A 114116-nucleotide genomic window follows, 5' to 3' on the forward strand; every position below is an offset into this window, starting at 1 on the left:
GTGCGGCCCACGTCCGTGGGGCCTAAGTCTGTGCGGCCCACATCCGTGGGGCCTACGTCTGTGCGGCCCACCCTGCGCGGCCCACGTCCGTCGGCCCTACGTCCGTGACGTCCTGCGTCTGTGCGGCCCACGTCCGTGGGGCCTACGTCCGTTACGTCCTACGTCCTACGTCCCTGCGTACCGCGCCCGTGTGTCCCGCGTCCGTGCGTCTTACGCCGTGTGCCCCGCGTCCGTGTTTCCTACGTCGTGCGTTCCGCGTCCGTGCTTCCTACGCCGCGCCGATCCACACCAAGATCGTGCTGGAACCGGGAAGTAGTGGCCTCATCGATATGCCGACACCACTACTTCCTGGTTCGAGCACGATCATGCGGACTGGCCCTGGGAGGTCGGCCGAGGTGCCGCTCCGGAGTGGTGGGGGCGTGCCCGGTCGGGGGAGCCGGTCGCGGTTTCTGACGGGGTTGGCGGAGGGTTGGCGGAGGGGTGGTGGTCGGTTGCTCCGGGGTGGTCGGCGCCCCAGATATGGGGCAGGTCTACAGGCACCCGAACAGGCGTGCCGGTCCGTGGCGGGCCGGTGCTCTCTGCCGTCGACCAGAAAAACCGCGCCGTGCGGGAGCGGCCTGCGCGGGCGGGCAGGGGGCAGGATGGCGGGGTGGCTTCGGTCACAGCTGTCGGCGTGGGCGGCGCAGGTGGATCGTCGGGGGCGGTGCGGGAGCAGTCGCGCCGGCCGGAGGGAGGCGCGCGGTGGGCGACGAGTTCGACGTGGTGGTGGTGGGCGCGGGGCCGGCCGGGGCGGCCGCCGCACTGACGGCGCGCCGGGCGGGTGCCAGCGTGTTACTGCTGGACCGGGCCGACTTTCCCCGGGACAAGGCGTGTGGTGACGGGATCGCCGCGCACTCGGTTGACGTGCTCGCCGAGCTGGGGGTGACCGAGGCGGTGGCGGGCTACGCCCCACTGCCGGCGTTGCGCATGATCGCCCCGGGTGGCGGTGCGGTGGCTCGGGCGCTGCCCCGACCCGCGTACACCGTGCCCCGGGAGGTCTTCGACGCGCGGCTGGTGGCGGCTGCCGTGGCCGCCGGGGCGCAGCTGCGCCGACACACCGTGCGCCGGGTCGAGCCGCGCGCCGACCGGGTGGTGCTCGACGGGCAGTTGTCCGGGCGGGTGGTGATCGGCGCGGACGGTGCCGGCTCGGTGGTGCGTCGGGCGCTCGGGCACCCGCAGAACCCGGACCGGCACCTCGCGCTGGCCATCCGGGGGTACGCCCCGGCGCTGCCCGGCCCGTCCGAGCAGCTCATCGTCACGTCGAAGGCGCGCTGGCCGGCGTACGCCTGGTCGTTCCCGATCGGTGACGGTCGGGCGAACGTCGGGTACGGGGAGGTCCTGCGCGGTGAGCCGCTGAGCCGTGCCTATCTGCTGGACCGGCTGGCGGCGCTGCTGCCCGGCACCGACCTGGCGACCGTCACCGCGCTGCGCGCCCATCACCTGCCGCTGTCCACCCACCGGCCGACGCCGGGGCGGGGCCGGACGCTGCTGGCCGGGGACGCGCTGTCACTGATCAATCCGTTCACCGGGGAGGGGATCTTCTACGCGCTGCTCTCCGGTGCGCTGGCCGGCTCGGCGGCGGCGCGGACGCCGGACGGCGCGGCCGGCCGTTACGCCCACGGGTTGCGTCGTCGCCTCGGCACCCACCTGCGGCACAGTTCGGTCGCGGCCTGGTTGGCGCGGCGGCGTCGGGTGGTGGACGCGGCGGTGCGGGCCGCCCGTGGGGACGACCGGGTGTTCTACGACGTCGTCGAGCTGGGATTGGGTGACGGACGCCTCACTGCTCGTACGCTGGCGATGATCGGCATCGGTCTGCGCGGCGGGGATGGGGCTCCGAGGCAGTGAACCGGCTGAAGGGTCGCTACGCTGCTAGGTGATGACGCTGCGGAACCTTATCTACTCCGTGTACGAGCGCCGGCTCACGGCGAAGCTCGCGGGTAAGCCGGTGCCCCGGCACGTCGGGGTGATGTGCGACGGCAACCGCCGATGGGCCAGGGAGATGGGCTTCGTCGACCCGAACGACGGGCACCGGGTCGGCGCCGCGAAGATCAAGCATGTCCTCGGCTGGTGTGACCAGGCCGGCGTCGGGCACGTGACCCTCTATCTGCTGGCCACCGACAACCTTCGTCGTCCGGCCAGTGAGCTGGATCCGCTCCTCAAGATCATTGAGGATCTGGCGGTGGAGCTGGCCGAGGAGGGCAACCCCTGGCGGCTGCGCATCGTCGGGGCGCTCGACCTGCTGCCGGCGCAGACCGCGGCGGCGCTCAAGGGTGCCGAGGAGCGCACCCGCGAACGCACCGGCGGCGCGGAGGTCAACATCGCGGTTGGCTACGGCGGTCGCCGGGAGATCACCGACGCGGTCCGGTCGCTGCTGCTGGAGCACGCCGCGTCCGGCGGCACGCTTGAGGAACTGGCCGAGGTGCTGGACGTCGAGCACATCGCCGAGCACCTCTACACCCGGGGGCAGCCCGACCCCGACCTGGTCATCCGCACCAGCGGCGAGCAGCGGTTGTCCGGTTTCATGCTCTGGCAGTCCGCGCACTCGGAGTTCTACTTCTGCGAACTCAACTGGCCGGATTTCCGGCACATCGACTTCCTGCGGGCGCTGCGCTCGTACGCCACCCGGCAACGCCGCTACGGCGCCTGACCCGGCGGCGACCTGCTCGGTCGCCGCTCGGGCAGGTTGGTCACGGCAGGTTGGTCACGGCAGGTGGGTCAGCGCCCGGGTGAGGAAGTCGCCCAGCGCGGCCGGCGACTCGATGGTCAGGTCGGCAGCGTTGGCCACCTCCTGGCCGGTCTCCGGGTTGGCCACGGCCACGCAGACGCCGAGGAAGTCCGGGTCGGCGGCGGCGCGGGCGCGCAGCGCGGCGAAGGCCTTGATGTCGGAGACATCGTCGCCGAAGTACCAGGCGCCGGTGGCGCCCTTGATCGCCTCGCCGATCACCATGCCCTTGTCCCGGTCGACCGGCGGCTTGAGCTCCAGCACCATCCGCCCGGCCTGCGAACGCAACCCCAGCCGTTCCGCCTGCGCCTGCCCCCACTGCTGCACGGTCGAGCCGAGCTGCGGGGCGGTACGCCAGTGCAGCGCGACCGAGAGCCGCTTGTACTCCACGAGCGTGCCGGGCGGCAGCTCCGCCCGAGCCAGGTCGGCCAGCTCGGCCATGGTCGGCACCCACGGCAAGGCGGCCGGTTCGGTGACGGTCTCCCCGCCGGAGTGGCTGTGCTCCAGGCCGTAGAGGCCGTAGAGGTCCACGCCGGCGAGCCCGCCGAGCTGGTCCCGAAGGAACTCGACGGGTCGGGCGGAGACGATCGCGATCCGCTGCACGACCGGGGCCAGTGCCTCGATCGCGGTCAGCGCCGTGGGTGCCGGGCGTACCGCGGTCGGATCGTCGTCGACGGGCGCGAGTGTGCCGTCGAAGTCGAAGAAGAGCACGGTCCCGGCCGCCCGGCTGGCGGTTATCCGCCAGGCATGGTCGGCGTTCAACGGGGTTTTCGGCTGCTGATTGCCCAGATTCAACGGCGGCACGCGCGTCAGCGTACCCCGGCGATCCAGGCTCATTCCTGGCCGAGCGACCCGGTTGGGCGGTAGGCGATCAGCGTTCGGCGGCTCCTCGTCCGCGCCGCCCGAACGGCACCACCGCGGCCTCCTGACCGTGGCTCAACAGGTAGCCCTCCACGAACCCGGTGTTGCGATCACCGGTGTGGTTCTCGATCTCGTTGAGCCGTGCCACCAGGAACTCGGTGAGCGCGCTGATTCGGTTGTTGAGTCGCTCGTGCAGCTCGGCGACGACGGCCAGGACGACCGCGGTGCCGGCGGTGACGAGCGCAAAGAGGTTGACGAGCAGCGGAAGCTGCCCGCCGTCGACCGCGAGGGTCACTGTGTTTCCGGTCGCCCACAGTGTCACCGACACGGTCGCGACCACGACTGCCAACCACTTCAGGGTCATGGACAGACCCCTCCTTCTGTCCCGCAGGGCTGGGTTCGGCCTTGTCCCGTCCCCCCGCCGATGACGAGCCCAAGCAGTACGAATAGGGACGCTAGCGTGCCCGTTCCAGCCCCGGAGGTAAACGAATGAACCTGACCAGGCGTTCTTTCGCTATCTGAGGAACTAGCCTGCCTGATTGCCCCTTTTTCGGACATCGACCGGCAACGTTGGGCGGTATGCGAGGTATCTGATGGTTTCGCGGATGTGGAACTTCTCCGCGTCCGACACCTGCGGGTCGACCAGACGGCGCAGCAGCGCCTCCACGTCGGGGTCCATCGGAGGGGCGGCCTGGCCGGGGCGCGGACCGGCCGCGGTGCGGTCCCAGCCGAGCGCGGCGAAGGCGGCGGCCGGATTCAGGCCCAGGCCCTCGCAGAAGGCGACCACCCGTTCGGCCTCCGGGTCGCTGGCCCAGTCGCCCCGGACCCATCGGTTGATGGTCTGCCGGGAGACGCCGGTGCGCCGGGACACCTCGGTGCCGCTCCAGGCTCGGGTCGCTCGCGCCTCGTCCAGGGCCCGTCGGACGAAGGTGGCGTAGGCGATCTTCCGCGCATTGGCCGTCTCGGTCACCCCGTGACCGTACGGCCAGCCGGAGGTGGGTGGGTGCCCCGGCTCGCCACTGTCACGCAGACGTGACGGGTGCTTCGGATTTCCGGTAAACGAGTCAGTGCCACTGTTGAGGGGTGTCACGCGGGCAGAATAGATGAACGTAGTGGCGAACGTAAGCGGCTGAAAAGCTGATACTGTCACGCCCATGGGACAATCTACGGTGTGTCACGTGCATGAGACGATTGGTGCTCACATGCGTCACGCCCCCGGTGCCGGGGGGTCGTGGTGACCGAGCTCGCCACCCGCGCCCAGGCCTTCGGGCTGATCGCCGAGGGGGTCGCCGCCGGGTTGACCGCCCCCTGGCGCCTCTACCTCGCCCGAGGCTGCCGTTACCTGTCGCTGAGCGTCGGCGATCGCGCCGAGTGGAACGCCTGGCGTACGCATCTCGGCTGCCCGGAGCTGAGCGTCCGGGTCTACGACGCCGGCGGCGAGATCCGCCGTTCCTCGGTGGCCGAGGTGGTGCTCGACGGCTGCCGGATCAGCGTCGAGCTGGTCGAGGAGGTCAGCACCGACGACCTGGACCGGCTGCTGGTCGCCGACCCCACCACGATCGAGCCGGAGGAGCGATGACCTGGCGTCCCGGCTGGGCCGGAGCCGCCCGATGAGCCCCTTCCTCGCGGTGTTCCTGGTCCTGGTGCTCGGGGCCACCAGCTACGCGGCCGGCCGGTTGCACGGGCAGCTCAGCTACCGCATCGGCTACCGCTTCGGCTACCGGCAGGGCTACTTCGACGGCGACCGGGGCGCCTGGAACCGGCGTCGCCGCGACGCCCAGGCCGCGATCGCCTCGGCCCTGTCGGTCTCGTCGGCCGGCGCGGTCCGCTCCGCCGGCACCGTCGCCCGCCCCGGCACCACGTACACCGGCTCGTCGTTCAGCGCGCCGGCCGCCCCGATCACCGGGCGGCACCCGACCGGCACGCTCGTCCGACGTACCGGGTGAGGTCGGCCGGCGGGTCGCGCCCGCCGACCGGCGCCACGAGCACGGTGCGTCGTCCGCGGCGGACACGCACCGTCGGGGTCACGTCAGACCGGTGACGGTGACCCCACCGGCCGGGATGCGCGCAGGGGGCATGCATCCCGGCCGGTTCCGCCGTGCCGCCCGCACCGCCTTTCGGCTGGTACGGGCTCCGCCGAAGCGGTGTTCACGAGCGTGTCTCGGGAGATCCACGTTCGACCTCTAGCCGCGAGGGTCCGGCGGGGATAGCGTCTAGGCATGGCACGGGGTTCTCCCGAGCCAGCCGGTCCGCCCGGATCTGCGACCTCGCGCACGGGGTTCCGCATCCGACCCCGTGTCCCCGGGCACCGGAGGAGGCGGAACACGGGTGGCGGGTGCCCATCCGTCGGAGCAGGCCTGTGACGACTCGCCGTACCACCGCCGGTGCCGACCAGACCCCGGCCGCGACTGCCACGACCCGCCGCGCCACCAGGAGCCGCCGTTCGGCGGCCGCCGCGCCGGCCGACCCCAAGGAGCCACGACCAGCCGGCCAGGCCTTCGTCCTGGACACCTCGGTGCTGCTCTCCGACCCGGCGGCGTTCCACCGGTTCGCGGAACACGAGGTGGTGCTGCCCCTGGTGGTCATCACCGAGCTGGAGGGCAAGCGGCACCATCCGGAGCTGGGCTGGTTCGCCCGGCAGTCGCTGCGGATGCTCGACGACCTGCGGGTCCGGCATGGCCGGCTTGACCGTCCGGTGCCCGCCAACGACGTCGGTGGCACCCTGCGGGTGGAGCTCAACCACACCGACGACGGCGTCCTGCCGCCCGGGTTCCGCACCGAGAGCAACGACGCCCGGATCCTCTCGGTCGCGCTCAACCTCGCCGCCGAGGGGCGGGAGGTGACCCTGGTCAGCAAGGACATGCCGCTGCGGGTCAAGGCCGCCTCGGTGGGTCTACGCGCCGACGAGTACCGCCACGGCCAGGCCAGCGACCCGACCTGGACGGGCATGTCGGAGCTGGAGTTGAGCGAGGAGCAGATCGGCCAGCTGTACGCCGGTGAGACGCTCGACCTCGACGAGGCGGCCGGGCTGCCCTGCCACACCGGTCTGGTGCTGCACTCGGCGCGCGGCTCCGCGCTCGGTCGGGTGCTGCCGGACAAGTCGGTGCGTCTGGTCCGGGGCGACCGGGAGGCGTTCGGGCTGCACGGCCGCTCAGCCGAGCAGCGGATCGCGCTCGACCTGCTGCTGGACGAGTCGATCGGGATCGTCTCGCTGGGCGGCCGGGCCGGCACCGGCAAGTCGGCCCTGGCACTCTGTGCCGGGCTGGAGGCGGTGATGGAGCGCCGCCGGCACAAGAAGGTGATCGTGTTCCGCCCGCTGTACGCCGTCGGTGGCCAGGAGTTGGGCTACCTGCCGGGGTCGGAGTCGGAGAAGATGTCGCCGTGGGCCCAGGCGGTGTTCGACACGCTCGGCGCGGTGGTGCACGAGAACGTGCTTGAGGAGGTCACCTCGCGGGGCATCCTGGAGGTGCTGCCGCTGACCCACATCCGGGGGCGCAGCCTGCACGACGCCTACGTGATCGTGGACGAGGCCCAGTCGCTGGAGCGCGGGGTGCTGTTGACCGTGCTGTCCCGGATCGGGCAGGGCTCCCGGGTGGTGCTCACCCACGACGTCGCCCAGCGGGACAATCTGCGGGTCGGCCGGCACGACGGGGTGACCGCCGTCATCGAAGCGCTCAAGGGCCATCCGCTCTTCGCGCACGTCACCCTCAGCCGTTCGGAGCGGTCGCCGATCGCCGCGATGGTCACCGACCTCTTGGAGGACATTCCGATCTGACGGGGCTTATGCGGTATTTTGTCCGCATTTTATGTGTGGCGCAGGTCACAAACAGCCTGGTTGGTTTCCCATCAGCCTCACTGTGCGCAATCGTGTCCCACGAGCGTCCACGCACCACCGGAATCGTTGGTGATCGTTCGTCGCGAGACGAGCGACATCGGCATCCGTCGGTGCGTCGGCGCGACCGGCAACCGGTCGGGGCGCTCGTGGCACGACTGACGGCCCACCTGTGGCCCGCGTCGCGCCACGTCCTTGCTCCCGACGAAGGGACCACTTCGTGAGTCGGCTGTGGAGCCGGTTGGGCGCCCGTACGGCTGCTGTCGCGCTGCTCTCCGTGGGCGTTGCCGGTGGCTTCTACCTGGGCGAAGACCGGGAAACCCAGCAACAGGGCCTGACCGATCAGGTCAGCCTTGAGGTCGACCGGGCCGACCTCGCGTACCAGCGTGAGCGGCAGGCCGCCCACCAGGTGCAGTTCTCCAAGCAGCGGGCCGCCGAGTACCAGGCCAAGCTGCGGGCGGCCCAGGCCGCCAAGGAGGCCGCCGAGCGGGCCCGCAAGGCCGAAGCCGCCGCCGCCTCCCGCAAGCGCGAGCGCGCCGCGGCCAACGCGCCCGCCAAGCCGTACGACGGGCCCATCCCGGCGTCCTGCGCGGAATACAGCGGCAACCGCAAGATCGGCTGTGCCCTGATGATCGATAAGGGCTTCGGTATCGCCGAGTTCCCCTGCCTGGAGAAGCTCTGGACCAAGGAGAGCGGCTGGAACCACAAGGCCAGCAACTCGTCCTCCGGCGCGTACGGCATTCCGCAGTCGTTGCCGGGCAGCAAGATGGGCTCGGTCGCGGACGACTGGCGTACCAATCCGGCCACCCAGATCATCTGGGGGTTGGGCTACATCAAGGGCAGGTACAAGACGCCCTGTGGCGCCTGGAGCTACTTCCAGAACAACGGCCACTACTGACGGGTTCCGACGGCGGGGCGGGTGGCGACCACCCGCCCCGCCGTCGCGCGTACCCCCGACGGGACGTGAGTGGCGGTCGGCCGCTTTTGCTGATAGCAGTTGTGGAGTGACCCTGCACCCGCCAAACGGCGACCCGTTCCGGTTCGGCACCGAGGCGTTCTACGCCGCGCTCGGCCGGGCGTTCGTCGCCATGTGTGCGGTGGTCCCGTTCCTGTTTCTCATCGAGGCCGTCGACCAGGGGCTCGCGTTCGGCCTGGACGCCACCGCCGGCATCATCCCGCAACGCATCGACGGGCTGGACGGGGTCTTCTTCTCTCCATTCCTGCACCACGGCTTCGACCACCTCTACAGCAACAGCATCCCGCTGATCCTGCTGGGCACGTTCGTCCTCGCCGCCGGCGCCCGACGGTTCCTCTGGTCGACCCTGATCATCATCCTGGTCAGTGGGCTCGGCGTGTGGTTCACCGGCTCACCCAACTCGGTGGTGGTCGGCGCCAGTGGCGTCATCTTCGGCTACCTGGGCATCCTGCTGACCCGGGGCATCGTCGAGCGCAGTTGGTGGAACTTCGCCGTCTTCCTGCTGGTCGGTCTGCTCTACGGGTGGCAACTGGTCGGCATCCTCCCCACCGACGAGCGGATCTCCTGGCAGGGTCACCTGTTCGGCCTGCTCGGCGGGGTGGTGGCGGCGATCCTGTTCCGCCGGCGGCGACCGGCCGTGGACGGCCCGGACTACTCCGGATCCACGCTCAGCCTGCCCTGACCCTATTCTCCGGCGCGCCTGGGACGTAGCTTGCCCGACCGTCATCGCCCGCCTACCGTCGAGATCAGCAAGCGTTGATCCGTGAGCGGAAAGCGACGGTACGCCATGCGCGAGGTCGATGTCGCCGTGATCGGGGCCGGTCCGGCCGGTCTCTTCGCCGCGTACTACGCCGGTTTCCGAGGGCTGTCGGTGGCGGTGATCGACGCGCTGCCGGAGCCGGGCGGCCAGGTCACCGCCATGTACCCGGAGAAGCTGATCCTCGACGTCGCCGGCTTTCCCGCCGTCAAGGGCCGCGACCTGGTGGCCAACCTGGTTGCCCAGGCAGCCCCGTTCAATCCGCAGTACCTGCTCGGCACCCGTGCCGAGAAACTCTCGTACGCCGACGACCGCCCGGTGCTCGGTCTGGCCGGCGGCGAGCAGCTCGGGTGCGGCGCGATCGTGGTCACCGGTGGGCTGGGGAGCTTCAGCCCTCGGCCGCTGCCCTGCGCCGACGGCGCACCCGGCTCGGGAATCGTCTATTTCGTCACCGAGCCGACCGAGCTGGCCGATCGGGACGTGCTGATCGTCGGGGGTGGCGACTCCGCCTTCGACTGGGCGCTGGCGCTGCAACCCCTGGCCCGGTCGGTGACCCTGGTGCACCGCCGGGAGAAGTTCCGGGCGCACGCGTCGACGGTCGCCCGGGTGCTGTCCCTACCGGTGCGGGTCGTGGTCAACGCCGAGGTCACCAGACTGCTCGGGGACAGCGCGGTGACCGGCGCCGAGGTGACAGTGCGCGGCGGCGCGACCGAGACGCTGCCGGTGGACGTCGTGGTGGCCGCCCTCGGCTTCACCGCCGACCTGGGTCCGCTCGCCGAGTGGGGGCTGCGACTGGACCGCCGGCACATCCTGGTGGACAGCGCGATGGCGACGAACCTGCCCCGGGTCTTCGCGGCGGGCGACATCACCGAATACCCGGGCAAGGTCCGGCTCATCGCCACCGGCTTCGGTGAGGCGGCGACGGCGGTCAACAACGCGGCGGTCGCCATCGACCCGGGCGCCCATCTCTTTCCCGGGCACTCCTCCGACGCCGGCTGACGACCGGCGAGCCCGGACCGGCGAAGGGGCCGGGGTCGTCGCGGTCAGCGAATACGTCGAGCGGGCGGCGCCAGCGCGGCGATCAGCACCGCCACCATGGTCAGCGCCGCCCCGAGCAGGGTGTTCACGCCGGGGTGCGAGGCCGCCGTGGGGAGGATCAGGTCCAGCAGGACGGCGCCCACGATCTGACCGGCGATGGTGGCCAGGCCGAGCAGCAGCACACCGGTGAAGCGCACGATCGCGGCGGCGATCGCGATGAACACGATGCCGATCGGGCCGCCCAGGTAGAGCCACGGCTCGGTCGGCAACTGGCCGGCCGGCCAACCGCGTACGGCGGTGTCGATCGCGAACGCGACGAGCAGGGTGACCGTGCCGACGGTGAAGTTCACCAGCGTGGCGGTCAACGCGCTGTCGGCGGCCGCCCGGACCCGACCGTTCACGGCCTGCTGCCAGGCGATGCCCACCCCGGCGAGCAGCGGCAGCAGGGCCAGCACCAGCGCGCCCGGGTCGCCGAAACGGTCCCCGACCGCCAGGCCGACCGCGAGCACGGTGAGCACCGCGCCGGCCAACCGCTGACGGGTGACCGACTGTCGACCGGTCGGCCCGATCCCGGCCCGGTCCACGGCGAGGCTGCTGCCGGTCTGACCGGCCACCACCGCCACCGTGAAGACCGCCACGCCCAACGTGCCGATGGTGAGACCCTGGGTGGCCACCAGGAACGCCCCGCACACCCCGCCGAGGCACTGCCACGGCCGCAGCGCGCCGGTCCGCAGCGCGCGCCGCGTCGCGGCGAGGGCCCGCCGCCCGCCGGGGGTCGCGGGCACCAGCACCAGCAGCACCAGCAGGCCGATGCCGAAGGAGACCACGGCGGCGGCGAAACCGTCGGCGAGGCGTACCCCCAACTCGCCGTTGATGCGCGACTGCACCGCCACCGCGACCCCGGAAGCCGACGCCAGCGCGACGCCGGTGATCCGGCGGGCGGCCGAGAGGGTCGGCGGGGTCGCCGTGTCGGCGGCGGTCACTCCTGCTCGGCCAGCGGACGACCGTCGAAGTCGACAGCGGAGTAGAGCGCCAGCTTCTCCAGCCGGTGGTACGAGTCGATCACCCGGATGGTGCCGCTCTTCGAACGCATCACGATCGACTGGGTGTACGCGCCACCGGCCCGGTAGCGCACCCCGCGCAGCAGATCACCGGAGGTGACCCCGGTCGCCACGAAGAAGCAGTTGTCCCCGGTGACGAGATCGTCGGTGCCCAGCACCCGGTCGAGGTCGTGCCCCGCGGCGATCGCCTTCTCCCGCTCCTGCTCGTCGCGCGGCCAGAGCTTGGCCTGCATGGCACCGCCCATGCACTTCAGCGCGCAGGCGGAGATGATGCCCTCCGGGGTGCCGCCGATGCCCATCAGCACGTCGACGTCCGACTCGCCCCGGGCCGCCGCGATGGAGCCCGCGATGTCGCCGTCGGAGATGAACCGGATGCCCGCCCCGGTCCGGCGGATCTGGGCCACCAGGTCGTCGTGGCGGCTGCGGTCCAGTACGCAGACCGTCACCTCGGAGACGTCGGTGCCCTTGACCTTGGCGATCCGGCGCAGGTTGTCGGCCACACCGGCGTTGATGTCCACCACGTCGGCGTACGCCGGGCCGACGGCGAGCTTCTCCATGTAGAACACGGCGCTGGGGTCGAACATCGCACCCCGCTCGGAGACGGCGAGCACCGCCAGGGCGTTCGGCATGCCCTTGCTCATCAGGGTGGTGCCGTCGACCGGGTCGACGGCCACGTCCACCTCCGGGCCGCTGCCGTCGCCGACGTGCTCGCCGTTGAAGAGCATCGGGGCGTTGTCCTTCTCGCCCTCGCCGATCACCACCACACCGCGCATCTGGATCGAGTTGATCAGCTTGCGCATCGCGTCGACGGCGGCTCCGTCGCCGCCCTCCTTGTCGCCCCGACCGACCCACCGACCGGCGGCCATCGCCGCGGCCTCGGTGACCCGGACCAGGTCGAGAGCGAGGTTTCGGTCGAGATCCTGTGGGATCCGCGTCCTGGTGTTCGTCATGGCGGCTACTCCTCCTCGCGACGGTGCGGGGACGACCGGCGGAGGGGAGGTCCCCGCTGCCGGCTTTGTCGCTGATCCTCACACGATCGCCGACCGGGCGTCGGCGCGGGGCGGTGATGGCCCGGATACCGCCGGTCGGGCGGCTGCGAAGATAGTGGGGTGGAACCCGCACAGCCAGCCGATCGCGTACCCGCCGACCGCACGCCGCCCGACGGTCAGCCGCCGGTCGACGCCCCCGCCGAGCCGCCGGTGCACGTCCCCGCCGAGCCGCCGGTCGACGTCCCCGCCGGCCCGGGTGGCGAGCCCGCCGCGACCGAACGGACGCCGCCGCCGCCACCGGCGGTGGCCGCCAAGTCCGAGCGGTCGCCGAAGGACATGGCGATCTCGCTGCTCGTGCTGCTCGTGCCAATCGCTCTCCTGCTGGCGTTCTACCGGGGGTTCCTCGGCGGCGACTCTCCCACCACCGTCGATCCGGCTCCCGCGATCGAGCAGGCCCGGTCGGCGAACGCCTTCCCGGTGAGCCAGCCGCAGGGGCTCAGCTCCGAGTGGTCGACGGTCAGCGCCCGCTACCAGACCGTCGAGAACGGTGCGAACCTGCGGATCGGCTACCTCACCCCGGAGGGGCGGGGGGTCCAACTGTTGCAGAGCAACGTCCCGGCGGATCGTCTGCTCCCCGCGGAGCTGACCAGTCAGGGCCAGCCGCAGGGCCCCACCGAGCTGGCCGGGCGCACCTGGCAGCTCTACACGGCCCGGGGAAACCAGCAGGCGTTGGTGCTGCTGGAGCCGACCCGCACGGTGATCGTCGTCGGTGATGCCCGGGACAACGAACTCCGCGAACTGGCCGGCTCGCTGCGCTGAGCGGTGGGTGGGTCGGGCGGTCGCCGGCGTCGAATCTGGGCAACCAGCCCCAAGGGTGATTGTCCGACGCGTCGACAGGGAACAAGGAGGAAGTGATCCGGGCGCGCTGCTCGGTCCGGATCGCGCGACGCAGCCGACGGTGCTGCTGCGTCGCCCGGTTTCCGGCGCCGCCTCAGGTCGTCGGGTGACCCCCTTGGGAGACACGCATGACTGTTCGACGACTCGGCGCCGGCCTGGTAGCCGCCGCTCTGATCACGCCCGCACTGGCCGCCTGCGCCAGCGGAACCGGCACCACCGGCTCGACGCCGTCCCCGACGGTGAGCGCGTCCGGCACGGCGAGCCCGTCCGGCGCCCCGGTGGCGGGCGACGCCAAGCAGGCCTTGCTCGACTCCACCAAGGAGATCAGCAACGGGAACTTCCGGTTCACCCTGGCCGGCGCCGGCTCGACGGTCGACGGGCTGGTGCACCAGCCGAGCCAGAGCGCGGCGATGAAGATATCCATCGGTGGCCCGTCGGCCGATCTGGCGATGAAACTCGACGTGATCCACTACAAGCCGGACAGCTGGGTCAAGCTGGAGCTGAGCGGCCCCACCGCCAACAGCCTGCCCGCCATCAAGCAGCTCAACCTGGGCAAGTACCAGCACCTGGACCAGGCCCGGATCAAGGGCAACCGTAACCTCGGCTTCGACTTCGAAAAGGTCGACCCGGCCGGCAGCGCGGTCCTCACCGAGGGCATCACCGAGGTCCGCAGCACCGGCACCGGCGCGTACGCCGGCACCATCGACGTCACCAAGGCCGCCGAGGCGGGCTCGCTGAACGCCGCCACCATCGCCGCGTTGGGCACCCAGGCGAAGACCGTCCCGTTCACCGCGAAGGTGGATCCGCAGGGCCGCCTCAGCGAGCTGGTGCTGCAGTTGCCGGCCGCCGGGCAGACCACCGCCCAGGAGATCCGGATGACGTACTCCGACTACGGTGCCGCCACCGCCGCGCAGAAGCCGCCGGCGAACCAGGTCGTCGAGGCGCCGGCCGAGCTGTACAGCCTGTTCAACTGACGTACGCGGGTGGGGCGGCTCCGGCCGTCCCACCGGCGGTTCGAGTCGTTCCCGCGCCCACGGGTCAGGAAGCCGGCTCCTGCCGGGCGGCGTCGATCCGCGCCCGCGCGCCATCCAGCCAGCGTTGACAGATCACCGCCAGCGCCTCACCGCGTTCCCAGAGCGCCAGCGACTCCTCCAGGGACGTGCCGCCGGCCTCCAGCCGCTCCACCACCGAGGCCAACTCGGCGCGGGCCTGCTCGTAGCTGAGCCGCTCGTCCGGCCCGGCCTTCGTGTCGTCAGTCATCGCGTTCATCTCAGCACACCGCTCTCCGCCTCGCCGCGTCGCCACTCAGCCATCCACCGTGGCGGCCAGCTCACCGTCGGCCAGTCGTACCCGCAACGGGTCGCCCTTGCCGACCTCCGCCGCCGCGCGGACGACATGGCCGCCCGCGCGCTGCACGATCGCGTACCCCCGGTCGAGGGTCGCGGCGGGGGAGAGCGCCCGCAGCCGCGCGACGGTGTGCCGCAGGTCGTCCTCCGCGGCGGTGAGCCGATGGTCCAGGCAGCGGCCGGCCCGCTGCCGCAGCGCGGTCAGCTCGGTGGCCCGATGCTCCACCATCACCTGGGGCCGGGCCAGCACCGGCCGGGAGCGCAGCCCGTCGAGCCGGTGCGTCTCGCGGTCGACGAGGTTGCGCACCGCCCGTTCGAGGCGGTGCCGGGCCTGGCTGATGAGGCGTACCTCCTCGGTGAGGTCGGGGACGACCCGCTTGGCCGCGTCGGTCGGCGTGGAGGCGCGGACGTCGGCGACGTAGTCGATCAGTGGCGCGTCCGTCTCGTGGCCGATCGCGCTGACCACCGGGGTACGACAGCCGAACACCGCGCGGCAGAGCGCCTCGTCGGAGAAGGGCAGCAGGTCCTCGATGCCGCCGCCACCCCGGGCGATGATGATCACGTCGATGCTCGGGTCGGCGTCCAGCACCTTGAGCGCGTCGACGATCTGCGGCACCGCGGCGGGGCCCTGTACGGCGACGTTGACCGTGCGGAACTCCACCGCGGGCCAGCGCCGACGGGCGTTGGTCAGCACGTCCCGTTCCGCCGCCGACGCGCGACCGGTGATCAGCCCGATCCGGCCGGGCAGGAACGGCAGTCGACGCTTGCGGGCACGGTCGAAGAGCCCTTCGGCGGCGAGCAGCTTCTTGAGCTTCTCCAGCCGGGCCAGCAGCTCCCCGAGCCCCACCTGGCGAATCTCGTCGGCGCGCAGGCTCAGCGTGCCCCGGGCGGCGTAGAACTCCGGCTTGGCGTGCAGCACCACCCGGGCGCCCTCGCGAAGCTCCGGCGCACCCGCGTCCAGTACGTCCCGGTTGGTGGTGACGGTCAGACTCAGGTCGGCCGACGGGTCACGCAGGGTGAGGAAAACCGTGCTGGCACCGGGGCGGCGGCTGATCTGCGCCACCTGCCCGTCCACCCACACCCAGCCCAGCTTGGCGATCCAGGCCCCGACCTTCTGGCTGACCACCCGCACCGGCCAGGGCTCCTCCGCACTGCTGGCCCCGCCGCCGCCCACCCGCCCGTCTCCGCCCACAGTCACCCGCCCACCCTACGGACCCACCCGGTGATCAAGAGGTTTGCGTCAGCGCTGGGCGAGTTCCTGACGCAAACCTCTTGATCAACAAGACCTGGGGGTGGGTTGTGGGCCGGGTCGAGGTTCGGGGGCGGCACGTACGATGGGGTGGTGACTGAGGCTCAGGCGACTCACCGGACCGGCAAGCGCGTGCTCCTGGCCAAGCCCCGCGGCTACTGTGCGGGAGTCGACCGCGCGGTGCAGACCGTGGAGGAGGCGCTCAAGCTCTACGGCGCCCCGATCTACGTGCGCAAGCAGATCGTGCACAACAAGCACGTGGTCCAGACCCTGGAGGCCCAGGGCGCGATCTTCGTGGAGGAGAACGAGGAGGTGCCGGAGGGCGCCACCGTCATCTTCTCCGCGCACGGCGTCGCGCCCGAGGTCTACGAGCAGGCCAAGGCGCGCTCGCTGAAGGCGATCGACGCGACCTGCCCGCTGGTGACCAAGGTGCACCACGAGGCGCGGCGCTTCGCCGCCGAGGACTACGACATCCTGCTCATCGGCCACGAGGGGCACGAAGAGGTCATCGGGACCGCCGGTGAGGCCCCCGCGCACATCCAACTGGTCGACGGCCCGGACGACGCCGACAAGATCACCGTCCGTGATCCGGAGAAGGTGGTGTGGCTCTCCCAGACCACGCTCTCGGTCGACGAGACGCTGGAGACGGTGGCCCGGCTCAAGCAGCGGCTGCCGCTGTTGCAGTCCCCGCCCAGTGACGACATCTGCTACGCCACCTCCAACCGCCAGCACGTCGTCAAGGAGATCGCCGCCGACTGCGACGTGGTGATCGTGGTGGGCTCGACGAACTCCTCCAACTCGGTTCGCCTGGTCGAGGTCGCCCTGGACGCGGGCGCCCGCGCCGGTCACCTGGTCGACTTCGCGCACGAGATCGACGACGCCTGGCTGGAGGGGGCCACGACGGTCGGCCTGACCTCCGGCGCGAGCGTCCCGGACGACCTGGTCCAGGAGGTGCTGGCCCACCTCGCCGCGCGGGGTTTCGCCGACGTCGAGGAGATCACCACCGCCAACGAGCGGCTCACGTTCTCGCTTCCGCAGGAGCTGAAGCGGGACATGAAGGCCGCGGCGCGCGGCTGAACACGGGAACGAACCCGGGTCGGCGTACGTCAGATTCGGCATGAGGACTCTTCGGCTCACCGTCCCCGCGCTGGCCGTCTGCGTGGCGCTGAGCGCCTGCGGCGGCCAGGGCGTCGGGGGCGGCACACCCACCCCGACACCCACGGGAGCGCAGCCGGTGACCAGCCAGCCCACGCCCGACCCGACCCCCACGCCGTCGACCGTCGCCCCCACCGTGCCGGCCCGCCCGAACACCCCGAAGCCGGGCGGCCCGAGCACGCCCCCGGGCGTCGGAGCCACCACGCTCAGCGGCACCCTCCAGGGTGGCGTGGAGCCCAACTGCGTACTGCTCGACGGTTACCTGCTTGTCGGCGGCCCGCGTGACGTGCTGAGGCCGGGCGCGCGGGTCGAGGTCACCGGCCGGGTGGAGCCCGGCATGATGACCACCTGCCAGCAGGGCACCCCGTTCGTCGTGACGGCGGCCAGCAGGTCCTGACGATCCGCGCTAGCGGGCCGGGGCCCCGTCGTCGGCCGGGTCGGCCAGCTCGGGCGCCTGCGGCTGCCGCGGGGTCAACTCGACCTGGGCCGGCGTGGCCAACTCCTCGTCCGAGACGCCCAACTCGGCGAGCTTGCGGGCGCTGACCAGCACCCGGGCCTCCAACGAGCCGACCGCCCGGTTGTAGGCGGTCACCGCGCCGGCCAACGAGGAGCCGAGCTTGCCCACGTGGTCGCCCAGGGTGGAGAGCCGGCCGTACAGCTCCCGGGCGAGGGTGTGCACGGCGAGCGCGTTGCGGGCCAGCGCCTCCTGCCGCCACGAGTACGCGACAGTGCGCAGCAGGGCGACCAACGTGGCCGGCGTGGCGAGCACCACGTTGCGGGTGAAGGCGTGCTCCAGCAGCGTCGGGTCTCGCTGGAGCGCGACGTCGAGGAACGGGTCGGCGGGGACGAACAGCACCACGAACTCGGGTGAACTGTCGAACGCCGACCAGTACGACTTGGCGGCCAGCGCGTCGACGTGCCCGCGCAGGTGCCGCGCGTGCGCGTCGAGGTACGTGTCCCGGCCGCGCTCGTCGCGGGCCTCCATGGCCGTCAGGTAGGCGTCGAACGGCGCCTTGGCGTCCACCACCACCGACCGGCCCCCGTGCAGTCGGACCACCAGATCCGGTCGGACGACCTGCTGGTCGGTGGTGGCCGTGACCTGCTCGGAGAAGTCGCAGTGCTCCAGCATGCCGGCCGCCTCGACGATCCGGCGCAGCTGGTGCTCGCCCCACCGGCCCCGCACCTGCGGCGCGCGCAGCGCCGCCACCAACTGCTTGGTCTCGGTGCGCAGCTCACCCGAGACCGCGTTCATCGAGCGGACCTGTTCCCGCAGCTCGGCGTACGCGTCGACGCGGTCGTGCTCCAACTCGGCCACCCGCTGCTCGTAGCGACGCAGGCTGTCGTGCAGCGGCGCGACCGCACGGGCCACCGCCTCCTGGGACTGGGCGGTGGCCTCGTAGCTCAGCGCCCGCATGGACTGCTCCAGCCGGCCCTCGCCCTCCCGGGTGGCGGCCAGGGTGGCATCCAGCCGGGCGATGTCGGCCGCCGACCGGGACCGGGCCGCGAGCCAGCCCACCGCCCCGCCGGCACCGAGGCACACGATCACCAGGAGCAGCGTCGAGACGTCCATCACCGGAGCTTGCCAGACGGATACGACGTGACAGCCGGGGGTACGTTCGATGCCATGGAACTTGTGCTCTGCCTCGTCGTGGTGCTGGTCGGCGCGCTGGGCGCCGCGGCGCTCATCCGCGCCCAGGCCGGTGCCCGTCGGCGCACCGAGCTCGGCGACGCCCGCGCGGAGGCGCAACGGTGGTACGAGCGCCTCGGCGGCCAGTTGCTGAACCTGCACGGCGACGAACCAGCGGTACGCCAGGCGCTGGCCGACGCCGGTGAGCGGTACAACGCGGCGGGCTCCCAGCTGGAACAGGCGTCCACGCCGCACCAGTTCGGGCTGGCCCGGGAAACCGCGCTGGAGGGGCTGGCGTACATCCGGGCGGCGCGCACGGCGCTGGGCATCGACCCCGGCCCGGAGCTGCCGACCCTGGCCGCCGCCCGTGGTGTCGGACAGCTCACCAAGGAGCGCGAGGTCGACGTGCAGGGGCAGACCTTCCGGGCTGGGCCGCAACCCGGTCGGGACACGCCCTACTACTACCCCGGTGGGCGGTATCAGGGTCGACCGGTGCCCGCCGGGTGGTATTCGACGCCGTGGTGGAAGACGGCGCTGGGCGCCGGCGCCGGTGTGCTCGGCGGCATCCTGATCGCCGACGCGCTGTTCTCGCCCGCCTTCGCCGACCCCGGGTACGGCTACGAAGCCGGCTACCAGGAGGGCTTCGGTGACGGTGTCGACCAGGGCGCTGACGGCGGCGACCAGGGTGGCGACTTCGGCGGCGGCGACCAGGGTGGCGACTTCGGCGGGGGCGACTACGCCGGTGGGGACTACGCCGGTGGCGATTTCGGCGGCGGCGGCTTCGGTGGCGGAGACTTCGGCGGCGGAGATTTCGGCGGCGGCGACTTCTGACCGCTGCCCAATCCGGCCGATCATGGAGTTGTGGTGGCCGGTTCGCCGTTGTTGGCGGCTTTCCGGGGGCACCACAACTCCATGATCGACGGGCCAGTGGCCGGCCCGGCTTCTCGGCTGGTCAGCCGGTGTTGCGCATGCCGGCGGCGATGCCGTTCACCGTGGTCAACAGCGCGCGTTCCAGAGCGGTGCCGTCGCTGGGTGCGCGTCGGCCCCCCGGGGCGGTGGCGATCGCCCGCCCGGCGGCACCCGACTCCCGGTACTGGCGCAGCAGCGCCACCTGGAGATGGTGCAGCGGCTCCAGGTAGGTGTCGCGGACCGCCAGGGTGCGCTGGAGCACCGGCGAGTTTTCCAGCAGGGCCGGCGAGGCGGTCACCGCCAGCACCTCCCGCTTGGTCAGCTCGTACTCCTGCTCGATCTGCTCGAAGATCGGGTGCAGCTTCTTCGGCACCAGCGTCTCGACGTACCGGCGGGCGATGTTCAGGTCGGTCTTGGTCAGCATCATCTCGACGTTCGACAGGAACGTGCGGAAGAAGTGCCAGTTGCGGTGCATCTCGGCCAGCACGTCCGCCAGGCCGGCCTCGCGGGCGGCGGCCAGCCCGGAGCCGACACCGAACCAGCCCGGCACGATCTGCCGGGTCTGCGTCCAGCCGAACACCCACGGGATGGCCCGCAGCCCGGACAGCCCCGCACCGGTGTTCGGGCGCTTCGCCGGCCGGGAGCCGATGTTCAGGGCGCCGAGCAACTCGGTGGGGGTGGACGCCCAGAAGTACGCGGGCAGGTCCGGGTCCTCGACGAGTGACCGGTAGGACCGGAACGCCGACTCGGAGACCTTGTCCATCGTCGCGTCCCAGCGCTCCAGCATCTCGGCCGGCTGCCGGGGCGCGGTGTGCAGCAGGGTCGCCTGGAGCACGGCGGCCAGGGTCAGCTCCAGGTTCTCCCGCGCCAGCGACGGCAGGGTGTACTTGTCGGAGATGACCTCGCCCTGCTCGGTCACCTTGATCGCGCCGTCCATCGTGCCGTACGGCTGCGCCAGGATCGCCTCGTGCGTCGGCCCGCCGCCGCGCCCGACCGTGCCGCCCCGGCCGTGGAACAGCCGCAGGTGCACACCGTGCCGGGCGGCCACGTCGCGCAGCGCACGCTGCGCCCGGTGGATCGACCACTGGCTGGTGGTGATCCCGGCCTCCTTGTTCGAGTCGGAGTAGCCGAGCATGACCTCCTGCACGTCGCCGCGGGCGGTCACCAGGGCCCGGTACGCGGGCAGCGACAGCAGCTCGTCGAGGAGTTCGCCACCGGCGTTCAGCTCGGCCGGCGTCTCCAGCAGCGGCACGAACCCGATCCGGGCCCGCCCGCTGTGCACGTCTACCAGGCCGGCCTCGCGGGCCAGCACCACGGCGGCCAGCACGTCGTCGACACCCAAGGTCATCGAGATGATGTACGACTCGATCACCTCGGCGCCGAACCGGTCCTGTGCCTCCCGGATGGTGCCGAACACGTCGAACGTCTTGCGGGCCGGCTCGGACAGCGACGTGTCCACCGTCGACAGGGGGCGGCGGCCGGTCAGCTCGTCGGCGAGCAGCTTGGTGCGCTCCAACCGGGTCAGCGCCGGGTAGTCGGAGACCTCGCCGACCGCCTCGTAGAGCTGCGCGAGCACCGCGTGGTGCGCCTCGGCGTGCTCCCGGACATCCATGGTGGCCAGGTGCAGCCCGAACGCGGAGACCGTACGGATGGTGGAGGCCAGCCGACCGACGGCGGTGAGCTGCCCGGAGTTGCGGGCCAGCGAGGCGCGCAGCAGGTCCAGGTCGGCGATCAGCTCGGCGGAGCCGCGGTAGTCCCGGCCGGGCGCGTGCGCGGTGCCCTGGCGCAACCTCAGCCGGGTGTTGGCGAGCTTCGCCTTCACGCAGCGTGCCTTGAGCCGGTACGGCTCCTCCGCGTTGACCCGGCGGAAGCGTGGCGCCACCTCGGGCAGCGCGTCCAGGTCGGCGGCGAGGCTGGCGGCGAGGTCCAGGGACACCCCGCGCAGCCGGCGGGAGACCGACACCTCGTCGATGAGCTGGTCCATCGCCTTCTCGGTGGCCGCGATGCCGTGCTCGTGCTGGATGGTCAGCACCTCGCGGGTGACCGCCGGAGTGACGAACGGGTTGCCGTCGCGGTCCCCGCCGATCCAGGTGCCGAAGCTCAACGGGCGGGCCGTCGGTGACGTCTCCACGCCGAGCGTGCGCAACGTGTCGGCCAGGTCGTCGAGCACCTGCGGCGCGGCCTCGGCGTACAGGTCGCGGAGGTAGTAGATCGCGTTGCGGGCCTCGTCCGTCGGGTCCGGCCGGTCGAGCCGCAGCTCGTCGGTCTGCCACATCAGGTCCAGCAGCTCGGCGAGCCGGCGGTTGGCCGGGCCCTCGTCGCTGGCGCCGTAGAGGATCGCGTTGGCGGTCTCGGTGTCCAACTCGTCGGCGATCGCCCGCAGCTTGGACAGGATCGAGCGGCGGGCCGCCTCGGTCGGGTGCGCGGTGAAGACCGGTCGTACCGCCAGCCGACGCGCCGCGTTGGCGATCTCCTCGGCCGGCACCCCGCGCTCGGCGATCATCTTCGCGGCCTGGTCCAGCCAGCCGCCCTGGACCGCGCGGCGGCGACGCAGATCCCGCGCGCGGTGCACCTGCTCGGTGATGTTGGCCAGGTGAAAGTAGGTGGAGAAGGCGCGCGCCAGCTTCGTGCCGGTGGTCACGTCGAGCCCGCCGAGCCGCTGGGCGGCCGCCGGGGCGTCGGTGCGGACCTGGGCGCGAATCTCCTCGACGAGGTCGAGTAGCGGGCGACCCTCCTGGCGGGCCACGGTCTGGCCGAGCAGGGTGCCGAGTCGGCGGATGTCGGCGCGCAGTGCGGCGTCCGGGCCGTCGTGGTCGTGCTGGTCGGTCACGATGCGCTCCCTTACGTGGGTACGAAGGACAGCGCTGTCCGACTTACTGGATGGTATCCGCGCGCACCGGATGTCTGGAGGGCCCCCGGGCGATCCACTGCCTCCGAAAGGGTGTTTTCGGGCGTGATCTCAACCACCGTGCCGGCCCGGAGCGGGGCGGAAGGAGGCCGGCGCGGGGCGGCCGGCCGTCGTGGTGTCGTGTCGGTCAGGGGGTGACGACGGCGAAGGCGCGGACCGGGAAGGTGCCCATGCCGGCCACCATCGGCGGGGCCGCGGTGAACCGGAACCCGGTCGGCGGCAACGCGTCCAGACCGGTCAGGTGCTCCACGATCGGAATGCCGGCGGCGAGCAGGGTGCTGTGCGCGGGGCGTACGCCGCCGGCCGCCGCGCTCATGTCGTCGATGTTGATCGAGTCGATGCCGATCAGCGCAGCCCCCGCGTCGGCCAGCGCCTGGGCGGCGTCCCCGGTCAGGTACGGCGCATCCGGCGCGCCGTAGCGCTCGGTGCCGAAGTGGGTATCCCATCCGGTGTGCAGCAACACCGCCCGGCCGGCCACCTCGTAGGGGGCCAGCATCAACCGGTCCACCGCTCGGCTGCCGGCCGGCACCCGGACCACCACCCCGGGCAGGTCGGCGAGGCGGTCCAGGGACACCCCGGTCAGATCGGCGCCGCCGGACCAGCGATGGGCGGGCGTGTCCAGGTACGTGCCGGTGTTGGCGATCATGTCGATCCGGGCCACCTGGAACTCGGTGCCCGGCGCGTACCGCTCGCGGGACGTCGCGAAGGTCAGCCAGTCGGTGATCCGGGGCCCCGGCCAACCGGGCAGGGTGGTCATCCCGTCGCTGATCACGTGGCTCAGCTCGACCAGCCGACGGTCGGCGACGGGTTCCTCGACGGCGACACCCCGGCCGCCCTTGTGTGGTTCTTCGATGATCGTCTTGGCGCTGATCCGGACGTCGGCGACCATCAACAGCCCGAGGTGCCGGACGAACAACGCCGCCAGGTCGGCGTCGGTGATCTCCCGACCGGGAATGTCGAGCCGGAACCCCTCGGTGCGCAGCCCGCCACCGTTGGCGAAGCTCACCTCCGCGTCGAACTGTGCCCGCCACTGCTGACTCATCCCCAAACCCGACCACGCCGGTTCACGACGGTCAAGATCCCTGCGTGGCCCGTCGCGCCGGGCGCTCCCGTCAAGATCGCGAAATATCCGGGATGTAGGGGCATCGGCCGCCGGTGATGCCACTACATCCCGGTTCGAGCGTGACCTTGGCGGCGGGTGGCGCGCCAAACCCCGCTCCCGGTCTCTCGGGGGCGGTGTTTGTGGTCAAGATCCGCGCAGTTTCCGGGATGTTGCTGTCTCCCGCGTGTTGGAGGCAGCAACATCGGGGAAGTTGCTCGGATCTTGGGCGCGGGGCGCGGGGCGCGGGGCGCGGGGCGCGGGGCGCGGGGCGCGGGAAGGCGCGGGGGCGCGGGACGCGGGACGTGCGAAGGCGCGGGGCGCGGGACGTGCGAAGGCGCGGGGGCGCGGGACGTGCGAAGGCGCGGGGGCGCGGGACGAGCGAAGGGCACGGGGGCGCGGGACGAGCGAAGGGCACGGGGGCGCGGGGGCGCGGGAAGGCGCGGGGCGCTGGAGGGCGCCGGGCCGACCTGGGGCGGAAGGGGGTGACTGTCGGTCGGCGGGGATAGGCTTGTTGTCGTGCACCCCCCGTCCGGTTGGACGAGGGGCCGCCGTCGTGTGCGTCGACTCCCTGGAAGGATTCCCTTGCTCACCGGTCTGTTCACCGCCGCCCTGGCCGACCCCGGGCTGGCGCGGGCGCGTGACCTGGCGCGCTCCGGTGCCGCCCAGGTCGACGGCCTCGACATCACCGCTCCGGCGGCGCTGCGCCCGTTCGCCGTCGCGGCGGTGGCCGCGGACAACGACGGAGCCGGGCGCCCGGTGCTGGCGGTGACCGCCACCACCCGCGAGGCCGATGACCTGGCCGCCGCGCTCGGCGGGTTGCTGCCCGCTGACCAGGTGGTGGTCTTCCCTTCCTGGGAGACGCTGCCGCACGAGCGGCTGTCCCCACGCTCGGACACGGTGGGTCGACGGCTGGCCGTGCTGCGCCGGTTGGCGCACCCGGAGGCGACCGACGCGCACGGCGGCACCGGTCCGTTGCGGGTGGTGGTGGCCCCGGTCCGTTCGCTGCTCCAGCCGCAGCTCAAGGGCCTCGGTGACCTGGAGCCGGTGCAGCTCGCCGCGGGCGAGGAGGCGGACCTGGAGGAGGTCGCCCACCGTCTGGTCGACATGGCGTACGCCCGGGTCGACCTGGTCACCAAGCGCGGCGAGTTCGCGGTGCGCGGCGGCATCCTGGATGTCTTCCCGCCCACCGACGAGCACCCGTCCCGGGTCGAGTTCTGGGGCGACGAGGTGGAGGAGATCCGCACCTTCGCCGTCGCCGACCAGCGGACCATCGAGCAGGTGCCGCTGCTCTGGGCGCCGCCGTGTCGGGAGTTGCTGCTCACCCCGTCGGTCCGCGACCGGGCCGCCGCGCTCGCCGAGCAGCACCCCGAGCTGGCCGAGATCCTGGACAAACTGGCCGAGGGCATCCCGGTCGAGGGGATGGAGTCGCTGGCCCCGGTGCTGGTCGGCCCCGACTCGTTGGAGCTGCTGCTGGACGCCATGCCGGCCGGCACCCACGTGTTGCTCTGCGATCCGGAGCGCATTCGCACCCGGGCGCACGACCTGGTGCGTACCTCGGAGGAGTTCTTGCAGGCCAGCTGGGCCGCCGCCGCGGTCGGCGGGCAGGCTCCGGTGGACGTCGGCGCCGCCGCGTTCCGCACCCTCGGTGAGGTACGCGCGGTCGCGGCCCAGCTCCGCCAGCCCTGGTGGACGCTGTCCCCGTTCGGGCTGGTGGAAGCGGAGACGGTCGAGGCGCGGCAGCCCTGGGAGGACGCGCCGGAGCAGGCCGTCGTCACCCCGGACGACGCCATCGCGGTGACCCTGTCCGCGCAGCCGGCGCCGCTCTATCACGGGGAGACCGCACGGGTGGTCGAGGACCTCAAGCGCTGGGCCGGCGAGGGCTGGTCGATCGCGTTGGTGTTCGAGGGGCACGGCCCCGCCCAGCGGGCGGTGGAGGTGCTGCGCGACGCCGGGCTGGGTGCCCGGCTGACCGAGGAGGTGCCGACGGCACCCGTCCCCGGCGAGTTGGTGGTCACCTGTGGTGCGCTGAGCAGCGGGTTCGTCGACGAGGCGTCGCGCTTCGTGCTGCTTACCGGCAATGACGTGACCGGCGGTCGGGGCACCTCGACGCGGGACATGCGCAAGATGCCGAGTCGCCGTCGCAACACCATCGACCCGCTGGAGTTGAGGGCCGGCGACCACGTGGTGCACGAGCAGCACGGCATCGGCCGCTACGTCGAGCTGGTGCAGCGCACCGTCAACGGCGCCAGCCGGGAATACCTGGTCATCGAGTACGCGGCCAGCAAGCGGGGCCAGCCCGGCGACCGGCTGTTCGTGCCGACCGACCAGCTCGACCAGCTCTCCCGCTACGTGGGTGGCGAGCAGCCCACCCTGCACAAGATGGGCGGCTCGGACTGGCAGAAGTCCAAGGCGCGGGCCCGCAAGGCGGTCCGGGAGATCGCCGCGCAGCTCATCCAGCTCTACGCGGCCCGCAAGGCGTCCAAGGGGCACTCGTTCGGCCCGGACACGCCGTGGCAGCGCGAGCTGGAGGACGCCTTCCCCTGGCAGGAGACTCCGGACCAGCTCGCCGCGATCGACGAGGTCAAGCGGGACATGGAGCAGACCGTCCCGATGGATCGGTTGATCTGCGGTGACGTCGGCTACGGCAAGACCGAGATCGCGGTCCGGGCGGCCTTCAAGGCGGTCCAGGACGGTAAGCAGGTGGCGGTGCTGGTGCCGACCACCCTGCTGGTGCAGCAGCACTACAACACGTTCGCCGAGCGGATGAGCCAGTTCCCGGTCCAGATCCGGCAGCTGTCGCGATTCCAGACCGCGAAGGAGACCGAGCGGACGCTGGAGATGGTCGCCGACGGCACCGTCGACATCGTCATCGGCACCCACCGCCTGTTGCAGACGGCGACCCGTTTCAAGCAGTTGGGTCTGGTGATCGTCGACGAGGAGCAGCGCTTCGGGGTCGAGCACAAGGAGCACCTGAAGACGCTGCGCGCCTCGGTCGACGTGCTCAGCATGTCGGCCACCCCGATCCCGCGGACCCTGGAGATGGCCATCACCGGCATCCGGGAGATGTCCACCATCGCCACTCCGCCGGAGGAGCGGCACCCGGTGCTCACCTTCGTCGGCGCGCAGGACGACCGGCAGGTGGCCGCGTCCATCCACCGTGAGTTGCTCCGCGACGGGCAGGTCTTCTACCTGCACAACCGGGTCGAGTCGATCGACCGGGCCGCGCGGCGGCTGCGGGAGTTGGTGCCCGAGGCGCGGGTCGCGGTGGCGCACGGCCAGATGGGCGAGGACGCCCTGGAGAAGGTCATGGTCGGCTTCTGGGAGAAGGAGTTCGACGTCCTGGTCTGCACCACGATCGTCGAGTCGGGCATCGACATCCCGAACGCCAACACCCTGATCGTGGAGCGGGCCGACCTGCTCGGTCTGGCCCAGCTGCACCAGATCCGTGGTCGGGTCGGCCGGGGTCGGGAGCGGGCGTACGCCTACTTCCTCTACCCGCCGGAGAAGCCGCTCACCGAGCACGCCCACGAGCGGTTGGCGACCATCGCCCAGCACACCGAGTTGGGCGCCGGCATGTACGTGGCGATGAAGGACCTGGAGATCCGGGGTGCCGGCAACCTGCTCGGCGGCGAGCAGTCCGGGCACATCGAGGGCGTCGGCTTCGACCTGTACGTGCGGATGGTCGGCGAGGCGGTCTCCGCGTTCAAGGGTGAGCGGCCGGAGGAGGAGACCGACGTCAAGATCGATCTGCCGGTCGACGCGCACCTGCCCCACGACTATGTCAGCGTGGAGCGGCTGCGCCTGGAGATGTACCGCAAGCTCGCCGAGGCGCGCGACGAGGAGCGGCTGGGCGAGGTGATCGCCGAGATGACCGACCGGTACGGCGAGCCGCCGGCCCCGGTGCAGAACCTGGTGGAGGTGGCCCGGTTCCGCCTGCTGGCCCGCCGCTACGGTTTGACCGACGTGTCCATGCAGGGCAAGCACGTACGGTTCGGTCCGCTGCCCCTTCCGGACTCGAAGCAGTTGCGGCTCAAGCGCTACCACCCGGATGCCGTCTACAAGCAGGCCACCGACCAGGTCAGCGTGCCCCGACCGACCACCCGTCGGATCGGTGGCGAGCCGCTGCGCGACCAGGCGTTGCTCCAGTGGTGCGCGCAGTTGCTCTCCGATGTGCTGGGTGCCCCCGCCCCGCTCGCCGTCGCGGGTGCGACCGCCTGAGCCGGTGGTGTCCCCTCGACCGGGGCCGGTGCCGAGTCGGCGCCGGCCCTGGTCGCCGGGATGGCGGTGGTGGGGGGCGTCACAACCTCGGGTGACGGCGTGAGAGAGTGACGGCTATGCGTGCTCGCCGTCTTGCCGCCGTCGCCACTGTGGCGCTCGGCCTCGTCGCCCTCTCCGGTTGCCGTGCTGAGCCTGGTATCGCCGCTTACGTCGGTGACCAGCGCATCACCGACCTTCAGGTCGCCGACGTGATGAAGGACCTGCGGACCAAGAACCCGACGCCGAGCGAGGAGCCCTCCGCCGGTGGTCAGCCGGGGGCGCAGCAACCGACCCTGCCCGAGGCGGCCGACGTGGTCCGGGCGATGGTGCTGACCAAGGTGTGCGAGCAGCTCTCCGCCGAGAAGAACTATCAGCCGCGCGGCCAGGTGACGGCCGACCAGGCCGCCCAGCAGCTCGGTCTCAGCCCGGAGACCGGGTACGTGCGCGAGGTGGCGAAGTTCTTCACCTGCCTGTCCGGGCTGCCGGGTGAGCCGGTCGAACCGACCGAGCAGGAGATGGCCGACGTGATCGCCGCCGGGCGTGCGGCCGGCAAGATCCAGCCCCAGGTGACCGATGAGGAGGCCGCCGGTCAGCTCAACGGCGAGCAGTTGCAGGGTGCGCTGGCGACCAAGAGGCTCCTGGGCGAGGCGGTCGATCGTTACGACGTCACCGTCAGCCCTCGCTACCGTCCCCTGGAGTTCCCGCTGCTCAGCTTCGCTGACGACGCACCCGCGGTGAGTGTGCCGCTGGGCGAGCCGGCCTCCGACGCGGTCACCGACATCTCCACCCCGGAGGGGTCGACCGCGCCGCCGAAGGCTGAGGGCACGGCCAGCTGAGCATGACCGCACGGATCGTCCTCCTGGTCACCTCACCACGGTTGCCCGCCGGCCTGTTGACCGCCGCGGCCTGGGACGTCGTACGCCAGCACCCGGTGCTGACCGGCGCGGACAGCGAGTTGGTCACTGCGGTGCGTCAGGCGGGCGCCGAGGTCGCGGTCGTGGACGGCCCGGCGACGCAGCCGTTGCTGGACGCGGTGGCGGCGCACGGCACGGTGGTGTGGCTGGCCGGCCCGGCGGGCGACGAGGCGCTGGCCCGGGAGTTGGGTCTGCGGCTGGCCCGGCAGCCGGGGTTGGCCGAGCTGGAGCTGATGTACGGCTCGTGGGATCCGCCGGGTGCCCGGCTGCTCGATGCGGTGGCGGTGCTGGATCGGCTGGCCTCGCCGGGTGGCGACCCGTGGAAGCGGGCGCAGACGCACCGTAGCCTCGCCGGTTACCTGCTGGAGGAGAGCTACGAGGCGTACGACGCGATCAGCGCCGACGACACCGACGCGCTGCGCGAGGAGTTGGGCGACGTTCTCCTGCAGGTGGTGCTGCACGCCCGGCTCGCCGAGGAGCTTCCCGAGGATGAGCGGTGGACCATCGACGACGTGGCCGGTGGGCTTGTCGACAAGATGATCCGGCGTAATCCGCATGTTTTCGCCGGCGCGCAGGCGGGCACACTCGAGGAGATCACCGAGAACTGGGAGCGGATCAAGCGCGCGGAGAAGGCGCGGCACTCGGTGCTGGACGGTGTGGCCCTGAGTCAGCCCGCACTGGCCCTGGCCGCGCAGATCCTGGGCCGTGCCGCCCGCAGGGGCATCGAGGTCCCACCCCCGCTGGCCGACACCCAGGTGGACCCCGAGGCCAGACTCGGCGCCAGCCTGCTGACAACTGTCGCCGCGGCCCGCGAGGCGGGCATAGACCCCGAGGCGGCTCTCCGCCGCACCACCCTCGCCTACGCCGAAGCCATCCGCCAAGCCGAGCCCAACCCCGCACCGGACCCCGCCAACCCGCGTTGATCATGAAGTTGATGCCTCGACACGCCGAGGCGGACGGCACCAACTTCATGATCGACCAAACGGGTGGGACCGGCCGGACCGGCGGGCGGAACCGGCGGCGGTGTCGGGCACGGTCGGTAGGGTGGGCCGGGTGGAAGCGTTTGGGGTGCTGGCCGAGCGGGTTGTCGAAGCGCTGTTGGAGTCGCGACCGGGGGTCGCCACCGCTGCCGGGGATCACCGGTTCGACGACCGACTGCCGGACCTGTCCGCCGACGGCTTGGCCGCGGACCGGGCGATGCTCTCCGACGCGGCCAACGCGCTGTCCGAACTGGACCCGGACTCGCTCGACCTGGACGAGCAGGTCGACCACGCGCTGCTCACCTCATTCGTGGATCGGGAGCTGTTCGAGCTGACCGAGATCCGGTCGCACGAGTGGGATCCGCTGCGGCACAACCCCGGGCCGCTGCTGCACCCGCTGCTGGCCCGCCCGTACGCCCCTGCCGAGGTGCGGCTGACCCAACTGGCCGGGCGGCTCGCCGCCGTACCGGATGCCCTCGCCACCGCCCGCGCGACGCTGCGGGACATGCCGCGGATCCACGCCGAGACGGCGGTCGGGCAGTTCACCGGCACGGCCGCGTTGATCCGCGACGAGCTGCCGGCGCTGCTCGCCCAGGCGCCGAGCCAGCTCGACCGGGTCGAGCCGGCGGCCACCGCCGCGATCGCCGCGCTTGAGGAGTTCGTCGCCTGGTTGCGTGTCGGTCTCGCCGCCGACGCCGGCCCCGGACGGGACCCGCGACTGGGTCGGCGCCGCTGGGAGGCCCGGCTCTGGCACACCCTCGACACCGAGCTGGGCGCCGCCGAGATCCAGCGTCGCGCCTGGGCCAACCTGGACCGGGTCACCGCGGAGATCCGCGAGGCCGCCGTCGAGCTGGTCGGCGGTCCGGCCGACGACGTGGCCGTCCGTCGGGCGCTCGACCTGCTCGCCGCCGAGCACCCGAACGACGCGACGATCGTCGAGTTGGCCGGGGTGACCCTGGACGAGGCGACCGACTTCGTCCGGGCGCACGACCTGGTCACCCTGGTCGACGACCGGTGCGTGATCCAGGAGATGCCGGAGTTCGCCAGGGGCGTCGCGGTGGCGTACTGCGACGCGCCGGGCCCGCTGGAGACCGCCGTCGTGCCGACGTTCTACTGCATCGCGCCCACCCCGTCGGACTGGCCGGCGCAGCGGGTCGAGTCGTTCTACCGCGAGTATAACGACCACATGATCCGCAACCTGACGGTGCATGAGGCGATGCCGGGGCACTTCCTCCAGCTCGCCCACGCCCGCCGCTACGTCGGTGGCACCCGGGTCCGTGCGCTGGCCGAGTCCGGCCCGTTCATCGAGGGCTGGGCCGTGTATGCCGAGGAGTTGATGACCGGGCTCGGCTTCGGCGGTCTGCCGGTGCGGTTGCAGCAGCTCAAGATGCAACTCCGGATGACCATCAACGCCCTGCTCGACCAGCTGGTGCACGCCGAGGACCTGCCCGAGGCCGAGGCGATGGCGTTGATGACCGGGCGCGGTTTCCAGGAGGAGGGTGAGGCGGCCGGCAAGTGGCGGCGCGCGCAGCTCACCTCCACCCAGCTCTCCACCTACTTCGTCGGTTACAGCGAAATGGCCGAGATCGCCGCCGCCCGCCCGGACGGGGTGTCGGTGCGCGACTGGCACGACGCGATGCTCGCCCACGACTGCCCGCCCCCGCGCCACCTGCGCACCCTGCTCGGCCTCTGAGCCAACGCCGGGCGGCGCGGTTCAGCGCCGCGCGGCGGTCACCGGCCGGTCACGAGCCGCCGGGGCGGCGGTCGACGACGCCGGCGCCGGCGGGCGGGTCGAAGGCGGCCTCGTCGACCGTCGCGGAGTAGTTGTTCAGCGCCAGCTCCACCGGCTTGCCGTCGACCGGCCCGGTGAAGCTGCCGAGCACGCCCTCGGTGGTCACGCAGGCGGTGAAGTCGCCGGACGAACTCTCCACCTCGACGCAGGCGGCGTGGTGCCCGGCGACGGTGGTGTCACTCTGCTTGATGACCGCCTGCGGGTCGAGCGCGGCGGCGGTGAGCAGCCCGACCACCACCGGCGGGGTGACGAGGCCCTGCTGGTTGGCCTCGCCGAACAGCGTCACGGTGGGCTTGCTGCCCGGGGTGGGCGGGGCGATCAGCGTGCACTCCGGGCGGGCACCGGTCGTCGTGCACCTGGTGATGGCCTCCGGGGTGACGGTGAGTCGCCCGCCCGGGTAGGTGTACGCGGAGCGGGCCGGGTCCTGTGCCTGCACGATCGCGGCGCTCTGGCCGCCGGGCAACTGGTAGTCGGCCGAGTAGGTCAACTCGAGTGCTCGATCGAGTCGGGCGGCGAGGTCGTTGACCAGTTCCGAGCGACCCATGGCGACTCCGGCGTCCTCGAATGTCTGACAGCCGGTGACCGTGAGCGACGCGATGACCGACACGGCGAGCATGCGGAGGGTGGTCGAGGCGGCGGGCATGGCGACCAGCCTGGTGGATCTGGTCCGCGCAGCGCAAACCCGTTGCCGGTTGACGCCCGGAAATCCGGGAATGTCCGTCAGCGCGGGGCGACTCGGGTGCGCGGGCGACGCCGTGTCCGTTCGCGCCGCCCGATACGCTGCGTTCAACACCTGCCTCAGCCGCACCGTCGCGGCCCACCCACGGACCGGATCACAACAACGAGGAGCGACTTAGTGGCAACCATCGAGGGAATCGTCGCCCGGGAGATTCTCGACTCGCGGGGCAACCCCACGGTCGAGGTCGAGGTCGGCCTGGACGACGGCACGGTAGCCCGCGCCGCCGTGCCCTCCGGCGCCTCCACCGGCGCCTTCGAGGCGATCGAGCTGCGCGACGGTGACGCCGACCGCTACCAGGGCAAGGGCGTGGAGAAGGCGGTCTCCAACGTCGAAGACAAGATCGTCGACCAGATCATCGGGTACGAGGCCAGCGAGCAGCGGCTGATCGACCAGAAGATGCTCGACATCGACGGCACCGACACCAAGTCGGAGCTGGGCGCGAACGCCATCCTCGGGGTCTCCCTGGCGGTGGCGAAGGCCGCTGCCGGCAGCGCCGAGCTGAGCCTCTTCCGCTACCTGGGCGGCCCGAACGCGCATCTCCTGCCGGTGCCGATGATGAACATTCTCAACGGTGGCGCGCACGCCGACTCGAACGTCGACATCCAGGAATTCATGATCGCGCCGATCGGCGCGCCCACCTTCCGCGAGGCGCTGCGCTCGGGCGCGGAGGTCTACCACGCGCTCAAGTCGGTGCTGAAGAAGAAGGGCCTCTCCACCGGGCTCGGCGACGAGGGCGGCTTCGCGCCGAACCTGCCGACGAACGCGGCGGCCCTGGACCTGATCGCCGAGGCGGTCGAGAAGGCCGGTTACCGGCTCGGGACCGACATCGTGTTCGCGCTCGACGTGGCGGCCACGGAGTTCTTCGACAACGGCTCCTACACCTTCGAGGGCGCCGCGAAGTCCGCCGAGGAGATGAGCACCTACTACACCAAGCTGGCCGACGAGTACCCGATCGTGTCGATCGAGGACCCGCTGGCCGAGGACGACTGGAGCGGCTGGCAGACGCTGACCGCCTCGATCGGCGACCGGGTGCAGATCGTCGGTGACGACCTGTTCGTGACCAACCCGCAGCGCATCGCCCGGGGCATCGCGGAGAAGGCGGCGAACGCGGTCCTCGTGAAGGTCAACCAGATCGGCTCGCTGACCGAGACCCTGGACGCGGTGGACCTGGCCCACCGGGCCGGCTTCAAGTGCATGATGAGCCACCGCTCCGGCGAGACCGAGGACACCACCATCGCCGACCTGGCGGTGGCCACCGGCTGCGGCCAGATCAAGACCGGCGCGCCGGCCCGCTCGGACCGTGTCGCCAAGTACAACCAGCTGCTCCGGATCGAGGAGGAGCTGGCCGACGCGGCGCGCTACGCCGGCGCTGGCGCGTTCCCGCGCTACCGTTCGTCCTGAGACGCGCGAAGCCTCGGGGGAGGGGTGTGACGATGCAGCAGCGCCGCACACCGGGTGGTCAGCGTCCCGCCCGCCGGCCGGGTCAGTCCGGTCGGCCGGGCGGCGGACGCGCCACCCGGGGATCGGTTCGGGAGACCGGCGTACGCGCCGAGCCGCGTGCCGCCGCTCGGGCGCCGGGTGCTGCCCGGGGCGCCGAGGGTGTGCGCTCCGCGAGTCGTCCGGCCGCCGCTCGGCGTACCGCCGCCGGTGGTGCCGTCAAGCGGCTCGCCGCACCCCACCCCCGTCGCTTCACCGGTCGGGCCACCGTGCTGTTCGCGGTCCTGATCGCGCTCGCGCTGGCCTACACCTACCCGGTCCGGGTCTACCTGGACCAGCAGGCCGACATCGAGCGGATGGAGGCCGCCCAGGCGGCGCAGGAGGCGGAGATCGCCAAGCTCACCGCCGAGGCCGCCAACTGGAAGGACCCGGCGTACATCAAGACGCAGGCTCGGGAGCGGTTCTTCATGGGCCGGCCGGGCGAGAAGATGATGGTGGTGCTGCACGACCCGGAGGGCGCCGCCCGCGACGCCGGGAAGTCGGCCGGCTCGGCCGCCCCGGCCGGGCCGGTGACCTGGTACGACACGCTCTGGTCGAGCGTGCAGGCGGCGGACAGCCAGCAGCCGGGCAAGTGATCCACCCACCACCAGCGCACCAGGAGAGATGGGCACCGTGACTGTCGTACCACCGTCGGAGCCGGCGGCGGATTCCGTTCCCCTGCCGCAGCGGGAGCCGGCCACCGAGGCCGATCTGGCGGCGGTTTCCGCGCAGCTCGGCCGGACGCCCCGCGGCACCCGGGCGGTCGCCCACCGTTGCCCGTGCGGCCTTCCGGACGTGGTGGAGACGACCCCCCGCCTCGCCGATGGCACCCCCTTCCCGACGCTGTATTACCTGACCTGCCCCCGGGCCACCGCGGCGTGCAGCCGACTGGAGTCGGCGGGGCTGATGAAGGAGATGGCGGACCGGCTGACGACCGATCCCGAGTTGGCGGCCCACTACCGTGCGGCGCACGAGGACTACCTGGCCCGTCGGGAGGCGATCGGCGAGGTCCCGGAAATCGCCGGCGTCTCGGCCGGCGGGATGCCGGGCCGGGTCAAGTGCCTGCACGTGCATCTGGGGCATGCGCTCGGTGCCGGCCCCGGGGTCAACCCGTTCGGCGACGAGACGTTGGAGCTGGTCGAGCCCTGGTGGTCGGCCGGGCCGTGCGTGAACGTGCCGGCGAGCGAATGAGCGCACCGACCGGGCCTTCGGCACCCGAGAGCCAGATCCTGGTACGCCGGGCCCGCACCGCGGACGTGCGGGGCATCCGGCGGCTGGTCGACACGTACACCAACGACCGGCGGCTGTTGAGCAAGGCCACCGTCACCCTCTTCGAGGACGTGCAGGAGTTCCGGGTCGCCGTCCGGGCCGAGGACGACACCGTGGTGGGTTGCGGCGCGTTGCACGTCATGTGGGAGGACCTGGCCGAGATCCGCACGGTGGCCGTGGACCCGTCCTGCCGGGGCCACCGGATCGGCCACCGGCTGGTCGGTGAGCTGATCGACGCGGCCCGGGAGTTGGGCGTGGCGCGGATCTTCGTGCTCACCTTCGAGACCGGGTTCTTCGGCTCGTTCGGCTTCCAGGAGATCGACGGCGCTCCGGTGCCCCAGCCGGTGTACGAGCAGTTGCTGCGCTCGTACGACGAGGGTGTCGCGGAGTTCCTGGACCTGGAGCGGGTCAAGCCGAACACACTGGGCAACACCCGGATGCTGCTGCGCCTGTGATCAGGCTCGGCGGGGGTGGGCGGCGAAGAACTCCCACATCAGGTCGGTGGCGGTCACACCCGCGGCGGGCGCGGCGAGTTGACCGGACTTCGCCCCCGGCCAGCTGTGGCCCATCTCGTCGATGGTGTAGACGCTGACCTCGCTGCCGTCGGCGCAGCTGGCCAGCGTCCTGGTCACCCCGGCCACCCCGGACGCCCTCGGACCGGGCCGGCAGTTGAGCCGCTGCTGCCAGGTGCGCATGCCGGCCTGGAACGTCGAGGCGTACCGGTCCTGGCCGCCGATGAAGGTGATCACGGAGACCGGGTTCTTCGGCAGGTAGCTCTCCGACGTGGTCCGGGAACCGCTGTAGCCGCCGCTGACCACGCCGATCGCGGCGTACCGGCCGGCGCCCTCCACCGCCATCCGGAAGCTCATGTCGCCGCCGTTCGAGATGCCGGTGAGGAACACCCGGTTCGGGTCGGCACGCCAGGTCCGCACCAGGTGATCGGTGAGGGCGTTGAGGAAGCCGACGTCGTCCTGACTGCCGCAGCAGATCAGCGCGTTGAACCCGCCGCCCTGCCCGTCCGGGTAGGCGACCAGCACGTTGTCCCTGTCGGCCTTGTCGTCCAGGCCCGCCAGTTCCTGCATCGAGGGGCCGGCGGCGGGGTAGAAGTGCAGCGCGATGACCAGGGCGGACGACCGGTTCGGGTCGTACCCGGGTGGGGCGTGCAGCAGATAGGTGCGGTCCAGCCCGTCGTGCTTCAGGGTGAGCCGGTGGTCACCGGCCGCCGGGCGTTCGCTCGACGCGGACGGTACGGCCGACGGGGCCGACGAGGGTTGCCGCCGCTCACCACAGGCCACGGCCACGACGATGAGGCAGAGCCCCGTCAACACCACCACTGTTCGCCGCACGTCGGCCACCCCCCCGTCGACCCGTCGTCCACTTTGGAGATCGACTGCCCGCCGATCAACCCTTTCGGTCCTGGCCGAAGGCGGGCAGGCTGGTGCCATGCTTCGCCTCCAGCTCGGGTCGGCCGACCTGTGCCGGGTGCGTTTCGCCGACCGGCTGCACCCGGTCGGGATCGCGCTGCTGGCCGGTCAGTGGCTGCGCGATCCCACCGTCGCGGCGATGGCGCCGACGCTGGCCGGGCAGGCGGCCGCGGCCGAGGCTACGGCTGCCGCCCGGGCCGCCACCGCGATCCTGCGGCACCTGCTGCCCGACCGGGGGCGTCTGCCGGATTTCGTCACCCCCTTCGACGGCCTGGAGTCGGTGCAGGCCGGCCTGGAGGCGATCCGGGCCACCCCGGCTCGGCGGGTCCGCGCCGAGGTCACCGAGGCGTACGCGGACACGACCCCCAGCCCGCTGCGGCGGCGGTTCGCGGCGGCCGAACCGGAGGTGCTGGACCTGTTCGGCGGGGCGGTGCGGACCTGGTTCGACGTGGTGCTCGAACCGCACTGGGCCGAGCTGACGTCCGCGTACCGCCAGCAGGTGACGTGTGCCAGTCAGCGGCTGGCGCAGCACGGCTTGGACGGCCTCTTCGCGGGTCTGCACCCGGCGATCCGGTGGCGGGAGCCGGTGCTGGAGGTACGGACGTGGTGGGACGGGGATCTTCCCGGCACCGGCCACGGGATCATCCTGTTGCCCTCCCCGTTGGCCGGGCCGCGCCCCCGGGTGCTGGTCGAGGAGGGGCAACCGATCATGCTCGTCTATCCGGTGCTCATGCCGGGGGCCCGGGCCGACGACGACTCCCTCGGCCGGCTACTCGGCACCACCCGGGCGCTGGTGCTGCGCCGACTGGCGGCCGACGGCGGCCTGAGCACCACCGTCTTGTCCCGGGCCGTGGGGATCAGTCTCGCCTCGGCCTCCGAGCACGCCCGCGCGCTGCGGACCGCCGGCCTGGTGGCCAGCGAGCGGGAGGGCGGGTCCGTCCGACATCACCTGACCGGGCTCGGGGCGGAGTTGTTGCGGGGCCCGGCGGGCGACCCGGGCGGGCCGCCGCCCGTGCCCGGCCAAGCCGCCGGGTGGCCGCCGGTCCTGCCGTAAGGTTGCTGCCGTGACGACGCGTGTGGCGGCCATCGACTGCGGGACCAATTCGATCCGACTGCTGGTCGCCGACCTGCCCGAGGCGTCGGCCGGGCCGCAGGCGCCGCTGGTCGACCTGACCCGGCGGATGGAGATCGTCCGACTCGGGCAGGGCGTGGACCGCACCGGCCGACTCGCGCCGGAGGCGATCGAGCGGACCCGGGTGGCGTTGGCGTCGTACGCCGCCGACATCGAGAAGCTGGGCGCGCAGCGGGTGCGGATGTGCGCGACCTCGGCTTCCCGGGATGCCGTCAACGCCGCCGACTTCACCGAGATGGTGCGGGCCACGCTCGGGGTCGCGCCCGAGGTGGTCAGCGGCGACGAGGAGGCCCGGCTGTCGTTCACCGGCGCGGTGCGCGGGCTGCCGGCCGACGCGAAGGAGCCGTTCCTGGTCGTCGACATCGGTGGCGGGTCCACCGAGTTCGTGGTCGGTGACCGGGCCGCCGGGGTGCGGGCGGCGATCTCGGTGGACATCGGCTGCGTCCGGATGACCGAGCGGCACCTGCCCGGCGATCCGCCGACGTCCGAGCAGGTCGCGGCGGCGCAGGCCGACATCGCGGCCGTGGTGGACCGGGCGCTCGCCGCGGTGCCCGGCCGCGAGGCGGCCACCCTGGTCGGCCTGGCCGGGTCGGTCACCACCGTGGTCGCTCTCGCTCAGGGCCTGCGGGAGTACGACCCGGAGCGCATCCACCACGCGCGCGTGTCGTACGGGCAGGTCGCCCAGGTGACGGCGGACCTGCTGGGCCAGACCCGGGAGCAGCGGTTGGCGAATCCGGTGATGCACCCGGGCCGGGCCGACGTGATCGGCGCGGGCGCGCTGGTGCTCCGCGTGATCATGGAACGGGCCGGGATGCCGTCGGTGGTCGCCTCGGAGCACGACATCCTCGACGGCATCGCCTGGAGCATCCAGCCAACCACCGCGCGCTAGCGGGCCGGCGGGCTAAATCAACTCGCCTTCATTGAAATCGCGGTGTCCGGGTGCCTCGGATGCCCCGACTTCCTGAAAACCGAGTCGATCAACCTTCCGCCCGCCGGCTCGGCTCGGCGTGTCGGGCCGTTTCGTTGACGCTACTGCGCATTGCGCACTAGTGTGCAAAGCGTGGACACCACACAGTTGCTGAAGGGCGTGCTCGATCTGGCCGTCCTGGCCGTGCTCCGGGAGGAGGACGGTTACGGTTACGACATCCTGCGCCGGCTTCGCGAGGCCGGCCTGGAGGAGGTCGGCGACGCCTCCGTCTACGGGACGCTGCGCCGCCTCTTCGCCGCCGGCCTGCTCACCACCTACGTCGTGCCGAGCGAATCCGGGCCGCACCGGAAGTACTACTCACTCAATGCCGCGGGGCGTGACCAACTCACCCGCTCCGGCAAGCTCTGGCGCTCGTTCGCCACCACCATGGACAGTCTGCTCGACGATCGGGGGATGGCGGCGTGACCATCACGGGGCAGGAGATCACCGACTACGTGACGCGGGTCCGGGCCGCTCTGGCCGACCTGCCGCCCACCCAACGCGACGAGCTGACCGAGGACCTGGCCGACCACCTCGCCGAGGTCGCCGCCGAGTCCGAGGGCACCCTCGTCGAGCGGCTGGGCGAGCCCGAGACGTACGCCGCCGAGCTGCGCGCCGCGGCCGGTGCCGCGCCGGGCGGGGGGCGCAATCTCGACCAGCGGGTCGCGAGCACGATGGCCCGGGTCCGCGCCCGGCTGCGCGCCTGGGACACCCGTCTCGGCCCACCCCTGGGGTACGCGACGGCCAGCGACTTCCTCCAGCTGCTGCGCCCCGGCTGGTGGGTGCTCCGGGGCTACCTGGCGGCGATGCTGGTCACGGTGATCACCACCGGCGGGAGTTTCGGGCTGCTGCCCAGGTTCGGCGGCGAACTGCTCGCCGGCATGATCATGCTGGTCGGCTTCGTGCTCGCCTCCATCTGGATCGGCCGCAGCTCCGGGCGGTTGACCCGCTGGCCGCGCTCCGCCGTGCAGGTCGGGAGCGTGGTGCTGGTGGTCTTCGCGTTCGCCGCGCTGATCCAGGCGGAGGACCGGATGCGCTACGGCGACTATGGCATCGATCCGACCTCGATCAACGGCCCCTACGACCAGGTGCAGGACGTCTTCGTCTACGACAGCGAAGGCCGGCTGGTGGAGAACGCCCGGCTCTTCGACCAGAACGGCAATCCGATCCGGCTCGGCTACCCCGACTGCGACGGCCGCCTCGACGAGTACGGCAACCCGCTGCTGCGGCCGTACCCGTACTGCGTGGGCCGGGCGCCCTTCGGCCCCCGAGGCCCGGGCGCGGCCCCACGGTCGGCACCGGCCGCGACCGGTACGCCGACGCCGGAGCCGACCGGTACGCCGACGCCGGAGTCGACCGGTACGCCGACGCCCGGCGAGCCCTCGGCGGGCCCGACCACGACGCCGAGCGGCACGCCGATCCCCACTCCCACGCGCTGATCCGGAGTGTGAACTGGATCATGCGGAGGAAGCTGGGAAATAGCTGAACGGACGAGGGGAGCGGGACGGCACCGTAGATCAATGATCGTTACGGTGTCGTCTGCTCATCAACCCCTCGGAAGGAACCTTCGTGTCAGAGCAGGTCGCACCGCCCCCCGCGCCCGACGCCGCAACCCCCGAGCCGGCCGTCGAGACGCCACAAGCGGCCGCGCCGCAGCCTCCCGCGCAGCAGCAGTCAGCCGGCGGGACTCAGCAGCCGGCCGAGCAGCAGCCGGCCGAGCCGAAGGCGGACAAGTCCGGTGCGAAGAAGGCCCTCGGCATCATCGGTGCGATCCTCGCCGTCGTCGTCGTCGCCGGCCTGAAGTTCGGCGTCGCCTCGGCGATCGGCAACTACTTCAACAAGGACGAGACCGCCGCCGCCAAGACCGGCGACTGCATCGCCGAGCTGCCCGAGGTCACCGGCACCGAGCAGGAGGAGGTCGACGGGGCCAAGGTCGTCGCGTGCACCTCCGCCGACGCGGCGTACAACGTGGTCGGTCGGATGGACGGCCAGAGCGAGGCCCAGGCCAAGGCCGACACCACCTGCACCCAGTTCTTCAAGGAGGGCGAGGAGGGGTACATCTTCTCCAGCATCAAGCCGGGCAAGACGGGCTACGTGCTCTGCCTGACCAAGAAGGTCTGACCGTAGCGGTAGAACGACGACGACGGCGGCGGGAGCGAACCCGCCGCCGTCGGCGTACCCGGAGTCACCAGGGGGCGAACAGGAGGTGAATGCCACTGTTCCGGCGTCTTCCCGACGGCCGCGTGGCGTGGCAGGCTACCGGCACGTAGGACCACTGGGCGACCAGCCAACGATGACTGACCGCTAGGAGGACGGGCCATGGGCGAAATGGTGAGCTACCGCAGCAACGGGGGCACGAGCGAGGGGTATCTCGCGATACCCGCCAGCGGCACGGCCAGCCCCGCAGTCATCGTCATCCAGGAATGGTGGGGCCTGGTCCCCCACATCCGGTCGGTGGCGGACCGGTTCGCCGAGGCCGGTTTCGTCGCCCTCGCCCCGGACTTCTTTCACGGTGAGACGACCAGCGAGCCGGACGAGGCGCAGCGGATGCTGTTGACGATGCGGATGGACGAGGCGGCGAAGGAAATCGCCGGAGCGGCCGATCATCTCGCCGGTCGGCCCGAGGTGACCGGTAAGGTCGGCGCCGTGGGCTTCTGCGCCGGTGGCAGCCTGGCTCTCTGGTCGGCCACCATCTCCGAGCGGATCGTCGCCACCGCCGGCTTCTATCCGGTGCTGCCCTGGGAGCCGATGCGCCCCGAGTGGGCGGACTACGCCGGCAAGACGGCGGTCATCCACTGCTCCGAAGAGGACGGCACCTCGGCCAACGCGGGCGTACAGACCGCTCTTCGGGCCATCGAGGAAGCCGGCGGCGACTGCCACCTCTACGACTACCCGGGCACGTCGCACGCCTTCTTCAACGACGACCGTCCGGAGGCGTTCGACCAGCGGGCCGCCGCCAGCGCCTGGGCCCGTACCCTGGAACTCTTCCGGGCCAAGCTTGGCTGAGACGCGTACCCCCGAGCAGGTGGTCGCCCGCGCAGCGCGGGCGACCGAGCTGGCCGACCTCGACGCGGCGGTGAGCGACTGTTTCGCCTGCCCGCGACTGGTCCGGTGGCGGGAGGAGGTCGCCCGCACCCGCCGGGCCGCCTTCCGCGACCAGGAGTACTGGGGTCGGCCGGTGCCCGGCTTCGGCACCGGCGACGCGCGGATCGCCATCCTCGGGCTGGCCCCCGCCGCCCACGGCGGCAACCGCACCGGCCGGATCTTCACCGGTGACCGGTCGGGTGACGTGCTGTTCGCCGCGCTGCACCGGGCCGGGCTGGCCAACCAGCCGACCAGTGTCGCGGCCGACGACGGGCTCACCCTGCGGGACCTGCGGATCTTCTCGGCCGTCCGGTGTGCGCCTCCGGACAACAAGCCGACCCCGGCGGAACGGGACACCTGCGCACCCTGGCTGCACCGCGAGGTCGCGCTGATCCGGCCCACCCTGCGCGTCGTGGTCGCGCTGGGCGCGTTCGCGTGGGCGGCGTGGTGGCCGGTGCTCCGCGCGGTGTACGGGCAGCGCCCGCCCAGCCCGCGACCGGCGTTCGGTCATGGGGCACACTGGTCCGGCACGGACGCTCCGGACCTGCTCGGCTGCTACCACGTCAGTCAGCAGAACACCTTCACCGGGCGGTTGACACCAGGGATGTTGGACGACGTCTTCGGCCAGGCTAAACAGCTGGCCGGAGTGGACTGAGACGACGCGTGGGGTGGTGGCGATGACAGACGGAACACGCCCGCCCACGCCGGTACCGTCCGCCGAGCCGGGTGTGCTGCGCCCGGTGCTCGGCCTGCTCCGTCGGTGGTGGCCGGTCGGCGCGGTCGCCGCCCTGCTCGCCGGTGCCGCGCTGGCGTCCGCCCATTCGTCGATCGGGGCCAGTCGGATCCCACCGGCCGCCGACAACGTTCCCTGGGTTCCCGAGTACCCGACCGCCGATCCGTCGCCGTCCATCCCGATCGAGCCACGTGACGCCGGCGAGGCCACCCAGGCGCACATCCCGCAGTGGGTCGCCACGGTGGCGATGGTCCTGCTCGGGCTGGCCATTCTCGCCGCGCTCGGATATCTCTGCTGGGTGCTGGTCCGGGGTGCGCTGCGCCGGACCACCCGGGCGCTGCCGGCCCAGCGGGCCCGTCGTACCGCCGAGGGCACCGCCCGCGAGGTGGTCGCCGCCCTCGACGCCGGCCTGGTCGAACTCGACGACCGGGACACCGACCCCCGGGTGGCGGTGATCGCCTGCTGGGTGCGCCTGGAGGAGACCGCCGCCGCGGCCGGTGTGCCGAGACTCGCCGGGGACACCCCCACCGACCTGGTCAGCCGGTTGTTGCAGGGTGACCCGGCGTCCGGGGTGCCGGCGATCGTCAGCACCGACGTGCTGGCCGAGTTCGCGCACGTCTACCGGGAGGCCCGGTACGCCACCCACCCGGTCGGCGAACGCACCCGGGACCAGGCCCGCGCCGCGCTCGGCCGGCTACGCGGAGAGCTCACCGAGGCGGTGCCCTCATGAGCAGCACCAGCATCGACGACCTGCTCGCGTTCGAGGAGGAGGCGGCGCCGACCGGTCCGCAGGCGCGCCCCTCCCGGTGGGGCCCGGTGCTGCGCTCGCTCGCGTGGGCCGCCGCGCTGGTCGCGGTCCTGCTCGTCGGTCTCCGCGCGGTGGGCCTCCAGGTCTCGCTGCCGGTACTGATCGCCGGGGTGCTCGCCGTGCTGGCGGTGCGCCGGGTCACCGCCCTGCTCGCGCCGCCACCTCCGCCGCCCGGCGGTGGCCGGGTCGGCACGGGCGAGGAGGACGGCAGCTACAACTGGGGCGCCCGGGACGCGTTGCGCAGCGCGATCAACCGCTGGGAATGGCCCCTGGACTGGTCATCGAGCCGCCCCGAACGGTTCACCGGCACGGTCCTGCCCCGGCTCGGCGAGCTGGCCGACGAGCGGATGCGTCTGAAACACGGCGTCACCCGTGAGTCGGATCCGGCCCGCGCCCGCGTCCTGCTGGGTGAACGCCTGTGGACCTTCCTGGAGACCCCGCCTCGCCGCACCCCGTCGCCGCGCGACCTCGCGGTGATCGTCGCCGAACTGGAGCAGATTTGATGAACGACGTGGACCGGAGCATTGCCCCCGCCGAGGTCGGGCACCTGGCTCGGGCGGTCCTGGACGCGGTCGGCACCGTCGTGGTCGGCAAGCGGGACGCGTTGGAGTTGGTCCTCGCCGGCATCCTCGCGGGCGGGCACGTGCTCCTGGAAGACCTGCCGGGGCTCGGCAAGACGCTCACCGCCCGTTCGTTCGCCCAGGCCCTCGGGTTGGATTTCCGGCGGTTGCAGTTCACCCCCGACCTGCTGCCCGCCGACGTCACCGGCTCGTTCCTCTACGACCAGCGCAACGGTGACTTCACCTTCCGGGCCGGCCCGGTCTTCACCAACCTGCTCCTCGCCGACGAGATCAACCGGACGCCGCCGAAGACCCAGTCCGCGCTGCTGGAGGCAATGCAGGAGAAGCAGGTGTCGGTGGAAGGGGTGACCTACAAACTCGACGAGCCGTTCCACGTGCTGGCCACCGCCAACCCCATCGAGTACGAGGGCACCTATCCGCTGCCCGAGGCGCAGCTGGACCGGTTCCTGCTGCGGGTCTCCTTCGGTTACCCGCAGCACGAGGAGGAGTGGGAGGTGCTGCGCCGTCGGATGAGCCGCCGCCGCGAGGAGGCGGACATCAAGGCGGTGGTCGACGCGGCGACGCTGCGGGCCATGCAGGCCGCCCTGGAGGACGTGGTGGTGGAGGACTCCATCGGCCGCTACATCGTTTCGCTCACCGCGGCCACCCGGGAGCACCCGTCGGTGCTGGTCGGCGCCTCACCCCGCGGTTCGCTGGCGCTGCTGCTGCTGGCCCGGGTCCGCGCGGTGTTCGGCGGACGTGACTACGTCGTGCCGGAGGACGTCAAGGCGGTGGCGGCGCCCGCCCTGGCCCACCGGATCACCCTGCGCCCGGAGATGTGGTTGCGCCGGGTCGATCCGGCGTTCGTGGTGGGCGAGGTGCTGGAGGCGACCCCCGCCCCGGCCAGTGGGGCGCTGCCCAGCTACGCCGCCGGCGGGCCCCGGCACTGATGACCGGACCGACCGTGCCGACGGCCACCGAGGCGGAACCGGCTGCCGGCTGGGCACCCACCCCGGCGCTCGGCCGCGCGGTGCTGCTCGCCGGCCTGCTGCTGGTGGCCGGTGTGCTGCTGGGCCGGGTGGACCTGATCGTGCTCGCCACCCCGTTCGCGTTGGGCACCGCGTACGCGCTGCGTAAACGCCCCACGGCGCTGCCGCAGGTGTGGATCGCCCAGGGTGACGGCGGGCCGCTGGTCGAGGGCGGTGACGTCACGGCGGCGGTGAGCGTCGGCAATCCGGACACGGTCGACTACGACCTGGTGGTGATGCGGTCCCGCGTGTCACCGTGGCTGCGGATCGACCGGGCCGGCTTCACCCGCGACGAGGCCGTCGACGTGCCGCCGAGCGCCACCGCGGAGACCGGGGCGACGGCCGCGGCCAACGGCAGGGGACGTTCCGTCGCGGACCGGCCGTTCGTGACCTCGGTGCCGATCGGCGCCGCCGTGGACCTGGAGTTGGCCGGTAAGGCCCTGCGCTGGGGCCGGCACCCGATCGGCCCGGCCGGTGCCCGGGTCGCCACGGCCGGTGGCCTGCTGGTCTCCCGAGCGGTGATCACCGAGCCGGTCCTGGTGCGGGTGTACCCGCGTACCGAGCCGTTCGAGGCGGTGGAGGCGATGCCCCGCGCGGCCGGACTGGTCGGGGCGCACCACAGCCGGCGGCCCGGGGAGGGCGGCGAGTTGGCCGGCGTACGGATCTTCGCGCCCGGCGACCGGCTGCGCCGGATCGACTGGCGGGTCTCGTTGCGGGCCCGGCAGCTGCACGTGGCCGCCACCCTCTCCGACCGGGACGCCGAGGTGGTGGTGCTGCTCGACGTGCTCGCCGAGGCGGGCCGCTCCGGTGGGGTGGCCGGTGCCGCCTCGGTGCTGGACACCACCGTCCGGGCCACCGCCGCGATCGCCGAGCACTACCTGCACCGTGGCGACCGGGTCTCCCTGCTGGAGTACGGGCCGGCCGCCCGCCGGCTCCGGCCGGCCGCCGGGCGGCGGCAGTACCTGACCGTCCTGGAGTGGCTGCTCGACGTCCGGGTGCACGCGTCCGCGCACGAGCCGTACGACCAGGTCTTCGGCCCGCAGTTGCTCTCGTCGGACGCGTTGGTGGTGGTGCTCACCCCGTTGCTGGACGAACGGTCGGCGCAGATGCTCGCCCGGCTGGCCCGCGGCGGGCGGTTCGTGGTGGCGGTCGACACGTTGCCGACCGATCTGGCGTCGCCGAAGGACCGGGGGTGGGCCGAGGTGGCGTACCGGTTGTGGCGGCTGGATCGCGACATCATGATCGGGCAGCTCCGCGAGCACGGCGTACCGGTGGTGCGTTGGGCCGGCGCCGGCAGCCTGGACCAGGTGCTGCGGGACGTGGCCAGGTTGGCGACGGCGCCAAGGGTGGGTGGCCGGTGAGCGCGAGGAGTGAGCTTGCGAGCCTCGCAGTCGCGAACGAAAGGCGGGTGCGGTGAGCGCGAGGAGTGAGCTTGCGAGCCCCGCAGTCGCGAACGAAAGGCGGGTGCGGTGAGCGCGAGGAGTGAGCTTGCGAGCCCCGCAGTCGCGAACGAAAGGCGGGTGCGGTGAGCGCCGTCACCGGAAGGGTGCGGGCGGCGCAGCACGCCGTCGCCCGGATCAGTGTGGCCCCGCTGTTGGTTCGGGTCGCGATCTTCGTCATCGTGTTTGCCGGGTTCGCCCTGGCGTTCCCCGCGGAGGTGCTCTCCGGCCGGACGATCCTCTTCCTGACGGTGGCCGCCCTGTTGCCCGCGTTCGGCCCGCGTCGGATCTGGGCGACCTTCACGGCGTTGGTCACGGTCGGCGGTTGGTTGCTCGCCACCGACGGGTACGGCCGCCCGGTCGCCCTCTGGCGGTTGTTGGCCATCGCGGCCCTGCTCTATCTGGGCCACACTCTCTGCGCGCTGGCGGCGTTGCTGCCCTATGACGCGGTGGTGGACACCGAGTTGATCAGCCGCTGGTTGGTGCGGTCGGCCGCGGTGCTGCTGGGGGCGGCTGTGCTGGGCGTGTTGTTGTTGCAGGCGGCGGGCACGGGTGGGGAAGCCGGGCACCAGTGGGTCACCGTGCTCGGGTTGCTGGTGGCCGTGGCGACGGCGGCGTTGCTGGGCTGGCTGCTGCGTCGCCGGTGACCGGTGCGACGGGAGGGTTACGCAGGTCACAGGGGTTGTGCTCCGTCACAGATGGGGGGCGCGAGCGGGATTACCTGAGCCGGCCGGGGAAAGATAGACGACGTGAATCCGAAGCGGATCCTTGTGGTTGGTGCCGGGCACGTCGGTCTGTATGCCGCGCTGCGCCTGTCGAAGAAGCTCAGCTCCCGTGAGGCTGAGGTCATGGTGGTGGACCCCCAACCCCACATGACCTATCAGCCGTTCCTGCCTGAGGCGGCGGCGGGCAACATCTCCCCGCGGCACTCCGTGGTGCCGCTGCGGCGGGAGTTGCGCCGGTGCAAGATGGTGGCCGGCACGGTCACCCGGATCGAGCACGACCGCAAGGTGGCCACCGTGCAGCCGATCAGCGGCCCGGCCCGGGAGATCACCTACGACCACGTGGTCGTGGCCCCGGGTTCGGTGTCCCGCACCCTGCCGATCCCCGGCCTGCACGAGCAGGGCATCGGGTTCAAGACCATCGGTGAGGCGATCTACCTGCGCAACCACGTGCTGGATCGCCTCGACGTGGCTGCCGCCACGCCGGATCCGGAGGTCCGCCGTTCGGCGTTGACCTTCACCTTCGTCGGCGGTGGGTACGCCGGCATCGAGGCGCTCGCCGAGATGGAGGACATGGCTCGCGACGCGCTGCGCTACTACCCGGAGCTGAAGCAGGACGAGGTTCGGTGGGTGCTGGTCGAGGCCACCCAGCGGGTGCTGCCCGAGGTCGACCGGGACATGGGTGCCTACACCGTGCAGCAGCTGCTGAAGCGGAACATGGACATCCGGCTGGACACCCGGCTCGAGTCCTGCGTCGACGGGGTGGTCAAGCTCTCCGACGGGGACAGCTTCCGGTCCGACACGATCGTCTGGACGGCTGGTGTGAAGCCGTCGCCGATGCTGGACGCGACCGACTTCCCGCGCGACGACCGTCGGCGGATCACCTGCCTGCCCACCCTTCAGGTGGTCGACGGGGACCAGGTGGTCGAGGGTGCCTGGAGCGCCGGCGACTGCGCCGCCGTGCCGGACCTGACCAAGGAGCCGGGCAACTTCTGCTCGCCGAGCGCCCAGCACGCGGTGCGCCAGGCCGCCCGGATGGCTGACAACATCGCGGCCGTGATCCGGGGTCGCGAGCCGGTGAACTACAAGCACAAGCACGTCGGCAGCGTGGCGAGCCTCGGCCTGCACAAGGGCGTGGCCCAGGTGTACGGGATCAAGATGACCGGTTGGCCGGCCTGGGTGATGCACCGGACGTACCACATGAGCCGGATCCCGTCGTTCAACCGTAAGGTCCGGGTGGTGGTGGACTGGTCGTTGGCGTTCTTCCTCAAGCGTGAGGTGGTCGCGTTGGGCCAGCTGCACGACCCGCGCGAGGAGTTCGTCGAGGCGTCCCAGCCCGTCGGCGCGCCCCGCGTCTGACCCGAGCCCGCTCGACGGGGGCGCCGGGTGGACCGTGGGCTGGTCAGATGCGCCAGGTCCAGGCGTCGGCTATCCGGGTGGCCGGCCCGTAGAGCTGCTCCAGGGTCGCCCGCAGGCTCTCCGCGTGCGGGGCGTCGTCGGTCAACGCCACGCAGGAGGCGCCCCAGAAGTCGGCGTCGCGGGCGGCCTGGCGGCGCTGCTCGTCGCCGATGGCCGGTTGGTCGCCGCGCCGGGCCACGTCCGCGAGCAGCGCCGAGGTGGGCTGCTTGAAGGTGCCCATGGCGGCGGTTCCACCCCGGCCGTACGGGCCGATGAAGAACCCCTCCGGCAACCCGAAAGCGGCGTCGGCGGCGGTCGCCCAGCGCATCGGCCAGGGCTCCTTCGGCGTGGGCAGCGGCACCGGGACCAGCACCCCGCCGGGGCGTACGCACTGCCGCCAGTGGCCGCCGGTGATGAACTCCGGGACCGCCGGTCGGCCGGTGGTCGGCAGGGGGGTCGGGAAGATCGGCAGCAGCGCCACGCCGACGGCCAGTGGCACCAGCCGCCGGGCTCGACCGGAGCTGCCCAGTGCCCGGTCGACCGCGAGCACCAGCAGCGTCGCGACGATCGGCAGCAACGCCAGTGCGAACCGCATCGGCAACGCCCCGTCCACCACCGGCAGGCCACCGATCAGCGCGTACGGGCCGGGCAGCGCGGTCCGGGTGCCTCCGAGCACCACCTCCGGGCCGAGGGACAGCGCACCCATCACCAGACCCGCCACGACGCAGGCGAAGACCAGCCGGCGTCGCCCGACCCAGATCGCGCAGGCAACGGCGACCAGCAGCAGCGGCCAGCCGAGGAAGGTGTTGTACTCGGCCGGGCCGGTGGTCAGCCGGGCGGACTGGTCACTGCCGGCCACCGACAGCGGGGACACCGTCCACCAACTACTCAGGTCGGCGGAGAAGTAGGCCGGGGTGAACATCCCGTCGGCGACTCCCTGCGGGCCGGCGAACTGGAACCACAGCGGATAGCCGAGCACCAGCAGCGCGAGCCCGGCGGCGACCGCCAACCCGCCGGCGAAGCCGGGGAGCGCCCTGCGCGCCAGGTCCCGGTCCGCCACGGCGTAGCTGATCGCCATCACCAGCAGCGTGATCGCGGCGAGGAAGAGCACCTCCTCGCCGATGAAGACCTGTGCGGTGACCGCCGCGGCCAGCCCCGCCGCCGAGGTGATCAGTCGCCGCCGATCCGGGCCGGCGGGTCGGGTACGGCCGGCCTGGTCGGGTGTCCCGGGCCCCGGGTCGGAGGCCCGCAGCAGCCGGACCACCAGCCAGACGATCACCGGCACCAGCCACTGGGCGGTCATGTGCAGGTGGCTGTTGGTCTGCGACACCATGCCGGGGCCGAAGCCGCACAGTCCGCCGCCGAGCGCGGCGGCGAGCCGACGGGCGCGCAGCGTCCGGTGGAACAGCAGGTACCAGGCGAGGGCGGTGCCGGCCAGGTTGGCGGCGGCCAGCAGCGCGAAGGTCACCGGTGCGCCCAGCAGCAGGGTGATCGGCGCGAAGAGGACGCCGAGGGCGATGACCGTGGTGTTGGCCATCAGGTTGACCCCGTCGGGGGCGTTGAGCCGGTCGGTGAGCAGGTCGAAGTCGCCGAGCAGCGCGCGGGCGTCCACCGCCAGGAACCACTCGTAGAGGGTCTGGTCCTCCGGGTTGAGCGCCAGCGTGCGCCCGCCCGGGTCGGGCCACAGCCCGTGGGTGAGCCAGCCGGCCAGCACCGCGAAGATCAGAGCGGCGAGCAGGTCCGCCCGGTGCCGGCGGACGGCGGCCAGCAGCCGGACGGCCCGCGGTCGGCGGTTGACCTGATCGGCGAGGCGGAGTGCCTGCTCAGGGGCGGCGTCGGGGGCCGTGGGGGCTGCGCTGCTCACGGCATCGACCCTAATGTGGCCAGGCCGGCGGGGTACGCCGGGTCGCCGTAGACCGGCTACGGTGACACTGCACCGTGCGTGTCGGCGCGCCGGTGCCACCCGCCCGGGTGGTGGAAAGGCAGACACGGCCGCCTTAAAAGCGGCTGCCGAAAGGCATGCGGGTTCGACCCCCGCCCCGGGCACCGGTTGACACATTCTCATTCGTGATCACCAGGACTTGGCTGCGCCGTTTACTCTTGGAGGGCACGTTCACGTGCACACGACCCCCTGAGGGAGGCCAGACAGTGAAGACCTCGAACCCGGTGCTCGCCCGGCTCGGCCAGGCGGCCGAGCGGGAGCGCTCCGCCGGGTACGCCCCGGCCGGGCCGTACGGACAGCCCGGCATTCCCCAGCAGTACCCGTCCCAGGCCGGCTACCCGGCCGCGCCGCCGACCGTGGCACCGATGACGGTCGACGACGTCGTCGTCAAGACGGTCGCTCTGCTCGGCATCCTCGGCATCACCGCCGCGGCGGCCTGGGTGCTCGTGCCCGACGCGTTGGTCGGGACGGCCTGGATCGGCGCGGCGGTGGTCGGCCTGGTCCTCGGCTTGATCATCTCGTTCTCCCGGATGGCCAACCCGGCGCTCGTGATCGCGTACGCGGTCGTCGAGGGTGTCTTCGTCGGCATGGTCAGCAAGGCGTTCGAGACGGCTTACGACGGCATCGTGCTCCAGGCCGCCGCGGCCAGCTTCGGCATCTTCTTCCTGATGGCGATGCTCTACAGGGCGAAGGTCATCCGGGCCACCCCGGCCTTCGTCAAGGGCATGATCGCGGTGATGGTCGGCCTCTTCGCCGTCATGATGATCAACCTGGTGCTGGCCCTGTTCGGCGTCAACACCGGCCTGCGCGACGGCAGCCCGCTGGCCATCGGCTTCAGCCTGGTCTGCATCGTGGTCGCCTCGCTGAGCTTCGTGCTCAGCTTCAAGGAGATCGAGGACGGGGTCCGGATGGGCCTCCCGCAGCGCTACTCCTGGGTGGCCGCGTTCGGCATCCTGGTCAGCCTGGTCTGGCTCTACATCGAGATCCTGCGCCTGCTGAGCTACTTCCAGGGCGACGACTGACCTCGTCCGCACTGCCGACCGGCGCCCGTCCCCACTCTGGTGGGGGCGGGCGCCGTCGTCCGCGCCGTTTGCCCGCCACCGCCGGTCCGCCCGGGGCAGAGTGACTGCAAGGGCGTGTGTCGAAGCGCAGGCCGGCCAGAGGCTTTGACGCACGCCCTGGGGTACGCGGGCGAAGGAGGCGGCGGTGCGCAGCAACAACCCGGTGCTCAACCGGCTGGACGAGACCGGCCGGGTCGAGGCCCGGGTGCTCGGCGCCCGTGACGTCGAGCCGATGACCGTCGACGACGTGGTGGTCCGTACCGTCGGGCTGTTGCTCGTCACCGGCGCGAGCGCGGCGGTATCCTGGGCGGTGATCCCCGACGCCGTGTGGCTGGGCGCCGCGCTGGCCGGCAGCGCGCTCGCCTCGATCGCGCTGGTCCTGGTCATCTCGTTGCGGGGGATCACCAACCCGGTGCCGATCGTCGGGTACGCCATCCTCCAGGGACTGCTGCTGGGGGTGGCCAGTCGCACCTTCGAGCAGGTCTATCCGGGCATCGTGGTGCAGGCGGTGGCCGGCACCTTCGGAGTCTTCCTCGGCATGGCTGCCCTCTACCGGGCCCGGGTGATCCGGGCGACGCCCCGGCTGGCCCGCCTGGTGATCGGCACCCTGCTCGGCATCGCCGTGCTCAGCGTGGTCAACCTGGTGTCGTACCTGATCTCCGGGCGGCCGGGCCTGGAGGTCTACAGCGTGAGCGGGGAGGTCGGCTGGTTGCCGTACGCCTTCTCGGTGGTGGCCATCATCGCCGGGGCGTTCAGCTTCATCCTCGACTTCGACCTGGTCGAACGCTCGGTGCGCGACGGTCGGCCCCGCCGGTACGCGTGGCTGAGCGCGTTCGGCCTGATCACCGGGTTGGTCTTCCTCTACTGGCAGCTGCTGCGGCTGCTCAGCTACCTGCGTCGGTGACCGCCCCGACCCGGTGCCGCCGGTGTCGGCCGTAGACTCGGCGGCGATGAGCGCAGCGGAGTTGGACAAGGCCGTGCGGTTGCTGGTCGGTCAGATCGCGCACTGGCAGCAGCCGCGGTGGTCGGCCGCCGCGACCACCGGCAACGTGTCCCGCGCCGACCTGGTGCACCGCCTGGTGCAGGAGATCGCCAACCTGGCGGCCGACGCCGAGGGGGAGCCGCGGCGGGTGGTGCCCCGGCTCGACAACGACCTGGCCCTGCCCGACCAGCTGCGGGTGGTGACGGCGGACCTGCTGGCCGCCGACCCGGGCACCGAGGCGCTGGCGCGGGCCGCCGCCGAGGTGACGGCGACCCGCGGCGCGCTCTGAGGGCAGCTCGGCTCAGCTGAGCCGTTCGAGCACCATGGCCATGCCCTGGCCGCCGCCCACGCACATGGTCTCCAGACCGATGGTCTTGTCGTGCCACTCCAGTGCGTTGAGCAGGGTGCCGGTGATCCGGGCGCCGGTCATGCCGAACGGGTGGCCGACCGCGATGGCGCCGCCCATCACGTTCAGCTTCTCCTCCGGGATGCCCAACTGGCGGTAGGAGGGGATGACCTGCGCGGCGAACGCCTCGTTGATCTCGACGAGGTCGACGTCGTCGATGGTCATGCCGGCTCGGCGCAGGGCCTGCCGGGACGCCTCGACCGGCCCGAGACCCATGATCTCCGGCGACAGGGCGGTCACCCCGGTCGAGACGATCCGGGCCAGCGGGGTGAGCCCGAGTTCCCTGGCCCGCTGGGCGCTCATCACCACCACTGCGGCCGCGCCGTCGTTGAGTGGGCAGCAGTTGCCGGCGGTGATCCGACCATCCGGCCGGAAGACCGGCTTCAGGCCGGCGACCGCGTCCAGGGTGACCCCGGCCCGGGGCCCGTCGTCGGTGCTCACCACCGTGCCGTTCGGCGTGGTGACCGGGGTGATCTCCCGGGCCCAGAATCCGTCGGCGATGGCCTTCTCGGCGAGGTTCTGGCTGCGTACGCCGAACTCGTCCATGTCGGAGCGGGTGACGTCGTACACCTGGGCCAGGTTTTCCGCGGTCTGCCCCATGGTCAGGTAGATGTCGGGCAGCTCGCCGGCCTCGCGGGGGTCGGTCCACACCTCGGCCCCGCCCTGCGCGCGGCGCTTTGAGCGTTCGCCGGCCGACCCGAAGCGCGGGTTCTCCCAGCCGCCGCCGACCAGGGCCTGCGCCTCGGGAGGCAGCCCGTCGGAGCTGCCCCGGGCGTAGCGGGACACCATCTCCACACCGGCGGAGACGAACACGTCGCCCTCGCCGGCCCGGATCGCGTGCATCGCCATCCGGGTGGTCTGCAACGACGAGGCGCAGTAGCGGGTCAGCGTGGCGCCGGGCACCGTGTCCAGACCGAGGAGCGTGGACACCACCCGGGCCATGTTGAAGCCCTGCTCGCCGCCGGGCAGGCCGCACCCGAGGTAGAGGTCGTCGATCGTGGTCGGATCGAGCGCGGGGATCTTGTCCAGCGCGGCCTGGACGATGGTCGCGGCGAGGTCGTCGGAGCGGACATCGCGCAGTGAACCCTTGTGCGCCCGGCCGATGGGGGAGCGGGCGGTGGCGACGATGACGGCGTCGCGGGACGACTCAATCGGCATGGACCAACGTTAACCCGCCGGTAACATGGCGCGGAAGAAGCAGGCCCGGCGGGAAATGTCACCCCGGACCGGCGACGATCTAGCGCCGGGTGGTGGCCGCCGCCGCCGCGACGACGGCGGGCAGCAGCGCGTGCGCCCACACCCGGTAGCCGTCGGCGGAGGGGTGGAAGCCGTCCTGGCAGAGCGTCCCCGCGTCGGCCCGGAACACCGGCCCGGTCTCGGTGGCCAGGTCGACCACCGAGCCACCCGCCTCCAGCACGGCGGTGGTCTGCGCGCGGGCCATCCGACGCCCGGACCAGCCGATCACCTGGCGCAGCGGAGGCGCGATGGCGCGCACCGCGCCGAGGTCGGGGCACGTGCCCACCACCACCTCGACACGCGCCTCGCGCAACCGGTGAACCGCCGCGCCGAGATAGGCCGCCGCGTCGGAGGGCCGGCGCAGCCCGGTGGCGTCGTTCGCGCCGATCAGGATCAGCGCCACGTCGGGTCGTTCACCGAGCAGGGCGCGGGCCACCTGGGTGGTCAGGTCCGTCGAACGGGACCCGGAGACGCCGACGCTGGACAGGTGCACGCGGCGGCCGGTCGGGCCCTCGGCCAGGAGGTTGGCCAACTGCCCGCCGATGGTGTCCTCCAGGCGGTCGACACCCACGCCCAGCGCCGACGAGTCGCCCAACAGGACCAGTCGCAGCCCGGGGGCGCCCGCCCGGCCGATCGTGGCGCGCAGCGCCAGGCCCAGCTCGGGTTGGGCGTAGCGTCGGTGCCGGGCGACGAACGCCTCACCGGCGAGGACGGCGGCGCCGCCAACGGTGCCGGCGAGCAGCGAGAACGCCGCCGCCCGGCCCAGTCGGCCGGCGAGGCCGGGGGTCACGCCCCGGGCACTGCGCTCGTTCATGCCAGTCCCTCCACTGTCGAGGTGTCCGAGGCGGGCCCGTGCTGCGGCACCGCCCCGACACCGAAGAACGCCCGGCGGCGCAGTTGCGCCCACCGCCCGGCCGGCCCTCGGTCGCGGCCCCGGACCTGGACGCCGCTGACCTCCGTGCCGGCGTGCCGAGCCGCCTCCTGCGCGGCCTGTGGCAGCGACCGTACGCCCTCGCGGCGCGTCGGTGTGGCCCGTCGTTCCGGGGCCGCGCCGAGGGCGGAGAGCATCGTCGGCAGGAGCGCGGCGGCGGCCATCGCGTACCCCTCGGCGGAGGGATGGAACCGGTCCCAGGCGAACATGCGGGTCGGCTCGGCCGCGAAGCGGGGGCCGAGCAGATCACCGAGGGAGACCGTCCGACCGCCCGCCTCGACCACCGCCACCGTCTGGGCCGCGGCCAACTGGCGACTCCAACGGTGCGCCAGCCAGCGCAGCGGCGGCTGGATCGGGCGGATCGCGCCCAGGTCGGGGCAGGTGCCGACGACCACCTCGCACCCCGCGTCGCGCAGCGTGTGCACCGCCTCGACGAGGTAGCGCACCGCCAGCCCGCGCGGGGTGCGGTTGGTGATGTCGTTGCCGCCGATGAGGATCACCGCGATGTCGGGCCGGCACTCCAGGGCCGCCTCCACCTGGTGTCGCAGCGCCGCCGAGATGGCTCCGACCACCGCGAAGCGGTGCAGGCGCACCGGTCGGTGCAGTCGACGGGACAGGCCGGTGGCGAGCAGCGCCCCCGGCGTCTCCCGGCGACGGTGCACCCCGTAGCCGGCGGCCGACGAGTCACCGAGCACGACCATGGTGAGCGCGGGACCGGGGAACTTCGCGCCGTACATCCCGTCGCAGCGCGGCGGCGGAGCCTCGGCCATCGGGATGGTGCGTCGCGCCTGACGGGCCTGGCCGAGCAGCACCCCGCCGGTCGCCACCGCGGCCGCCGCGGTGGCGCCGGCGCCGATGGCTGCCAGCCGGGCGAAGCGCCGGACCTGCTGCCAGCGCTCACCACCGGGTACGACGGAACTAGCCACCCCCATACCGCGACATTATCGCGCTGGCCCGACACACCGCTGTCGTCGTGACGGCACCCGGGTGCCTGGAAACCGACGCGACGGGGTACCTGTGCGGGTGAGGCCGGCCGACTTGCGCCGACCCGCCACGCTGATCCGGCGGAGAGGAGCGCGACGATGGGTAAGACACTGAAGCGCAGCGCGGCGTTCACGGCCCTGGCGCGGGCGTTGGCGGCGGGGGCACGCAGTGGGCCGTCGATGGGCACGCGGCTGGCGGCGTTGCCCCGGATGATCCGGGCCACCACCAAGGGGGAGTACGACGGCGGCCTCCGGCTGGCCCTGATGACCGCGGCGACGGCGTACATCGTCTCGCCGATCGACCTGCTCCCGGAGATCCCGTTGGCGATCTTCGGGCTGGCCGACGACGCCGTCATGATCACGTGGTTGGCCGGCAGCGTGCTCGCCGAGACCGATCGCTTCCTGGAGTGGGAGGCCCGGCGCAGCTCGGTCATCCCCGGCGGGCTGGTGCCCTGACGACACGTACGCTGGGCGGCGAGGAAACGTCTTCCCGGTCGCCACCGCCGGCGCCGCAACGAAGGGCACACCGTGCAGTACTACGACAACGTCGTCGACATGATCGGAAACACCCCGCTGGTGCGTCTGCGTAACGTCACCAAGGGCATCCAGGCCACCGTGCTCGCCAAGGTGGAGTACGTCAACCCGGGTGGCTCGGTGAAGGACCGGATCGCGCTGCGGATGGTGGAGGACGCCGAGGCCGCCGGCCTGCTCAAGCCCGGCGGCACCATCGTCGAGCCGACCAGCGGCAACACCGGCGTCGGGCTGGCCCTGGTGGCCCAGCTCAAGGGCTACAAGTGTGTCTTCGTCTGCCCCGACAAGGTCAGCCAGGACAAGCAGGACGTGCTCCGGGCGTACGGCGCCGAGGTGGTGGTCTGCCCGACCGCCGTCGCGCCGGAGGACCCGCGCTCGTACTACAACGTCTCCGACCGGCTGACCCGGGAGATCCCCGGCGCCTGGAAGCCCAACCAGTACAGCAACCCGGCCAACCCGCGCTCGCACTACGAGACCACCGGCCCGGAGTTGTGGAAGCAGACCGACGGCGGGCTCACCCACTTCGTGGCCGGCGTCGGCACCGGCGGCACCATCTCCGGCATCGGCCGCTACCTCAAGGAAGCCTCCGAAGGGCGGGTGCGGATCGTCGGGGCCGACCCGGAGGGCTCGGTCTACTCCGGCGGCACCGGCCGGCCGTACCTGGTGGAGGGCGTCGGCGAGGACTTCTGGCCGGAGACGTACGACCGGGGTGTCGCCGACGAGATCGTCGAGGTCTCCGACAAGGCGTCGTTCGAGATGACCCGGCGGCTGGCCCGCGAGGAGGGGCTGCTGGTCGGCGGCTCCTGCGGGATGGCCGTGGTCGCCGCCCTGGAGGTCGCCCGCCGGGCCAACCCGGACGACGTGGTGGTGGTGCTGCTGCCCGACGGCGGCCGGGGCTACCTTTCGAAGATCTTCAACGACACGTGGATGGCCCGGTACGGCTTCCTCGACAACTCCGGTGCCGAGCCGACGGTGGCCGACGCGCTGGCCAGCAAGCCGGGCGCCCTGCCCGAGCTGGTCCACGTGCACCCGACCGAGACCGTCCGCGACGCGATCGACTATATGCGCGAGTACGGCGTCTCACAGCTGCCGGTGCTCAAGGCCGAGCCGCCCGTGGTGACCGGTGAGGTGGCCGGCTCGATCGCCGAGCGGGACCTGCTCGACGCGCTGTTCACCGGCCAGGCCCACCTGCACGACACGATCGAGCGGCACATGGGCGACCCGCTGCCGATGATCGGTGGTGGTCAGCCGGTGAGCGAGGCGGTGGGCCTGCTGGAGAAGTCCGACGCGGCCCTGGTCCTGGTCGACGGCAAGCCCAGGGGCGTCCTGACCCGCCAAGACCTCCTGTCCCACCTAGGCGCCCACTAGCACCCCACCCCCACCCCCACCCCCACCCACCCCGTTACCCCAAGCCCAAGCCCGCGCCCCCGCTCAAGTCGATCATGGGGTTGTGGTGCCCCGCAAAAGGGGCGTAAGGCGTTATGTCGCCCACCACAACTCCATGATCGACGCGGGAGGGCGGCGGGGGCGGGGGGACGAGGGCGGGGGTTGGGGTTGGGTTATAGGGGGCGGGCGTAGCGGAGTTGGGGGGTGAGGGCCGTGCCGATGTGTTCCGCGCGCTCCGCTCCGGTCGGGGTCCAGCCGCCACGTTCGTAGAAGGCGCGGGCGTGGGCGTTGTCCCGCAGCACCCAGAGCACGGCACGCCGCCAGCCACGCGCCCACATGGCGTCCAGCGCGTCCACCATCAGGGCACGGCCGACGCCGTGGCCCTGCTCGGCCGGGTCGAGGTGGATCGCGTTGAGCAGCCCGGTGGCCGGGTCGTCCTCGTCGTCCGGGCCGAGGTGGCTGAACCCGACCACCGTCCCGCCCCGTTCGGCCACGGTCATCCGGTGGGTGTCCCGCTCCCAGACCCACCGCTCGACCCAGTACCGCCCCATCGCCTCCGGTGTCGGGTCGGCAAGCGCCTCGGCCGGCAGGAAGGCGGAGTACGCGGCGACCCGGGAGCGCTGGTGCAGGGCGCCCACCGCCATCAGGTCGCCTTCGGTGGCGGGGCGGAGCGTGACGGTCATCCGCCCGAGGCTACCCGGCGCGGTGGGAGCTGCACCGTGGTCAGATCCTCGGCGATGATCAGTTCGCCGTCGAAGTGGGCCCGCGCCTCGTCGTGGAACCGGCGCGGGTCGGGGTAGCGCTGGGAGAAATGGGTGAGCACGAGTCGGCGTACCCCGGACTCGGTCGCCACCCGGGCGGCCTGCGCCGCGGTCAGGTGGCCGACCTCGGCGGCGAGCGCGGCCTCCGACTCCAGGAAGGTCGACTCGATGACCAGCAGGTCGGCGTGCTCCGCGAGGGCGTACACCCCGTCGCAGAGGCCGGTGTCCATCACGAACGCGAACCGTTGCCCCGGTCGGGGCACGCTCACCTCGGCCCGGGTGACGCGGCGCCCGTCGAGGTCCAGGTGCCCGACGCGGATCAGTTCGCCGACGGCCGGCCCGGCGATGCCGTACGCGGACAGCTTCTCCGGCAGCATCCGGTGCCCGTCCGGCTCGACCAGCCGATAGCCGTACGTCTCGATGGGGTGCCGCAGCCGGCGTGCCTCCAGCGTGCCGCAGCGGAGGGCGATCCGCTGCCCGTCGGCCTCGATCGGCTCGACCCGCAGCTCGGCGGTCTCGTAGAAGGAGGTGGCGTAGCGCAGTCGGGTGAAATAGTCGGCGCCACCGGCGGGGAAGTGCACGGCGACCGGGTGCGCCACCCGGTCCAGGGAGAGTCGCTGGATGGTGCCGGGCAGGCCGAGGCAGTGGTCGCCGTGGAAGTGGGTGACGCAGATCCGGGTCAGGTCGGTGGCGGTGACCGTGGTGTGCAGGAGTTGACGCTGGCTGCCCTCGCCCGGGTCGAAGAGGATCACCTCGTCGTCCCAGCGCAGCACGTACCCGTTGTGGTTGCGCTGGCGGGTCGGCGCCTGGCTGGCCGTACCCAGCACCACCAGCTCGCGCATGGACATGGCCACTCCCGCGGATATGGAGCGACCCCCGGGGCGCTCCGCGCAGGTGCGCGGGCCGGCTGGACTTGGCCGGCACCCCGGGGGTCGGGTGGCTGTCTGGGATTCGCCGCACCGCTGCCACACGGTCTCGACGATGGTGCCTTTGCCCGCCTCGCGGCGGGCCGATCACTGTCGAGGACAGCGGCTAGCTGACAGCCACCTCACGAGTCCGATTGCTATACAAGTCTGGACCACCTCCTTTCACGTGTACGGCCACGCTATCGAGTTCTCGGCGGGCTCGGCAACGGATTTCGATCACAGGGCCGAACGGGAATGCCCGGACGGTGTCCGGGCAGTACGCGTGTGCAGGTGGTGGGCGGGTTCTTGACGCGCTTCGGGGCGCGGCGATCGCCGCGCCCCGAAGTGGTGGTGCGTCGCGGTCAGCCGCCGACGCGGGCGACTCCGACCGGGCAGCTCAGCCCGTTCGGGCCGTGGTTGCAGTACCCGTTCGGGTTCTTGGTCGGCGCCAAATACTGCTGGTGGTAGTCCTCGGCGAAGTAGTAGCTGCCGAGCGGCGCGATCTCGGTGGTGATCTCACCCTTGCCGGCCCGGTTCACGATCGGCTGGAACGCGTCCCGGGACGACTCCGCGATGGTCCGCTGCTCGTCCGTGGTGGTGTAGATCGCCGAGCGGTACTGGGTGCCCACGTCGTTGCCCTGGCGCATGCCCTGGGTCGGGTCGTGGTTCTCCCAGAAGACCTTCAGCAGGTCCTCATAGTTGATCTTGCTGGGGTCGTACACCACCTGGACGACCTCGGCGTGCCCAGTCCGGCCGGAGCACGTCTCCTCGTACGTCGGGTTCTTGGTGATGCCACCCGCGTAGCCGGCGGAGGTGGTGTAGACGCCGGGCAGCGTCCAGAAGAGCCGCTCGGCACCCCAGAAACAGCCCATGCCGAAGACCGCGACCTGAAGGCCCTCCGGAAACGGGCCCTTCAACGGGGTGCCCAGCACCTCGTGGCGGTCGGCGACCGGCATGGCGATCGGGCGGCCTGGCAGGGCCTGGTCGGGCGAAACCATTTCGGCGTTCATGCGGCGCAGAAACACGGTGGGGATCTCCTCTCGTACCGCTCGCAGCGTGTAACACCGGAGGGTCCTGCTTTCTTACCCGCGCCGCCGTGACTCAGGCCCCACCGGGAAATGCGGCGGCAACCCGGTCCGCGTACGTCTGGGCCTCGGTGTCGTCCTCGTACCGGGTGCGTGGCCAGAAGAAGCCCCGCAACCCGTCACCCCTGGTCCTCGGCACCACGTGGGTGTGCAGGTGCGGCACGGATTGGGACACCTTGTTGTTCATGGCCACGAACGTCCCACCGGCACCCAGAGCGGTCTCCACCGCCACCGCCAGCCGCTGGACCATCGCGAAGTAACCGGGCAGCAGGTCGGCCCGCAACTCCGCCAGGGTCACCAGGTGCACCCGGGGCACCACCAGCACATGTCCCTTGAACACCGGCCGGGTGTCCAGGAACGCCACCCCGTCCGGGGTGTCCGCCACCCGGAACGCCGGCACGTCGCCCGCCACGATCCCGCAGAACACGCAACCGCTCATCGGGCCAGGCTATGCCGGCGGCCCGGCAGGGCCGGTCGCCCCCCACCCGCGCCCCCACTGTGCTATTCATTCATGCGAATGGATCAGCGCGGGGGTGGCGTGCTGTGGCGACGGCGTCGCCCGGCCGATCGGTCGCGGTGGCCCGCCGCCCGGCGGGCACCGTCACCGACGATCCGACTCCTCGGTGCGACCTGACGACTCCGGCATCGGCGCCCGCGTCGATGCTCCGAAAGGACGAACCTTGCAGATCAGAAGAGGCTCCACCCTGCTGGTGGCGGCGCTGACCGTCGGGCTGCTCGTCGGCGCGGCCCCGGGCGCTGCCCAGGCGGCCCCCGCGCCGACGGCGACCCCGCTGCCGCTCAAGACGGTCGGTGACGTGGTGTCGGCCGGCGACCGGGTTTTCGTCAGCGGTGGCCGCTCCTCGACCGACGTGGTGGTGACCAGCGCGACAGGCGGGGTGGTCGGCACCCTGTCCGGCCTGCCCGGTCCCACCGACCTGCTGCTCAGCGCCGACCGGCGGACGCTCTACGTGGCGCTGCCCAGCGCAAACGCCATCGCCGCCTTCGACACCGGCTCGCTGGTCGAGTCGGCCCGGTACGACACCGGCGCGGGCGAGTGCCCGTCGTCGCTGGCGCTGACCGGCCGGTACCTGTGGTTCGGCTACGGCTGTGACCAGTGGGGCGGCAACATCGGCCAGATCGACCTCGGCCGCCAGCCGGCCCGGCTGACCACCCGGGTCGCCGACCAGGACTTCTACGACGCGCCGCTGCTCACCGCGGCCAGCCAGAACCGGGCGGTGCTGCTCGCCGGGCAGCCGTCGTTGAGCCCGGCGTCGGTGTACGCGTACGGCATCGGCACCGCGGGCGCGTTGACCACCCTGCGGACCAATGCGTGGTCTGCGCTGGGCAGCAACCTGCGGGACATCGCCCTCGACCCGACCGGCAGCACCCTCTACACCGCCGCCGGCGCCCCGTACGAGGTGCAGGCGTTCCCGTTCGCCGACATCAGCACCCCGTCCGCGACCTACCCCACCGGCGCGTACCCGAACGCCGTGGAGGTCTCCCGCGACGGCACCCGGATCGCCGCCGGAGCGGACGCCAGCTACGACCCGGACGTGTTCGTCTTCACCCCGGACGGCACCGAGCTGGCCCGCTTCGAGCTCGGCGACGAACTCGGCGCCGGCGCACTGGCCTGGTCGCCGAACGGCGCCCGGCTCTACGCGGTGGGCTACGACTGGACCGGGGTCAACCAGGCCACCCTGCACGTCCTGCCCATCCCGGCCGTCTGACCGGGCCGGTCCGTCGACCGGCGGGCGGGGGCCGGGCCGGAGTGGTCCGGTCCCCGCCCGGGAGCACGGGTTCCGTTCCAGCCCTGCGCGACGGGGCACTAGCCTCACCAGAATGAGTCACGGCTTCGAGACGCTCGCCATCCACGCCGGTCAGGACCCCGAGGCCCGCACCGGCGCGGTGATCCCACCGATCTACCAGACCAGCACGTACGCGCAGGACGCTGTCGGCGCGCCTCGTCTCGGCTACGAGTACAGCCGCTCGGGCAACCCGACTCGGGACGCGCTCCAGGAGTGCCTGGCGGCTCTGGAGGGTGGGCCGGTGGGGCTCGCCTTCGCCAGTGGCCTGGCGGCCGAGGACACCCTGCTGCGGGCCGTCTGCCAGCCCGGCGACCACGTGGTGATCCCGGACGACGCGTACGGCGGCACGTACCGGCTCTTCGCCCGGGTCGCCCAGCGCTGGGGTCTGGAGTTCAGCCCGGCCAAGGTCTCCGACCCGGCCGCGATCCGGGCGGCCGTGCAGCCTGGTCGTACGAAGATCGTCTGGATCGAGACGCCGACCAACCCGCTGCTCGGCATCGCCGACATCGCCGCCCTGGCCACCGTGGCACACGACGCGGGCGCCCTGCTGGTGGTCGACAACACCTTCGCCTCGCCGTACCTGCAACAGCCGATCGCGTACGGCGCGGACGTGGTGGTGCACTCCACCACCAAGTACATCGGTGGGCACTCCGACGTGGTCGGGGGAGCGCTCGTCGTCGCGGACGCCGCTCTCGGCGAGGAGCTGCGCTACCACCAGAACGCGATGGGCGCGATCAACGGCCCGTTCGACGCCTGGCTCACCCTGCGGGGCATCAAGACCCTCGGGGTACGCATGGACCGGCACTGCGACAACGCCGAGCGGCTTGCCGCGTACCTCGACGGGCACGCCAAGGTGGCCCAGGTGATCTATCCGGGGCTGCCGTCGCACCCCGGTCACGAGGTGGCCGCGAAGCAGATGCGCCGGTTCGGCGGCATGATCTCGTTCCGCGCCGCCGGTGGCGAGGACCACGCCGTGGACATCTGCAACCGGGCCAAGCTCTTCGTGCTCGCCGAGTCGCTGGGCGGCGTGGAATCCCTGATCGAGCACCCGGGTCGGATGACACACGCAAGTGCTGCCGGCTCGCCGCTTGAAGTTCCCGGCGATCTCGTGCGACTGTCTGTCGGCATCGAGACGGTCGACGACCTACTCGCCGATCTGGAGCAGGCGCTGGGCTGACCGCTGGGGAGGATGGCCGTGCAGGACATCATGGCGACCTGGGTCGGGGCGACCGCCAAGCAGATCGCCCGGGGCGTACGCCGAGGGGACGTCTCGGCGACCCAGGTCGTCGCCGACCACCTCGAGTACATCTCCCGGGCCGACCGTGAGCTGGGCGCGTTCCGTGCGGTCCGCGGCGGTGAGGCGATCACCGAGGCGGAGAAGGTCGACGAGCAGGAGGACCTGGCCAACCTGCCGCTGGCCGGGGTGCCGGTGGCGGTCAAGGAGAACACCCCGGTCGCCGGCCTGCCCACCTGGAACGGTTCGGCCGCCGCCCGCACCGACGTCGCCGAGGCCGACCACGAGGTGGTGCGTCGGCTGCGCGGCGCCGGCGCGGTGATCCTCGGGGTGACCCGGATGCCGGAGCTGGGGCTGTGGGCGCTCACCGACGACGACACCGCGGTCACCCGTAACCCGTGGGACAGCACGCGTACCCCCGGTGGGTCCTCCGGTGGCGCCGCCGCCGCGGTCGCCGCCGGGCTGGTGCCGATCGCGCACGGCAACGACGGTCTCGGCTCGATCCGGATTCCCGCGGCCTGCTGCGGGCTGGTCGGGCTCAAGCCCGGTCGGGGTGTGGTTCCCTGCCAGCTCGGCGCGGACGACTGGTTCGGTCTCACCGAGCACGGCATGTTGACCAGCACGGTCGCCGACGCGGCGGTCGGCTTCTGGGTGCTCGCCGGCCGGCGTCCGGAGAAGCTGGTTCCCCCGCAGCGCCTGCGGGTGGGTGTCTCGCTGCGCTCCCCGGTGCGCGGCGTCGCACCGGACGCACCCAACCGGGACGCGGTCGCCGCCGCCGGTCGGCTGCTCGCCGCCGCCGGGCACGACACGGTGCCGGCTGATCCGGTCTACCCCACCGCGCTCGGCCTACAGGGCATCGCCACCTGGTTCGCCGCCGCCGCCACCGACGTCCGGGCTTCCGGACTGGACCGGCGTGGTCTGCAACGGCGTACCCGGCGGCACGTCGCGCTGGGCGAGTGGGCGCAGCGTCGCGGCTACGTGCGGGAGGCCGACCGGGCCGCCTGGCGGCAACGGTCGGTCGACTTCTTCACCGACCACTCGGTCGATCTGCTGCTCACCCCGGCGCTGGCCACCGCGCCGCCGGAGGCGGCACGCTGGTCGGACCGGTCCTGGCGGGCGAACATGACAGCCAACATCCGGTACGCCCCGTACGCCGCACCCTGGAACATCGCCGGCCTGCCGGCGGTCGTGGTGCCGGTCGGCCGCCGCCCGGACGGGCTGCCGGTCGCCGTGCAACTGGTCGGGCCGCCCGGCTCGGAGCTGCTGTTGCTCGGGGTGGCCGGCCAGTTCGAGATGACCGCCCCGTGGACGCGTCACGCTCCCGGCTACCCCCGGGTCGGCACGGGTTCACCGGCCACCGCCTGACCGGTGGCGGTGCGCGCGGCCGTCGTACCCCTGTCGGCCTACCGCCGTCGTGCTCGATGGCGGTGTGCGCGCCGGTGTCGCCGCTGAGGACTCCGGTGGCGGGTGGCACGATCGGGGCATGACGGAACTGGTCGGTCTCGACGACGTGCGGGCCGCACGGAAGTTGCTAGCTGGCGTCACCCGCACCACCCCGCTGGAGCCCTCCCGCCCACTCACCCAGGCGCTGGGCGGCCCGACCTGGCTCAAGTGCGAGAACGTGCAGCGCGCCGGCTCGTACAAGGTGCGCGGCGCGTACGTGCGGATCTCCCGGTTGTCGGCCGCCGAGCGGGAGCGCGGTGTGGTCGCCGCGAGCGCGGGCAACCACGCGCAGGGCGTGGCACTCGCCGCCGGACTGGTCGGGACGCACGCCACCGTCTTCATGCCGGTCAACGCGCCGCTGCCGAAGGTGGCAGCCACCAAGGCGTACGGAGCGCAGGTCGAGTTGGCCGGCAACACCGTCGACGAGTCGCTGGTCGCCGCGCACACGTACGCCGAGCGGACCGGTGCGGTGCTGATCCACCCGTTCGACCACCCGGACGTGATCGCCGGGCAGGGCACGGTGGCACTGGAGATCCTCGAACAGTGCCCGGAGGTGAAGACGATCATCACCGGTGTGGGTGGCGGAGGTCTGATCTCGGGGATGGCGGTGGCCGTGAAGGCGTTGCGCCCGGACGTCCGGATCATCGGCGTCCAGGCGGCCGGCGCGGCGGCTTTTCCGCCGTCACTGGAGGCCGGGCAGCCGGTCCGGCTGCCCGCCTTCGCCACCATCGCCGACGGCATCGCGGTCGGCCGGCCGGGGGAGATCACCTTCACCCATGTGCGCGAGCTGGTCGACCAGGTCGTCACGGTCTCCGAGGAGGACATCTCCCGGGCCCTGCTGATGCTGCTGGAGCGCGGCAAGCAGGTGGTCGAGCCGGCCGGGGCGGTCGGCGTCGCCGCCCTGCTGGCCGGCGTGGTCAAGGTGGCGACGCCGGTGGTCGCGGTGCTCTCCGGCGGCAACATCGACCCGTTGCTGATGCTGCGGGTGATCGAGCACGGGTTGGCCGCGGCGGGTCGCTTTCTGCGGGTGAGCGTCCGCTGCGCGGATCGGCCGGGGCAACTCGCGTCGTTGCTCAGCCAGATCGCCCAGCATCGGGCCAACGTGGTGGACGTTGTGCACCAGCGGGCCGACGCGCACCTCGGCCTCGGCGAGGTGGAGGTGGCGCTGTCGGTGGAGACCCGCGGTGTCGAGCACTCGGACACCCTGATCAGCGCGTTGCGGGCCAGCGGCTATCAGGTGGTCTTCGCGGCCGAGGCGTGACACCCCGGTGGGTGCCATGCCTCGGATGTGCTGCGGTGGGGGCGGTTGCCGGCGTCGGTCGGCCCGGCCGATGGCGGGTCGCGCGGTCGGCGACCGTCAGCCGGAGAACGGCTCGAAGCTGACCACTGTCACCTTGATGTCGGCGCCGCTGGGTGCCGTGTAGGTGCAGGTCTGCCCCGGTCGGCCGCCGAGGATGGCCTTGCCGAGCGCGGACTCGGGGCTGTAGACGGTCAGGTCGGTGGTGGCCGCGATCTCCCGGGAGCCGAGCAGGAACGTCTCGGTGTCGTCGGTGTCGTCGTCGAAGTAGATCGTCACCACCATGCCGGGCGACACCGCGTCGGCGCTGGGAGCCTCGCCGACCTTCGCGGTGCGCAGCAACTCCTGTAGGTAGCGGATGCGACCCTCGGCCTTGCCCTGCTCCTCGCGGGCGGCGTGGTAGCCGCCGTTCTCCCGCAGGTCGCCCTCCTCGCGCCGAGCGTTGATCTCGGCGGCGATCGCCGGACGGTTGGCGATGTGCTCGTCGAGCTCGGCCTGGAGGCGGTCGTACGCGTCCTGCGACAGCCAGGTGGCGGGCGCCTCGTTGCCAGTGGACACAGGCGTTCTCCTCAGTTGTGCGTGGCTGGCTGACAGGTGAACTACCAAGTTACCAGTGCGGTACGACACAGCGTGTCGGCCATCACCGCCGGTGTTCGGATCCGACACCCGGGGTAGGCGCTCGGCAGACCTCGTCGCTGATGCTGTTCGCGCAGCTCAGGGTGCCTGTTGACAGCGCAGGACCTCGCCGATGAACGGCCGCGCGGTGGTGGCCAGGCGGTGCCGGGTCGTGACGTGCCGGTCGCCCGGACCGGCGCTCACGGTGACCTGTTCCCGGGCCACCTCGGCGCCGGAACGGTCCCGGGCGCGCAGCACGCAGACCGCCGATCCACCCGGCGGCACGGTCACCCGGAAGTCGACAAGTACCTGGTTATCCGTGATGTCGGTATAAGTGATCACCTGGGCGTCATAGACCGGATCGCCGTACTGGCGGTAGAGCCGGATCGAGATCGCGGTCAGCGTCGCCACGAGCGCCAGCAGTACCAGCGCGGCGAGCAGCGTACGGCGGCGCTTTCCGCCCGGCGCTCGACGGCGGCCGTAGCGCCCGGCCGGGAATACCGGCGCGCCTGGTGAAATTGTGGCGTGCGTCTCGGTCACCGGCGGGTATCTCCTGGCGTTGTTGTCGGCGGCATCGGCAAGAATGACAGAGTCCCATCCTCCCACCCCGTCCAGCGGCAGGAATGGCAGGTCATGCCCTGCGCCGGTGGCCCGCGACAGCGAGCGGTGAGGAAAGATCCCGGCAGGTCAGCCGGTCGAGCCCGGTCGGGTCCACCGTCCGGCACAGACGAGGAGCGCCGAAGTTGGCAGAGCAACTGCGTCTCATGGCCGTGCACGCGCACCCGGACGACGAGTCGAGCAAGGGCGCGGCGACGACGGCGAAGTATGTCGCCCAGGGGGTGGACGTCCTGGTCGTGACGTGCACGGGCGGCGAGCGCGGGAGCGTGCTCAACCCCAAGCTGGACCGGCCCGACGTGTGGGCCAACATCGCCGAGATCCGGCGTGCCGAGATGGACGCCGCACGGGCCATCCTCGGCGTCGACCAGGCCTGGCTCGGTTTCGTCGACTCGGGCCTGCCCGAGGGCGACCCGCTGCCGCCGCTGCCCGAGGGCTGTTTCGCCCTGCAGGACGTCGAGGTCGCCGCGGGCCCACTGGTGCGGCTGATGCGCGAGTTCCGCCCGCACGTCGTGACCACGTACGACGAGGAGGGCGGCTACCCGCACCCGGACCACATCATGTGCCACAACGTGAGCGTGGCCGCCTTCGAGGCCGCCGGTGATCCGGAGCGCTACCCGGAGCTGGGCGCACCCTGGCAGCCGCTGAAGCTCTACTACGACATCGGCTTCTCCAAGGCCAAAATCATGGCCTTGCACGAGGGCATGCTGGCCGCCGGTCTGGAGTCGCCCTACGAGGAGTGGCTCAAGCGCTGGGAGGACCGGCCCGACAAGGGGCCCCGGATCACCACCCGGGTGGAGTGCGCCGAATACTTCACGGTCCGCGACGACGCGCTGCGCGCCCACGCCACCCAGGTCGACCCGGACGGCTTCTGGTTCCACGTGCCGATGGAGTTGCAGCAGAGCGCCTGGCCGACCGAGGATTACCAACTGGCCCGCTCGATGGTCGACAGCCCGCTGCCGGAGTCCGATCTCTTCGCCGGAGTGCGGGAGACGGCGCACGCACGCTGATCCTGGGCGGGGCTACCCTGGTTACCAACCGCACAACGGAGGAACGCCATGCTGACCGCTGCACAGGTGCTCGCGGAGAACAACTTCGGGGACACCCGCACGGGTGGCCTGGCCGGGCCGATGGGCCTCTTCCTCATCCTGCTGCTGGCCACCGCGACCATCCTGCTGATCCGCAACATGAACGCTCGGCTGCGTCGCCTGCCGGACCGTTTCCCGCAGCAGTCGCGGGCGGCCGATCCGACCAGGGCCGACGCCTCAGTCGTCGATCCGACAGACGGGACCGACGGGCGTGATTCATCCACGCCCGCTCCCAACGGGCACCAGCAGCACCTGAACGGGTAGTCCGCGCATGATTCACGCCGAACCGGGTGGTCGCCCCCTGTTGCGACCACCCGGTTTGGCTTAGCCTTCCGCCGGGGGGACCAAAAGTCTCCGAGCCGTGTGCGGGAGGGGGCGCCGATGACCAGCACAGCACCGGCCGCCCGCCGCGACGTCGGTCGGTCGGCTGACGGGGGAGGTCGATGACCTCCGGTCCGACCGGCGACCCGTTCGATCGGCTCGGGGTGCGTGGCACTCCGGGCCGGCTGCTCGTGCTCACCGCCGCCGTGACGCTGACCGCCCTGGCCGCCGCCGCGGTCGGGTTGACCCTCCCGGTCCGGCTGCCGGCCGACGACCCCCTCGGCGGTCCGGCCCGCTTCGGCATCGCTGTGGCCGTCCTCGCCCTGGCCCAGCTCGCCCGACTGCGGTTCCGTTCGGCCGCCGGCATGGTCAGCATCACCTGGGGCGAGGCCGCGCTGATCGTCTGTCTCTACCTGACCCCCGCCGGTTGGCTCCCGTCCGCCACGCTGCTCGGCACCGGGCTGGCCTGGACGATGCTGTCCCTGCACAGCGACCGCCGTCCGGCCCTGGAGATCCTCCGGATCGCCGCGTCGCTGGCTTCCGCGTCGGCACTGGCCGTGTCCGTGACCACCGCACTGGGGCGACCACTGCTCTCCCCACCCACCCCGATGCTGGCGCTGGCCGTGATCGCCGGTTCGGTGACCTACCTCCTGGTGACCGCCTGGCTGGGCGGCGTGACGCTGAGCCTGCGACACGGGCTGCCGATCGGGCCGCCGCTGCTCGCCGCGCTGCGCGGCAAGCTGCTGATGTTCGTCGGCAACGTGGCCGTCGGCCTCGTCGTGGTCGCCCTGCTGGAGCTGGACCCGCGCTGGCTGCTGTTGTTGCCGCCGCTGCTGTGGCTGCTGCAACAGACCTACCGTTACCGGCTGCGCTCCGATCAGGAGCGCCGCACCTGGCGCGCCTTCGCCGAGGCCACCGCGGCCCTCAACCAGCTCGACGAGCGGGGCGTGGCCAGCGCGGCGGTAACCGGGGCGCTGACGCTGTTCAACGCCGAACTGGTGGACGTCGACGTGGCTCGGGCCGACGGCCGGTGGCACCGCTACCGGGGCGACGCCAGCGGTCAACTCGTCGACCGGGAGGCGGGCCCCCCGGACGAGTCCGAGCCGGACGAGCACGAGCTGAGCCGGACGCTGGCGGTCGGCGCCGCGCCGGTCGGGCGACTGCGGGTGCGGTTCCCCCGCTCGGCGCCGCCCACGGCCCGGGAACGCGACGCGGTGGCCGCGTTCGGCGACGCGCTCGCCGCCGCGCTGCACGACGCCGCGACCCACCACGAGCTGCGGCTGGTGACCGCCCGTTCGTCGTACGAGGCGGTGCACGACCCACTCACCGGGCTGGCCAACCGGGCGGCGATGCTCAGCAAGGGTGATCAGTCGCTGCGTCAGCTCGGCCACGATCACCCGGTGGCGCTGCTGTTGCTGGACATCAACCAGTTCAAGGAAGTCAACGACACCCTCGGCCACGCCGCGGGTGACCAGCTGCTGCGGCTGACCGCGAACCGACTCAACGCGCTGGTCCGTTCCGGCGACCTGCTCGGCCGGCTCGGCGGCGACGAGTTCGCCCTGCTGCTCACGGCGGTGCCGGTGCTCGGCGATCGGGCCGCCCCGATGGCCCACGCCCTGCGCCAGGCCCGTGAGATCGCCGAGCGGCTGGCCGCGCCGACCGAGGTGGCCGGCGTACGGATGTCCATCGAGGTCTCGGTCGGGGTGGTGGTGGCCGCCGCAGGCACCGCGGACCTGACCGAGCTGCTGCGTCGGGCCGACATCGCGATGTACCAGGCCAAGGAGGGCGGCGGCAACGTCGCCGCGTACGACGGCGCCCGCGACGCGGCCAGCACCGATCAGCTCGCCCTGCTGGCCGAGTTGCGGGAGGCGTTGAAGGTCGACGACCAGCTGGTGCTGGCGTTGCAGCCGGCGGTCGACCTGGCGACGGGTGCGCCCACCGGGGTGGAGGCGCTGATCCGTTGGCAGCACCCCCGCCGGGGGTGGCTGAACCCCGCCGACTTCATCCGGCCGGTGGAAAACAGCGAGCAGCTCGGCACCTTCACCCGCTACGTGCTGAACAAGGCGCTCAGCGTGGCCGCCAGCTGGGCCCGGGAGGGGCTGGACGTTCCGATCTCGGTCAACCTGTCGGCGCGCAGCCTGCTCGACCCCCGGTTGCCGGCGGAGATCGCCGAGGCGCTGCGCCGACACCAGGTGCCCCCGCGCCGGCTGGTCCTGGAGATCACCGAGACCGTGGTGATGAGCGAGCTGGAGGTCATCGACGAGGTGTTGGCGACGCTCCGTTCGATGGGCGTGCAACTCGCGGTCGACGACTTCGGCACCGGCTTCTCGTCACTGACCTTCCTCACCCGCATCGCGGTGGACGAGTTGAAGGTGGACCGCTCGTTCGTGATCCGGATGGCCGACTCGCCGGAGGCCGCGGCGATCGTCCGGACGACCGTGGGCCTCGCCCACGAGTTGGGGCTGCGGGTGGTCGCCGAAGGCGTGGAGACCGCCGAGCAGCGGATGGCCCTGGCCGAGCTGGGGTGCACCTCTGCGCAGGGCTACCACTTCTTCAAGCCGATGCCGGCCGACAAGATCGGTGCGGTGCTGGGGTCGCTGCGCGACTCGGCGGAGTCGAACGTGTTCCGGCTCCGCGCCGACGGCGCCTCCTGAGCAGTCGGGGCGACCTCGCCTGATCGGTTTCGGACGGGGCGGCCATCCGGCCGCCAACCCCTTAGAGTCGATTGATCTGCGTGGATGCGTTGATCTTCCACGTCCTCTCTCGAAGGGACATCATGCGACTCTCCGGGAAACGTCCCATCCTCGGTGCCGCGCTCGCGCTGGCCGTCGCGGCGTTTGGCGCGCTGGCCGTCGCCGCACCCGCACAGGCCAAGGCACCTCAGTCCGCCTCGCTGACGGTCACCGGTGATCCGGACGACCCGGTCACCGAGGGCGGCAACTTCTCGTTCGCCACCGCCTCCGGGGACGGCTTCAACGTCTGGGGCACGACGAACCACCTCACCGTCCAGGTCTTCGACCCGCCCACCGGCCCATGGACCATCGAGTTGAGCGCGCCCGTCGGCCAGCCGCTGGCCGTTGGCACCTACACCGGCGCCACCGAGAACACCTACGAGAGTTCTCTGCCCGGCATCGCCCTGACCGGTGCGGACCGAATCTGTTCGTTCGGGCAGACCGGCACGTTCACCGTCACCGACATCTCCTGGGGCCCGCACGGCTATCTGGAGCGTTTCGACGCCACCTTCGAGCAGCGCTGCACCTACAGCACCGGTTCGGCGCGCGGTGAGGTGCACGTCACCAACCCGCCGGCACCCCCGGTCCTCGTCGTCGGCGTCGACGTGGCCGGGTCGGGCACGATCGACACCCGGGCCGGCGAGGTGACGGTGCACGGCACGGTCACCTGCACCGCACCGGCCACGGTGTACGTGGAGGGCAGCGTCACCCAGACGTGGCATGGTCAGCGGGCCGAGGGCACCGTCCGGGCGGAGGCGGCCTGCACTCCCGGCGCGCCGATCGCCTGGACGTCCAGCACATCCACGTTCACAGCGGTCCCGTTCCGGCCCGGTGCCGTGACGGTGTCCGCGAACGCCACCTCCTACGACACCACGTACGACGTCTTCGTCGGCGACGCCGACACCGCCGTGGTCCGGCTCAAGAAGGGCTGACGGGTCTCCGGTCCGGGCCGTGGCGGCCCGGACCGGAGGCGGGCGGGCGACCGTCCGGGTGGAGCCCGCGCGGTCTGCGCCGGGGCTGGCTATGGTCGTCAGGTGAACCGACTCGCCGACGCCACAAGTCCGTACCTGCTCCAGCACGCCGACAACCCGGTCGACTGGTGGCCCTGGTCGGACGAGGCGTTCGCCGAGGCGAAGCGTCGGGACGTTCCGGTGCTCATCTCGGTCGGCTACGCGGCTTGCCACTGGTGTCACGTCATGGCGCACGAGTCGTTCGAGAACGCCCAGGTCGGCGCCCTGATGAACGACAACTTCGTGTCGATCAAGGTGGATCGTGAGGAGCGCCCGGACGTGGACGCGGTCTACATGACCGCGACCCAGGCGATGACCGGCCAGGGTGGTTGGCCGATGACCGTCTTCGCCACCCCGGACGGCACCCCGTTCTTCTGCGGCACCTATTTCCCGCGACCCAACTTCGTCCAGTTGCTCCAGTCGGTCGCCACCGCCTGGCGGGAGCAGCGCGAGGCGGTGCTGGGTCAGGGCGCCGCCGTGGTCGAGGCGATCGGCGGCGCGCAGGCCGTGGGCGGCCCCACCGCCCCGCTGGACGCGGCGTTGCTCGACGCGGCGGCCACCAAACTGGCCAGCGAGTACGACGCGACGAACGGCGGGTTCGGCGGCGCCCCGAAGTTTCCACCGCACATGAACCTGCTCTTCCTGCTGCGCCACCACCAGCGCACCGGCGACCCGGGCAGCCTGGAGGTCACCCGGCACACCGCTGAGGCGATGGCCCGCGGCGGCATCTACGACCAGCTGGCGGGCGGCTTCGCCAGGTATTCGGTGGACGCGCACTGGACGGTGCCGCACTTCGAGAAGATGCTCTACGACAACGCGCTGCTGCTGCGGGTCTACACCCAGCTGTGGCGACTCACCGGCGACCCGCTGGCCCGCCGGGTGGCCCGGGACACCGCCCGGTTCCTCGCCGACGAGCTGCACCGGCCGGGGCAGGGGTTCGCGTCCGCACTGGACGCCGACACCGAGGGCGTCGAGGGGCTCACCTATGCCTGGACGCCCGCCCAACTCGTCGAGGCGTTGGGCGAGCAGGACGGCCGGTTCGCCGCCGACCTGTTCACCGTGACCGACGAGGGGACCTTCGAGAAGGGCATGAGCGTGCTCCGGCTCGCCCGGGACGTGGACGATGCCGCGCCCGAGGTGCGTGCCCGTTGGCAGCAGGTGGTCGGTCGGCTGCTGGCCGCCCGGGACACCCGCCCGCAGCCGGCCCTCGACGACAAGGTGGTGGCCGCCTGGAACGGTTTGGCGATCACCGCCATCGCCGAGTTCCAGCAGGTCGCCGCCCTCTACGCGTCCCCGCAGGACGAGGACGCCAACCTCATGGACGGCGTGACCATCGTCGCCGACGGGGCGATGCGCCAGGCCGCCGAACACCTGGCCAGCGTGCACCTGGTCGACGGCCGGCTGCGTCGGGTCTCCCGGGACGGCAGGGTCGGCGAGCCGGCCGGTGTCCTGGAGGACTACGGCTGCGTGGCCGAGGCATTCTGCGCGCTGCACCAGCTCACCGGCGAGGGCCGCTGGCTCGCCCTGGCCGGCGAACTGTTGGACACCGCCCTGGCGCACTTCGCCGCGCCCGGCGGCGCCTTCTACGACACCGCCGACGACGCGGAGCGGCTGGTCGCCCGGCCGGCCGACCCGACCGACAACGCCACCCCGTCCGGCCGGTCGGCGTTAATCGCCGGGCTGGTGGCGTACACGGCGCTGACCGGGGAGACGCGCTACCGGGAGGCCGCCGAAGCCGCCCTCGGCACTGTCGCACCGATCGTCGGGCGGCACCCCCGGTTCACCGGGTACGCGGCCATGGTCGGCGAGGCGTTGCTCTCCGGGCCGTACGAGATCGCCGTGGCCACCGAAGACCCGGCCGGTGACCCGCTGGTGGCCGCCGCCCGCCGGCACGCTCCGCCCGGGGCGGTGGTCGTCGCCGGGCGGCCGGACCAGCCGGGAGTGCCGCTGCTCGCCGACCGTCCGCTGGTCGACGGGCGGTCCGCCGCGTACGTCTGCCGGGGCTTCGTCTGCCAGCGGCCGGTCACCTCGGTCGAGGACCTGGTCGCCGAGCTGAGCTGAGTGCACCGCCACGCCCGGTAGTCGCCCGCGTCACCCGCCGGGTGCCCTCTCCCACGCCGCCGAGGCGGGTCACCAGCCCTCCGGGTGGGCCCGTCGGCGGCCCGGATAGGCTGGCCGCGCTATGGATTCCCGTACCGGTCTGCCAGTTGTCGGCATGGTGGGTGGCGGCCAGTTGGCCCGGATGACCCACCAGGCCGCGATCGCCCTCGGCCAGTCACTGCGTGTGCTCGCAACCGCCCCCGACGACGGCGCGGCGCTGGTCGCCGCCGACGTCCAGTACGGCGACCACACCGACCTGGCCGCCCTGCGCACCTTCGCCAAGGGCTGCGATGTCGTCACCTTCGACCACGAGCATGTGCCGTCCGAGCACATCCGCACGCTGGCGGCGGAAGGGGTGACCCTGTACCCGCCCGCGGACGCCCTGCTGTTCGCCCAGGACAAGCAGGCCATGCGGGAACGCCTGACCGAGTTGGGCGCGCCCAACCCGGTGTGGCGGCCGGTCGGTGAGCCCGCCGACCTGGTCGGCTTCGGCGAGCAGGTCGGCTGGCCGGTCGTGCTCAAGGCGGCCCGGGGCGGCTACGACGGCCGGGGCGTCTGGATGGTCGACGACGCCGCGCAGGCCACCGAGTTGGCGGCCACGTTGCTCGCCGGCGGCACCCGGTTGATCGTCGAGGAACGGGTGCCGTTGCGGCGGGAGTTGGCCGTGCAGGTGGCCCGTTCGCCGTTCGGTCAGGTGGCCGCGTACCCGGTGGTCGAGACGGTGCAGCGGGACGGCATCAACGTCGAGGTGCTGGCCCCGGCGCCCGGCCTGGACGAGGAGTTGGCGGTTTCGGCGCAGCAACTCGCCATCGACCTGGCCACCGCGCTCGGTGTGATCGGGCTGCTGGCGGTGGAGCTGTTCGAGGTCCGCGACGCCGCCGGCCGGCCCGCGATCGTCGTCAACGAGCTGGCGATGCGCCCGCACAACTCCGGGCACTGGACCATCGAGGGTGCTCGCACCTCGCAGTTCGAGCAGCACCTGCGGGCGGTGCTGGACTACCCGATGGGGGACACCGCGCTGGCCGCCCCGGTGGTGGTGTCGGCGAACGTGCTCGGCGGTGAGCCGGGCGGGATCTCGATCGACGAGCGGTTGCACCATCTCTTCGCCGCCGAGCCGGGTGCCAAGGTGCACCTGTACGGCAAGCAGGTGCGACCCGGCCGCAAGATCGGGCACGTCACGGTGCTCGGCGAGGACCTGGACGACCTGCGGGCACGGGCCGCGCGAGCCGCGCGTTGGCTGCGCGAGGGGCACGAGTGAGCGACGCGGTCGGCAACAGCGACGCGGTCGGCAACAGCGACGCGGTCGGGAACGACGAGAGGGCGGCAGTGAGCACGGTTGGGCTGATCATGGGCAGCGATTCGGACTGGCCGACCATGCGGGCCGCCGCCGAGGTGCTTGACGACTTCGGGGTGGCGTACGAGGTGCGCGTGATCTCGGCACACCGGACGCCGGTCGCGATGATCGAGTACGGCCGGGACGCCGCCGACCGGGGCCTCAAGGTGATCATCGCTGGGGCCGGGGGTGCCGCCGCGCTGCCGGGCATGGTCGCCTCGGTGACGCCGCTGCCGGTGATCGGCGTGCCGGTGCCGCTGAAGCACCTCGACGGCATGGATTCGCTGCTGTCCATCGTGCAGATGCCGGCCGGGATCCCGGTCGCCACCGTGTCGATCGGCAACGCCCGCAACGCGGGCCTGCTCGCCGTCCGCATCCTCGGCGCGGCCGACGAGGACCTGCGCGCCAAGATGGCGACCTACCAGCAGGACCTGGAAAAGCTGGTGGCAACCAAGGAAGCCGCCCTCCAAGCCACCCTGCCCTAGTCCCCACCCCCACCCCACCCCCGTCCCGCCCTACCCCACCCCCCCGCCCCCGCGATCTTGCACTTTGGCATGCCGCTTTGCGGCGTTCACGCCTTATGCCGCGACAGAAAGTGCAAGATCGCGCAAGGTCGACTCGCGGGCTCGGTTCACGCCCGCGCGCCCCGAGTTCAAAGGGGGTCGATCGGGCTTCCGTCTCATCTCATTCCGCGTAGGGCGGTTTGTAGGCGTTCTTGGGCTCGGCGGCGGCGTTCGTTGCTCGCGCCAAGGACCAGCAGCAGGATGCCCACCGGGATCAGCGCCAGCCATGGGCCGAGGCTGAACAGGGCGTGGATCGCGGTTATCGCGGTGACCGACGCGCCGACGATCACCGGCGCCTGCTGCCGACTGGACGATCCGAAGATCAGCACCGCGACCGCGCCGAGCAGCAGCAGCATCTGCCGCATCGTGCTGGACTCGGTGGCCAGCACGATGGCCAGCGTCGGTACGAATGCGGCGACCAGCGCCGGACCGTACGCCACCCAGCTGCTCAGGTCGGGCCGGTGGCGCAGCTCCAGGACTCCCACGAGGAGGGCCAGCGCGGCGAACGGCAGCGTGTACGCCTCGGGCAGCGCCACGTCGGCGACGCGCATCAGGATCCACCATGCGGTGATCTCGCAGACCACCACCGCCCAGAACAGGATCCGGCGTTCCACCGGCCGGCGGCCGGGCCGGGTCGCCGCCACGCCGAGGACAGCACCCCAGGCGGCCAGCAGGGCGGCGATGTGTCGGGGCGAGTCGAAGGCGAGGGCCAGTGCGATCAGGGCGGCGGCGTAGCCGCTCCACTGCACCGTGGCGGCCTCCCGCTGCGCCTCCGGTTGGCGCAGCCGGGGCAGGACCGCCGCGAACACCTGCAGGGCCGCTCCGACCGCGAGCACCCCGAACGCCGACCAGACCGCGGCCAACCCGGCGACCAGGCCGGCGGTGAGGACGAAGAGTTGCGCCATCAACGAGGCGAAGAGCCAGCCGAGGATGCGGGCCCGCTGGGTGGTCCCGAACAGGGCCGCCACCACGCCCACGCCGACCGCCCCGCCGAGAGTGAACAGGGTCAGCTCGCGGGCGGCGAGGCTGCCGGCCAGCCCGGCGCCGCCGGCCGCCAACCCGATGACGAACACCAGGACCCGGGCCAGCCGCAGCGAGCGGGCCGGCTCGACCAGCGGCGGTGGTGGGGTCAGCGCGAGACCGAGCATCGCGATGGTGAAGACGGACAGCGCCGCGAGGGTGCTCGCCGGCCAACCGCTGCCCAGCGCGATCGGCGCGATCAGCAGCGTGACGGCGGCCCCGGGCAGCACCACCGGCACGGCACGGGAGCGTCGACCTCCGCTGAAACCGGTGGCGGCGAGTGCCGCCGTCGCGGTGAGCAGCAGCGCCGTGAGCACGTGGGTGGGGTCCACCACGTCCGGGGGCGGGGTGAGCAGTTCCGGGGGTGGGCCCTGCCAGATCCGGGTCAGCGTGCGGTGCGGCTCGACCAGGGCGGCGACCAGCGCGGGTGCGATCGAGGCGAGCGCCAGCGCGGTCGGCAGGGCCGCCGCGGCCAACGCACCGGCGGCCGGGTTGACCCGCCACCGCCGTCGCTCCGGGTCGTCGGGCAGTCGGCGTAGCGCGCCGTCGAGTCGTACCGCCCAGCGCCGCACCGGCTGAGCGGAGCCGGTGGGGGGCACGGTGGCCGCCCGGATCAGCTCGGCCAACACGCCGAGCAGGGCGGCGGCTGCCGCGTAGACGCCCGCGGCGAGGCCGGTGGGGATGGCGGCGAGGGCGCTGATGGTGGCCCCGCCGACCACCGCCACGCTGACCCAGGGCAGGTATTGCGGCACCTGCCGGCGGACCGCGGCGACGGCGGCCAGGCCGAGGCTGGTGGCGGCCAGCGCGGACGTCAGCACCACCTGCGCCGAGTGTTCGAACTCGGCGGACAGCGCCGCCACCGCGCCGGGTAGGGCCAGCAGCGCGGCGCCGATCGCCGCACCGCCGATCTGCGCCAGGTGCGGCGGCATTCCCTCGGTGTCGATGTCGCCGACCTGCGGGCCGGCGAGGACGCGGGCCAGCGTGGCCACCACCACGCCGATCAGCGCGATGCTGCCCAGCGCCAACGCCGTGGTCCACGGTCGGACCAGTCCGGCTCCGGCGGTGTGCAAGGCGACGACCCCGGCCACGGTGGCCCGGGACAGCCCGGCGCGGGCCTCCTCGGTGGCCACCGCGGCCATGCCGAACACGGTGGCGACCATGCCGCCGACCAGGACCGGTGACCACCAGGGCAGGTCGAATGCGGCGGGCGCGCCGATGGTGGCGAGCACCACCGCCACGCCGGACACGTCCCAGCGCCAGGGCGGGGGGAGCAGGATGCCGGCGGCGAGGGCCAGCAGCGCCAGCGCGACGGGAGCCTGCCAGGTGGCGCCGCCGACCGGGGCGGCCGGCCAGTCGCCCAGGTCGCCCCGCCAGATCGGGCCGGGCGTGGCGAGCACGCCGACCCCACCGCGCACGGCCGACCAGCCGGCGAGTACGCCGACGAGGGCGCCGCCGACGGCGAGGCCGAGGATCGGACCGCGCCGCCACTCCTCCGGCATGCTGCGGGCGCCCACGGCGACCACCAGCATCAGGGCGGCGGCCACCGCCAACTGCCCGCCCGGGGCGAGTACGGCCCCGATCCGCACCAGTGTGGCGACCAGGGCGGTGGTGACCGCCGCGGCGGCCAGGTCCGAGCCGTCGAGGGTGAGGTCGGCTCGACGGCCGGCGTCGATGGACGGGGCCAGGAACAGCAGCACTGCCGCGACCAGCAGGAGCGCGCCCACCCAGGCGTCGGCGACGGTCGCGCCGGGCGCCCCGAACGCGGCGGCGGTGACCATCAGCGCGCCCAGACCGGTGCCCACCGACAGCGGCACCGGGATGCGGCGTTGGGAGACCTGCACGACGGCGGCGTAGCCGAGGGTCACACAGACCGCCAGGAAGCTGGCCGCCAGGACCGGGACGGTCACCTCCCGAAGGCTGGCCGGAGTGGGGGTCGGGTCGCGCGGCATGGTGGCGGCCACGAACGCGGCCACCGCCCCGGGCAGCGCGAACGCGGCCCCTCCGGCGGCCCAGGCGGTGACCGTGTCGGAGGCGGCCGAGGCGATCCGGACCCGTGGCGCCAACGCGACCAGCGTGCCGGCCACGAACAGGGTGATCAGGACCGCGGCGGTGAGGGTGGGGCTGGCCAGGCTGGCTCCCGCGCCGAACAGGCCCACGACGGCCGCCCCGATGGCGTGTGCCGCCGCGGCCCGGTCGGTGCGGGCGGAGAGCCCGATGACCCCGATGCCGATCGCGGTGACCACCATCGGCCAGGGTGCCACCGACCAGCCGAGACCGAACGAGGCCGGGACGGCGAGCGCGGTCAGCGCCGCGCCGGCGACCGCGAACTCGCGGCGGATCTCGGTGGGCAGGGCCAGCACCGCAGCGATGGTGAGCAGGAAGGCGGCGCCCGCGAGCTGCCAGGTGGTCGGCCCGACGGCGGCGGCCAACTCGCTCGGGTACCGGCTCAGGTCGGCGTCCCACGCTGGCAGCGCCGCCCGGACCGGGGCCACCCCGGCGCGTAGTGCGCCGCCGGCGACCACCAGGCCGCTGACGGTCAGCGCCACCGCCGAGGCGATCTGGGGGCCGCGTCGGGCCGCCTCCGGGACCGCGCGGACCGCCAGCCCGGTCACCGTGATGACCGCCGCGATCAGCAGCAGCGCCCGGCCGGGGAGCGCCACCGAGGCGATCCGGCTGAGCGCGCCGATCACCGCCAGGGTGACGATGCCGGCCGCGACGTCGGGTAGCGGCGGGCGACGCAGCACCAGCGCGCCGGCCAGCCCGACGGCGGCGGCCAGCAGCAGCACCACCCCGGCGCCGGTCGCGGTCGGCACGGTCTGCGCCCGCAGCAGGGCGGTGACCGCGTACGCCAGGGAGACGGCGACCGCCACCGCGTGCAGCAACCAGGTCAGCTCACGAAGGCCGGGCACCGGACGGGTCGGCAGCGGGTCGGTGGAGCCGGCGCTGGGGTCGATCAGCTCGGCGGCCTCCTCCGGGTCGCCCTCGGGTCGGCCCTCCGCGTCGCGTTGGCGGGGCGTCGACGGCGTGCCCGGCGGTGGCAGGTCCTGCCGGACGGGGCGTTCGACGGTCACGCCGGAGCGGGCCAGGCCGAGGTTGACGAGGGCGACCAGGGCGAGCACCAGGGCCCAGCCTCCCGGGCCGCTGATCTGGTCGTACGCCAGCAGGGGCAGCACCGGCTGCGCGGCGAGCACGGTGGCGAAGCGGGGCACGCGCAGGCCGGTCCAACGGGCGTACCCGAGTGCGACGGCGGCGGTGACCGCGAAGATCACCCCGGCGAAGACCGTGGCGGAGGCGCTGCCGGCGCCGATGCGGTCGACCGCCCAGAGGGCGTTGCCGGCGAGCGGCACCAGCAGCAGGCCGACCGCGGCGATGGTCTCGGCGGTCGAGGTGAGGCCGCGCCGGGCCAGCGCCGGTGGGGCGAGCAGCATCAGCACGGTGGCCAGGAGCAGGATGCCGAGCCGGGCCAGCGCGTCCATCGAGCTGGTGGCCACCGCGGCGAAGACCACCGCGGCCACCCCGAGCAGCAGCGCGCCGAGCCCGAGGGGGATGTTCTGCACCTCGCGCGAGGACGCCTCGGGCGGGTGCTGCGGGTCGTCCGCGTCCAGCCAGCTGGCCTTCGGTGGCGGCGGCGGATCCTCCGGGGCGGGTGGGGTGCCCTGGCGGGGCACCCGGGGCGGCGCGCCGGTGGTGGCGGCGGTCGGTGGCCGACGGCCAGGCCGGCGGCGCAGCACCCGGCGTGGCCGGGTGGCCTGCTTGACCCGCTCCTCGCCGGCGTGGGCGAGGATGTCCCGCTGGAAGAGCGCTGCCTGCATCTTGGCGGCGATCTGCCGTTGCTCGCGTGCGATGGCGGCGTCGCGCGCCTTCATCTCCGCGATCGAACGCTCAATGTCCGCCAGGTGCTCGACCCACTGTGGTTGATCTGCCCCACAGTGCGGGCATCGAACGGCCGGCTTGATCTCCCGGCCGCACGAGGAGCATTGAAAGGTCGCCACGACACCCCTCCACCCGCAATGTGGACTCCCACTGTCGCAGCATGCCCAAAGCTGGCGCGGATTTCGACTCTTGTCGGCGGGTCCGGGGCAAACAACGACACCGGCCGGCCATCGAGATGCTCGATGACCGGCCGGTGGGCGTCGATTTCGTCAGGGGCGACCCATGCCCCGGTACTCCCAGCCGGCCTGGGTCCACAGTGCCGGGTCGAGGCAGTTGCGGCCGTCGACGACCTTGCGGCCGCTGACCAACTCGCCGAGGGCGACCGGGTCGGCGTTGCGGAAGTCGGCCCACTCGGTGAGGACGCAGACCAGGTCGGCGCCGCTGACCGCCTCGTTGATGCCGCTCTCGTAGGTCAACTCGGGCACCGCGCGGCGGGCGTTCTCGGTGCCCTGCGGGTCGTACACGTGCACCTCGGCGCCGGCCTTGTGCAGCAGCGCGGCGACGGCGAGCGCCGGGGCGTCGCGGACGTCGTCGGTGTTGGGCTTGAAGGTCGCGCCGAGTACGGCGATGCGGGTGCCGGAGAAGTCCGGGCCGGCGGGGCCGGAACGGCGGCCGAGCAGGTCCGCGGCGAGCTGGAGCACCCGGGTACGGCGGCGCAGGTTGATCAGGTCGACCTCGTGCAGGAAGCGCAGCGCCTCGCCGGCGCCCAGCTCCTGGGCGCGGGCCTGGAAGGCGCGGATGTCCTTGGGCAGGCAGGCGCCGCCGAAGCCGAGGCCGGCCTGGAGGAACCGGTTGCCGATCCGCGGGTCGTAGCCGATCGCGCGGGCCAGCTGGGTGACGTCACCGCCGGACGCCTCGCAGACCTCGGCCATCGCGTTGATGAAGGAGATCTTGGTGGCCAGGAAGGCGTTCGCGGCGACCTTGACCAGCTCGGCGGTGGAGAAGTCGGTGACCACCAGGGGCACCTCGCGGTCCTCCGTGGCGGCCAGGTCGAACACGCCCTTGTGCGCGGCGTAGAGCATGCCGTTGGCCCACTCGCTCTTGACACCGACCACGATCCGGTTGGGTCGCAGGACGTCGTCGACGGCGAAGCCCTCCTGGAGGAACTCGGGGCTCCAGGCCACCTCGACGTCCAGGTCGTCCGGGGTGTGCTTGCCGACGAGCTGCTCGACCCACTCGGCGGTGCCGACCGGCACGGTGGACTTGCCGACGATCAACGCCTTGCGGGTCAGGTGCTGCGCGAGGCTGGTGACCGACGCCTCGACGTACGACAGGTCGGCGCCCATGCCGTCGGCCCGCTGCGGGGTGCCGACGCAGATGAAGTGCACGTCACCGAAGTCGGCGGTCTCGGCGATGTCGGTGCTGAACCGGAGGCGGCCGGCGGCGAGGTTGCGTCGGAGCAGCTCGTCCAGGCCGGGCTCGTGGATCGGCACCTGACCCGCGTTCAGCATGGCGATCTTGTCGGCGTCGACGTCGAACCCGAGTACCTCGTACCCCAGCTCCGCGTAGCAGATGGCGTACGTCGCACCGAGGTAACCGGTCCCCAGGAACGTCACCCGCGGCCGGGGTGCGCCTGAGGGCGGGGTCACCGCGGCGATGGCGGGGGTCGGCTGGATGGTGGGGTAGGGGATCGTCACGCCTGTCTTCTCCGCTCGCGCTGGCGTCGCGTCGTCGCGTCGCATTCTGCTGCGGCGCCTGGGCGGGGCACCGGAGGGCTGGCTCACTGTCTCGGTCTCCATCATCGCCCAGCGCGTTAGGTGCACCATCTTGCCCATACCTACGCGCCGGTAACATCACCTGAACTGCAGTCGCTAGTCTTCAGTCTGCGCGGTCGGCGGTCAGGAGTCGTCACAGACTGCGCATGATAGCGGTGAAGGGGAGGGCCGAGATGGCCGCAGGGGAGTCGTTCGACGTCTACCGGTTGCCGGAGGAGCACGAGGCGATCCGGGAGGCGGTGCGTGAGGTCTGTGCCGCGAAGGTGGCGCCGCACGCCGCCGAGGCCGACGAGACCGGGGAGTTCCCCAAGGCGTCCTACGACGCGCTGCGGGCTGCCGACTTCCACGCCCCGCACATTCCCGAGGAGTTCGGCGGCGCGGGCGCCGATGCGCTGGCCACCGCCATCGTGATCGAGGAGGTGGCCCGCGCCTGCGCGTCCTCCTCGCTGATCCCGGCGGTGAACAAACTCGGCACGATGCCCCTGTTGCTCGCCGGTTCCGCCGACCTGAAGAGGCGTTACCTGACGCCGGTCGCGGCCGGTGACGCGATGTTCTCGTACTGCCTGTCCGAGCCGGAGGCGGGCAGCGACGCGGCCTCGATGACCACCAGGGCCGTACGTGACGGGGATCACTGGGTGCTCAACGGTGTGAAGCGTTGGATCACGAACGCCGGGGTGTCCGAGTTCTACACGGTCTTCGCCGTCACCGACCCGGCTGCCCGGTCCCGGGGCATCTCGGCCTTCGTGGTCGAGAAGTCCGATCCGGGGGTGAGCTTCGGTGCGCCGGAGAAGAAGCTCGGCATCAAGGGCTCGCCCACCCGCGAGGTCTACCTCGACAACGTGCGGATCCCGGCCGACCGGATGATCGGGGCGGAGGGCACCGGCTTCGCCACCGCCATGAAGACCCTCGACCACACCCGGGTCACCATCGCCGCGCAGGCGGTCGGGATCGCGCAGGGCGCGCTCGACTACGCCAAGGGGTACGTGGCCGAGCGCCGGCAGTTCGGCAAGGCGATCGCCGAGTTCCAGGGGATCCAGTTCATGCTCGCCGACATGGGCATGAAGCTGGAGGCGGCCCGGCAGCTCACCTATGCGGCGGCCGGCAAGTCGGAGCGCGGCGACGCCGATCTCACCTACTTCGGCGCGGCGGCGAAGTGCTTCGCCTCGGACGCCGCCATGGAGATCACCACGGATGCGGTGCAGTTGCTCGGTGGCTACGGCTACACGCGGGACTACCCGGTCGAGCGGATGATGCGGGACGCCAAGATCACGCAAATCTACGAGGGCACCAACCAGGTGCAGCGGATCGTCATGGCGCGGCAGCTCCTGAAGGGTTGATCTGGGGCTGGGGCGCAGCCTGAAGGCGGCGGAAGAAAAGGACCACGCTCAGAGTTCGCGGTTCCTCTGAACGCGATCGAGGCTCAACGCTGCTGGGCGTGCTCAGCAGCGCGATTGGCGAGCGAAGAGACCGCGGACGCTACAGTCCACGGCAGCTGCACGTGAGGCGGTCGCCGTCGCCAGATGAGGAGCCGGGTGGCATGGTTGCGGGACGATCGCGCGACCGCAGGGTCATCCTCGGCGTCGCCGGGCTCGCGCTGCTGACGGCGATGCCTGCGGCCCTGGTCGCGGCGAACGTCACAGATCTGTGGATCGTCGCGGCGGTGACGGCGATCGCCGCCGTCGCTGCCGCGCTGGGGGCGATCTGGCAGGGGCGGGCACAGCGGTACGCGCAGCGCCGCGACGACCAACAGTTGGGTGTCGTCGACGGTTGCCTGGTGCTGCGCGGCCGGTTGCCCCGGGTGCGGGAGGTTGGCAGGCCGACCTGGCTGGGCGTCCTGGTCGACCCTCACGCCGATAAGAACGTCGCCCGTGTCGATGCTGAGGGGTGGGCGTCGAGTGGGCTCCGCCAGCCGCCAGCCGCCAGCCGCAGCGCCGGAGGAGCCCACTCGACGTGGCTCAGTAGATGGTGACGGAGGTGCCCGTGCGGAGGCGGCCGTCGGCGTAGCTCCAGACAGCACCCGGGGGGTAGATCGGGCTGCATACTGTTCCGCCGTCGGACCAGCAGAACTTCACGGTGTAGCTGCCGCTCTTGCCTCCGTTACGCGCGGGCCAGCTGCCGGTCTTGGTCCCCGCCGAGCCGTAGAAGCCCTGGTTGGCGTACGGCGTCGAACCGGAGAAGTAGCAGGCGTACGACGTGTTCGTGCAGATGGGTGTGTTGCTGATCAGTGTGCTGAAGTCGCCGATTGGCTGCGCGGAGACCACCGCGCCGGTCTTCGGGTCGATCAGGTAGTGCATGCCGCCGGTCAGACCTGCTGAATCCGCCGCCGGGCTGGCTTGGGCCGCCGACGCGGAAAATATGCCGGCCATCATGACGGCGGCCATCAGGACGCTTGACCACCTACCGAGTCGAGCCGAGAAACCATGACGCACGGTGACACCCCCGAGGCGTTGCGTAGCGGTGTGGTGATCCTAAGCACGCGATCTTGTATCCGTCAATGTTCACTGGGTGCCCGGTGGATCGTGGATCCGGCGACCGCCGGGCGCGTCTCCGGCAACCTCGAAGAGGCGCGTGGCGGCCCGACCGGACGGGGTGACGCCCCACACACCGGGAACGTCAACCGTCGGCGCGCTGTTGCCGAGCGAGAGAATCACCCTCGGACCATCGATTCACCCGGCCATCCCCCGCCACGACCCCTGCCTCGTCACGTCCACGCCGCCCACCGCTTTGCTGCCGCGTCCACGCCCTCGCGGTGACGCCCGGCGATCCGGCGCTTGGGCCTGGCCGCTCGCGTTCACGCCGCGGTTCGTGACGACGCATCCCGCAGAGAGATCGAGATGATGAAGCAGTTGGTGGAGAAGACCGGACGCGATTCCGCCGTCGCGCACGAGGTGTTGCCCGGCGACCTGATGACCAACCGCCAGCGGGCGCAGCTCGTCCTCGTGCTCGGCGCGCTGATCGCCATCGGGCCGTTGACCATCGACATGTACCTGCCCGCGCTGCCCGCCATCACGGCGGGTCTACAGACCACCGAGACCGCGGTGCAGTTGACGCTGACCGGCACGCTGGTCGGTCTGGCCTTGGGTCAGTTGCTGATCGGGCCGCTCTCCGACGTGGTCGGGCGGCGGGTGCCGCTGCTGGCCGGTCTGGCCGCGCACATCCTGGCGTCCGTCCTCTGCGTCTTCGCGCCCAACATCGGGGTGCTCGGCGGGCTGCGCGTACTCCAGGGGCTCGGTGTCGCGGCCGCCACCGTGGTCGCGACGGCCGTGGTCCGCGACCTGTTCAGCGGCGCGTCCTTCGCCCGGATCTTCTCCCGGCTGATGCTCGTCATGGGTCTGGCGCCGATCCTCGCGCCGACCCTGGGCAGCGGCCTGTTGGGCTGGACCGACTGGCGGGGCGTCTTCGCCGCGCTGGCGGTGCTGGGCGCGCTGCTGATCGTCGTGGCCGCGTTCCGGCTGCCGGAGACCCTGCCGGTGTCGCGTCGGCGGCACGGCGGGGTGAGCGCCACCCTGCGCGACTACCGGGGGTTGCTCAACGACCGGGCGTTCGTGGGCCTGGTGCTCGTCGCCGGCCTGGCGATGGCGGCCCTGTTCGCGTACGTCTCGGGTTCGTCGTTCGTGCTCCAGAAGGAGTACGGCCTCGACGAGCAGCAGTTCGGTGTGGCCTTCGGGGCCGGCGCGGTGGGCCTGATCGGGGCCACCCAGTTCAACGTGCGGCTGCTGCGCCGCTACACCCCGCAGCAGATCCTGGTCAGCGCCCTGATCGCCGGAACGGCGGCCGGGCTGCTGCTGGTCATGTTCGCGGCGACCGGCTTCGGCGGCCTGGGCACCCTGCTCGGGTCACTGTGGCTGGTCCTGGCCGCCGCCGGCCTCGCCCTGCCGAACGCTCCGGCGCTGGCGATGAGCCGGCACAGCGAGGCCGCCGGCACCGCCGCCGCGCTGCTCGGCGCGGTGCAGTTCGGTATCGGTGCGGTGTCGGCGCCGTTGGCGGGTCTGTTCGGGACCGGGAGCGTACCGATGGCGATCGTCATCGCGGGCGGCATGGCCGCCGCGCTGATCGTCATGCTCCTCGTCGTGCCCCGCGCGAGCCTTGGCACGGTCGATCCGGAGCTGGCGGTCGCGCTGCACTAGGCGCGGACTCGACGCTCTCCGGAGGAGATCACCCGCGCCATCCCGAACGTCAGCGAGGAGAGACGCTCTCTGCAGGAGAGCGGGCGGGCCGGTCGCCCGGCCCGCCCGACGATCAGTGGGTCTCGGTGGTGTCCTCGGCGCGCGGTTGACCGCGCGGCGGGGCGGACCAGGGTGATTCGCCACCCACCCGGCGGGGCAGCGGTTCGGTGGGTGTCGAGTCGGCCGGGTAACCCAGAGTGAGCGGCGCGGTGTCGCGCTCGGCGGGCTGCGGCGGCGGCCAGTCGGTCAAGGTGAACTCTTCGGTGCGGGGGCCTCCGTCCGCCGCGGGGGTGGGTGCGGTGACCGGATCGGTCGCCGGGCTCGGCCACTGCCGCCAACGCTGCCTGCTGAAGGTCGCCATCAGCAGCAACAGGCCGACCAGGAACAGCGTCCCGTTCTCCACGGGCAGCCGCAGCGGCAACGGGTCGCCGAACACCTTCCACTCGTGCGGGATCGCGTCCCGCGTCGAGAAGGGCGCCACGAACATCCCGATGTACGGGGTGACCAGCAGCGCCCCGGCCACCAGCGGGCCCAGCGGCGAGAAGCGCAGCGTGCCGAGCAGGCCCAGCAGGACACCGCCGACACCGAGGTACACGGCCGGCTCGATCAGGTTGGCGGTGTTGAACGTGCCGATCTCCACCCAGCGGTCGACCGTCCGGCTCGACCCGTCCTGCCCCAGTGTGACCAGCACCCAGGTGATGGGCGCCACCACCAGCCCGGCGAGGAAGCTCCAGAGATGTCGCATCCGCGCACCGTACCGTTTTCGGCATGACAGAGCACCTCTCCGCCGCTCCGACCGGCAAGCCGACGTCGTACTCGCGCGTCACTCTCAGCAAGATCATGACCGCGGTGGACGTGAACCTCTACGGCACCGTGCACGGCGGGGTCCTGATGAAGTTCGTCGACGACGTGGCCGGGGCCGCCGCCGCGCGACACAGCGGCGGAACCGCGGTGACGGCGGCGATCGACGAGATCGTCTTCTCCGAGGCGGTCCGGGTCGGCGACCTCGTGCACGCGCACGCTCAGGTGAACTGGACCGGCCAGACCTCGATGGAGGTGGGCGTGCGGGTGGTCGCCGAACGGTGGGACTCGGCCGAGGACGCCCCGGTCCGGGTGGCCACCGCGTACCTGGTGTTCGTCGGGGTGGACGTCGGTGGGGCGCCGCGGGCCGTCCGCCCGGTGCTGCCGGAGACGGCGGAGGACGAGCGCCGGTACAGGGAGGCGGAGATCCGCCGGGCGCACCGGCTCGCCCGCCGCCGCGCCATCCAGGCCCACCGCGCTGGCTGACCCACATGAGGTGGCGGGGTGGAGTGTGGGACGGGCACGCGTCGGTCGGCCGACCCCGTGCGCAGAATGGCGCTTCGAGGTAGGGCAAGATGGCGCCACGGCCCAGTCACAGTGGCGTGTCGGGCCAGGGGGAGGGTGGAGCAGTGGGTGACATGCTGTGGGCGCCGCCGACGGACGTACTCGAGCGGTCCCGGATCGGCGCCTACCTGCGCTGGCTGCGGGAGCACCGTGGATTGGACTTCGCCGACTACGACGCGCTGTGGCACTGGTCCACCACCGATCTGGACGGGTTCTGGCGCTCGATCTGGGACCACTTCGAGGTGATCGCACACACCCCGCCGACCGCCACCCTGGCGCAGCGGCGGATGCCCGGCGCCCGCTGGTTCCCCGGCGCCACGCTCAACTACGCGGAGAACGTGCTGCGGATGCCCGGGCGGGCCGACGACGACCCGGTGGTGATCTCCCACGGGCAGACCCGCCCGCCGGTCACGCTGACCGCCGCAGAGCTGCGCGAACAGGTCCGCCGGGTGTCGGCCGGGCTGCGCCGGCTCGGCGTCACCGCCGGTGACCGGGTGGCGGCGTACGCCCCGAACATCGCCGAGACGTACGTCCTGCTGCTGGCCACCGCGAGCCTGGGCGCGATCTTCTCGTCCTGCGCGCCGGAGTTCGGCACCCGCAGCGTCACCGACCGCTGGCAGCAGATCGAACCGACCGTGCTGGTCGCCGTCGACGGCTACCGGTACGGCGACAAGCCGGTGGACCGGCGCGCCGAGGTCGCCGCGATCCGGGCCGCCCTGCCGTCGCTGCGGCACACCGTCGGCATCGGCTACCTCGACCCGACCGGCCCCGCTCCCGCCGGCGCGCTGAGCTGGGCCGAGTTGGCGGCGCCCACCGACGAGCCGTTGACGTTCACGCCGGTGCCGTTCGACCACCCGCTGTACGTGCTCTACTCCTCGGGCACCACCGGGCTGCCGAAGCCGATCGTGCACGGTCACGGCGGCATCCTGCTGGAACACCTGAAGATGCTCGCCCTGCACCACGACCTGGGCCCGGCCGACCGGTTCTTCTGGTTCACCACCACCGGCTGGATGATGTGGAACTTCCTGGTCTCCGGCCCGGCGGTGGGCGCCGCCATCGTGCTCTTCGACGGCAACCCGGGGGTCCGGGCGGAGCCCGGCCGGACGGCCGAGCCCGACCTCGGCGCGCTGTGGCGGCTGGCGGCGGAGACCGGCACCACGTACTTCGGCACCTCCGCGCCGTACCTGTTGGCCTGCCGCAAGGCCGGGCTGGTCCCCCGGGACGTCGCCGACCTGTCGGCGCTGCGCGGCGTGGGTTCCACCGGCGCGCCGCTACCCGCCGAGGGCTTCCGCTGGGTGTACGAGACGGTCGGCGACCACCTCCAACTCCAGTCGCTCTCCGGCGGCACCGACGTGTGCACAGGCTTCGTCGGCGGGGTGCCGCTGCTGCCGGTGTACGCCGGTGAGATCGCCTGCCGCGCGTTGGGCGCGAAGGTGGAGGCCCGGTCCCCCGACGGCACGCCGGTCATCGGCGAACTCGGCGAGCTGGTCATCACCGAGCCGATGCCGAGCATGCCGGTGAGCTTCTGGAACGACCCGGACGGCACCCGCTACTCCGAGGCGTACTTCGACGTCTACCCGGGCGTCTGGCGGCACGGCGACTGGATCACGATCAACGAGCGGGGTGGCTGCGTGATCACCGGGCGCTCCGACGCGACGCTCAACCGCGGTGGCGTCCGGCTCGGCACCGCCGAGTTCTACTCCGTGGTGGAGGGGCTCGACGAGGTCGTCGACTCGGTCGTCGTCCATCTGGAGGACGACGAGGGCGGCGCCGGTGAGCTGTTGCTCTTCGTGGTGCTGGCCGAGGGCCTGGAGTTGGACGACCCGATGCGCGCCAAGATCTGCCGCGAGCTGCGGACGGCGCTCTCACCCCGGCACGTGCCCGACGAGATCCATCAGGTGCGGGCGGTGCCCCGCACCCTCTCGGCGAAGAAGCTGGAGGTGCCGGTCAAGAAGATCCTCACCGGCACTCCGGTCGACCAGGCCGCCGCCAAGGGCGCTCTGGCCAACCCCGAGTCCCTGACGGCCTTCGCCACCCTGGCCCACTCCCGCAACCAGTCCTAACCCTCCGCCCCCGCTCCGCCCTCGCCCCGCCCCCGCTCCGCCCCCGCTCCGCCCCCGCTGGCCCCCGCGCCCCCGTTGGCGTCGATCAAGGAGTTGTGGTGCCTCTCAAAAGGGGCGTATCCACGAAAGTTACCCACCACAAGTCCATGATCGGCCAGGGCGGGTCGGGCCGGGGCGGGGCGGGCCGGGTCGGGGTGGGGTGGGGTGGGTCGGGCGGGGCGGGCGGGGCGGGGCTGGGGGGTTAGGGGAGGGGGTGGGTTACTTTTTCTGTGCTCAGTTTGGCGGCTAGGCGGGCTGGGTCCTGGTTGGCGCAGAGGACCACGGTGGCGGCGCGGGTCAGCGGAGCCAGGAGCCAGTCGACCGGGTCGGGGTAACGGGTGGCGTCCACCAGGACCCGCGCGCCGGCCTCGATGCCCAGCTCGGTGGCGCGGGCCTCGGCGCGAGCCAGCAGGTGCCCGTCGGTGGGGCCCGGACCGGGTTGCGGCGTGAAGTGGTCACCGTGTCCGCGTACCTCGACGACGTAGTCGGCGAACCCGGGCGGCACCTGCCGGAGCGGGGCGGCGAGGGGGGCCAGCCCGAGGGCGTACCGCTCGTCGGCGGACCAGGACTGCGCCTCGTCGAGCTGGTCGGCGGCGGCGAAGAGCACGTCCACGTCGCCCGGTGTGTCGACGACGCTCAACTTGGCCGACCAGCAGCCGAGCAGCACCGCCGCGGTCTGCCAGTGCGGTGGCAACAGCACACCGGCCGGGGTGCCCGGCGCGAGGCCGACCTCGTCGACGAGAAGGTTGGCGGTCTTCGCCACCCAGTTCGCCAGTGTGGTGCCGGAGAGTTCGGTGCGGTCGCCGGTGGCGTCGTCGTACCAGGTGAGCATCGGTCTGGTCGGGTCGGTCGCGATCGCGTCGGCGAACACCCGGGCAATGTTGTCGGCCATCGGCGCGAACGATACGCCCCTGCGGGCCGTACTCGATGACGATGACAAGTCGGCGTACCGTCGGGTCGCAGTCAGCGTCGGACCCGCGCCCCGGCGTAGGCTTGACCCCCGGAGTGTTGTTCCCCACAGACCCGCCAGTACAAGGAGTCGCCCCGTGACCGCCGGTCGCCCGCCCCGCGTGCTCATCGACGCCACGAGTGTCCCCGCCGACCGTGGTGGTGTCGGTCGATACGTCGACGGTCTGCTCGGCGCCCTCGGCAAGGTGTGCGGGTCGGGGGTGGAGCTGGCGGTGGTCAGCCTCCGCACCGACCTGGAGCGTTACACCCGCATGCTGCCCGGGGCGGAGATCATCCCCGCCCCGGCCGCCGTGGCGCACCGCCCGGCCCGGCTCGCGTGGGAGCAGACCGGCCTGCCGCTGCTCGCCCAGCAGGTGGGGGCACACGTGCTGCACTCGCCCTTCTACACCTGCCCGCTGCGGGCCGGGTGTCCGGTCACGGTCACCGTGCACGACGCGACGTTCTTCACCGAGCCGGAGCATTACGACAAGTCGCGCCGCACGTTCTTCCGCAGCGCCATCAAGACCTCGCTGCGCCGCGCCGACCGGGTGATCGTGCCCAGCAAGGCCACCCGGGACGAGCTGATCCGGCTGCTGGACGCCGATCCGACCCGCATCGACGTGGCCTACCACGGCGTCGACCAGGCTGCCTTCCACGCCCCCACCGAGGAGGAGAAGGCCCGTGTCCGTGCTCGTCTGGGGTTGGGCAACAGCAGCTACGTCGCCTTCCTCGGCGCCAAGGAGCCGCGCAAGAACGTGCCCAACCTGATCCGTGGTTGGGCGCGGGCGGTGGCTGACCGGGCCGACCCGCCCGCCCTGGTGATCGCCGGTGGGCAGGGGCACGACGACGACATCGACCGGGCGGTGGCCGAGGTCCCGTCGCACCTGCGTCTGCTGCGCCCCGGCTACCTGCGCTACGCCGACCTGCCGGGCTTCCTCGGTGGCGCGCTCGTCGCCGCGTACCCGTCCTACGGCGAGGGCTTCGGGCTGCCGATCCTGGAGGCGATGGCGTGTGCCGCCCCGGTGTTGACCACGCCGCGGCTCTCGCTGCCCGAGGTGGGTGGCGACGCGGTCGCGTACACCTCGGAGGATCCGGAGCAGATCGGCACGGACCTGGCGGCTCTCCTCGACGACGAGCAGCGGCGGTTGTCGTTGGCGAAGGCGGGGTTCGACCGGGCCAAGGAGTTCACCTGGGAGTCCAGCGCCGAGGTGCACATCGCCGCGTGGAGTCGTGCCCGTTCCTGACCCTTTGTGTCGCTGGGGGTGACCCTTGCCACTTCGGGCAGGTTCGTCGGGCATGATGTGCGGATGCTCTATGCGGTCATTCCGGCAGGTGGCAGCGGCACAAGGTTGTGGCCGTTGTCCCGCGCTGGCCACCCCAAATTCCTCCATCCGCTCACCGGCACCAGTGCCTCGCTGCTCCAGGCGACGATGGAACGGCTCGCGCCGCTGACCACACCGGAGCGGACCCTTGTGGTCACCGGTGCCGCGCACGTCGCGGCGGTGGCTCGGCAGCTGACCGGTCTGCCGGAGGAGAACATCCTGGTCGAGCCTTCGCCGCGCGACTCCTGCGCGGCGATCGCGCTGGCCGCCGCCGTGATCGCGGTGCGTGACCCGGATGCGGTGATGGGCAGCTTCGCGGCCGACCACCTGATCCGTGACCCGGACAGCTGGGTCCGCACGGTCCAGCAGGCGGTCGGCGGCGCCGAGCAGGGCCTGCTGATGACCGTCGGGATCACGCCGACCTGGGCGGAGACCGGCTACGGCTACCTGGAGACCGGCGATCCGACCGAGGGCGTGCCGTGGCGGACGGTGGCCGAGTTCAAGGAGAAGCCGGCCGCCGAGGTGGCCGAGGCGTACGTCCGGTCCGGCCGGCACCTGTGGAACGCGAGCATGTTCGTGTGGCGGGTGGACGTCTTCCTCACCGAGCTGGCCCGCCAGCAGCCGGCGCTGCACGCCGGGGTCACCGCGATCGCCGCCGCCTGGGGCACCCCGGAGCAGGACGAGGTCCTGGGCGCGATCTGGCCCACCCTCCCGAAGATCTCGGTCGACTACGCGGTGATGGAGGGCGCGGCCACGGCGGGTCGCGTCGCGACGGTGCCGGGCGACTTCGGCTGGAACGACGTCGGCGACTTCCACACCCTGGGTGACGTGCTACCGGCGGCGGACGACGCCGGCAACGTGGTGCTCGGCACCGACGCCAAGCCGGGCGTGCTGCTGCGGGACAGCACCGGCCTCGTGGTGGTGCCGCAGTCGGGGCGGTTGGTGGCCGTCCTCGGTCTGCGCGACCTGATCGTGGTGGACACCCCGGACGCGGTGCTGGTCTGCCCGCGCGACCGGGCACAGGACGTCAAGGGCCTGGTCGACGAGCTCAAGGAGCGAGGCGAAGAGGGCTACGTCTGAGGGCTGCGAGGGCCGGTGCGACCAGTTGCCTGGTCCCACCGGCCAGCGGCTCGGGCAGCTGGTCCGGCGGGAACCAACCCAGCGCCTCGGCCTCGCCGCTGACCTGTTCCACCGCGCCGGGCGGGGCGAGCACGGCGAACCGGATGTCGTGGTGAGCGGAACCGCCCTGGCACTGCACCTGGTGCACGTCCAGGTCGATCGGCACCGGGTCGATGCGCAGGCCGGCGATGCCGGACTCCTCGGTGGCCTCCCGGAGCGCGGCGGCGACCAGGGTCTGGTCGCTCGGCTCGCAGTGCCCGCCGAGCTGCACCCACCGCCCGAACTTGCCGTGCAGACAGAGCAGCACCCGCGAGCCGGTGGCGTCGAGCACCAGCGTGCTCGCGGTGAGGTGCCCGGGGCGGTGTCGCCGGCTCATCGCGACCGGGCCGGCGGCGAGCAGCGCGAGCGTCCGGTCCCGCGCGCTGGCGGCCTCCGGGCTGGTCGGCTGCCAGCCTTCGAGCAGCGCGCTGGCGTCGGCGTGCAGCGCCGCGAACGTGTCGGGGTCGGTCGGGTGGTCGGTCGGGTCGGTGATCACGGTGTCGGGCACCCCGCCACTGTACGAGCGTGTGCTCCGTACCCTGGCCCGGTGACCCTGCGACTCGTCGAATTCGTGGTGGCCGGTAACGAGGCCAGCGATCTGCTTCCGGTGCGGTCGGCGGCGCTGCTGCGCGCGTTCGGTGCACGGCGGGGCTTCTGGACGGTGCTGGACGAGGGGCCGGTGGAGCGCTGTCTCGCGCTGCTGCTGGAGCGGGAGGACGGCGAGTGGACGGCCCGGCACGTGCGGGCGGACGCCGGGGTGGAGAACGGGCGTACCGAGGATGGTGAGGCGCTCGCCCACCACGACGGCTGGGTGTACGTCTTCGGCTCCCACTTCGGCTCGAAGGCCGGCCCGCTGCGACCCCGGCGTGCCTTCGTGGCCCGGTTCCGGGAGGACGAGGTGGCGGCCGGGCCGGTGCCGGTGCAGGTGGTGCGCAACTCGTTCCGGTTGCACCGGGCGGTGAACGACGCGCTCGCCGCGTCGCCGCTGACCCTCCTGCCGGCGGGGGAGCGGGTGCGGGCCCGGTTCATCGTGGAGACGTTGGCCCGGGGGACCGTCCGGCAGAAGAGTTGGGTGAGCCGGCTGGCCCCGGACGACCTGCCGTTGAACGTGGAGGCGGCGGCGTTCACGCCGGCCGGGACGGTGCTGCTCGGGCTACGGTTCCCGGTCACCGACGCCGGTGAGCCGATCCTGGTCGAGGTGGCCGACGTGCCGGCCATGTTCACCGCCGAGCCGACCTGGCCCCGCGCGTTGGGCGCGTACGTGTTGACCGGGGTCACCCCGCCGGGGCAACTGACCGGCTTCCGGGCGATCACTCCGACGGCGGATGGCGGGTACGCGGCGGTGGTGGGCTCGATCGACGCGTTGGGCAAGGGATCGGTCCTGCTCGACGACCACCCGGGCGGGGGCGACGTCACCTCCCGGCACGTCCGCTTCCGGTTGCCCGGCGGCGACTCGGGAGACGGGGGCCGGCTCGTCGGGGAGGCGGTGGCGGACCTGGCGCCGTTTCATCACGTCGAGGGGCTGGCCGAACTGGACGGTAGACCGTTCTACGTCACCGACGAGGACCACCGGGTCGCGCTCTGGGTCGGCTGACCGGGCCGAGGTAGTGGCGGGGGGCGGGATGACCGGACGGCACCTCTGCGGAGCAAGGGCCGCAGACCCTCGTGGTGCCGTCCGATCACCGGGGCCTCCCCGGTCCCGGTGCCCCCGGCAGCGCGGGTCTTGAGGACGCGCGGCGCCGTGTTCGGGCACTGGAAGCATGCCGAACCGGCCCCGGAGACGTCGAGGTTTTTCAGCCCAGGCTTAAAGATGGAGATTACTGCCGGCCAGGTAGAGTCGAACGGTCATCCGGCATCCCCCTGCCGGCGACACGGGAGCGCTCCATGCTGAAGATCCACTTTTCTGGGGAGGACATCCTCCGGACCCGGGTGGCGCCGGCGGCGGACCCGGTCTGGGAGTTGGTCCTCAGCTTGCACGTGCTGCGGGGTCGCACCCGCGATCCGCTCACCGCCAACTGGCGACGCAGCGTGGCCCGGGACCTTCGCCAGGACGCCGCCTCCGAGCAGCTCCGCCTGCTCTTCGCGTTGAGCCCGCCGCGCGGCTACTTCCCCGACTTCCTCACCCCGTACGCCAGCGTCGACGGCTTCGAGGCCGGGCTGGACGCGCTCCGCCGGACCCCCGCCGAGCTGCTGCACCGGGACCTGAGCGTGCTGGCCGCCGAGAATCAGCTGCCGTCCTCGGCCGCCGCGCTGGCCCGGGGTGAGGTGTCGGCGCTGCACCACCTGGCCGAGTCGATGGAGCAGTACCGGTCGCTGGCGATCAGCCCGTACTGGAGTCGGATCCAGGCCGCGGTGGCGGCGGACCGCGCGCGCCGGGCGCGGGCGCTGCTCGACGGCGGGGTCGAGGGCCTGCTCACCAGCCTCCGGCCGGCGATGCGTTGGGAGAGCGGGGTGCTGGAGGTCCGCAACTACCCGCACAGCCGGGAGTTGCACCTGGACGGCCGGGGGTTGCTGCTCGTGCCGTCGTTCTTCTGCGCGGCCACCCCGGTCGCACTCCTCGATCCGGCGTTGCCCCCGGTGCTGGTCTACCCGGTGGACCGGCTGGGCGGGCTGGTGCCGGCCGACGCCATCGGCGCGTCCCCGGCCGGTGCCGCCCGCGAATCACTCGCCGCGCTGCTCGGCCGCACCAGGGCCGCGGTGTTGCAGGCCAGCGACGAGGGCTGCACCACCGGTGAGGTGGCCCGCCAACTGAACATCTCACCGGCGGCGGCGAGCCAGCACGCCACCGTGCTGCGCAACGCCGGCCTGCTGGTCAGTCACCGCGAACGCAACAGCGTGCTGCACACGTTGACCCCGCTGGGCCGGGCCATGCTGGACGCGTGACCCGGCCGTCTCGCACAGGGCGAGCGCGGCGCTCGCCGGCTTCAGAGGGCGGTGCTTGCCGGTTTCAGAGGGCGGTGCTTGCCGGTTTCAGAGGGCGAGCGCCGCGCTCGCCGGGCTGCCCGGGGGCGGTGGCAACAGGGTCGACCCGACGCCCTCGGCAGCCAGAGCGACGCGCAGCCGGTGCAGGTCGGCGCCGAAGCGGACCAGACCCATCGGCTCGACGGGCGTCGGGGCCGAACCGAGCAGCACGGCCGCGCCCTCAGGCCACCCGGGCATCTCAGCGACCAGACCGGCGCGTACCTCCGCCTCGTCGACCAGGGTGAAGACCGTGCCGGGGGCGACCACCCCGGCGACCGCGTCGATCGCCCGTTGCACCGCGGTCAGGTCGGCCGGCGTCGGACCGGGACCATCGGCCAGGGTGGCGGCGTCGGCCAGCCCGGCGGCGCGGGCCTCGGCGGTGCCGAGCGAGAAGAGGTCCTGCGCGGCGTCGCGGATCAACGCCCGCGCGCCACCGGTGTCGTCGGGACTGCCGGCAGGCAGGTAGCCCCGCACCACCGCGACCGGGACCTGATCGCACTTGCCCTTGATCAGTTCGCCGGCGCCCGCCAGCTCGTCCACCACGGCCATCTGGGTCAACTGCAACTCGTTGCCGTACGGGTCGGTCTCCCCCCGGTGGTCGCGGATCGCCGGCATCCCGGCCACGCCGAGCGCCACGTCGGTGAGACCGTTACGCCAGGGCCGACCCATCGTGTCGCTGATGATCACGGCCACGTCCAGGTCGTAGCGCTCGCGCAGCGCGTCGCGCAGAGCCCGCGCCGAGGCGTCCGGATCGACCGGCAACAACACCAGCTGGGTCTTGTCCACGTTCGACGCGTCGATCCCCGCCGAGGCCATCACGAAACCGTGGTGGGTCTGCACGATCCGGGTCGCCCCCCGGCTGGCGACCACCCGGGCGGTCTCACCGACCAGGACCTCGTCCCGTGCGGTCAACCGCTCCGGCCCGTCGGCCGGGACGTCGACCAGCCGCCCCTCCGCCTTGGAAACGATCTTGCTGGTCACCACCAGCACGTCACCGTCACGCAGCCACGGCGCGGCGGTCGCGATCACCGCGGCCAGGTCGTCGCCCTCGGTCACATGGCCGATGCCGAGCACCGGCAGAATCTCAAGCCTCACGTCAACTCCACCGCAGCGCGGACCATGGCCGCCGTCGCCGCCTCGTCGGTCATCCGCAGCGGCACCGCGCGGACCGTCACCTCGGGCACCACCGTGTCAGCGTCCTCCTCGGCCACCAGCCAACCGTCGAGCAGGCCGCCGCCCGCCCGGCCGCCGTACAACCGGCCCACCCCCGCCGCGCTGCACTCGACACCGAGCACCTCCAGGCACCGGTCGGCCATGCCACGCACCGGCGCGCCGCCGATGATCGGTGACACGCCCACCACCGGTGCCGGTCCGTCGGCCACGGCCGCCCGCAGCCCCGGTACGGCCAGCACCGGCGCGACGCTCACCACCGGGTTGCTGGGCGCGATCAACACCAGGTCGGCCGAGGCGATCGCGTCCAACACCCCCGGCGCGGGCTTCGCCGTCTCCGCGCCCACGAAAACGAAACGGTGCGTGTTGATATTGGCGCGGTACCGCACCCACCACTCCTGGAAGTGGATCGCCCGCTGACCCTGCTCGTCCGCCACGGCACCCGCGCCGTCCGCGGCTGCCGGCTCACTCTGCCCACTCACGATGGCGTGGGTCTCCAGGCGGTCGTCCGTCGCCGGCAACAGACGTACGCCCGGCTGCCAGCGGGTGGCCAACGCCTCGGTGACCGCGCTCAACGGGTATCCGCCGTTGAGCATGGTGCTGCGGACCAGGTGGGTGGCGATGTCCTTGTCGCCGAGGCCGAACCAGGTCGGCTGTGCCCCGTACGCGGCCAGCTCCTGCTTGACCGTCCAACTCTCGCCGACCCGACCCCAACCCCGCTCCGGGTCGGCGCCACCGCCGAGCGTGTACATGACGCTGTCCAGGTCAGGGCAGATCTTCAACCCGTGCAACCACAGGTCGTCGCCGACGTTGACCACGGCGGTCACCTCCGCGCCGACGTCGCGGGCGTACGCCCGGACCCCGAGCAGGAACCGGGCGCCGCCGATGCCGCCGGCCAGAACCACGATGCGCATGTCGACCATCCTCGCGCACGTGACGCCTCCGATCCGTCGGTGGCCCCAGAGACTAGGCTCACGTGCGCCCTGTCCGTTCATGCCCCGAGGGGGAGCTCGTGACCAGCCCCGCCGAGCCCGCGTCCTCCGACGCGACGCAGGCCCGTCAGCTGACCAAGCCACTACGTGAGCTCGCCGCGCTCGCGCTGCTTGGCGCCAACGCCGTGTTCCTCTTCGTGGGCCTGCTCCGGTTCATCGCCCCGAACGACTACAGCTCCTTCACCGACCGCGCGGGCAGTGCCTTCTACGCGTTCGTCGGGGTGGAGGCGGTGGGTCTGCCCCTGCTGGCCGTGCTGCTGGCCACGCACATCTCACCGGTACTGCCGAAGGCGAAGCTGATCACTCAGGCGGCTCTCGTCGAGTACGCGGTGAGCGCGCTGTTCGGCACGCTGACCATGCTGATCTGGACGGTGGGTCGTCTCGCCGAGGCCGAGGTGCTCGACGCGCTGCTCGGTGTGCTCACCCGGTTCGCCTGGATGGTGATCTTCGCAATCGCCGCGTGGGTGGTCTACACCATCTGGCGCGCCCACTACTACGTGCCGCGACCCAAGCCTCAGCCGGGCGTCTACGGCCAGCCCCAGCCGGGCTGGCCGCAGCAGCCGGGCGGTTGGCAGCCCCCGGGTCAGCCCGGTGGCCAGCCGCAGGGCGGATGGTCCGCGCCCGGCCAGCCGGCCGGCTACCCGCAGGCCGGCCAGCCAAGCGGCTACCCGCAGGCCGGCCAGTACGGCCAGCCGTCGCCGCCGTTCCAGGCCCCGCAGTCGGCCCCGCCATTCCCGCAGTCCGGCCCGCCGCACCCGCAGTCGGCTCCGCCGTTCTCGCAGTTGGCCCCGCCGCATCCGCAGTCCGCGCCGCCGTTCCGGGCACCGCAGTCCGCGCCGGCAACGAACCCGACCAACCCGTCGGCGTCGTCGTCCCCGGCCGCGCCGCCGCCCGCCGCGCCCCCGTTCGGGCAGCCGCCGTCGGCCGACCCCACCCAGGCCATCCCGCGTCAGTCCGCCGACCCGACCGAGGTCATCTCCCACCCCACCGACGCGGACACCGACCGCACGCAACACATCAAGCCCAACGACCACCCCGACCAGCCCCGCTGAGTCCATCCACCCTCGGCAGCCCCGGGCTGTTGGCGGTGAAGCCGGGCCCGGCAGCGTAGATCTTGGACACTTTCCGTTCCGAGCTGACGGAAAGTGTCCAAGATTGCCGGCTGTGGGGCGAAGCGGCCTGCTCGCGGTCGCGCGTCGGAAGGTCGTCGCGCGGGACGGCCGTGCTTCGGGCGGGCCGCCGTTTGGCTGCCTCACCCGCCGGGTGGCGCTGCCGTGATCGTTCAGTGCCGTTTCCCACGGTACGGACCGGGACTGATGGCGTGGCGTCGCGCTGCGCATAGGGTGAGTGGATGGTTGATCGCACCCATCCCGTTCCGAGCGACGCGAGTGTGCGGCGGGCCCTGGGCCGGGCCGCGACCGGGCGGGCGTTGGATGTCGACGAGGCGACCGCGCTGCTGTCCGCCCGGGGCGACGCGCTCGACGAGCTGCTCGGAGTGGCCGGTGGGATCCGTGACGCCGGGCTGCGGGAGGCCGGGCGGCCGGGTGTGGTCACGTACTCGAAGAAGGTCTTCATCCCGCTGACCCGGCTCTGCCGGGACCGCTGCCACTACTGCACCTTCGCGACCGTGCCGCACCGGTTGCCGGCGCCGTTCCTGGACCGTGACGAGGTCCTCGCGATCGCGCGGGCGGGTGCCGCGCAGGGTTGCAAGGAGGCGCTGTTCACCCTGGGCGACCGGCCGGAGGAGCGCTGGCCGGCGGCCCGGACCTGGTTGGACGAACGCGGTTACGACTCGACTCTGGACTACCTGCGGGCCTGCGCGGTCGCCGTGCTGGAGGAGACCGGCCTGCTTCCGCACCTCAACCCGGGGGTGCTGTCCTGGTCGGAGTTGCAACGGCTCAAGCCGGTGGCGCCGAGCATGGGCATGATGCTGGAGACCACCGCGACCCGACTGTGGTCCGAGCCGGGCGGCCCGCACTTCGGGTCACCGGACAAGGAGCCGGCGGTCCGGTTGCGGGTCCTCGACGACGCCGGGCGGGTCGGGGTGCCGTTCACCACCGGCATCCTCATCGGCATCGGGGAGACCCCGGCGGAGCGGGTGGACGCGCTCTTCGCGATCCGCCGCGCCCACCGGGAGTACGGCCACCTCCAGGAGGTGATCGTGCAGAACTTCCGCGCCAAGCCGGACACGGCCATGCGCGGCATGCCCGACGCGGAGCTGCACGACCTGGCCGCGACGGTGGCGGTGGCCCGGCTGCTGCTCGGCCCGAAGGCCCGGATCCAGGCTCCGCCGAACCTCATCGCCGGCGAGTACGACCTGCTGCTGCGCGCCGGCATCGACGACTGGGGCGGCGTTTCGCCGCTCACCCCGGACCACGTCAACCCCGAGCGCCCCTGGCCGCAGATCGAGGAGTTGGCCCGGCACACCGAGCTGGCCGGGTTCACGCTGCGCGAGCGGTTGACGATCTACCCGGAGTACGTGCGGGCGGGCGACCCGTGGCTCGACCCGCGGTTGCTGCCGCACGTGAACGCGTTGGCCGACCCGGGTTCCGGCATGGCGGTCGAGTCGGCGGTGCCGCAGGGGCGTCCCTGGCAGGAGCCGGAGGAGGTGTTCGGCGGGCGGGTCGACCTGCACGCCACCATCGACACCACCGGCCGCACCGACGACCGGCGCGGCGACTTCGACAGTGTCTACGGCGACTGGTCGGAGGTGGCTGGCAAGGTCACCCCCGAGGCGGCGGCGCGCCGGGCGGGTGTACCCCTGGCGCCGGCCGGGAGCGGCGCGGACCGTGACCTGGCGGCCGGGCTCAAGCTGGCCGCCGACGACCCGGCGGCGTTGCTCGACCCCCGGCACACCGATGCCGCGCTGGCGCTGTTCGGTGCGGACGGGCCGGCGCTCGACGAGTTGTGCCGCCTCGCCGACGACGTGCGCCGCGACGCGGTCGGCGAGGACGTGACCTACGTGGTCAACCGCAACATCAACTTCAGCAACGTCTGCTACGTGGGTTGTCGCTTCTGTGCCTTTGCCCAGCGTGAGCGGGACGCCGACGCGTACCGGCTCTCCGTCGAGCAGGTCGCCGACCGGGCTGAGCAGGCGTGGGCGGTCGGTGCCAGCGAGGTGTGCCTACAGGGTGGCATCGACCCGAAGATGCCGGTCACCGGGTACGCCGACATCGTGCGGGCCATCAAGGCCCGGGTGCCCGAGATGCACGTGCACGCGTTCTCCCCGATGGAGATCGTCACCGCCGCGGCGAAGGCCGGCGTGCCGGTCCGGGAGTGGCTGATCCAGCTGCGCGAGGCCGGGCTGGACACCATTCCGGGCACCGCCGCGGAGATCCTCGACGACGACGTGCGCTGGGTGCTGACCAAGGGCAAACTCCCGGCCGCCGCGTGGGTCGAGGTGGTCAGCACCGCGCATGACCTGGGCATCCGGTCCAGCTCCACGATGATGTACGGCCACGTCGACCACCCCGGGCAGTGGCTGGCGCACTTCCGGGTGCTGGCCGGGGTGCAGGACCGTACCGGTGGGTTCACCGAGTTCGTGGCGTTGCCGTTCGTGCACACCAACGCTCCGATCTACCTGGCGGGCATCGCCCGACCCGGGCCGACGTGGCGGGAGAACCGGGTGGTGCACGCCATGTCCCGGCTGCTGCTGCACGGCCGGATCGACAACATCCAGTGCTCCTGGGTGAAGCTGGGCGACGAGGGCACTGTCGCGATGCTCCAGGGCGGCTGCAACGACCTCGGCGGCACGCTGATGGAGGAGACCATCTCCCGGATGGCCGGCTCCGACAACGGGTCGGCGCGTACCGAGGAGCAGTTGCGGGCCATCGCGAAGGCTGCCGGTCGGCCGGCGCGCAAGCGAACGACCGCGTACGGTCACGCCCGACCCTGACGTCGAACCTTTTCCCGCCGCCGGCCGTACCACGCGATGCCGGTGGCGGTCGCGGCGAGGACCGCCGCCGGTGTCCCCTCCGGGGCCCGGCGGCGTCGCGAGACGGCACCGGACCGGTCCGTTCCCGCGGGCGCGTTCGCGCCGCCGCCGAAAGGTTGCCCATGACCAGTGATCAGCGGAAGCGGCAGTGGCCGCGACTGACCCGCCGGCAGACGTTGACCGCCGCGGCCAGCGCCACCCTCGGCGCCGCCGCGCTCACCGTGCCGGGCCTGTCGGCCGCGCAGAACGCCCCCGGCGCGGCCGGACGAGCCGACGAACCGATCGTCGTGCACCTGCGGGACGCCGCTTCCGGAACGATGGACGTCTTCGTCGGTGACGCCCGGATCGAGGTACGCGACCGTGGCCTGGCGGACCGGCTGCGGCGCGCCGCCCGGCGCTGACCCGACACTCCGCCCCGCCGTCCTGTTCCCCGCCCAGTGAGGTTGGTCCGCCATGTCTTCCCACCGCGAGGCCCCGGAGATAGCCAAGGATCCGGTCGCCGACAGCTCCGACCTGTACGCGTTCGTCAGCCCCGACAAACGCGACACGGTCACGTTGATCGCCAACTACGTGCCGTTGCAGCTCCCCTCCGGGGGCCCGAACTTCTTCGAGTTCGGTGACGACGTGCGGTACGAGATCCATATCGACAACGACGGCGACGGCCGTCCGGATGTCACCTACCGGTTCGAATTCACCACCGAGATCACCAACCCGAACAGTTTTCTCTACAACACCGGTCCGATCGAATCGCTTGACAGCGAGAACTGGAACCGGCGGCAGTTCTACAGCCTGACCCGGGTGGCCGATGGCCGTGAGCACCGGCTGGCGCACAAGCTGCCCTGCCCGCCGTGCAACGTCGGCCCGCTGTCCACCCCGAGGTACGCCGAGCTGGTGCGGCAGGCCACCTACTCGCTCTCCACCGGGGAGCGGGTCTTCGCCGGGCAGCGCGCGGACGGGTTCTTCGTCGACCTCGGTGCGACCTTCGACCTCGGCACGCTGCGGCCGTTCCAGCAGCTGCACGTCGCGGGGAAGAAGGTCTTCAAGGCCGAGGGGGAGCCGGTCAACGCCACCGACCGGATGAACGTGCACAGCATCGCGGTGCAGGTGCCGCTGGAGCGGGTGCGTCGGCGCGCCAGCCGGTACGGCGCCGGCGACCGGGCCTCGGTGATCGGAGTGTGGACCTCGGCGTCGCGCCGGCAGGTGCGGGTCCTCGGCGACCGGGGTGCGGCGGACACCGCCACCGGCCCGTTCACCCAGGTCTCCCGGTTGGGCAATCCGCTGTTCAACGAGGTCATCGTGCCGATGTCCAAGAAGGACCTGTGGAACTCACTGCCGCCGTCGGAGGACAAGCGGTTCGCGCAGTTCGTCGAGCAGCCGGAACTGGCCGCGCTGCTGCCAGCTCTCTATCCGGACGTCTTCCCCAATCTGGACAAGCTCACCAAGGCGAAGAAGGCCCGCGCCGACCTGGTGGCGATCCTGCTCACCGGTGTGCCGGCGGGTTTGATCGACGGCTTCACCAACGCCACCGGGGATGTGCAGGCAGACATGCTGCGGCTGAACACCGCGATTCCGCCGACGCGGAACCCGGACCGGTTCGGGGTGCTCGGTGGCGACCTGGCCGGGTTCCCGAACGGGCGACGGGTCGGCGACGACGTGGTCAGCATCGCGTTGCGGGCGATCGCCGGGGTGACCGTCCCGCTGGTGGACAAGACGTTCCGACCGGACGCGGCGGCCGCCGCAGTCACCCCGGGGTTGAGCGCCGCCGACGTGACCGCGCCGTTCCTCGGGAACTTCCCCTACCTGGGTACGCCGTACGACGGGTTCAACAACCCGTCGGCGGCGTCCTGATCGCACGGGGGAGGGGGGGCGGATGCACGAGCACGCGTACGGGCCGTCGGAGACCGGGAGCGTCGTCCTCGATCTGGGCGGCGACACCGGCGCCCTGATCGTCCACACGGGTCGGGAGCTGCACGGCCGGGAGATCGAGATCAGCCGGGACGACGACCGGCGGGTCCACTCGGCGGTGCGTGAGCGACGGGTGCGGGACGGCTCGTTCCACAGTGCGGTCTACCCGGACCTGCCGAGCGGGATCTATACCGTCTGGTGGGACGAACGTACGCCTGTCGGCACGATTTCTGTCCATGGTGGAGCGATAGCCGAGTTCGTCTGGCCCAGCAGCGGTTTTGGGGTCGCCGGCTGACCTCGATCCACTGGTTTCACCGCCGCGCCCCGTCCACATCGTGGACGGGGCGTGAGCGCTGTCCACGACTCGACGGGCGGTCTGCGCCGCACCGCGTTAACCTGTCCCCCACCAAGATCAGCTTAGGGGTGACGATGTCTGGCGACTTCCCGGCGGCGACTTGTCCGAGGGAGCGCCACGGCAGAAAAGTCGGGCAACTCGCCGGAGAGGGCGTTACTCGGCCGGGGTCTGAATCGATAGGGCAGGTTGCGAGGCTGGACGGCCCGAGTGGCCGGCCGGGGGTGTCGGGAGGGCGACTCCATTATCAAGTTTGGCTTGACGGCGCACGCATTACACGCGTGTAATTTGAATGGGGTTGTTCGCACGAACCGCAACAAAACGGGACCGGACGGACAAGCACGCCTTTCGCGTGGGGGGTTGCAGCGGCGATGACGCCGGTGCGCGACAAGGAGGCATTTGATGGACGGCCAGCTTGAGGTGGCCGACCTGCTCGGAAACGCGCCGGAGTGGCAGGAGCGGGCGTTGTGCTCGCAGACCGACCCCGAGGCGTTCTTTCCCGAGAAGGGCGGCTCGACCCGAGAGGCGAAGCGGATCTGCTCGCGCTGCGAGGTCAAGACCGAGTGCCTCGAATACGCACTGGGTCACGACGAGCGGTTCGGCATCTGGGGTGGGCTCTCCGAGCGGGAGCGGCGCAAGTTGAAGCGGCGGGCCGCCTGAGCGGTGCGCGGCCCAGGCGGCGGGGGCCGCCTGTCCGGTGTGAGGTTGGGGCGGTGGGGGCCGCCCGACTCTCCCGCTCGGGAAATGGTGAGGGCTCTTCCGCGCCCGGGGTCGGCTCGGGCTCTTCCGCGTCGGCCTGGCTGGCTCAGGCAAGCTCGTCGGGGTCGACCCCGAGGAGGTTCGCCACCTGTTCGATGATCACGTCATGCACGAGATCGGCGAGGTCCTCACGGTCCATCGCCCGGAACTCCAGGGGCCGTCGGTACAGCACGATCCGCGGCGGCACCTCCTGCCGGCCCGGGCGGCCGGGCAACAGCCGGGCCAGCGGGACCTCGCCGTCCTCCAACACGTCGGAGTCGTAGACGTTCAGGTCCGGCGGGACGTCCTCGACCGCGAACTCGACGCCGGCCAACTCCTTGGCGAACCGACGCTCAAGCGTCTCGACGGTGTCCAGGACCAGGTCGTCGAAGACCTCGGCCTTGGTCCGCGCCAGCGGTACGGTGGCCGGCACCAGCCGTCCGCGCAGGCCGCGCCCGTGCCGGTCACGATGCGCACGCCGGCCGGAGCCGGGGCGGCGGTGTTCCGGGCTCGTCATGAGCCAAAGGGTAGCGCCCGCGTCGCGCTGGTCAGCGGCAGCGCCGCTCGCGTGGCGCGGCGCGCCCAAGACGCTCGACTGTGATCACCACGACGGGCGTGTCGCAACGCGAAGCGTCGCGCTGGACCCGGTAATGGAGATACCCTGCCGCACGTGAGGTCACCACGGCGCTGCTCCCGTAACGGCTGCCCCCGGCAAGCGGTCGCCACATTGACCTATGTCTACAACGAGTCGACAGCGGTGGTGGGGCCGCTGGCGGCGTTCGCCGAGCCGCACACGTACGACCTGTGCGAGCCGCACGCCCGCAGCCTGACCGCCCCTCGGGGCTGGGACGTCGTCCGGCACGAGGGTGAGTTCGAGCCGCCGCCGCCCACCACGGACGACCTGGTGGCGCTGGCCGAAGCGGTCCGCGAAGCCGCCCGCCCCGCGCCCCGCCCCCCGGAGCCGGACCAGGGGCACGAAAACCCCCACCAGACCGGCCGCCGAGGCCACCTCCGCGTAATCCCCCCCAATCACTAACCACCCATCGGCATGTGCCCGCCTGTGGGCGTGTGCCCGCCTGTGGGCGTGTGCCCGCCTGTCGGGCGTTGCCCGCCCGTCGGGGTTGATCAAGAGGTTTCGGTCATAATCCGGCGCGGTCTTGACGTAAACCTCTTGATCAACGCCGTCCAGGTGGGGGTCGGTGGGTGGGGTGGGGGTTTGGGTTGGGGTTGGGTCGGGGTTAGAGGTTGGTCCAGGCTTCGGTTAGGACTGTGCGGAGGATCTGCTCGATCTCGTCGAAGTGTTGCTGTTCGGCGATCAGGGGCGGGGCCAGCTGGATGACCGGGTCGCCCCGGTCGTCGGCTCGGCAGTAGAGGCCCGCATGGAACAGCGCGGTGGAGAGGAAGCCACGCAGCAGGCGCTCCGACTCGGCCTCGTTGAAGGTCTCCCGGGTCGCCTTGTCCTTGACCAGTTCGATGCCGTAGAAGTAGCCGTCGCCGCGGACGTCGCCGACGATCGGCAGGTCGTGCAGCTTCTCGAGGGTGGCCCGGAAGGCGTCCTCGTTGGCGCGTACGTGCCCGACCAGGTCCTCGCGGGCGAAGACCTCCAGGTTGGCCAGGGCCACCGCGCAGGAGACCGGGTGCCCGCCGAAGGTCACCCCGTGGGCGAACATGCCGGTCTCGGTGAGGAACGGCTCCATCAGCTGGTCGCTGGCGATCATCGCGCCGAGCGGGGCGTAGCCCGAGGTGATGCCCTTGGCGGTGGTGATGATGTCCGGCTGGTAGCCGTAGCGCACCGCGCCGAAGTACTCGCCGAGCCGGCCCCAGGAGCAGATCACCTCGTCCGAGACGAGCAGCACGTCGTACGCGTCGCAGATCTCCCGTACCCGTTGAAAGTAGCCGGGCGGCGGTGGGAAGCACCCGCCGGAGTTCTGTACCGGTTCGAGGAATACCGCGGCGACGGTGTCCGGCCCCTCCCGCTCGATGGCCCGACCGATCTCGTCGGCGGCCCAGCGGCCGAACGCCTCGGGGTCGTCGCCGTGCTCGGGGGCCCGGTAGAAGTTCGTGTTCGGCACCTTGATCGCACCCGGCACCAGTGGCTCGAAGTCGCTCTTGATGCCCGGCAGGCCGGTGATCGACAGTGCGCCCATCGAGGTGCCGTGGTAGGCGATGTACCGGCTGATCACCTTGTACTTGTTGGGTCGGCCGGTGCGCTTGAAGTAGGCGCGGGCCAGCTTCCACGCCGCCTCGACCGCCTCGGAACCGCCGGTGGTGAAGAAGATCCGGTTGAGGTCGCCGGGGGTGAGCGCGGCGATCCGCTCGGCCAGCTCGACGGCCTTCGGGTGGGCGTACGACCAGAGCGGGAAGTAGGCCAACTCGCCGGCCTGCTTGGCGGCGGCCTCGGCCAGTTCGGCGCGGCCGTGGCCGGCGTTGACCACGAACAGCCCGGCGAGCCCGTCCAGGTAGCGGCGACCCTGCGCGTCCCACACGTACGCGCCCTCGCCGCGCACGATGGTCGGCACCTCACCGGCGGAGTAGCTCGCCATCCGGGTGAAGTGCATCCAGAGGTGGTCGGTGGCGTTGGCCATGTCAGCCCCATCGGTCGTCGGGCCGGTCGAAAGGGGTGAGACCGGCCGCTCTGCCAACGGTTATCGCACAGTCTGAGCCCTCGAAGCAAGTGTTATCGGAGGTCTTACGGTGCGTTGGCGACGGATTTAGCGCACAGGTGTCATGGATGCAACGGAATCCGCACCATCGGTGGGGAGTTGCGCGGCGGCCGGCAGGAGTCGGAGGTGTGCTGGCGGGTCGATCGACTCGGGTTTCTTGAAATCGCGGTGTCCGGGCGTGGTTGATACCGCGCTATTGGTGAAGTCGAGTGGATCAAGCGGTACGGGCCGGAGTCGGCGACGCTCTGCTGCCCCGGGGGGTGACGCGCGGGGCCGGGCAGGTGCGGGCCGGGGTCGGGGTGGCGCGGGCCTCGGGACGCTGATGGGGGCACCTTGCGGGCAGTCGGGGGGCGTTCTGGATGCGCGCCAACACGTCCCACCGCAACACGCCGGTAGGCCGCAGACACGAACACGCAGCGTGGCTATCGTCCGCCGCAACGTGCGTATCGAGCGGCATGACAGCGCGGCGGCCGGGCGGGGGATCCGGGTCTTCCGCCACCGCTCTGAGGAACGACGGGAGGGCCCGGTGGCGAACGAGGCGTTGCGGGTGGCGATGGCCGAGGCGGGGGAGACGGTCGAGTCGCTGGCCGAGAAGGTCCGCGTCGACCCCAAGACGGCGGGTCGGTGGCTCGCGTCGGGACGCATCCCGCATCCGCGTACCCGGGTGGCGGTGGCCGAGGTTCTGCGCCGGGAGGCGGCCGACCTCTGGCCGGAACCGTTCCGCCGCCGCGACCTGCCGTGGTTCCGCCCGTGGGCCGAGCTGGAGCAGGACGCCACCTCGCTTCGGTCGTACCAGCCGCTGCTGGTGCCGGGCCTACTCCAGACCGAGGAGTACGCCCGCGCGATCCTGAGCACCGGAGGGTTGGTCGCACCGTCCGAGGTGGACCAGATCGTGGCAAGCCGCATTGAGCGGCAGGCGGTCCTGTGCCGCGACGCCCCACCGCAGCTCGTGGTGGTTATCGACGAGGTGGTGCTGCGGCGGCCGGTCGGCGACGGGTCCGTGATGGCCGGGCAGCTGGCCCATCTCGCAGGCGTGGCCGGGTGGGAGCACGTGCAGGTCCGGGTCATTCCGGCCGAGAGTCCGTGGCACACCGGTCTGGCCGGGCCTTTCGTGCTGGGTCGGCTGCCCGACGGGACCGAATTGGCGTATCTCGACAACCAGCTTCGCGGTCAGGTCGTGACCGAGCCCCTCGACGTCGCTAGCCTGGGACGCAGGTGGGAGAGCGTCACCGGTGAGGCGTTCCCCCAACGCCGGTCGATCGAGCTGATCAGGGAAGTGGCCACGACATGGACATGACCGACGCCCGCTGGCGCACCGCGACCCGCAGCAGCAACAACGGCGGTGACTGCGTCGAGGTGGCCGACAACCTGCCCGGCCGGGTGCTGGTGCGCGACAGCAAGGACCGCGACGGCGGCACCCTGACCTTCGCCCCGACCAGTTGGCGTTCCTTCGTCGAGCAGTTGCGGCAGGGTTGACATGACCGACGCCCGCTGGCGCACCGCGACCCGCAGCAGCAACAACGGCGGTGCCTGCGTCGAGGTGGCCGACAACCTGCCCGGCCGGGTGCTGGTGCGCGACAGCAAGGACCGCGACGGCGGCACCCTGACCTTCGCCCCGACCGCCTGGGCGTCCTTCGTCGACGCGGTCCGCGCGGCGGCCCGCTGATCCACTCGGGTTCACGGAAACCGGGGCATCAGAACGACCAGGACACCCCGACTTCCTGCAACTCGAGTCGATCAAGCGCCGCGCAGGCCCGAGCGCCGCGCAGGCCCGAGCGCCGCTCAGGCCGTACCCCAGGTGTAGGTCTGCTTGCGGAGCTTGAGGTAGACGAACGCCTCGGTGGCGAGCACCCCGGGCACCGCGCGCAGCCGTTGCAGGATCTCCAGCAGGTGGTCGTCGTTGCGGCAGACAACTTCGGTGAGCAGGTCGAACGACCCGGCGGTGATCACCACGTAGTCGACCTCGTCCAGCTCGGCCAGCCGGTCCGCGACCGCCTCCAGGTCACCGTCGGTACGCAGGCCGATCATCGCCTGCCGGGGGAAACCGAGCTGGAGCGGATCGGTCACCGCCACGATCTGCATCACGCCGGAGTCGAGCAGCCGTTGCACCCGCTGGCGGACCGCCGCCTCGGACAGCCCGACCGCCTTGCCGATCGTCGCGTACGGGCGGCGGCCGTCCTCCTGGAGCTGCTCGATGATCTGCTTGGCCACGTCATCCAGCAGAGCGTGATTGGCGCCTTCACGGACAGCGATACGGCGACCCCCGTTGCTGTTCTCGTGCTGCCGGTTCGTCATCGTTCGCTCCCATGTACCGAATCGTGATGTCGTGCGGGTATCCCCGCGTAGTCTGGCGTATTTCGTCGTGCATCGCTATTCCCGCAACGGAATCCCTTGTAAGGGAGGTCACCTCATGTCAGGATCAGTCGTCCATGGCACTTGACCTCCCCGACATTCCCGCCGGCGTGCCTCCCCCGTCCCGCCCGCCGACGATGACCCCCTAGGAGTCGTCATGCGTACTCCCCTCCGGCCCCTTTCCCGGCGTGGACTGCTCACCGGCACTCTCGGTTCGGCCGCCCTGCTCACCATGGGCGGCAGCCTTGCGGGCTGCGGCACCAAGGGCGCGCAACAGACCGAGGCTGGCTGCGTCAGCGAGGACCTTTCCGGCACCGAGAAGAAGCTTGCCTTCTCCAACTGGCCGCAGTACATGGACGTGGACGAGAAGGACGAGTCCAAACGACCCAGCCTGGACGAGTTCGTCACGAAGACCGGAATCCAGGTCACCTACACCGAGGACATCAACGACAACAACGAGTTCTTCGGCAAGGTGCAGAACCAGCTCGCCGCCTGCCAGAGCACCGACCGGGACATCATCGTGCTGACCGACTGGATGGCGGCCCGGATGATCCGGCTCGGCTGGATCCAGAAGCTCGACCCGGCGAAGATTCCGAACGTCCAGGCCAACCTGCTTCCGTCGCTGATCAACCGCCCCTTCGACACTGAGAACCGGATCTCCATCCCGTGGCAGTCCGGCCTCGCCGGTCTGGCGTACAACGGCAACGTCACGAAGGAACTGCGCACGGTCGACGAGCTGCTCACCCGCGCCGACCTCAAGGGGAAGGTGACCGCGCTCAGCGAGATGCGCGACACCATGGGCCTGCTGCTCGGGTCGAACGGGCACGACCCGGCGAACTTCACCGCCGCCCAGTTCGACGACGCCCTCAACAAGCTCAAGAAGGCCGTCGACTCCGGGCAGATCCGCAAGTTCACCGGCAACGACTACGCGCCCGACCTGGCCAAGGGTGACATCGCCGCGTGCATCGGCTGGTCCGGCGACGTCATCCAACTCTCCTCAGAGGACGAGAAGGTGCGGTTCGTCGCGCCGGACTCCGGCGTGATGCTCTACAGCGACAACATGATGGTCCCCAACAAGGCCGCCCACCGGGGCAACGCCGAAGCCCTGATCAACTACTACTACGAGCCGGCGGTCGCCGCGAAGCTCGCCGCGTACGTCAACTACATCTGCCCGGTGAAGGGCGCCCAGGCCGAGATGGAGAAGATCGACCCCGAGCTGGCCGCCAACCCGCTGATCTTCCCCGACGAGGCGCTGCTGTCGAAGTCGAAGGTCTTCATGGCCCTCGACGAGAAGCAGGAGAAGGAGTACGAGGGCAAGTTCCAACAGGTCATCGGGGCGTGATCAGGATGGCGCGCGAGACACCCGTCGGCGACCTGCGCCTGGCCAACCTGACCAAGCGGTTCGGCATCTTCACCGCGGTCGACGACCTCAGCCTCACCATCGAGCAGGGCTCGTTCTTCGCGCTGCTCGGCGCGTCCGGCTGCGGCAAGACCACCACGTTGCGGATGATCGCCGGCCTGGAGGAGCCGACCAGCGGCCAGGTGCTGCTCGGTGACACCGACATCGCCCGGCTGCGACCGTACAAGCGGCCGGTCAACACCGTCTTCCAGAGCTACGCGCTCTTCCCGCACCTCACCATCTTCGAGAACGTGGCCTTCGGGCTGCGCCGCCGCGGCATCCGCTCGGTCGACGACGAGGTCACCCGGATGCTGTCGCTGGTGCAGCTCGACGGCTTCGGCAACCGCCGTCCGGCCCAGCTCTCCGGTGGTCAGCAGCAGCGGGTCGCGCTGGCCCGCGCGCTGATCAACCGACCGCAGGTGCTGCTGCTCGACGAGCCGCTGGGCGCGCTCGACCTCAAGCTGCGCCGGCAGATGCAGATCGAGCTGAAGCGCATCCAGACCGAGGTCGGCATCACCTTCGTGCACGTCACCCACGACCAGGAGGAGGCCATGACCATGGCCGACACCGTCGCGGTGATGAACGCCGGCCGGATCGAACAGCTCGGCGCGCCGGCCGACCTCTACGAGTTTCCCGCCACCGCGTTCGTGGCGAACTTCCTCGGCCAGTCCAACCTGCTCGCCGCCGAGGCCGCCGGCGCCACCGGCGGCGACGTGGCGGTGACGGCGCACGGCGCGCGCTTCTCGGTGCCCGCCGGCCGCGCACGGGCCGACCACGGTCCGGTCCACCTGGGGGTACGCCCGGAGAAGCTGATCCTGGTCGGCTCCGCCGCCCAGGTGCCCGCCGGGCATCAGCACGTCACCGGAGTGGTCACCGACGCGTCCTACGTGGGGGTCAGCACGCAGTACCTGCTGCGCACCGGCTGGGGCACCGAGTTGTCGGTCTTCGCCGCCAACAGTGGAACGTCGACGCCGGTGGCGGTCGGCAGCGAGGCCGTGGCGTACTGGGATCCGCAGCACGCGTTCCTGCTGCCCCGCGACGCCACCGACACCGACCGGACGTCGCCGGTGCTCGACGAGCCGGTGGGTGCGTCGTCGTGACCCTCCTGGCTCGCACCGGACCGGGGCAGCCACCGCCCGCGCCACCGGCAGCCCGGTCCGGGCGGCACCGGCTTCTGCCGTACCTCCTGTTGTTGCCCGGCGCGGCCTGGCTGCTCATCTTCTTCGGTGTGCCGCTGGTGCAGTTGGCGGCGGCCAGCCTGTACGACCCCAGCGGCTCGCTCTCCACCGGGTACGCGATGACCTGGGCGGTCGGCAACTACCCCGACGTGGTGCAGGCGTACTGGCCGCAGTTCCTGCGCTCGTTC

Annotated in this window: 106 protein-coding genes and 1 tRNA gene (1 of these 107 only partly in view); 73 read left to right on the forward strand and 34 right to left on the reverse strand. The window is 72.1% G+C overall.

The features are described 5' to 3' along the window. Positions 1-741: 741 nt before the first annotated feature. Together AB0J33_RS04900 and AB0J33_RS04905 are read left to right on the forward strand one after the other, a co-directional pair. Positions 742-1884 (forward strand): geranylgeranyl reductase family protein, encoded by a 1143-nt coding sequence (locus AB0J33_RS04900; RefSeq protein ID WP_363609880.1) that lies wholly within the window; start codon positions 742-744, stop codon positions 1882-1884. A 31-nt stretch (positions 1885-1915) separates the two neighbouring features. After that, positions 1916-2686 carry an isoprenyl transferase gene (locus tag AB0J33_RS04905; protein WP_363609882.1) on the forward strand — a complete coding sequence of 257 codons (771 nt, stop codon included), beginning with the start codon at positions 1916-1918 and terminating at the stop codon, positions 2684-2686. A gap of 54 nt (positions 2687-2740) precedes the next feature. On the opposite strand, the gene otsB is transcribed toward AB0J33_RS04905, so the two are convergent. From otsB to AB0J33_RS04920, 3 genes are all read right to left on the reverse strand, one after another. Beyond that, on the reverse strand, positions 2741-3565 hold the full coding sequence (otsB, locus tag AB0J33_RS04910) for a trehalose-phosphatase (RefSeq protein ID WP_363609884.1): 825 nt from the start codon (positions 3563-3565) through the stop codon (positions 2741-2743). A gap of 67 nt (positions 3566-3632) precedes the next feature. Continuing rightward, positions 3633-3986 carry a hypothetical protein gene (locus AB0J33_RS04915; RefSeq protein WP_357763151.1) on the reverse strand — a complete coding sequence of 118 codons (354 nt, stop codon included), beginning with the start codon at positions 3984-3986 and terminating at the stop codon, positions 3633-3635. A gap of 162 nt (positions 3987-4148) precedes the next feature. Continuing rightward, positions 4149-4592: an XRE family transcriptional regulator gene (locus tag AB0J33_RS04920; protein WP_363609886.1), complete on the reverse strand. Its 444-nt coding sequence runs from the start codon at positions 4590-4592 to the stop codon at positions 4149-4151. A 264-nt stretch (positions 4593-4856) separates the two neighbouring features. Between AB0J33_RS04920 and AB0J33_RS04925 the strand changes: the two genes are divergently transcribed. The 6 genes from AB0J33_RS04925 (at position 4857) to AB0J33_RS04950 (ending at position 10186) form a co-directional block, all read left to right on the forward strand. Further along, positions 4857-5201, forward strand: coding sequence for a hypothetical protein (locus AB0J33_RS04925; protein ID WP_030328857.1), 345 nt, complete (start codon positions 4857-4859; stop codon positions 5199-5201). A gap of 31 nt (positions 5202-5232) precedes the next feature. Continuing rightward, entirely contained in the window at positions 5233-5568 is a 336-nt protein-coding gene (locus AB0J33_RS04930; protein WP_363609889.1) for a hypothetical protein, read from the forward strand. A 413-nt stretch (positions 5569-5981) separates the two neighbouring features. Beyond that, positions 5982-7397, forward strand: coding sequence for a PhoH family protein (locus AB0J33_RS04935; protein ID WP_354972030.1), 1416 nt, complete (start codon positions 5982-5984; stop codon positions 7395-7397). Positions 7398-7674: 277 nt separating this feature from the next. Beyond that, positions 7675-8352 carry a lytic transglycosylase domain-containing protein gene (locus tag AB0J33_RS04940; RefSeq protein ID WP_363609891.1) on the forward strand — a complete coding sequence of 226 codons (678 nt, stop codon included), beginning with the start codon at positions 7675-7677 and terminating at the stop codon, positions 8350-8352. A gap of 106 nt (positions 8353-8458) precedes the next feature. Next, complete coding sequence (locus AB0J33_RS04945) at positions 8459-9112, forward strand: rhomboid family intramembrane serine protease (protein WP_363609893.1); 654 nt, start codon at positions 8459-8461, stop codon at positions 9110-9112. Between the two features lie 105 nt (positions 9113-9217). Next, entirely contained in the window at positions 9218-10186 is a 969-nt protein-coding gene (locus tag AB0J33_RS04950) for an NAD(P)/FAD-dependent oxidoreductase (protein ID WP_363610244.1), read from the forward strand. A 44-nt stretch (positions 10187-10230) separates the two neighbouring features. Here AB0J33_RS04950 and AB0J33_RS04955 read toward each other — a convergent pair whose 3' ends face one another. Beyond that, positions 10231-11208 (reverse strand): DMT family transporter, encoded by a 978-nt coding sequence (locus AB0J33_RS04955; protein WP_363609895.1) that lies wholly within the window; start codon positions 11206-11208, stop codon positions 10231-10233. Continuing rightward, positions 11205-12236 (reverse strand): class II fructose-bisphosphatase, encoded by a 1032-nt coding sequence (gene glpX, locus AB0J33_RS04960; RefSeq protein ID WP_363609897.1) that lies wholly within the window; start codon positions 12234-12236, stop codon positions 11205-11207. Before glpX ends, AB0J33_RS04955 begins: the two co-directional genes overlap by 4 nt. A 159-nt stretch (positions 12237-12395) precedes the next feature. On the opposite strand from glpX, the gene AB0J33_RS04965 reads away from it, so the two are divergent. Continuing rightward, entirely contained in the window at positions 12396-13094 is a 699-nt protein-coding gene (locus AB0J33_RS04965; protein WP_363609899.1) for a DUF4245 family protein, read from the forward strand. 206 nt (positions 13095-13300) lie between these two features. Next, on the forward strand, positions 13301-14146 hold the full coding sequence (locus AB0J33_RS04970) for a hypothetical protein (protein ID WP_363609901.1): 846 nt from the start codon (positions 13301-13303) through the stop codon (positions 14144-14146). 64 nt (positions 14147-14210) lie between these two features. On the opposite strand, the gene AB0J33_RS04975 is transcribed toward AB0J33_RS04970, so the two are convergent. Both AB0J33_RS04975 and xseA read right to left on the reverse strand, forming a co-directional pair. Continuing rightward, a complete protein-coding gene (locus tag AB0J33_RS04975) occupies positions 14211-14432 on the reverse strand; it encodes an exodeoxyribonuclease VII small subunit (RefSeq protein WP_030328827.1) in 222 nt (73 codons plus the stop codon). Positions 14433-14477: 45 nt separating this feature from the next. Further along, on the reverse strand, positions 14478-15710 hold the full coding sequence (gene xseA, locus AB0J33_RS04980) for an exodeoxyribonuclease VII large subunit (protein ID WP_363610246.1): 1233 nt from the start codon (positions 15708-15710) through the stop codon (positions 14478-14480). Positions 15711-15860: 150 nt separating this feature from the next. Between xseA and AB0J33_RS04985 the strand changes: the two genes are divergently transcribed. Beyond that, the gene (locus AB0J33_RS04985) at positions 15861-16844 is read left to right on the forward strand and encodes a 4-hydroxy-3-methylbut-2-enyl diphosphate reductase (RefSeq protein WP_363609904.1); all 984 of its coding nucleotides are present in this window, start codon (positions 15861-15863) and stop codon (positions 16842-16844) included. Positions 16845-16884: 40 nt separating this feature from the next. Then, a complete protein-coding gene (locus tag AB0J33_RS04990) occupies positions 16885-17319 on the forward strand; it encodes a hypothetical protein (protein WP_363609906.1) in 435 nt (144 codons plus the stop codon). A 9-nt stretch (positions 17320-17328) separates the two neighbouring features. On the opposite strand, the gene AB0J33_RS04995 is transcribed toward AB0J33_RS04990, so the two are convergent. Continuing rightward, positions 17329-18492, reverse strand: coding sequence for a DNA recombination protein RmuC (locus tag AB0J33_RS04995; RefSeq protein ID WP_363609908.1), 1164 nt, complete (start codon positions 18490-18492; stop codon positions 17329-17331). A 54-nt stretch (positions 18493-18546) separates the two neighbouring features. On the opposite strand from AB0J33_RS04995, the gene AB0J33_RS05000 reads away from it, so the two are divergent. Then, the gene (locus AB0J33_RS05000; RefSeq protein ID WP_363609910.1) at positions 18547-19380 is read left to right on the forward strand and encodes a hypothetical protein; all 834 of its coding nucleotides are present in this window, start codon (positions 18547-18549) and stop codon (positions 19378-19380) included. A gap of 121 nt (positions 19381-19501) precedes the next feature. Here AB0J33_RS05000 and ppc read toward each other — a convergent pair whose 3' ends face one another. Then, a complete protein-coding gene (gene ppc / locus AB0J33_RS05005; protein WP_363609912.1) occupies positions 19502-22288 on the reverse strand; it encodes a phosphoenolpyruvate carboxylase in 2787 nt (928 codons plus the stop codon). A 205-nt stretch (positions 22289-22493) separates the two neighbouring features. Next, positions 22494-23408 carry a cyclase family protein gene (locus tag AB0J33_RS05010; protein ID WP_363609914.1) on the reverse strand — a complete coding sequence of 305 codons (915 nt, stop codon included), beginning with the start codon at positions 23406-23408 and terminating at the stop codon, positions 22494-22496. Positions 23409-24050: 642 nt separating this feature from the next. Here AB0J33_RS05010 and mfd point away from each other — a divergent pair. The 4 genes from mfd (at position 24051) to AB0J33_RS05030 (ending at position 31312) form a co-directional block, all read left to right on the forward strand. Then, entirely contained in the window at positions 24051-27686 is a 3636-nt protein-coding gene (mfd, locus tag AB0J33_RS05015; RefSeq protein WP_363609916.1) for a transcription-repair coupling factor, read from the forward strand. Positions 27687-27802: 116 nt separating this feature from the next. Next, on the forward strand, positions 27803-28561 hold the full coding sequence (locus AB0J33_RS05020) for a hypothetical protein (protein ID WP_363609918.1): 759 nt from the start codon (positions 27803-27805) through the stop codon (positions 28559-28561). Between the two features lie 2 nt (positions 28562-28563). Continuing rightward, positions 28564-29562, forward strand: a complete 999-nt coding sequence (locus AB0J33_RS05025; protein ID WP_363609920.1) for a nucleoside triphosphate pyrophosphohydrolase — start codon at positions 28564-28566, stop codon at positions 29560-29562. A gap of 130 nt (positions 29563-29692) precedes the next feature. After that, the gene (locus AB0J33_RS05030) at positions 29693-31312 is read left to right on the forward strand and encodes a DUF885 domain-containing protein (RefSeq protein ID WP_363609922.1); all 1620 of its coding nucleotides are present in this window, start codon (positions 29693-29695) and stop codon (positions 31310-31312) included. A 49-nt stretch (positions 31313-31361) separates the two neighbouring features. Here the strand turns inward: AB0J33_RS05030 and AB0J33_RS05035 are convergent, their stop codons facing one another. Then, a complete protein-coding gene (locus AB0J33_RS05035) occupies positions 31362-32054 on the reverse strand; it encodes a hypothetical protein (RefSeq protein WP_363609924.1) in 693 nt (230 codons plus the stop codon). Between the two features lie 213 nt (positions 32055-32267). Here AB0J33_RS05035 and eno point away from each other — a divergent pair, with 213 nt between their 5' ends. The 4 genes from eno to AB0J33_RS05055 are packed head-to-tail and all read left to right on the forward strand — an operon-like array spanning position 32268 to position 35350. Continuing rightward, positions 32268-33551 (forward strand): phosphopyruvate hydratase, encoded by a 1284-nt coding sequence (gene eno / locus AB0J33_RS05040; protein WP_363609926.1) that lies wholly within the window; start codon positions 32268-32270, stop codon positions 33549-33551. Positions 33552-33583: 32 nt separating this feature from the next. Continuing rightward, on the forward strand, positions 33584-34222 hold the full coding sequence (locus AB0J33_RS05045; RefSeq protein WP_363609928.1) for a septum formation initiator family protein: 639 nt from the start codon (positions 33584-33586) through the stop codon (positions 34220-34222). Positions 34223-34259: 37 nt separating this feature from the next. Beyond that, positions 34260-34817 carry a DUF501 domain-containing protein gene (locus tag AB0J33_RS05050; protein ID WP_363609930.1) on the forward strand — a complete coding sequence of 186 codons (558 nt, stop codon included), beginning with the start codon at positions 34260-34262 and terminating at the stop codon, positions 34815-34817. Then, the gene (locus AB0J33_RS05055; RefSeq protein ID WP_363609932.1) at positions 34814-35350 is read left to right on the forward strand and encodes an amino-acid N-acetyltransferase; all 537 of its coding nucleotides are present in this window, start codon (positions 34814-34816) and stop codon (positions 35348-35350) included. Before AB0J33_RS05050 ends, AB0J33_RS05055 begins: the two co-directional genes overlap by 4 nt. Here the strand turns inward: AB0J33_RS05055 and AB0J33_RS05060 are convergent, their stop codons facing one another. Further along, positions 35351-36241, reverse strand: coding sequence for a PHB depolymerase family esterase (locus AB0J33_RS05060; RefSeq protein WP_363609934.1), 891 nt, complete (start codon positions 36239-36241; stop codon positions 35351-35353). Positions 36242-36338: 97 nt separating this feature from the next. On the opposite strand from AB0J33_RS05060, the gene AB0J33_RS05065 reads away from it, so the two are divergent. From AB0J33_RS05065 to AB0J33_RS05125, 13 genes are all read left to right on the forward strand, one after another. Beyond that, the gene (locus AB0J33_RS05065; RefSeq protein ID WP_363609936.1) at positions 36339-37373 is read left to right on the forward strand and encodes a helix-turn-helix transcriptional regulator; all 1035 of its coding nucleotides are present in this window, start codon (positions 36339-36341) and stop codon (positions 37371-37373) included. Positions 37374-37395: 22 nt separating this feature from the next. Further along, entirely contained in the window at positions 37396-38340 is a 945-nt protein-coding gene (locus AB0J33_RS05070; protein ID WP_363610248.1) for a Ppx/GppA phosphatase family protein, read from the forward strand. A 171-nt stretch (positions 38341-38511) separates the two neighbouring features. Further along, positions 38512-38844 carry a PadR family transcriptional regulator gene (locus AB0J33_RS05075; RefSeq protein WP_074316865.1) on the forward strand — a complete coding sequence of 111 codons (333 nt, stop codon included), beginning with the start codon at positions 38512-38514 and terminating at the stop codon, positions 38842-38844. Next, on the forward strand, positions 38841-39857 hold the full coding sequence (locus tag AB0J33_RS05080) for a hypothetical protein (RefSeq protein ID WP_363609938.1): 1017 nt from the start codon (positions 38841-38843) through the stop codon (positions 39855-39857). The genes AB0J33_RS05075 and AB0J33_RS05080 overlap by 4 nt, the downstream gene beginning before the upstream one ends. Positions 39858-39987: 130 nt before the next feature. Continuing rightward, positions 39988-40539, forward strand: coding sequence for a hypothetical protein (locus AB0J33_RS05085; RefSeq protein WP_363609940.1), 552 nt, complete (start codon positions 39988-39990; stop codon positions 40537-40539). Positions 40540-40737: 198 nt separating this feature from the next. Continuing rightward, positions 40738-41424 (forward strand): dienelactone hydrolase family protein, encoded by a 687-nt coding sequence (locus AB0J33_RS05090; RefSeq protein WP_363609942.1) that lies wholly within the window; start codon positions 40738-40740, stop codon positions 41422-41424. A 19-nt stretch (positions 41425-41443) separates the two neighbouring features. Beyond that, entirely contained in the window at positions 41444-42157 is a 714-nt protein-coding gene (locus AB0J33_RS05095) for a uracil-DNA glycosylase (protein WP_363610250.1), read from the forward strand. 22 nt (positions 42158-42179) lie between these two features. Further along, positions 42180-42965, forward strand: coding sequence for a DUF4129 domain-containing protein (locus tag AB0J33_RS05100; protein ID WP_363609944.1), 786 nt, complete (start codon positions 42180-42182; stop codon positions 42963-42965). Then, positions 42962-43546: a hypothetical protein gene (locus tag AB0J33_RS05105; protein WP_363609946.1), complete on the forward strand. Its 585-nt coding sequence runs from the start codon at positions 42962-42964 to the stop codon at positions 43544-43546. The genes AB0J33_RS05100 and AB0J33_RS05105 overlap by 4 nt, the downstream gene beginning before the upstream one ends. Next, positions 43546-44553, forward strand: coding sequence for a MoxR family ATPase (locus AB0J33_RS05110; RefSeq protein WP_363609948.1), 1008 nt, complete (start codon positions 43546-43548; stop codon positions 44551-44553). Before AB0J33_RS05105 ends, AB0J33_RS05110 begins: the two co-directional genes overlap by 1 nt. Further along, positions 44553-45992: a DUF58 domain-containing protein gene (locus tag AB0J33_RS05115; RefSeq protein ID WP_363609950.1), complete on the forward strand. Its 1440-nt coding sequence runs from the start codon at positions 44553-44555 to the stop codon at positions 45990-45992. Before AB0J33_RS05110 ends, AB0J33_RS05115 begins: the two co-directional genes overlap by 1 nt. Before the next feature lie 164 nt (positions 45993-46156). Next, the gene (locus AB0J33_RS05120; protein WP_363609952.1) at positions 46157-46717 is read left to right on the forward strand and encodes a hypothetical protein; all 561 of its coding nucleotides are present in this window, start codon (positions 46157-46159) and stop codon (positions 46715-46717) included. Between the two features lie 102 nt (positions 46718-46819). After that, complete coding sequence (locus AB0J33_RS05125; RefSeq protein ID WP_363609954.1) at positions 46820-48151, forward strand: NAD(P)/FAD-dependent oxidoreductase; 1332 nt, start codon at positions 46820-46822, stop codon at positions 48149-48151. A 43-nt stretch (positions 48152-48194) separates the two neighbouring features. On the opposite strand, the gene AB0J33_RS05130 is transcribed toward AB0J33_RS05125, so the two are convergent. Further along, positions 48195-50054, reverse strand: coding sequence for a hypothetical protein (locus AB0J33_RS05130; RefSeq protein ID WP_363609956.1), 1860 nt, complete (start codon positions 50052-50054; stop codon positions 48195-48197). A gap of 101 nt (positions 50055-50155) precedes the next feature. Here AB0J33_RS05130 and AB0J33_RS05135 point away from each other — a divergent pair. The 4 genes from AB0J33_RS05135 (at position 50156) to AB0J33_RS05150 (ending at position 52464) form a co-directional block, all read left to right on the forward strand. After that, positions 50156-50236, forward strand: a tRNA-Leu gene (locus AB0J33_RS05135). A gap of 102 nt (positions 50237-50338) precedes the next feature. Then, positions 50339-51154, forward strand: a complete 816-nt coding sequence (locus tag AB0J33_RS05140; RefSeq protein WP_357763033.1) for a Bax inhibitor-1/YccA family protein — start codon at positions 50339-50341, stop codon at positions 51152-51154. A gap of 184 nt (positions 51155-51338) precedes the next feature. Then, the gene (locus AB0J33_RS05145; RefSeq protein ID WP_363609958.1) at positions 51339-52097 is read left to right on the forward strand and encodes a Bax inhibitor-1/YccA family protein; all 759 of its coding nucleotides are present in this window, start codon (positions 51339-51341) and stop codon (positions 52095-52097) included. Between the two features lie 46 nt (positions 52098-52143). Then, positions 52144-52464, forward strand: coding sequence for a hypothetical protein (locus tag AB0J33_RS05150; RefSeq protein ID WP_363609960.1), 321 nt, complete (start codon positions 52144-52146; stop codon positions 52462-52464). A gap of 12 nt (positions 52465-52476) precedes the next feature. On the opposite strand, the gene AB0J33_RS05155 is transcribed toward AB0J33_RS05150, so the two are convergent. The 3 genes from AB0J33_RS05155 to AB0J33_RS05165 form a co-directional block, all read right to left on the reverse strand. Further along, positions 52477-53739, reverse strand: a complete 1263-nt coding sequence (locus tag AB0J33_RS05155) for an acetyl-CoA C-acetyltransferase (protein ID WP_363609962.1) — start codon at positions 53737-53739, stop codon at positions 52477-52479. Positions 53740-53818: 79 nt separating this feature from the next. Continuing rightward, positions 53819-54631: an SGNH/GDSL hydrolase family protein gene (locus tag AB0J33_RS05160; RefSeq protein ID WP_363609964.1), complete on the reverse strand. Its 813-nt coding sequence runs from the start codon at positions 54629-54631 to the stop codon at positions 53819-53821. Beyond that, a complete protein-coding gene (locus AB0J33_RS05165) occupies positions 54628-55680 on the reverse strand; it encodes an SGNH/GDSL hydrolase family protein (RefSeq protein ID WP_363609966.1) in 1053 nt (350 codons plus the stop codon). The genes AB0J33_RS05160 and AB0J33_RS05165 overlap by 4 nt, the downstream gene beginning before the upstream one ends. 150 nt (positions 55681-55830) lie before the next feature. Between AB0J33_RS05165 and AB0J33_RS05170 the strand changes: the two genes are divergently transcribed. Then, the gene (locus AB0J33_RS05170) at positions 55831-56187 is read left to right on the forward strand and encodes a YkvA family protein (protein ID WP_363609968.1); all 357 of its coding nucleotides are present in this window, start codon (positions 55831-55833) and stop codon (positions 56185-56187) included. A gap of 72 nt (positions 56188-56259) precedes the next feature. Beyond that, the gene (locus AB0J33_RS05175) at positions 56260-57630 is read left to right on the forward strand and encodes a cystathionine beta-synthase (protein WP_363609970.1); all 1371 of its coding nucleotides are present in this window, start codon (positions 56260-56262) and stop codon (positions 57628-57630) included. 191 nt (positions 57631-57821) lie between these two features. Here the strand turns inward: AB0J33_RS05175 and AB0J33_RS05180 are convergent, their stop codons facing one another. The 4 genes from AB0J33_RS05180 to AB0J33_RS05195 form a co-directional block, all read right to left on the reverse strand. Further along, a complete protein-coding gene (locus tag AB0J33_RS05180; RefSeq protein WP_363609972.1) occupies positions 57822-58331 on the reverse strand; it encodes a GNAT family N-acetyltransferase in 510 nt (169 codons plus the stop codon). Further along, positions 58328-59257 carry a ribonuclease Z gene (locus AB0J33_RS05185; protein ID WP_363609974.1) on the reverse strand — a complete coding sequence of 310 codons (930 nt, stop codon included), beginning with the start codon at positions 59255-59257 and terminating at the stop codon, positions 58328-58330. The genes AB0J33_RS05180 and AB0J33_RS05185 overlap by 4 nt, the downstream gene beginning before the upstream one ends. Before the next feature lie 419 nt (positions 59258-59676). Further along, a complete protein-coding gene (gene msrA, locus AB0J33_RS05190; RefSeq protein WP_363609976.1) occupies positions 59677-60339 on the reverse strand; it encodes a peptide-methionine (S)-S-oxide reductase MsrA in 663 nt (220 codons plus the stop codon). A gap of 76 nt (positions 60340-60415) precedes the next feature. After that, positions 60416-60838 carry an HIT family protein gene (locus tag AB0J33_RS05195; protein WP_363609978.1) on the reverse strand — a complete coding sequence of 141 codons (423 nt, stop codon included), beginning with the start codon at positions 60836-60838 and terminating at the stop codon, positions 60416-60418. 241 nt (positions 60839-61079) lie between these two features. Between AB0J33_RS05195 and AB0J33_RS05200 the strand changes: the two genes are divergently transcribed. The 4 genes from AB0J33_RS05200 (at position 61080) to ilvA (ending at position 66142) form a co-directional block, all read left to right on the forward strand. Next, positions 61080-62126 (forward strand): hypothetical protein, encoded by a 1047-nt coding sequence (locus AB0J33_RS05200; RefSeq protein ID WP_363609980.1) that lies wholly within the window; start codon positions 61080-61082, stop codon positions 62124-62126. A 112-nt stretch (positions 62127-62238) separates the two neighbouring features. Further along, positions 62239-63381: a cystathionine gamma-synthase gene (locus AB0J33_RS05205; protein ID WP_363609982.1), complete on the forward strand. Its 1143-nt coding sequence runs from the start codon at positions 62239-62241 to the stop codon at positions 63379-63381. Between the two features lie 12 nt (positions 63382-63393). Further along, positions 63394-64803, forward strand: a complete 1410-nt coding sequence (locus AB0J33_RS05210) for an amidase family protein (protein WP_363609984.1) — start codon at positions 63394-63396, stop codon at positions 64801-64803. Between the two features lie 118 nt (positions 64804-64921). Beyond that, entirely contained in the window at positions 64922-66142 is a 1221-nt protein-coding gene (gene ilvA, locus AB0J33_RS05215) for a threonine ammonia-lyase (protein WP_363609986.1), read from the forward strand. Positions 66143-66238: 96 nt separating this feature from the next. Here ilvA and greA read toward each other — a convergent pair whose 3' ends face one another. Then, positions 66239-66736 (reverse strand): transcription elongation factor GreA, encoded by a 498-nt coding sequence (gene greA, locus AB0J33_RS05220; protein ID WP_363609988.1) that lies wholly within the window; start codon positions 66734-66736, stop codon positions 66239-66241. Between the two features lie 156 nt (positions 66737-66892). Next, the gene (locus tag AB0J33_RS05225) at positions 66893-67333 is read right to left on the reverse strand and encodes a DUF4307 domain-containing protein (protein ID WP_363609990.1); all 441 of its coding nucleotides are present in this window, start codon (positions 67331-67333) and stop codon (positions 66893-66895) included. A gap of 203 nt (positions 67334-67536) precedes the next feature. On the opposite strand from AB0J33_RS05225, the gene mca reads away from it, so the two are divergent. The 7 genes from mca to purE all read left to right on the forward strand — a co-directional run bounded on the left by mca (position 67537) and on the right by purE (position 76477). Next, positions 67537-68418, forward strand: a complete 882-nt coding sequence (gene mca / locus AB0J33_RS05230; RefSeq protein ID WP_363609992.1) for a mycothiol conjugate amidase Mca — start codon at positions 67537-67539, stop codon at positions 68416-68418. A 48-nt stretch (positions 68419-68466) separates the two neighbouring features. Continuing rightward, on the forward strand, positions 68467-68760 hold the full coding sequence (locus tag AB0J33_RS05235; protein ID WP_363609994.1) for a hypothetical protein: 294 nt from the start codon (positions 68467-68469) through the stop codon (positions 68758-68760). Positions 68761-68939: 179 nt separating this feature from the next. Further along, the gene (locus tag AB0J33_RS05240; protein WP_363609996.1) at positions 68940-71471 is read left to right on the forward strand and encodes a bifunctional diguanylate cyclase/phosphodiesterase; all 2532 of its coding nucleotides are present in this window, start codon (positions 68940-68942) and stop codon (positions 71469-71471) included. A gap of 80 nt (positions 71472-71551) precedes the next feature. Next, positions 71552-72481 (forward strand): hypothetical protein, encoded by a 930-nt coding sequence (locus AB0J33_RS05245; protein WP_363609998.1) that lies wholly within the window; start codon positions 71552-71554, stop codon positions 72479-72481. Between the two features lie 102 nt (positions 72482-72583). Next, positions 72584-74620 carry a thioredoxin domain-containing protein gene (locus tag AB0J33_RS05250; RefSeq protein WP_363610000.1) on the forward strand — a complete coding sequence of 679 codons (2037 nt, stop codon included), beginning with the start codon at positions 72584-72586 and terminating at the stop codon, positions 74618-74620. Between the two features lie 121 nt (positions 74621-74741). After that, complete coding sequence (locus tag AB0J33_RS05255) at positions 74742-75917, forward strand: 5-(carboxyamino)imidazole ribonucleotide synthase (RefSeq protein ID WP_363610002.1); 1176 nt, start codon at positions 74742-74744, stop codon at positions 75915-75917. 68 nt (positions 75918-75985) lie between these two features. Continuing rightward, the gene (purE, locus tag AB0J33_RS05260) at positions 75986-76477 is read left to right on the forward strand and encodes a 5-(carboxyamino)imidazole ribonucleotide mutase (RefSeq protein WP_363610252.1); all 492 of its coding nucleotides are present in this window, start codon (positions 75986-75988) and stop codon (positions 76475-76477) included. A gap of 194 nt (positions 76478-76671) precedes the next feature. Here the strand turns inward: purE and AB0J33_RS05265 are convergent, their stop codons facing one another. Beyond that, positions 76672-81567, reverse strand: a complete 4896-nt coding sequence (locus AB0J33_RS05265; protein WP_363610004.1) for a permease — start codon at positions 81565-81567, stop codon at positions 76672-76674. 150 nt (positions 81568-81717) lie between these two features. Further along, positions 81718-83145: a UDP-glucose/GDP-mannose dehydrogenase family protein gene (locus AB0J33_RS05270; protein ID WP_363610006.1), complete on the reverse strand. Its 1428-nt coding sequence runs from the start codon at positions 83143-83145 to the stop codon at positions 81718-81720. 251 nt (positions 83146-83396) lie between these two features. Between AB0J33_RS05270 and AB0J33_RS05275 the strand changes: the two genes are divergently transcribed. Next, positions 83397-84560 (forward strand): acyl-CoA dehydrogenase family protein, encoded by a 1164-nt coding sequence (locus AB0J33_RS05275; protein ID WP_363610008.1) that lies wholly within the window; start codon positions 83397-83399, stop codon positions 84558-84560. Between the two features lie 200 nt (positions 84561-84760). Beyond that, a complete protein-coding gene (locus AB0J33_RS05280) occupies positions 84761-85192 on the forward strand; it encodes a hypothetical protein (RefSeq protein ID WP_363610010.1) in 432 nt (143 codons plus the stop codon). Here AB0J33_RS05280 and AB0J33_RS05285 read toward each other — a convergent pair. Together AB0J33_RS05285 and AB0J33_RS05290 are read right to left on the reverse strand one after the other, a co-directional pair. Then, positions 85179-85604, reverse strand: a complete 426-nt coding sequence (locus AB0J33_RS05285; RefSeq protein WP_363610012.1) for a hypothetical protein — start codon at positions 85602-85604, stop codon at positions 85179-85181. The two genes, AB0J33_RS05280 and AB0J33_RS05285, sit on opposite strands and share 14 nt — an antisense overlap. A gap of 117 nt (positions 85605-85721) precedes the next feature. Next, positions 85722-85874, reverse strand: coding sequence for a hypothetical protein (locus AB0J33_RS05290; RefSeq protein ID WP_363610014.1), 153 nt, complete (start codon positions 85872-85874; stop codon positions 85722-85724). A 183-nt stretch (positions 85875-86057) separates the two neighbouring features. Between AB0J33_RS05290 and AB0J33_RS05295 the strand changes: the two genes are divergently transcribed. Further along, entirely contained in the window at positions 86058-87350 is a 1293-nt protein-coding gene (locus AB0J33_RS05295; RefSeq protein ID WP_363610016.1) for a multidrug effflux MFS transporter, read from the forward strand. A 112-nt stretch (positions 87351-87462) separates the two neighbouring features. Here the strand turns inward: AB0J33_RS05295 and AB0J33_RS05300 are convergent, their stop codons facing one another. Next, positions 87463-88134, reverse strand: a complete 672-nt coding sequence (locus AB0J33_RS05300) for a hypothetical protein (RefSeq protein WP_363610018.1) — start codon at positions 88132-88134, stop codon at positions 87463-87465. Between the two features lie 23 nt (positions 88135-88157). Here AB0J33_RS05300 and AB0J33_RS05305 point away from each other — a divergent pair, with 23 nt between their 5' ends. Continuing rightward, the gene (locus AB0J33_RS05305) at positions 88158-88676 is read left to right on the forward strand and encodes a hotdog domain-containing protein (protein WP_363610020.1); all 519 of its coding nucleotides are present in this window, start codon (positions 88158-88160) and stop codon (positions 88674-88676) included. Between the two features lie 143 nt (positions 88677-88819). Further along, entirely contained in the window at positions 88820-90817 is a 1998-nt protein-coding gene (locus AB0J33_RS05310; RefSeq protein ID WP_363610022.1) for an acetoacetate--CoA ligase, read from the forward strand. Positions 90818-91058: 241 nt separating this feature from the next. Here the strand turns inward: AB0J33_RS05310 and AB0J33_RS05315 are convergent, their stop codons facing one another. Further along, positions 91059-91748, reverse strand: a complete 690-nt coding sequence (locus AB0J33_RS05315) for a TIGR03089 family protein (RefSeq protein WP_363610024.1) — start codon at positions 91746-91748, stop codon at positions 91059-91061. A 154-nt stretch (positions 91749-91902) separates the two neighbouring features. Between AB0J33_RS05315 and AB0J33_RS05320 the strand changes: the two genes are divergently transcribed. Both AB0J33_RS05320 and AB0J33_RS05325 read left to right on the forward strand, forming a co-directional pair. Further along, a complete protein-coding gene (locus AB0J33_RS05320) occupies positions 91903-93048 on the forward strand; it encodes a glycosyltransferase family 1 protein (RefSeq protein ID WP_363610025.1) in 1146 nt (381 codons plus the stop codon). 63 nt (positions 93049-93111) lie between these two features. Further along, a complete protein-coding gene (locus AB0J33_RS05325) occupies positions 93112-94206 on the forward strand; it encodes a sugar phosphate nucleotidyltransferase (RefSeq protein ID WP_363610027.1) in 1095 nt (364 codons plus the stop codon). Here AB0J33_RS05325 and AB0J33_RS05330 read toward each other — a convergent pair. After that, positions 94175-94792, reverse strand: a complete 618-nt coding sequence (locus tag AB0J33_RS05330; RefSeq protein ID WP_363610028.1) for an NUDIX domain-containing protein — start codon at positions 94790-94792, stop codon at positions 94175-94177. The genes AB0J33_RS05325 and AB0J33_RS05330 overlap by 32 nt on opposite strands. Before the next feature lie 39 nt (positions 94793-94831). On the opposite strand from AB0J33_RS05330, the gene AB0J33_RS05335 reads away from it, so the two are divergent. Together AB0J33_RS05335 and AB0J33_RS05340 are read left to right on the forward strand one after the other, a co-directional pair. Next, on the forward strand, positions 94832-95878 hold the full coding sequence (locus AB0J33_RS05335) for a hypothetical protein (protein WP_363610030.1): 1047 nt from the start codon (positions 94832-94834) through the stop codon (positions 95876-95878). 290 nt (positions 95879-96168) lie between these two features. Beyond that, complete coding sequence (locus tag AB0J33_RS05340) at positions 96169-97167, forward strand: winged helix-turn-helix domain-containing protein (protein WP_363610032.1); 999 nt, start codon at positions 96169-96171, stop codon at positions 97165-97167. Positions 97168-97254: 87 nt separating this feature from the next. On the opposite strand, the gene AB0J33_RS05345 is transcribed toward AB0J33_RS05340, so the two are convergent. Both AB0J33_RS05345 and cofD read right to left on the reverse strand, forming a co-directional pair. Then, positions 97255-98340, reverse strand: a complete 1086-nt coding sequence (locus AB0J33_RS05345; protein WP_363610034.1) for a coenzyme F420-0:L-glutamate ligase — start codon at positions 98338-98340, stop codon at positions 97255-97257. Next, entirely contained in the window at positions 98337-99329 is a 993-nt protein-coding gene (cofD, locus tag AB0J33_RS05350) for a 2-phospho-L-lactate transferase (protein WP_363610036.1), read from the reverse strand. Before cofD ends, AB0J33_RS05345 begins: the two co-directional genes overlap by 4 nt. A gap of 98 nt (positions 99330-99427) precedes the next feature. Between cofD and AB0J33_RS05355 the strand changes: the two genes are divergently transcribed. The 6 genes from AB0J33_RS05355 to AB0J33_RS05380 all read left to right on the forward strand — a co-directional run bounded on the left by AB0J33_RS05355 (position 99428) and on the right by AB0J33_RS05380 (position 106258). Beyond that, entirely contained in the window at positions 99428-100459 is a 1032-nt protein-coding gene (locus tag AB0J33_RS05355; protein ID WP_363610038.1) for a hypothetical protein, read from the forward strand. Between the two features lie 299 nt (positions 100460-100758). Beyond that, the gene (locus AB0J33_RS05360) at positions 100759-103302 is read left to right on the forward strand and encodes a bifunctional FO biosynthesis protein CofGH (protein WP_363610040.1); all 2544 of its coding nucleotides are present in this window, start codon (positions 100759-100761) and stop codon (positions 103300-103302) included. Positions 103303-103463: 161 nt separating this feature from the next. Then, a complete protein-coding gene (locus AB0J33_RS05365) occupies positions 103464-103742 on the forward strand; it encodes a hypothetical protein (RefSeq protein ID WP_363610042.1) in 279 nt (92 codons plus the stop codon). Between the two features lie 52 nt (positions 103743-103794). Then, positions 103795-105189 (forward strand): DUF4331 domain-containing protein, encoded by a 1395-nt coding sequence (locus AB0J33_RS05370; RefSeq protein WP_363610044.1) that lies wholly within the window; start codon positions 103795-103797, stop codon positions 105187-105189. Between the two features lie 22 nt (positions 105190-105211). Then, positions 105212-105541: a phospholipase gene (locus AB0J33_RS05375; RefSeq protein ID WP_363610046.1), complete on the forward strand. Its 330-nt coding sequence runs from the start codon at positions 105212-105214 to the stop codon at positions 105539-105541. A gap of 459 nt (positions 105542-106000) precedes the next feature. Next, positions 106001-106258: a WhiB family transcriptional regulator gene (locus AB0J33_RS05380; RefSeq protein WP_007455784.1), complete on the forward strand. Its 258-nt coding sequence runs from the start codon at positions 106001-106003 to the stop codon at positions 106256-106258. Between the two features lie 145 nt (positions 106259-106403). Here the strand turns inward: AB0J33_RS05380 and AB0J33_RS05385 are convergent, their stop codons facing one another. Then, complete coding sequence (locus tag AB0J33_RS05385) at positions 106404-106853, reverse strand: metallopeptidase family protein (RefSeq protein ID WP_074316962.1); 450 nt, start codon at positions 106851-106853, stop codon at positions 106404-106406. Between the two features lie 153 nt (positions 106854-107006). Between AB0J33_RS05385 and AB0J33_RS05390 the strand changes: the two genes are divergently transcribed. Beyond that, on the forward strand, positions 107007-107372 hold the full coding sequence (locus AB0J33_RS05390; protein ID WP_363610049.1) for a DUF3499 domain-containing protein: 366 nt from the start codon (positions 107007-107009) through the stop codon (positions 107370-107372). 202 nt (positions 107373-107574) lie between these two features. On the opposite strand, the gene AB0J33_RS05395 is transcribed toward AB0J33_RS05390, so the two are convergent. After that, positions 107575-108921 (reverse strand): aspartate aminotransferase family protein, encoded by a 1347-nt coding sequence (locus tag AB0J33_RS05395; protein WP_363610051.1) that lies wholly within the window; start codon positions 108919-108921, stop codon positions 107575-107577. Between the two features lie 631 nt (positions 108922-109552). Between AB0J33_RS05395 and AB0J33_RS05400 the strand changes: the two genes are divergently transcribed. Genes AB0J33_RS05400 through AB0J33_RS05410 form a run of 3 tightly spaced genes read left to right on the forward strand, consistent with a single transcriptional unit; the run spans position 109553 to position 110665 of the window. After that, on the forward strand, positions 109553-110296 hold the full coding sequence (locus AB0J33_RS05400) for a DUF5753 domain-containing protein (protein WP_363610254.1): 744 nt from the start codon (positions 109553-109555) through the stop codon (positions 110294-110296). Further along, positions 110287-110475: a DUF397 domain-containing protein gene (locus AB0J33_RS05405; protein ID WP_363610053.1), complete on the forward strand. Its 189-nt coding sequence runs from the start codon at positions 110287-110289 to the stop codon at positions 110473-110475. The genes AB0J33_RS05400 and AB0J33_RS05405 overlap by 10 nt, the downstream gene beginning before the upstream one ends. A gap of 1 nt (position 110476) precedes the next feature. Continuing rightward, positions 110477-110665, forward strand: coding sequence for a DUF397 domain-containing protein (locus AB0J33_RS05410; protein ID WP_363610054.1), 189 nt, complete (start codon positions 110477-110479; stop codon positions 110663-110665). A 116-nt stretch (positions 110666-110781) separates the two neighbouring features. On the opposite strand, the gene AB0J33_RS05415 is transcribed toward AB0J33_RS05410, so the two are convergent. Continuing rightward, positions 110782-111294 carry an Lrp/AsnC family transcriptional regulator gene (locus AB0J33_RS05415; RefSeq protein ID WP_363610056.1) on the reverse strand — a complete coding sequence of 171 codons (513 nt, stop codon included), beginning with the start codon at positions 111292-111294 and terminating at the stop codon, positions 110782-110784. Between the two features lie 214 nt (positions 111295-111508). Between AB0J33_RS05415 and AB0J33_RS05420 the strand changes: the two genes are divergently transcribed. The 3 genes in view from AB0J33_RS05420 to AB0J33_RS05430 are tightly spaced (at most 5 nt apart) and all read left to right on the forward strand, a layout consistent with a single transcriptional unit that may run on beyond the window. Continuing rightward, a complete protein-coding gene (locus AB0J33_RS05420) occupies positions 111509-112693 on the forward strand; it encodes a spermidine/putrescine ABC transporter substrate-binding protein (RefSeq protein ID WP_363610058.1) in 1185 nt (394 codons plus the stop codon). Positions 112694-112698: 5 nt separating this feature from the next. After that, positions 112699-113850, forward strand: coding sequence for an ABC transporter ATP-binding protein (locus tag AB0J33_RS05425; RefSeq protein WP_363610060.1), 1152 nt, complete (start codon positions 112699-112701; stop codon positions 113848-113850). Between the two features lie 5 nt (positions 113851-113855). After that, on the forward strand, positions 113856-114116 hold the 5' end (the start) of the coding sequence (locus tag AB0J33_RS05430) for an ABC transporter permease (protein ID WP_363610256.1). Its footprint extends 639 nt past the window's final position; only the first 261 of its 900 coding nucleotides appear in the window; the start codon lies at positions 113856-113858; its stop codon lies off the right edge, out of view.

This window comes from Micromonospora sp. NPDC049645, assembly GCF_040675155.1.
GTDB lineage: Bacteria > Actinomycetota > Actinomycetes > Mycobacteriales > Micromonosporaceae > Micromonospora.

Excerpts from the sequence above, each read along its gene's own strand:
- AB0J33_RS04905 (WP_363609882.1), top strand. The coding sequence starts at position 1,916 with ATGACGCTGCGGAACCTTATCTACTCCGTGTACGAGCGCCGGCTCACG.
- AB0J33_RS04915 (WP_357763151.1), bottom strand. The coding sequence starts at position 3,986 with ATGACCCTGAAGTGGTTGGCAGTCGTGGTCGCGACCGTGTCGGTGACA.
- AB0J33_RS04930 (WP_363609889.1), top strand. The coding sequence starts at position 5,233 with ATGAGCCCCTTCCTCGCGGTGTTCCTGGTCCTGGTGCTCGGGGCCACC.
- AB0J33_RS04950 (WP_363610244.1), top strand. The coding sequence starts at position 9,218 with ATGCGCGAGGTCGATGTCGCCGTGATCGGGGCCGGTCCGGCCGGTCTC.
- glpX (WP_363609897.1), bottom strand. The coding sequence starts at position 12,236 with ATGACGAACACCAGGACGCGGATCCCACAGGATCTCGACCGAAACCTC.
- AB0J33_RS04970 (WP_363609901.1), top strand. The coding sequence starts at position 13,301 with ATGACTGTTCGACGACTCGGCGCCGGCCTGGTAGCCGCCGCTCTGATC.
- AB0J33_RS04975 (WP_030328827.1), bottom strand. The coding sequence starts at position 14,432 with ATGACTGACGACACGAAGGCCGGGCCGGACGAGCGGCTCAGCTACGAG.
- AB0J33_RS04990 (WP_363609906.1), top strand. The coding sequence starts at position 16,885 with ATGAGGACTCTTCGGCTCACCGTCCCCGCGCTGGCCGTCTGCGTGGCG.
- AB0J33_RS04995 (WP_363609908.1), bottom strand. The coding sequence starts at position 18,492 with ATGGACGTCTCGACGCTGCTCCTGGTGATCGTGTGCCTCGGTGCCGGC.
- AB0J33_RS05000 (WP_363609910.1), top strand. The coding sequence starts at position 18,547 with ATGGAACTTGTGCTCTGCCTCGTCGTGGTGCTGGTCGGCGCGCTGGGC.
- AB0J33_RS05010 (WP_363609914.1), bottom strand. The coding sequence starts at position 23,408 with ATGAGTCAGCAGTGGCGGGCACAGTTCGACGCGGAGGTGAGCTTCGCC.
- AB0J33_RS05020 (WP_363609918.1), top strand. The coding sequence starts at position 27,803 with ATGCGTGCTCGCCGTCTTGCCGCCGTCGCCACTGTGGCGCTCGGCCTC.
- AB0J33_RS05025 (WP_363609920.1), top strand. The coding sequence starts at position 28,564 with ATGACCGCACGGATCGTCCTCCTGGTCACCTCACCACGGTTGCCCGCC.
- AB0J33_RS05035 (WP_363609924.1), bottom strand. The coding sequence starts at position 32,054 with ATGCCCGCCGCCTCGACCACCCTCCGCATGCTCGCCGTGTCGGTCATC.
- AB0J33_RS05045 (WP_363609928.1), top strand. The coding sequence starts at position 33,584 with ATGCAGCAGCGCCGCACACCGGGTGGTCAGCGTCCCGCCCGCCGGCCG.
- AB0J33_RS05055 (WP_363609932.1), top strand. The coding sequence starts at position 34,814 with ATGAGCGCACCGACCGGGCCTTCGGCACCCGAGAGCCAGATCCTGGTA.
- AB0J33_RS05065 (WP_363609936.1), top strand. The coding sequence starts at position 36,339 with ATGCTTCGCCTCCAGCTCGGGTCGGCCGACCTGTGCCGGGTGCGTTTC.
- AB0J33_RS05090 (WP_363609942.1), top strand. The coding sequence starts at position 40,738 with ATGGGCGAAATGGTGAGCTACCGCAGCAACGGGGGCACGAGCGAGGGG.
- AB0J33_RS05100 (WP_363609944.1), top strand. The coding sequence starts at position 42,180 with ATGACAGACGGAACACGCCCGCCCACGCCGGTACCGTCCGCCGAGCCG.
- AB0J33_RS05105 (WP_363609946.1), top strand. The coding sequence starts at position 42,962 with ATGAGCAGCACCAGCATCGACGACCTGCTCGCGTTCGAGGAGGAGGCG.
- AB0J33_RS05110 (WP_363609948.1), top strand. The coding sequence starts at position 43,546 with ATGAACGACGTGGACCGGAGCATTGCCCCCGCCGAGGTCGGGCACCTG.
- AB0J33_RS05115 (WP_363609950.1), top strand. The coding sequence starts at position 44,553 with ATGACCGGACCGACCGTGCCGACGGCCACCGAGGCGGAACCGGCTGCC.
- AB0J33_RS05150 (WP_363609960.1), top strand. The coding sequence starts at position 52,144 with ATGAGCGCAGCGGAGTTGGACAAGGCCGTGCGGTTGCTGGTCGGTCAG.
- AB0J33_RS05155 (WP_363609962.1), bottom strand. The coding sequence starts at position 53,739 with ATGCCGATTGAGTCGTCCCGCGACGCCGTCATCGTCGCCACCGCCCGC.
- AB0J33_RS05160 (WP_363609964.1), bottom strand. The coding sequence starts at position 54,631 with ATGAACGAGCGCAGTGCCCGGGGCGTGACCCCCGGCCTCGCCGGCCGA.
- AB0J33_RS05165 (WP_363609966.1), bottom strand. The coding sequence starts at position 55,680 with ATGGGGGTGGCTAGTTCCGTCGTACCCGGTGGTGAGCGCTGGCAGCAG.
- AB0J33_RS05170 (WP_363609968.1), top strand. The coding sequence starts at position 55,831 with ATGGGTAAGACACTGAAGCGCAGCGCGGCGTTCACGGCCCTGGCGCGG.
- AB0J33_RS05180 (WP_363609972.1), bottom strand. The coding sequence starts at position 58,331 with ATGACCGTCACGCTCCGCCCCGCCACCGAAGGCGACCTGATGGCGGTG.
- AB0J33_RS05185 (WP_363609974.1), bottom strand. The coding sequence starts at position 59,257 with ATGTCCATGCGCGAGCTGGTGGTGCTGGGTACGGCCAGCCAGGCGCCG.
- AB0J33_RS05195 (WP_363609978.1), bottom strand. The coding sequence starts at position 60,838 with ATGAGCGGTTGCGTGTTCTGCGGGATCGTGGCGGGCGACGTGCCGGCG.
- AB0J33_RS05205 (WP_363609982.1), top strand. The coding sequence starts at position 62,239 with ATGAGTCACGGCTTCGAGACGCTCGCCATCCACGCCGGTCAGGACCCC.
- AB0J33_RS05210 (WP_363609984.1), top strand. The coding sequence starts at position 63,394 with ATGGCCGTGCAGGACATCATGGCGACCTGGGTCGGGGCGACCGCCAAG.
- ilvA (WP_363609986.1), top strand. The coding sequence starts at position 64,922 with ATGACGGAACTGGTCGGTCTCGACGACGTGCGGGCCGCACGGAAGTTG.
- AB0J33_RS05235 (WP_363609994.1), top strand. The coding sequence starts at position 68,467 with ATGCTGACCGCTGCACAGGTGCTCGCGGAGAACAACTTCGGGGACACC.
- AB0J33_RS05240 (WP_363609996.1), top strand. The coding sequence starts at position 68,940 with ATGACCTCCGGTCCGACCGGCGACCCGTTCGATCGGCTCGGGGTGCGT.
- AB0J33_RS05255 (WP_363610002.1), top strand. The coding sequence starts at position 74,742 with ATGGATTCCCGTACCGGTCTGCCAGTTGTCGGCATGGTGGGTGGCGGC.
- AB0J33_RS05275 (WP_363610008.1), top strand. The coding sequence starts at position 83,397 with ATGGCCGCAGGGGAGTCGTTCGACGTCTACCGGTTGCCGGAGGAGCAC.
- AB0J33_RS05280 (WP_363610010.1), top strand. The coding sequence starts at position 84,761 with ATGGTTGCGGGACGATCGCGCGACCGCAGGGTCATCCTCGGCGTCGCC.
- AB0J33_RS05285 (WP_363610012.1), bottom strand. The coding sequence starts at position 85,604 with ATGGCCGCCGTCATGATGGCCGGCATATTTTCCGCGTCGGCGGCCCAA.
- AB0J33_RS05295 (WP_363610016.1), top strand. The coding sequence starts at position 86,058 with ATGATGAAGCAGTTGGTGGAGAAGACCGGACGCGATTCCGCCGTCGCG.
- AB0J33_RS05300 (WP_363610018.1), bottom strand. The coding sequence starts at position 88,134 with ATGCGACATCTCTGGAGCTTCCTCGCCGGGCTGGTGGTGGCGCCCATC.
- AB0J33_RS05305 (WP_363610020.1), top strand. The coding sequence starts at position 88,158 with ATGACAGAGCACCTCTCCGCCGCTCCGACCGGCAAGCCGACGTCGTAC.
- AB0J33_RS05315 (WP_363610024.1), bottom strand. The coding sequence starts at position 91,748 with ATGGCCGACAACATTGCCCGGGTGTTCGCCGACGCGATCGCGACCGAC.
- AB0J33_RS05325 (WP_363610027.1), top strand. The coding sequence starts at position 93,112 with ATGCTCTATGCGGTCATTCCGGCAGGTGGCAGCGGCACAAGGTTGTGG.
- AB0J33_RS05340 (WP_363610032.1), top strand. The coding sequence starts at position 96,169 with ATGCTGAAGATCCACTTTTCTGGGGAGGACATCCTCCGGACCCGGGTG.
- cofD (WP_363610036.1), bottom strand. The coding sequence starts at position 99,329 with ATGCGCATCGTGGTTCTGGCCGGCGGCATCGGCGGCGCCCGGTTCCTG.
- AB0J33_RS05360 (WP_363610040.1), top strand. The coding sequence starts at position 100,759 with ATGGTTGATCGCACCCATCCCGTTCCGAGCGACGCGAGTGTGCGGCGG.
- AB0J33_RS05365 (WP_363610042.1), top strand. The coding sequence starts at position 103,464 with ATGACCAGTGATCAGCGGAAGCGGCAGTGGCCGCGACTGACCCGCCGG.
- AB0J33_RS05370 (WP_363610044.1), top strand. The coding sequence starts at position 103,795 with ATGTCTTCCCACCGCGAGGCCCCGGAGATAGCCAAGGATCCGGTCGCC.
- AB0J33_RS05375 (WP_363610046.1), top strand. The coding sequence starts at position 105,212 with ATGCACGAGCACGCGTACGGGCCGTCGGAGACCGGGAGCGTCGTCCTC.
- AB0J33_RS05380 (WP_007455784.1), top strand. The coding sequence starts at position 106,001 with ATGGACGGCCAGCTTGAGGTGGCCGACCTGCTCGGAAACGCGCCGGAG.
- AB0J33_RS05385 (WP_074316962.1), bottom strand. The coding sequence starts at position 106,853 with ATGACGAGCCCGGAACACCGCCGCCCCGGCTCCGGCCGGCGTGCGCAT.
- AB0J33_RS05395 (WP_363610051.1), bottom strand. The coding sequence starts at position 108,921 with ATGGCCAACGCCACCGACCACCTCTGGATGCACTTCACCCGGATGGCG.
- AB0J33_RS05400 (WP_363610254.1), top strand. The coding sequence starts at position 109,553 with ATGGCCGAGGCGGGGGAGACGGTCGAGTCGCTGGCCGAGAAGGTCCGC.
- AB0J33_RS05405 (WP_363610053.1), top strand. The coding sequence starts at position 110,287 with ATGGACATGACCGACGCCCGCTGGCGCACCGCGACCCGCAGCAGCAAC.
- AB0J33_RS05410 (WP_363610054.1), top strand. The coding sequence starts at position 110,477 with ATGACCGACGCCCGCTGGCGCACCGCGACCCGCAGCAGCAACAACGGC.
- AB0J33_RS05415 (WP_363610056.1), bottom strand. The coding sequence starts at position 111,294 with ATGACGAACCGGCAGCACGAGAACAGCAACGGGGGTCGCCGTATCGCT.
- AB0J33_RS05420 (WP_363610058.1), top strand. The coding sequence starts at position 111,509 with ATGCGTACTCCCCTCCGGCCCCTTTCCCGGCGTGGACTGCTCACCGGC.
- AB0J33_RS05425 (WP_363610060.1), top strand. The coding sequence starts at position 112,699 with ATGGCGCGCGAGACACCCGTCGGCGACCTGCGCCTGGCCAACCTGACC.